Consider the following 110,648-nt stretch of genomic DNA (forward strand, 5'->3'; position numbering starts at 1 on the left):
CGACGCGACGCCGGACAGGATCCTGGCGGGGGAGTCGGGCGCGGCGTGCCCCTCGTACCAGGAGCCCCAGTTCGTGACCAGGGTGGCGAACTTCGTGCGGTCCAGCATGCTCCACGGGATGCCGACGGCGCTGAGCAGCACGTCCTTGGGCGGGTTGACGAGCAGGCGGCTCGGGTTGGCGCCGCTCGCGCCCGGCGTGCGGAACCAGAAGCGGGTGACGATGCCGAAGTTGCCGCCTCCGCCGCCGGCGCACGCCCACCACAGGTCGCGGTCGGGATCGGCCGGATCGCGCGAGGCCGTCACGGCGCGGGCGGTGCCCGAGCGGTCCACGACCACGACCTCGACCGCCGCCAGGTGGTCGATCACGGCCCCGAACTGCCGGGACAGGAAGCCGTACCCGCCGCCGGTGGCGTGGCCGCCGATGCCGACCGTGGGGCACATCCCGCCAGGAATGGTCACGCCCCACTTCTTGAACAACGTGTCGTAGACGCCCGACAGCCGGGCGCCGCCCTCGACCGCGAACGCGCCCCGCTGCTGGTCGAAGTACACCTCGTCCAGCCCGGACAGGTCGATGACGACGTCCACGTCGGGGTTGAACACGAACGGGGCCAGGCAGTGGCCGCCGGACACCACCGAGATCCGCTTGCCCGCGTCGACCGCCTCCTGCACCGCGGCGACGACCTGGGCGGTCGAGCTGACCACGCGCACATAGTCGGGCGCGCCGACCCAGCGCTGGTTGTAGCCCACGGTGAGCTCCTGGTAGCGGGGGTCGCCCGGGTACACGGTGACCGGCCCAGTGATCGGCCCACCGGATGACGCGGCGGCTCGGGCGGGGGACGCGGACAGCGTCGCGGCACCCGCCACCAGCGCGGCGCCGCCCAGTAATCCCCGCCTCGACGGACTTTCCATGATGGCTCCTCCGGAGGGTGATCGTCAGGACACCCTCATGGTGTCCCGGCCTCCTGCGGATGCCGCGAAAAAGGATCGGAGTCCGTTACCTCTGGCCGCCCACCTCACGAAGAGCGCGGCGGACGACACGAAGTACGTGCTCGGCGGGGGTTGGCGCGGTGGGCCTTCAGCCGACGGGGGTCTCGGGCAGGGAGTCGAGCCAGTCGAGCAGGCGGGCGCCCTGGCGGGTCATGACGTCGGGGTCGCGCAGGGCGTTGGCCAGCAGGGACATGCCCTGGTAGGCGCCCACCAGCGTCAGGGCGAGGTCCCAGGGGTCGGGCCGGCCGAGCTCGCGGAACTGGCGCTCGACCCAGTCCAGCAGCAGCCGGATGACGCGGCCGGCCTCGGCGTCCAGGCCGCCCTCGGGGCGTTTGTCCAGCTCCGCGGCGAGCGTCCCGGTCGGGCAGCCGTAGCGGGCCGCGAGGTCGCGCTGGCTGACCCACCCTTCCACGAGGGTCTTCAGCCGCTCCCTCGGGTCGTCGAGCTCGTCCAGGCGGCCGGTGAGGAGCTCCAGCTGCCGCGCGTGCTCGGCGAGGGCGGCGGCGACCAGGTCGTCCTTGGTCTTGAAGTAGTAGTACACGTTGCCCACGGGGACGTCGGCGGCGTGGGCGATGTCGGCGATGGTGGTGCGCTCGGCCCCCTGCCGGTGCACGACCTGGGCGGCGGCGGCCATCAGCCGCCGGCGCTTGGCGGCGGCGGTCCTCGCCCGCGAACCCGTTGAGTCAGTCACCTGACTAACTATAGGCGGCCCGGTCGTGCTATGGTCTCCCACAAGTGAGTCAGTCAACTAACTAACAACGGGAGAGATCATGATCGTTGTCACGGGCGCCACGGGGAACGTCGGGCGGACGCTGGTCCGGCTGCTGGCCGAGGCGGGGGAGCAGGTCACCGCCGTGTCCCGCCGCATCACCGACGCCGACGTGCCGCAGGGCGTGCGCGCGGTGGCCGCCGACCTGGCCGACCCCGGCAGCATGAGCGCGGCGCTGGAGGGCGCGGACGCGCTGTTCCTCCTCACGAGCGGCGACCTGTTCGCCAGGGAGCCCAAGGAGATCGTCGCCGCGGTGAGCGGGCCGGGCAGGGTCGTCCTGCTCTCCTCGCAGGGCGTGGTGACCCGCCCGGACAGCGCGTCCCACGGCCGCTTCGGAGCGGAGGTGGAACGCGCGGTCATTAACTCGGGGGTGCGATGGACGATCCTTCGGCCGGGCGGATTCGCCTCCAACAGGTACGCCTGGGCCGGGTCCATCCGTGCGAACCGCACGGTCGCGGCGCCGTTCGGCGACGTCGGGCTGCCGATCATCGACCCCGACGACATCGCCGCGGTGGCCGCCGCCGTGCTGCGGGAGCCGGGCCACGACGGCCGCACCTACGAGCTCACCGGGCCCGAGCCGGTGACCCCGCGGCAGAACGCCGAGGCCATCGCCCAGGCGATCGGCGAGCCGGTCACGTTCGTCGAGCAGACCCGGGAGGAGGCCCGCGCGCAGATGCTGGCGTTCATGCCCGCGCCGGTCGCGGACACCACGCTGGACATCATCGGCGAGCCCACCGAGGCCGAGCGGCGGATCAGCCCGGACGTCGAACGCGTGCTCGGCCGGGCCCCTCAGCCGTTCGCCGCCTGGGCCCGGCGCAACGCCGCCGCCTTCCGCTGAGCCGCGCCGCGAGGGATCATGCTCAGGTGGGCGAGACAGTCGTGACCGATGACGGCGTGCGGCTCTGGGCGGTGCGGAGCGGCGAAGGCCGCCCCGTCGTCTTCTGCCACGGCGGGCCGGGCCTGTGGGACACCTTGGAGGACGTGGCCGCCCTGCTGTCCGGCGTCGCGGCCGTCCATCGATGGGACCAGCGCGGCTGCGGCCGCTCCCAGCGGCTCGGCCCGTACTCGGTGGCCCGGACGGTGGCGGACCTCGACGCCGTCCGCCACCACTTCGGCCTGGAGGCGATGGTGCTGCTCGGCCACTCGTGGGGCGCCCAGCTGGCCCTGCGCTACGCCCTGGAGCACCCGGATCGCGTACGCGGGCTGGTCTACGTCTCCGGCACGGGCATCGACCCGGGCCACACCTGGCGCGAGGAGTACCACCTCCGCCTGCGCGACGCGGTGGGCGAGCACGTGGAGCGCTGGGCGGCGCTGGAGAGCCGCGAACGCACGGCCGCCGAGGACCGTGAGTTCGCGGTGCTGCAGTGGTCGGCGGACTTCGCCGACCGCGGCCGGGCCATGGAGCACGCCGACCGCATGGCGACGCCCTGGCTCGGCGTCAACTTCGAGTGCAACGCCACCATCAACGCCGTGAACAGGCGCGACTGGGGCACACCGGCGTTGAAGGCCGCCTGCGCGGCGCTGGCGGTGCCGGCGCTGATCGTCGACGGGGCCGAGGACATCCGGCCCCGCCGGGCGGTGGACTCGCTGGAGCGGGCGCTGCCGTACGCGTCGCGGGTGACCCTGCCGGGCGCCGGTCACCTGCCCTGGGTCGAGGACCCGGAGGGTTTCCGGGCCGCGGTGAGCGCGTTCGTGGCCCGCGTGGGTTAGGGGAGGGCGAGCATGCGGTCCAGGGCCACCCGGGCCCAGTGGGCGGTGTCCTCGTCCACCGTGATCTGGTTGACGACCTCCCCGAGCACCAGGGACTCCAGGGCCCACACCAGGTGCGGCAGGTCGATCCGGTTCATGGTCGAGCAGTAGCACACCGTCTTGTCCAGGAACGAGATGCTCTTGTCGGGGAACGCCTGCGTCAGCCGCTTGACCAGGTTCAGCTCGGTGCCGATCGCCCAGCTGGAGCCCGCGGGGGCCGACTCCAGGGTCTGGATGATGTGCTCGGTCGAGCCCACGTGGTCCGCCTTGAGCACGACCTCGTGGCGGCACTCCGGGTGCACCAGGACGTTCACGCCGGGGATGCGCGAGCGCACGTCGTCGACCGACTCCGCCGTGAAGCGGCCGTGCACCGAGCAGTGGCCGCGCCAGAGGATCATCCTGGCCCGCTCCAGCTGCTCCTGGGTGAGGCCGCCGTTGGGGCGGTGCGGGTTCCAGACGACGCAGTCCTCCAGGGACATGCCCATCTCCAGCACCGCCGTGTTGCGGCCGAGGTGCTGGTCGGGCAGGAACAGGACCTTCTCGCCGCGCGAGAACGCCCAGTCCAGGGCGCGGCGGGCGTTGGAGGAGGTGCAGACCGCGCCGCCGTTCCTGCCGCAGAAGGCCTTGATGTCGGCGCTGGAGTTCATGTACGTGACCGGGATCACCTGATCGGCGAGGCCGGCGTCCTCCAGGGCCTCCCAGCACTCCTCGACCTGGTCGAACGTGGCCATGTCCGCCATCGAGCAGCCGGCCGCCAGGTCCGGCAGCACCACCCTCTGGTGGTCGCCGGTCAAAATGTCGGCCGACTCGGCCATGAAGTGCACGCCGCAGAAGACGATGAACTCCGCCTCCGGCCTGGCCGCCGCAAGCCGGGCAAGCTTGAACGAGTCGCCCGTGACGTCGGCGAACTGGATGACCTCGTCGCGCTGGTAGTGGTGCCCGAGCACGAACAGCCGGTCGCCGAGCGCCTCCTTCGCCTTGCGGGCCCGTTCCACCAGGTCGGGGTCCGAGGCGGGCGGCAGCTCGCCCGGGCACTCGACCCCCTTCTCGCTGTGCGGATCGGCGCCCTGGCCGAGGACGAAGAGCGGCAGCCCAGTCTGGGTGGCCATGGCCAAACCCCCTTATCGTCGAAGTGACGATACTCATCATGACATATGGGGGATACCTACTTATTCCGGGGGGCGGCAGCCCTGGGAATGTGTGGCATGGGCCAGGTGTTGGTAGCGTCATTAGTAGGACGTCGGAAACAGACAGCCGGGTTAGGGAGTCAGCAGATGACGGTTGAGAGCAGCGAGACCACGGCGCAGGGCCTGATCCTGACCGACGCGGCCGCCGCCAAGGTCAAGAGCCTGCTCGAGCAGCAGGGTGAGGAAGGTCTGCAGCTGCGGGTCGCCGTGCAGCCTGGTGGTTGCTCCGGCCTGCGCTACCAGCTCTTCTTCGACGACCGGTCGATGGACGGCGACGTGGTGTCGGACTTCGGGGGCGTCAGCGTGGTCACCGACCGCATGAGCGCTCCGTACCTCATGGGGGCCTCGATCGACTTCGTCGACACGATCGAGAAGTCGGGGTTCACCATCGACAACCCCAACGCCACGGGCTCCTGTGCCTGTGGTGACTCCTTCAACTAGTCGGTGGCCGCCGGGTCCCGCTCGCCTTTGTGCGCGCGGGACCTTCGCGTATTCTCGTGGGGCTCATAGGCCTGCTGACAACGAGGAAGAAGAATCCCGTGCGCATCGCCGTTACCGGCTCAATCGCGACAGACCACCTGATGACCTTCCCAGGAAGCTTCGGCGATCAGCTCATCGCCGAGCAGCTCGATCGGGTGTCACTCTCGTTCCTGGTGGATGACCTTCAGATCCGTCGTGGCGGATGCGCCGCGAACATCGCGTTCGGCATGGCCTGCCTCGGCCTCAAGCCGATCCTCGTGGGAGCCGTCGGCAACGACTTCGCCGACTACCGCTCGTGGCTGGAGCGCCACGGCGTCGACTGCGACTCCGTGCACATCTCGGAGACCCAGCACACCGCGCGTTTCCTGTGCACCACCGACCAGCACCACAACCAGATCGCCTCGTTCTACACCGGGGCCATGGCCGAGGCCCGGCTGATCGAGCTGCAGCCCGTCGCCTCCCGGCTGGGCGGCCTCGACCTGGTGCTGATCAGCCCCAACGACCCCGACGCGATGCTGCGCCACACCGACGAGTGCCGCCAGCGCGGCATCCCGTTCGCCGCCGACATCTCCCAGCAGCTCGCGCGCATGGCGGACGAGCAGATCCGCCAGCTCGTCGACGGTGCCGCCTACCTCTTCTCCAACGACTACGAGAAGGGGCTCATCGAGCAGAAGACCGGCTGGTCCGACGAGGAGATCCTGCACCGGGTCGGCGTCCGCGTCACCACGCTCGGCCCCAAGGGCGCCGTCATCGACCGCAGGGGCGAGCCGTCCATCCACGTCGCCCCCGCCCCCGAGCGGGGCAAGGCCGACCCCACCGGCGTGGGCGACGCCTTCCGCGCCGGGTTCCTGTCGGGGCTGGCCTGGGGGCTGCCCCTGGAGCGCTGCGGCCAGATCGGCAACCTGACGGCCACCCACGTGCTCGAGCGCGTCGGCGGCCAGGAGTACGAGCTCGGTCAGCAGGTCTTCCTCGAGCGGTTCGGCGCCGCGTACGGCAGCGAGGCCACGGCGGACATCGCCGAGCACGTGCGCTGCTACCACCCGTAGGCACCGCTCGGCCGCCCCGGCCCGGTGTAAGCGGCCGGGGCGGCCTCGGGCCGTCCCGTACGGCTCAGCCCCTCGCGTAGACGTGGTGCATGAACTCGGCGAGCTTGTCGTCCGGCAGGTGCTTGGCGAGGTCCGCCTCGGAGATCATGCCGACGATGCGGTTGTCCGACAGCACCGGCATCCGCTTGATCTGGTGCTGCTCCATCAGCGTGAGCGTCTCGTCCACGGACGTGTCCGGGGTGACGAAGACCAGGCCCCCGGCCAGCTCGCCCGCCGTCGTCCTCGACGGGTCGTGCCCCGACGCGATGCACTTGATCACGATGTCGCGGTCGGTGATGATGCCCTTCACCCGCTCGTCGGGGCCGCACACGGGCAGTGCCCCCACGTTCATGTTGCGCATCAGCTGAGCCGCCCGGTCGAGCGTCTCGTGCGCGCCGATGCACTCGGCACCCGGATGCATCACGTCACGGGCGGTCTCGTGCGGATGTTCTCTGGTCATGGCTTTCCCCCGAAAGTCGGTGACTTCGTACGGGAAGCCCCTACCCCACTTTCGGGGGGAATGTCAGTAGTTGCGCCGGACGTGGATGGCCCAGCCGCCCCCGGGCAGCTCGTACGAGCCGACGTGCCGGTGCGACTTCAGCCTGCACCACGCCGGCACGTCCGTGTACGCCGCGGGATCGTCGGCCAGCACGGCCACCACCGCGTTGAGCGGGACGTAGTTGATCTGCTCCGCCAGCATGATGATCGGGATCGGGCACTTCTTCCCGAGCGCGTCGATCGTCAAAGCCGGCTGGGTAACCTCGGTCATGCGACTCCTGCGTCCTGCCGGATGCGGCGCACCAGATCGGGCAGCACGGCGAGGAATCTGTCGACCTCCGCCGCGGAGGCGCCCCTGGGCAGCGACACCCGGACATTGCCATGCGTCAGCACGCCCATCGCTTCAAGAACGTGCGATGGACGAAGCGTACTAGCGGTGCACGAGCTTCCTGACGAAACAGCGAAACCGGCCTTGTCCAGCTCGGTCAGCAAAGCCTCGCCGTCGACGTACAGACACGAAAAGGTCACGATGTGCGGCGCCCGGTCGACCGGGTCGCCGATCACCTCGACGTCCGGGACGATCTTCGGCACCGTCTCCCTGATCCTGGCCACGAGCTCCGACAGCCGCGCCTGCTCCTGCGCGGCATCGGCGGCCATCGCGCGCAGCGCGGCCGCCGCCGCGACGATGCCGGGCACGTTCTCGAACCCCGGCACCCGCCGCCGTTCCCGCTCGTCTTCGGGCAGGAACGAGCGGAACCGTGTGCCCTTGCGCACCACCAGCACGCCCACTCCCGCGGGGCCGCCCCACTTGTGGGCGCTGGCCGTCAGCACCGACCAGCCGGGCGGGATCGGCATCCTGCCGGCCGTCTGCGCCGCGTCCACCAGCAGCGGAACCCCGTGGGAGCGGCACGCCGCGGCCGCCTCCGCCACCGGCTGCACCGTGCCGACCTCGTGGTTGGCCGTCTGCAGGCAGGCCAGCGCGGTGCCGGGACGGGCGACCGCCTCGGCGAACCGGTCGAGATCCACCCGCCCTGTCAGGTCCACGCCCACCGTCTCGGTCGTGCCTCCGTCGCGTTCGTGCACGCCGGCGGCGTGCAGCACGCTGGAGTGCTCGACGGCGCCGGTGACCAGGTGGCGCCCGGCCCTGCGTCTGCCGTGTAGGGTGCCGAGCACGCCGAGATGCACGGCCTGCGTGCCCGACGATGTGAACGACACCTCGTCCGGGCGCGCGCCGAGCGCCTCGGCCACCTCCGTGCGGGCCTGTTCCAACAGCAGGTGCGCGCGGCGGGCCTGGCCGTACAGTCTCGCGGGGTCGGCCCAGCCGACGTCGATCGCCGCCAGCAGCGCCTCGCGTGCCTGAGGGTGGAGCGGCTCGCTCGAAGCCGCGTCGAAATACGCCACGAGACTCATCGTCCCACTTGCGGCGCCATCGAGGGGTCGCGCGGTAGGGCGAGGCACCTGCACGCTAATGTGTCTGCAATCAGCTGTGCATCTGGAAATAAGAGCGCCCAAGAGAAAGACTCTTGGGCTTCATCTGTGGGGTAGGCGATCCGTGAGTCCGACTCGCCGTACGACGCGGCGTTCGTTGGCCCGGCGCAGGGTGCCGCGTGCCGCCGCTTTGGCGTTGCTGCTGGCCACTGCTACGGCGTGTGCTAATGACGTTCCGAAGGCCGACTGGTCTCGTGGCCTTCTTCCCGACCATGTCACCGAGCAGGCGGGCGTGGTCCAGAGTCTGTGGAACGGGGCCTGGATCGCCGCACTCGCCACGGGCGCAGTCGTCATCTTCCTGATCGTGTGGGCGGCCATCTTCCACCGCAAGCGGAAGTCCTCGGCCGATCTCCCTCCGCAGGTGCGTTACAACCTGCCGATCGAGATGCTCTACACCTTGATCCCGCTCGTCATGGTGTCGGTGTTCTTCTTCTTCACCGCGCGTGACAGCGAGGTGCTGACCAAGGTGGACGGCGACGCGACCGTCAAGGTCAAGGTCGAGGCCTTCCAGTGGAGCTGGCGCTTCACCACCACCGTCAACGGCAAGACGCTGGCCCCCGTCGCCGGCGTGCCGGTGAGCGACTACCACAAGGGGCCTGAGCTGGTCCTGCCGACGAAGACGAAGGTCGAGTTCGATCTGTCGACCGACGACGTCATCCACTCGTTCTGGGTGCCGGAGTTCCTGTTCAAGCGGGACGTCATCCCCGGCATCAAGGAGGGCAACCCGGGCCGCACGTTCCAGATCACCACGCTGGACCGCACGGGCACCTTCGCCGGCCGGTGCGCTGAGCTCTGCGGTGTCGACCACAGCCGCATGCTGTTCCGGGTGAAGCTCGTCCCGCAGCAAGAGTTCGACCAGTACATCGCGACCCATCAGGCTGGGAGTGCCCAGTGACCGCCATTCATGAACCCCTCCGCGCGCCGCTCAGGCCCGTCACCAAGGGCCAGGTGATCGCCAAGTGGCTGTCCTCCACTGATCACAAGATCATCGGGCACCTCTATCTGATCACGTCCTTCGCCTTCTTCCTGATCGGCGGCGTCATGGCGCTGATCATGCGGGCCGAGCTGGCCCAGCCGGGCATGCAGTTCACCAGCAACGAGCAGTTCAACCAGCTGTTCACCATGCACGGCACGATCATGCTGCTGATGTTCGCGACGCCGCTGTTCGCCGGCTTCGCCAACGAGCTGATGCCGCTGCAGATCGGCGCCCCCGACGTGGCGTTCCCGCGCCTCAACATGGTCAGCTACTGGCTCTACCTGTTCGGCAGCCTCATCGCCGTGTCCGGCTTCTTCACGCCGGGCGGCGCGGCCTCGTTCGGCTGGTTCGCCTACACGCCGCTGTCCAACGCGATCAACTCGCCCGGCATCGGCAGCGACCTGTGGATCATGGGCCTGGCCCTGTCCGGCCTCGGCACGATCCTCGGCTCGGTGAACTTCATCACCACGATCATCTGCATGCGCGCGCCCGGCATGACCATGTTCCGCATGCCGATCTTCACCTGGAACGTCCTGCTGACCAGCATGCTCGTGCTGATGGCCTTCCCCGTGCTGGCCGCCGCGCTGCTCGTGCTGGAGTCGGACCGCAAGCTCGGCACGCACGTCTTCGCCTCCGACAACGGCGGCGCGCTGCTCTGGCAGCACCTGTTCTGGTTCTTCGGCCATCCCGAGGTGTACATCATCGCGCTGCCGTTCTTCGGCATCGTGAGCGAGGTCCTGCCGGTCTTCAGCCGCAAGCCGATCTTCGGTTACATCAGCCTCGTGGTCGCGACGATCTCGATCGCCGGTCTGTCCATCACGGTCTGGGCGCACCACATGTTCCCGACCGGGCAGGTGTTGCTGCCGTTCTTCTCGTTCATGACATTCCTCATCGCGGTGCCGACAGGCGTGAAGTTCTTCAACTGGATCGGAACGATGTGGCGAGGGCATCTGTCCTTCGAGTCGCCGATGCTGTTCTCGGTCGGCTTCCTCGTCACCTTCCTCCTCGGCGGCCTGACGGGCGTCATCCTGGCCTCGCCGCCGCTCGACTTCCACATCAGTGACACCTACTTCGTCGTCGCCCACTTCCACTACGTGGTCTTCGGCACCGTCGTGTTCGCCATGTTCGCGGGCTTCTACTTCTGGTGGCCCAAGTTCACCGGCAAGATGCTCGACGACAAGCTGGGCAAGCTGCACTTCTGGCTGCTGTTCATCGGCTTCCACACGACGTTCCTCATCCAGCACTGGCTGGGCATGGTGGGCTTCCCGCGTCGTTACGCCGACTACAGCCCGGCCGACGGCTTCACCGACCTCAACATGATCTCGTCGGTGGGCGCATTCATTCTGGGCGCCTCGACGCTGCCGTTCTTCTACAACGTCTGGAAGACCTGGCGCAGCGCGCCCAAGGTCACCGTCGACGACCCCTGGGGCTACGGCGGCTCGCTCGAATGGGCGACCTCCTGCCCGCCGCCGCGGCACAACTTCACCTCGCTGCCGCGCATCCGGTCCGAGCGCCCCGCGTTCGACCTGCACTACCCGCACGTGTCCGCCAAGCCGACGGCATCGGAGGTCGAGGCCTGATGAAAGTACAGGGTTGGCTGTTCCTGGCGTGCGGCCTGTTCTTCGCCGGTGTCGACGTCGCCTACTGGTTCTGGACCAAGGCGGCGACGGGCCAGGGTGAGCCGGTCGGCACCACGGCCATGGCGATCTCGGTCGGGTTCGCGTTCATGGTCGGCTACTACCTGATGTTCACCGCGCGGCGCATCGGCGACCAGCCGGAGGACAACAAGCAGGCCGACATCAGCGAGGGCGCGGGCGAGATCGGGTTCTTCAGCCCGAGCAGCTGGTGGCCGCTGTTCCTGTGCCTGGCGGCGGCCTTCGCCTTCGCCGGGTTCGTGATCGGCTTCTGGATGTTCCTGATCGGGCTCTTCCTGGTCATCATGGCCATGGTCGGCTTCGTCTTCCAGTACTACCGGGGCAACTTCTCGCACTGACCCGGGCTGCCTGAGCGGGCGTCTCCCTTGAGGGGGGACGCCCGTTTTTTTGTGTTCTTTAACGGTGATCCGATGTGGTTATTCGATCACTGAGGGTAGTAATGAGAAGTCTGCTATGCGGACCGCCACTAAGGGCCTTTTCGGGCACAAGAGGGCGGTGAGCAGGCGGAGGCGGTCAAGGGGTTCGTTTGTCGGACGAGGGAGTCATACGTGGGGCGCGTAGCGAATGGATCGGCCGGCCTGCTGGCGCTGGCGCTGCTGGCGGCGTGCTCGGGGGCCTCGGCCCCGAAACCTCAGGGGGTCGCCATGGTCGGCGGGGCCCAGGGGCCCGCTGTGACGTTCTCTCCGCAGGACAAGTCCGCGAACGTACCCACAGACCAGCCTGTGGTCGTCTCGGCCCGTGGAGGCACGCTCAAGAGCGTACGGGTGGACGGCGGCAGGTCCGGCGCCCTCAAGGGCGTCCTGAGCGCCGACGGCACCAACTGGCGCAGCACCGTCACCGCCCGCCCCGGCACCAGTTACACGGTCACCGCCGTCTCCGCGGACGCCGCGGGCAAGCAGACCCAGACCACCAGCACGTTCTCCACGATCAAGGGCAACAAGACGTTCGACATCCAGACCATCACCCCGAACAAGGACGACACCGGGCTGACGGTCGGCGTCGGCATGCCCATCATGATCGCCTTCGACAAGCCGATCGCCGACCGGGTGTCCGTCGAACGCAATCTCACGGTCCGCAGCTCCAGGCCCGTGGAGGGCGCCTGGCACTGGTTCGACGACAGCCACGTGGACTTCCGGCCGCTGGAGTACTGGCCCGCGCACACGAAGGTGCGGCTGGAGGCGAAGCTGGCCGGCGTGCGCGGGGGCCCCGGCATGTACGGCAAGCGCGACGTACGGCTCGATTTCAAGATCGGCCGCTCGCAGATCACCAAGGGCAGCACCAAGGAGCACGTCCTGTACGTCCGGCGCGACGGCAAGAAGATCCGCGAGATGCCGATGAGCGCGGGGCAGGGCGGGCAGTGGAAGTACTACACCACCTCCGGCATCCACCTGGCGATGTCGCGGGAGCACGCCACGCTCATGACCTCGCCCGGGATCGGGCCCGGCCAGGCCGGCTACTACTCGCTGACCGTCTACCACACCGTCCGCATCTCCAACAGCGGCGAGTACGTGCACAGCGCGCCCTGGTCGGTGGGGTCGCAGGGGAACTCGAACGTCAGCCACGGGTGCGTGAACATCAGCCCGGCGAACGCCATCTGGTTCCTCAAGAACACGCTGATCGGGGACCCGATCATCATCACGGGGTCGCCGCGCAAGCTCGAGCCCACGAACGGGTGGGGTCATTGGCAGGAGGATTGGAAGCAGTGGCTGAAGTGGAGCGTGCTTAAGGACGGGCCGACCATCACGTTCTGATACCGATTCACGCCGCCGGCCGCGCCCGGAAGCGCCACGCCCCGACCCGCCACACTCGGGGCTGGACGCGCCCCGGGCGCCGTAGCCTCAGCGCGCGCTGAAGGCCCTGGGCGGGTGCGACGCGGGCCCAACCATGCCGCACCGACCCGCTCTCCGCGCCGCTGTGCGCGCCTCAGCGCCGCTGTGAGGGGTACGGGATCGCGGTGTGAGGGCGTGGGCGGGCTGCGACCTGCCGCTGCCGCCCGCCTCAGCGCTGCGGTGTCGTCCGAGTGGAGGGCCCGGCCGTCTGCGGGCGGTGTCGAGCGGACGGAGGGCGTACAGCCGCAGGGAGGCGCGCCCCGAGCGAGGGGAAGGGCCGGAGAGGGAGGCGCCCCAGGTGAGGGGCGCGCTCCGGAAGGGCGGTCAGGCGCCGTTGACGGAGGCGCTGACCGCGATCCAGCGGTCGAGGGTGGCGGCGGCGGCGCCGGAGTCGACGGCCTGGACCGCGCGGGCGTAGCCGTCGGTCATGGCGGCGTCGAGGTCGTCGCCCGGCCCGTTGAGGGCCACCAGGGCCGCGGCGGCGTTGAGCAGGACGGCGTCGCGCACCGGCCCCGTCTTCCCCTGCAGCAGGTCGTGCACGGCCTGGGCGTTGAAGGCCACGTCCCCGCCCCGCAGCGCGCCCACGTCGGCGCGCGGGATGCCGAGCACGGACGGGTCGAAGGTCGTCTGCGTGGCCGTGCCGTCCTTGACCACCCAGACCGTCGAGGTGCCCGCGATGGTCAGCTCGTCGAGCCCGTCGTCGCCGCGGAAGACCAGCGCGCTGACGCCGCGCTCGGCGAAGACGCCCGCCAGCACCGGCAGCATCTTGGCGTCGAAGACGCCGATGGCCTGGGCGGCCGGGCGGGCCGGGTTGGTGAGCGGGCCGAGGAAGTTGAAGATCGTGGGTACGCCGATCTCCTTGCGCGTCGGCCCGGCGAAGCGCAGCGCGGGGTGGTAGACCGGGGCGAAGCAGAACGCGATGCCCGCCTCCTCGGCCACCCGCGCCGTCTGCTCCGGCGTGAGGTCGAGCCGGATGCCCAGGTGCTCCAGGACGTCGGCGGCGCCGCACGAGGACGAGGCGGCGCGGTTGCCGTGCTTGACGACCCGGGCGCCCGCGGCGGCGGCCACGATGGCGGCCATCGTCGAGACGTTGACGGTGTGGGCGCGGTCGCCTCCCGTGCCGACGACGTCGACCACGGGCCCCTCCACGCTCAGCGGCGTGGCCAGGTCCAGCATGGTGCGGGCCAGGCCCACGACCTCGGCCACCGTCTCGCCCTTCGCGCGCAGCGCGATCACGAAGCCGGCGATCTGGGACGGCGTCGCGGCGCCGGACATGATCTCCCGCATCGCCCAGGCCGACTCGTCGGAGGTGAGGTGCTCTCCGGACAGGAGAGCGGACAGCAGGGTGGGCCAGGTCGTCCGGGAGTCCATGGGCACCTACTTAGCGTTGAGTCGGGTCGAGGAGCGGCGCCGCATGAGGTCGGCCACGGTGTCGGCCAGGACCATGGGCTCCAGCGGCTGCGGCACCACGGCGTCGGCCCTGGACCAGTCGGCCAGCCAGCGGTCGTCGCGCCTGGCGATGATCAGGCAGATGGGCGGGCAGTCGTAGACCTCGTCCTTGGCCTGGCGGGAGACGCCCATGCCACCCGCGGGCTGCGTCTCGCCGTCGAGGACGGCCACGTCGATCTCGCCCGAGCCCAGCCACTGGTGGACCTTGGGCTCGGTGGCGCATTCCACGATCTCCACGAGGGGTACGTCGGCGGCGGGGCGCCTGCCGATGGCCTGGATCACCTCGGCCCTGGTGGCGGCGTCGTCGCTGTAGACGAGGACCCTCATCGTGTCGTCGGTGCTCCCAGTGGACGTCACTGTCGCGCTCGCTATCCCTTGTATCTGTATGGTCACCTCGGATCGTACCGGTGCGCCGGTGTGCATTCCCAGGCCACCATGCCTGACAGGGGGTTTTGAGGCGATTATCCCAGGTTGCCTCCCGGTTTGTACCTGCTAACCGGGGGGTCGTGCGCGGGACCGACCACCGAAGCCGCAATAATGCTGCCCGTGGCGACAGCATCCGCAATAACTTCGACGACGACAGCCCAGTCGTACCGCAGACCCAATCTGGTCAGTGTCGGGACGATCGTGTGGCTGTCCTCTGAGCTCATGTTCTTCGCGGCGCTGTTCGCGATGTACTTCACCATCCGGTCGGTGAGCGAGGGCAACGGCTTCGAATGGGGCCCCGCCTTCCACAAGGTGGGCCTCGAGGCCGCCGAGGGCGCTCACCTGAACATCCCGTTCGCGACGGCCAACACGATCATCCTGGTTCTGTCGAGTGTGACGTGCCAGCTGGGCGTGTGGGCCGCGGAGAAGGGGCAGGTCGGCAGGCTCCGCTTCTGGTACATCGTCAGCTTCCTCATGGGCGCGGTCTTCGTGGCCGGGCAGCTGTACGAGTACGGCGAGCTGGCATCAGAGGGCGCGACCTTGTCCGCCAACGCCTACACCTCGGTGTTCTACCTGACGACGGGCTTCCACGGCCTGCACGTGACCGGTGGCCTATTCGCGTTCCTGTTCATGCTGGGACGCACGTACGCCGCGAAGCGCTTCACGCATGAGCAGGCCACCAGCGCGATCGTCGTGTCCTACTACTGGCACTTCGTAGACGTCGTCTGGATTGGTCTTTTCGCGACCATCTACATCATTCGTTAAGGAACGGGATCTCTGTGACTAGGATCACCGCTTGGCGGCGGCATCCCCTCGCGAGATATGCCGTCCTGATTTTGGCGTTGGCGCTGGTCGGGATGGTATACGCCGCCTTTGTCCAGGCGGGTAAGCCTGCCGACGCGGCACTGGCGGCAGGCAAGGTCGATGACGTGGCCGAGGGCAGGAGCCTGTTCGTCAAGCACTGCTCCAGCTGCCACGGCATGAACGCGGAGGGCACCCAGACGGCGCCCACGCTCGTCGGCGTCGGCGCCGCGGCGGTCGACTTCCAGATGGGCACCGGCCGCATGCCCGCCGCCAACCCGGGTCCGCAGGCGCCGCGCAAGCCGATGGCGCCCTGGGTCGACGAGACGAAGATCAGGCAGATCGGCGCCTACGTGCAGTCGCTCGGCGGCGGCCCGCAGGTCCCGGGGCAGGAGCAGGTCGACCCCAAGCTCGGCGACGCCGGCAAGGGCGGCGAGCTGTTCCGCGCCAACTGCATCCAGTGTCACAACTGGGTCGGCGCCGGTGGAGCCCTGACGCAGGGCAAGTACGCTCCCAACCTCAACTCGGCGACCCCCACCCAGATCTACGAGGCGATGGTCACCGGGCCGCAGGCGATGCCGGTCTTCAACGACACGACGATCACGCCTGAAGAGAAGCGCAGCATGATCGCCTACATCACGCAGGTCCGCGCGCAGAAGGACCCGGGAGGTTTCGGCCTCGGGCGCATTGGCCCCGTGACCGAAGGTCTCGTAGCGTGGATCGCAGGGCTCAGTGTCCTCGCACTCGCCGCCATCTGGATCACCGCGAAGAAGCGACAGAAGTCATGACAGACAACGAGCACGAGATCGAGCAGCCCGATGAGCGCGTACCCAAGCGCGTCATCGGCACCCCCGCGCCGGGCACCTCGATGCTCGGCACCGCGGAGGCCACGGACGTCGACAAGGACGTCCCCGGCGTCACGCTGCCGGACGAGAGCAAGGCCCGCAAGGCCGAGAAGATCGTGGCGCTCTGCTTCACGATCACGTTCCTGGCCGCGATCGCGTTCATCATCTCCTACGTGGTCTTCCAGGTCGGCAGCCCCGAGGCGACCGGGGTGTCCAACCTCGCGCTGGGCCTCTCGCTGACCGTGGCGATCCTGGGACTGGCGATCGGCATCGTGATCTGGGTACGCATGATCATGCCGAAGTACTCCCTGGTCCAGGAGCGCCACCCGATGGCCTCCGCCGAGGACGACCGCGAGGTCGTCGCCGACACGTTCGTCCAGGGCGCCAACGAGAGCGGCTTCGTCAAGCGCAAGCTGCTGCGCCGCACGCTGCTGCTGGCCGCCGCGCCCCTCGGCCTCGTGCCGGTGGTGCTGCTTCGCGACCTCGACAACAGCAAGATGCCGGGCGCGAAGTTCAACAAGGAGCTGCGCCACACGGTCTGGGGAGAGAAGACCAAGGAGGGCAAGCCGCTCAGGCTCGTCGTCGAGGGCACCGGCCAGCCCATCCGGGCCGCCGACTTCAACTCGCCCGGCGGCATCCTGTCGGTGGTCCCCGAGGGCTACCAGCACGACCTCAACGCCCTCGCCAAGGCCACGCTGATCCTGATCAAGTTCCGTCCGGAGGAGATCAAGAGCGGCGTCCGGCAGAACTGGACGCACGACGGCATCGTGGCGTACTCCAAGATCTGCACGCACGTGGGCTGCCCGGCGGCCCTGTACGAGCAGAACACCCACCACATCCTCTGCCCCTGCCACCAGTCGACGTTCGACGCGGCCGACGGTGCGAAGGTCATCTTCGGCCCGGCCGCCAGGCCGCTGCCGCAGCTGCCGATCACGGTCGACGCCGAGGGCTACCTGATCGCCCAGGGCGACTTCGAGGTGCCCGTCGGCCCCAGCTACTGGGAACGCGGTGACGCCGAGCGCGCGGCCAGGGAGAAGGGAGGCCAGGCATGAGCACCGAGCTGAACGCCGTGCCCAAGGCCGTCGCCGGGCCGTCGACATTCCTCGACGACCGCCTCGGCGGGGCCAATTTCCTCAAGCGCAACCTGCGCAAGATCTTCCCGGACCACTGGTCGTTCCTGCTGGGTGAGATCGCGCTCTACTCCTTCGTCATCCTGCTGCTGACCGGTACGTTCCTGACGTTCTGGTTCAAGCCGAGCATGATGGAGATCGCCTACGACGGCTCGTACGCGCCGCTCAAGGGCGTCATGATGTCGGAGGCCTACGCGTCGTCGCTGGAGATCAGCTTCGACGTCCGGGGTGGTCTGCTCATCCGGCAGATGCACCACTGGGCGGCCCTGATGTTCGTGGCCGGCATGATGGTCCACATGCTGAGGGTGTTCTTCACGGGCGCCTACCGCAAGCCGCGCGAGCTCAACTGGATCATCGGCGTGCTGCTGCTGACGCTGGCGCTCGCCGAGGGCCTGACCGGCTACTCGCTCCCCGACGACCTGCTCTCCGGCGCCGGTCTGCGGATCACCGAGGGCGTGGCGATCTCGCTGCCGCTGGTCGGCACGTACATCACGTTCTTCCTGTTCGGCGGGGAATATCCGGGTGAGGATGTCATCGCCCGGTTCTACTCGCTGCACATCCTGCTCATCCCGGGCATCCTGCTGGCGCTGATCTCGGCTCACATGGTGCTCATGTGGGTGCAGAAGCACACGCAGATGCCGGGCAAGGGGCGCGACAACCACAACGTGGTGGGCGCGCCGTTCTACCCGGCTTTCATGGCGAAGGCGGGGGCGTACTTCCTGTTCACGCTGGCCGCGGTGACGGGTATGGCGACGTTCGCCCAGATCAACCCGATCTGGCTGTTCGGCCCCTACACGCCCGCCGACGTGTCCGCGGGTTCGCAGCCCGACTTCTACATGGGCTTCCTGGAAGGCGCGCTGCGCATCATGGTGCCGTGGGAGATCAACCTCTTCGGCACCTCCCATGCCGGCACCCTGCCGCTGAGCGTGATCATCCCGGCGCTGGTGCCGATGGGCATCATCATGACGGGCCTGGCGCTCTATCCGTTCCTCGAACGCTGGGTGACGGGCGACCACCGCGAGCACCACGTCGCGGACCGGCCGCGCAACAACCCGCACCGCACCTCGATCGGCATGGCGGCCATCGCGTTCTACGGCGTGCTGTGGCTGCTCGGCGCCAACGACGAGATCTCGGCGAACTTCCACATCAGCCTCAACGTGACGACGTACGCCGGCCGGGTGCTGGTCTTCGTCGCGCCGGCGCTGGCATACGTCATCACCTACCGCATCTGCCTCGGCCTGCAGCGTTCCGACGCCGCGGTCGTCTCGCACGGCGTGGAGTCGGGTGTCATCAAGCGGCTGCCGCACGGTGAGTTCATCGAGGTCCACACGCCGCCAGCGGACGACATCGAGGCCCACATGCGCGGCAAGGAGCCGGTGGCGATGCTGCCGGTGGCCGAGGACACCACGGGCATCCCGCCGAAGGGCATGCGCGGTCCGCTCGGCAAGCTGCGCGCCCGCATGTCCAAGGCGTACGGCGGGGAGAAGATCCCGCTGGACGACGGACACGGACACGGGCACGAGGAAGAGCACGCCGCCATCGGTTCCGGTGGCGAGGACGACCGCAGCCTCACGCACTGACACCACCTTTTCGCCACACACGGCACGGGCCTGGACGACACGTTCGTCCGGGCCCGTCGCCGTCTCCGGCCTCCTGCGCCCCGGAGGCGCGGCGCATCCCATACGTCTTGCCTGGGAAGACGGAAGCCTGGGCGCTCAGCGAGCGGGCCGTGCCTGAGATCCGCGGGAGCGCCGTCACAGGCGCTCGCAGGAGGGGGCGGACTCCGACCGAAGGCACGGCGGAGAGGCAGGCTCGCCGGAAGACGGCGCGGTGGGGCGCCAGAAGTCGCGCCGGTCGCGGGCGCTCAGCCCAAGAGGCCAAAGAGGCCCGAGAGGTCCCGAGGCGGCGCATCGGCAGGCAGGCCGCCGGTGGCCGCGTGGGTCAGCATGTGGGGGTCAGCCCGTGGGGGGTCAGTCAGCCTCGGGGAAGCCGATGGAGAAGGCGGCGTCCAGGTCGTGCTTGGAGTAGGCGCGGAAGGCGATGTGCGTCTCCGTGTGCAGCACGCCGGCCACCTTGTTGATCCGCCCGGGGACCACCTCGGCGATCTCCTCGTAGGCCGCCACCCGCACCATCGCCAGCAGGTCGTATTCGCCGGTGATGGAGTAGACCTCGCTGACCCCCTGGATCTCGGCGATCGTCTGGGCGACCTCCGGGATCCGGTCTACCTCTGCATTGATGTGGACGATAGCCGTGACCATACATCAACTCTATCGTTTCACCTCAAAGGTCGCCCCTCCCGATTACGGGGCTGATCAAGATGGCGGTACGCGAGGTCGATGCGGGCCTTGTGGCGGGCGGCGCCCCAGGCGGGCAGGCTCCACTCGCCGTCCACCTCCACCAGCCGCACCCCGGGCGACTCCAGCCAGCGCAGGATGCACTCGGTCTCCTCGGCGCTGGCCGCGTGGATCGGGCCGGCGCCCGGGATGACCGCCTCGGCGGTGGCCGTCAGGGAGGCGACGAAAGCGGTCGGATGGGTGCCCTTCGGCATGACCCCGGCCGCCGCGAGCCGCCCGTAGCGGATGACGTGGATGTCCCAGCCGCCGCCGAACGCCGGGCTGGCGGCCACCAGCTGCGGGATGCGCGTGATGGCGCTCAGGCGCTGCATGCGGGCCGCCGTACGGACGAAGGCGGCCAGCCGGTCGCGGTCGACCGAGGCCTCCTCGTAGCGCTGCTCCACCGACAGCCGTTCCATGCGGGCCGACACGGCGGAGAAGACGGGCGAGGCGTCGAGCGTCATGGCCCGGCGCGCGCTCTCCGCGTGGATCGCGTATTCCTCCTGGCTCTCCTTGCCCTCGCAGGGCGCGCCGCAGCGGCCCATCTCGTGGAGCACGCAGGCCGCCCGCCGGGTGCGCACCGTGAGGGGCTGGGTGCACTGGCGCAGGGGGACCGCCTCGTGCAGGGCGATGCGGGCCTCGTCGGCCAGCCGGGCGCTGCTGAACGGGCCGAGGTAGGTGGCCCCGTCGTCCTTGAGCTCGCGGACGATCGACAGCCGCGGGAACGCCTCGGTGGTGAGCTTGAGCCAGACCACCTTCTCGGGGAAGCGGGAACGGCGGTTGTAGCGCGGCTTGGCGCCGCCGATCAGGCGCAGCTCCCTGACCTCCGCCTCCAGCGCGGTCGAGCAGACGATGTGGCGCACCCGCTCGGCGATGCCGATCATCTCGCGGATGCGCGGGCGGGTCTCGCCCGCGGTGAAGTAGGAGCGCACGCGGTTGCGCAGGTTGGTGCTCTTGCCGATGTAGAGGACCTCGCCGCGCTCGTCCTCGAAGAAGTAGACCCCCGGCGCGTGCGGCACCGACTCGGCCAGGTGGCGCTTGCGCTGCTGCTCCGGCGTGGGGGCGCGGACGAACGACTTGAGCTCCTCGAGCGTGTGCACCTGGAACGAGCCGGCCCGCTCGATCAGCCCGTGGAGCACGTCGACGGTGGCCCTGGCGTCCTGCAGGGCGCGGTGGCACGGCTCGGTGGGGCTGCGGAAGAACCTGGCCAGCGTGGACAGCTTGGCGTTGGGCACCTCGTCGCGGGTCAGCACGCGGCGGGCCAGGTCGACGGTGTCGACGACCGGATTGGCCGGCGGGGGATAGCCGTGGGCGGCGCAGGCGGCCTTGACGAAGCGGGTGTCGAAGCCGGCGTTGTGGGCCACCAGCGTGGCCCCGCGGATGAACTCCAGGAAGCTCGGCAGCACCGCCTCGATCCGCGGAGCGGCCATGACCATCGCGTCGGTGATGCCGGTCAGCACGGAGATGAACGGCGGGATCGGCCCGCCGGGGTCGACCAGCGTCGAGAACTCGCCCAGCACCTCGCCCGCCCGCACCTTGACCGCGCCGATCTCGGTGATGGCGTCGTCGGACGGGGCGCCGCCGGTCGTCTCGAGGTCGAACACGACGAACGTGACCTGGCTCAGCGGAGTGCCGAGCTCGTCGAGAGTGCCTTGAACCGCGTCCACGTTCCAAGACCATAGAGAGGGGGACCGACAGGAACGAATAACCATGGCTCTTGATCCTTAGTTACCCTTCCCTGTATGTCCTCGGGAAGACTCGCCGGCCGCTATGCCCTGCTGCGCCCTCTCGGCGCGGGCGGCATGGGGAAGGTCTGGCTGGCCAGGGATGAGATGCTCGACCGCGAGGTCGCGGTCAAGGAGCTCACGCTGGCCGAGGGCATGTCGCCCAAGGAGCGCTCCGACTCGGTGATGCGGGCCGTGCGCGAGGCGCAGGCCACGGCGCGGCTGCGCCATCCCGGCATCGTGGCGCTGCACGACGTGGTCGTCGAGCAGGACCGGCCCTGGCTGGTCATGGAGCTCCTGCGGGGCCGCACGCTGGGGGAGACGGTCCGCGAGTTCGGACCCATGCCGGCTGATCATGCCGCGCGGGTCGGCGCCGACGTGCTGGAGGCGTTGATCGCGGCGCATTCGCTGGGGATGCAGCACCGCGACGTCAAGCCGGGCAACGTGTTCCTGACCGAGAGCGGGCGGGTGGTCCTCACCGACTTCGGCATCGCCCGGCAGGAGGGGCAGGCCACGCTCACCGAGCAGGGGCTGATGATCGGCTCGCCCGGGTTCATCGCGCCCGAGCGGCTGGCCGGCGAGCCGGGCGGGCCCGCCAGCGACGTGTGGTCGCTCGGCGCCACGCTCTACGTCGCGCTGACGGGCGCGCCGGCCTATGAAGGGTCGGCGGCCCAGCGGGTGCGGGCCACGCTGACGGAGCCCGTACCGGCCGCTCCCGGGCCGCTGGGGCCGCTGCTGTCGGCCATGATGGCGCACCAGCCGGCCGCCCGCCCCGACGCGCGGGTGATCGTGTCCGCGCTGCGGCAGGTGGCCGCCGGCGGGCAGGCCCCGCATCTGCCCGTCAACCAGGACGCGACCGCGCCGACCAGGGTCAAGCGGCGCGGCCGGGCCGCGATCTGGATCGCCGCGGCGGCGGCACTCGTACTCGGCGCGGGCGGCGCGACCGCCTTCCTCGTCCTCAAGGACCGGCCGGGCGCGGCGCCGGCCGCGTTCACGGTGCCCATGGACGTGTGCACGCTGATCAGCCAGGAGGAGGTGGGCGTGCTGCTGCGCACGCAGAGCCCGCCCAAGGCGCAGCCGAGCTCCGACGGCGAGGGCCCCAAGTGCGGCTGGACGGTCGCCAACACGGGTGTGGGCCTGCAGGTGCAGAAGGACTCCGACACCGTCGACCCGTGGTCGATGACCCCGGGCTCGGCAGGCGCGCTCTTCAGGGGCCAGAAGAGCTGGTGGTCGAGGTCCGGCCAGGTCGACTGGACGTGGGAGGAGATCGGCGCGAAGTCCTCGCAGCGGGCCACCCGCACCCCGGTCCGCGAGATCCCCGCCCTCGGCGAGGAGGCGTTCGGCTTCGAGCTGAAGGGCCCCACCGGCCGCGTGCACACCGCCCAGATCTTCTACCGCCTGGCCAACCTGGTGGTCACCGTGCAGTTCACCACCCTCGCCGACAAGCCCACCGACGAGGAGATCAGGCAGCGGGCGCTGAAAGCGGCGCAGACGAGCGAACAGGCGTTGCGCAATGCCGGATGACCTCTATCTGCTGGCCGGCCGCTACCGCCTCATCGAGCGGCTCGGACAGGGCGGCGCCGGCACGGTGTGGCGGGCCATCGACGAGATCCTCGACCGTCAGGTCGCGGCCAAGCAGGTACGCGTGCCGGAAGGGCTCAGTCCGCGGGAGCGGGCGGAGTTCGCCGACATCGCGATCCACGAGGCCAGGTCGGCCGGACGGCTGCGCGACCCGGCCATCGTGCTGGTGCACGACGTCGTCCTGGAGGGCGGCCAGCCGTGGATCATCATGGACCTGGTCACCGGCCGCTCGCTGGACAAGGTGATCAAGGAGCAGGGGCCGCTGCCGCCCGGGTTCGTGGCCGCGGTCGGCCTGCGCGTGCTGTCGGCGCTGGAGGTCGCCCACGCCCACGGGATGCTCCACCAGGACGTCAAGCCCGCGAACATCCTGCTCGACCTCGACGGCTCCGCCATGCTCACCGACTTCGGCATCGCGACGCCGATGGGCGGTCACGGCGGCAGGTTCGGCGGGGCGGGCTCGCCCGGCTACATGGCGCCCGAGCGGCTCAACGAGCAGCCTTCGAGCCCGGCGTCCGACCTGTGGTCGCTCGGCGCCAGCCTCTACACCGCGGTGGAGGGGCGCGCGCCGTTCGAGCGGGCGCTGCCCGCGGCGGTGACGGCGGCGGTGCTGCTGCACGAGCCGCCGTTCCCGGTCAGGGCGGGCCGCGACTTCGGCGGCCTGCTCATGGCCATGCTCGCCAAGGACCCGGCGGCCCGCCCGACGGCGGCCCAGGTCCGCCAGGCGCTGAGCGCCCTGGCCGGGCCCGCCCCGGTGCCCCGGCGCCGCCGGTGGCTGGTGCCCGTCGTGCTCGCCGCCGCCGTGGTGCTGGGCGCGGGCGGCTGGTACGCCGCGGGCCCGCTGCGCGGCGGGGCCGAGACCGGGAAGTTCGCCACGGCGCCCGATCCCTGCAAGCTGCTCACCGACGAGCAGGCCGCCAAGATCATGAAGGCCAGGCCGGCGCGCGAGGCCACCAGGCCGGGCGAGTGCCAGTGGATCCTGCGCGACGGCGAGGAGGACGGCCACCGCATCGTCGTCCGCGCCTGGGCTGAGCGGCCCGACGGCGATCTCGGCGGCCCCCAGGTGGCGCAGCGCCGCTTCGCCAGCGAGAAGGCCAGCCGCGCCGCCTCAGAGGGCACGGTGATGCGCGAAGCCCGCGGCTCGGTCACCGACGTCCCGCAGATCGGGGAGTCGGCGATCATCCAGAACCGCTTCAAGGTCTACATCAACAGCGACACGAGAGGCTGGTCCGACAGCACCGTGCTCTTCCGTACGAGCAACGTGCTCGGCGAGGTGGTCTGGCACCGCGAGAACGTGCCGGTCAGCGACCCGGCGGACAAGGAGCCCGCCCTCGCCCTCGCCCGCCTGGTCGCGGCCGCCCTGTCGAAGTGAGCACCGTACGAGGTGGGCCCCGTCGAGGTGGGCCCCGTCGAGGTGAGCACTGTTCGAGGTGAGCACCGTCGAAGTGGGCGCCCTCGGGGTGGGCCGCTGCCAGAATGGGCCGGAGTGCTGCAAGCACCTTGCAAGGGGGATGACTAGCATGTTTCCCCGCAAGTCAGGGCAACCCCAGGAGTCCCAGTGAACCCCGGTAGCGAGTGGGATCCGTCCACCACCCCTTACCAGGTGCCGGGCAGGCGCTTCGAACCGCCCACCCAGCCGCCCGCCCAGCCGCCGACGCTGCCTCCGATACCGCCTCCGATGATGCCTCCGATGCCGCCGCCACCGCCGCCCCGGCGGCCCGCCTGGCTGCTGCCCACGCTGGCCGCCGCCATCGTGGTGCTGGTCGCGATGGGCGGGGTGGGCGCGTACTTCGTGGTCAGCAAGGTATCGCGCTCCTCACAGCCGCCCGCGGCGCAGAGCGAGCGGCCGTCGCGGGCCGCTTCCTCGGGGCCCGTCCGCCTGGACGTGTGCGCCATGCTGCCCGCGGAGGAGACCGACCGGCTCGTGCCTGACGCGACCGTCACCAGGTATTCCAGTGAGGGCGACTACACGGTCGCCTTCAACTGCAAATGGGAGAACCGGCGCATCTCGTTCGGCGACTTCTGGCGTACCAGGGAGATCGACGTCAGGATCGATCAGCACAAGGCCGACGGCGCCAAGACCGGCCGGGCCATGGCGCAGAACTCGTACGAGGTCGACTACAGCGGCGACAAGTACGCCGCGACCGCCAAGCCCTCGCTCAAGCCCGACGAGAAGGCGTACATCTCCCCGATCAAGGAGATCCAGGGCGTCGGTGACGCCGCGCACGCCCAGTACATCTGGCGCCGCAGCGGCAAGCTGCTGTGGTACTCCTACGGCCAGGCCAACGCCCGGGTCGGCGACATGACGATCGAGATCAAGTACCAGGCGGGCCAGCAGCGCAAGGACGCGGCGATCCTGACCAACGAGACCGCGCAGTCCATCACCGAGGACAACGCGATCCGCGAGGTGAGCCGACTGGCCGGGTTCTTCACCAAGGGCATGGCGGCCTGGCAGGCGCAGCACCCCAACGTGCTGGCCGAGCCGGAGCCGTCGCGGCCCCCTGTCTCGCCGAGCGCGAGGGCGACGCCCGAGCCGACCGTCCTGGCGGCCTTCCCCGAAGAGTGCGGGGCCGTCACCGAGGTGGCCAAGCGGCTCGTGCCCGAGGCCACCACCAGGGCGCGCGGCATCGAGGTCGGCTCCGACGCCCAGACCGAGTGCCGCTGGCTCAACCTGGACGTGCCCGGCGCGGGTGAGGGGATCAAGAAGATCCGCAGCGTCCTGATCACCGTGCACCGGTTCACCAACCGGGCGGGCGCCGCCGACGAGTCCGCGGCCAAGACCTACTACGCCAGCCAGCGGGGCGGCGACAAGACCTTCGAGGAGTCGTCCATGGGCGGCGTCTCCTGGAGCAAGATCACCGATCTCAAGGGGATGGGCGATCAGGCTTACCAGCAGTTCATCCGCAACAGGCACAGCGAGGTCTCAGCGTCCACCGGCACGGTGCTGATGCGCAAGGGCTCGGTGGTCGTCAGCATCGACTTCTCCGGCCACCAGCGGCCCGAGAAGGAGCCGACCAACTCGCCCAAGGTCGAGTTCATGCCGGAGAAGGAGGCGATGGACGGCGTGGTCACCGTGGCCGAGGCGTTCATGGCCCAGCTGGCCAAGCAGCCCGCCGGCAGCTAGGCAGACCCACTCGGCCGAGGAGGGGCGTGGTACCCCTCCTCAGCGACGGCCGCGCGCGGGAAACATCCTCCTGGCGGATCATCCCGTCAAGGGTCAATGGAGCTGCAACCCGCTTGCAAGCGCGACAAATACCTTTATGTCTTGCAAGACCTGAGCCGCGCGATCATGTTTGTCCAGTACAGGGGCATGGGCAAACCGAGGGGGATCACGCGGCTCATTTCTTTTCCCGGACCCTTTCCTGGACCCTTTCCCGGACCAGGAACGGTTCGAGCAGGCCCGGAACCGCCCGCGCCGCCAGCTCCAGGCCGTCGCCGCGATCCACGTCCACCACGTCGTAGTGGCCCTTGCCCGCGGCGGTGGCGGCGGAGACGGTCAGCAGGCCGTTGCGACGCTGGAAGTACGACTCGGTGATCGTCCAGCCGGAGACGCCTCTGCGGTCGAGCGCGATCGTACTGCGCACCACCGCGCCCTGCCTCGTGACGAGGTGGCGGCGGCCGAGCGCGTGGCCGAGGCTCCTGGCGCTCTCCACGGCCATCCACATCCCGAACGGCAGCGCCAGCGCGGGGATCGCCCATACGGTGGCCCGCGACCACTGCCACGGCAGCAGCCAGGACGCCAGGCCGGCGCCCGCGGCCAGCACGGCCACCGTCACCAGCGCCCGCACGATCCGCCTCCGCCTGGCCGCCACCGGATGCGGCACCAGCGCGCCCATCCCCAGCCCGCCCATCCCCAGCCCGCCCGCACCTGGCCCGTCGGCGCCCCGCCTTCCGGCGGCCGCGTCCGCGCTCACGTCACCTCCGGCCGCCCGGTGCCGGCCCGGGACCGTGCCGTGGTGGGAGGCGCCCATCGTCGGCGAGGTCGCAGGCATCGGCGGTGCGGCCGGGGTGTCGGCGATCCTGGTGGCGAGGGTCCAGGCGAGGGCGCGGGGGAGGGGCGGGGTGAGGGCGGCGGCGTCCTCGGTCTCGTGCTCGTCCGCCTTGCCGAGCCCCGTGGCGATGGTCTTGACGCGCGCTCCGCCACCCAGCCTCAGCAGCAGCGGCTCGCTGATCTCCACGCCGCGCAGCCTGCGCTCCTCCAGGGTCAGGGACCGGGTGGTCAGCAGGCCGCGGTGCAGGCGGAGGCGGCCGGGCTCGCGTTCCAGCCGGTAACGTCCCCACGACTCGGCGAACAGCAGGACGGCGCCCAGGACGCCGACGGCCAGGTTCACCGCGAGAATCAGCGGGACCGCCACCAGCGGCCGCGCCGTCACCCAGTCCCACAGCCCGCCGGCCGCCTCTGTGGCGAGCCTCTTGCCCCCGAACGAGTCCAGTGCCTTGTAGAGCGCCCCGAGCAGCAGCGCGGCCCCCGTGAACGACCACAGCGACAGCGGCGCGTACCGGATCCACGACCAGCGCAGCTCGACCAGCGGCCCGTCGCCGGACGCGGGCCGCTCGTCCTGGCGCAGCAGGGTACGGCGCAGCGACTCCGCCTCGTGCCTGGTCAGCGGGTCGAGCACGAGCTCGGTCCCCTCGGCCGCGTGCTCGCCCGTGCCCACCTTGACCACGGTCAGGCCGAACACCCGCGACACCGGATCGGCCCGCAGGTTGACGCTGCGGACCCGGTCGAGCGGGATCGAGCGGTGCTGGCGGACGGTGATGCCCGAGCGCAGTTCGAGGCGTTCCGGGGTGAGCCGCCAGCGCGTCGTACGGAGCCTGGTCACGTCATACGCCACCACGGCGGCGACGATCAGCAGCGCGGCCGCCGCGCAGACCGCCACGATCCCGCCGATCGGCCAGTCCCGGTCCGTCAGGAACCGCAGGAGACCGGCCACCACGCCGACGACGATCGCCAGCGACTTGACCGCCGAGGCCCAGAGGCTCCGCCCCGCCAGCCCCCGCCAGCCCTCCTCGAGGAAGGACGCCCCGGCATCGCGCGTGCGAAGGTCGTTCACGTCGCGTCCCCCGGCGTGGCCTGGGTGAGGGCGGTGAGGCGCTCGGCCAGCTCGGCCGCCACCTCGTGGTCCAGCGCCTCGATCTTGATGGCCCCCGCGGAGGAGGCCGTGGTCACCGTGACGTCCGCCAGCCCGAACAATCGCTGCACCGGCCCCCGCGCGGTGTCGACTCGCTGGATCCGCGACATCGGCGCCACCCGCCAGGTGTGGGTCAGCCACCCCTTGCGCGTGTAGACCGCCTGGTCGGTGACCTCCCAGCGCTCCACCCGGTAGGTGGCCCGCGGCGCCAGGACCGCAAGCGCCACGCAGCCCGCCGCGAAGAGCGCCACGCACGCCCCCAGCCAGACCGGCCGCGAGGTGAGCATCCAGTACGCCGCCACCGCGGCGGCGGCCACCGGCACCAGGAAGATCAGCCCCTGCACCGTCCACCAGGCGACCGCCCGCGGATCGGCCTGGTTGCGCGGCGGACGCAGCCCGGCCGGAGTGCCCGCGTTCACCTGCCGCTCTCCGCGTTCTTGCCCGAGTCGACCACGGCCAGCAGCACGAACCCGAGCACGCCGATCACGATGGCCGCGAACACCTCGTATCCCTCCAGGAACGGCAGCAGATTGACCACGAGCAGGTCGTGCGCCCACCGCCACCAGCCGAGCAGGGTGTTCAGCAGGCCGCCCACGCCCTGGAGGAGCAGCAGCCAGCCGAGCAGCGTCAGCACCATTTTCATGGTCCCAAGCGTCGTGGACCGGTCACGGGATCCGCGTCGGCCGTAGGTCTCGCCCGGCAGCTACTTTGGTCGCTGTCGCCGTGCCCTTGGCAGGGCCTAATCTCGATGAACGTGACGCACGAATACCGGTGGGCGCTGCCGTCGGTGCTGCTCGGCGACGGCAGGGAGGGCGGCCGGGTGCGCCGCTCGACCCGCGACTGGATCGTCGACATCCTCATGTTCCTGCTCGCCTGCGGCATCACGTTCATGACCCTGCCGGAGCTGCAGGACGAGCCGGAGCCGCTGCAGCTGCTGGAGCAGGTGGTGGGCGCGCTGTCGTGCGTGGCGGTGTGGCTGCGGCGGCGCTGGCCGGTGGGGTTCGCGCTGGTGACCACCCTGCTCTCGTCCTATCTGGAGCTCGCCGGCGGGGCCTCGGTCGTCGGGCTGTTCACCGTGGCGGTGCACCGGCCGTTCAAGGTCTCCGGCCCGGTCATGCTGTTCTCCCTCGTCACGCTCGTGCCGTACATCCTGCTGCGGTCCAAGACCAGCGCGGAGGGGCAGGAGACGGCGGCCTTCGCCCTGGCGCTCCTGCTGACCGTGTTCGCGTGGGGCGTCGTGGTCAGGGCCCGGCGGCAGCTCGTCTGGTCGCTCAGGCAGCGGGCCGACAGCGCCGCGGAGGGGGCCAAGCGGCTCGAACGCGAGCGCATCGCCCGGGAGATGCACGACGTGCTCGCGCACCGCATCTCCATGCTCAGCCTGCACGCCGGCGCGCTGGAGTTCCGGCCGGACGCGCCCGCCGAGGAGATCGCCAGGGCGGCCGGGGCGATCAGGACCAACGCCCACCTGGCATTGCAGGACCTGCGCGAGGTCATCGGCGTGCTGCGCCACACGAGGCCGGGCGGCGACGACGACCCGGTGCCCGACCGGCCGCAGCCCACGCTCGCCGACCTGCCCACGCTGGTCGAGGAGTGCCGCCACGCGGGCATGGAGGTCCGGCTCGACCTGCGGGCCGGCGGCGACGCGCCGGAAGGGCTCGGCCGCAACGTCTACCGCATCGTCCAGGAGGCGCTCACCAACGCGCGCAAGCACGCGGGCGGGGCGCCCGTGGCGGTCGCCGTCTCGGGCGCGCGGGGCGAGGGGCTGTCGGCGGAGGTACGCAACCCCGTGGGGGTACGCCACGTCCCGTACATCCCGGGCGCCGGGGCCGGGCTCATCGGGCTGACCGAACGCGCCGAGCTGGCGGGCGGGCGGCTGGAGCACGGCGCGACGCGGGACGGCGAGTTCGTGGTGCGCGCGTGGCTACCCTGGCCGGTGGAGACGACTCGGGAGGACGCATGATCAGGCTGCTGATCGTCGACGACGACGCGATGGTGCGGGCGGGACTGTCGATGATCCTGGGCGGCGCCGACGACATCGTGATCGTGGCCGAGGCCGGCGACGGGTCCGAGGTGCCGCCGCTGGTGGCCGAGCACCGGCCCGACGTGGTGCTGATGGACATCCGCATGCCCGGCGTCGACGGGCTCACCGCCACCGAGGCGCTGCGCGGCACGTCCGCGCCGCCCGAGGTCGTGGTGCTGACCACGTTCCACGCCGACGCGCAGGTGCTGCGGGCGTTGCGGGCGGGGGCGGCGGGGTTCCTGCTGAAGGACATCGCGCCGGGCGACCTGGTGCAGGCCATCAGGAAGGTGGCCGCGGGCGAGCCGATCCTGTCGCCCGCGGTGACGCGGCAGCTCATCACGCACGTGGCCGACGGCGCGGCGGGCGACCGTACCGGGCGGGCGAGGAAGCTGCTCGATCGGCTCAGCGAGCGGGAGCGGGAGGTGGCGCTGGCCGTGGGGCAGGGCAGGTCGAACGCCGAGATCGCGCGGGAGCTCTACATGAGCGTGCCCACGGTCAAGGCGCACGTCTCGCGCATCCTGTCCAAGCTCGACCTCAACAACCGGGTCCAGGTCGCGCTGCTCGTCTACGACGCCGGCACGTAGTCAGCGGGCCAGCAGCTCCTCGATCGTGGCCCGGTGCAGCACCAGGTCGTCGGGGTCGTCGGGCCGGGGCTGCTCGCCGAAGTGGATCCGGCGCTGCCACACCCTGGCCATGACGATGCCGTGCCGGAGCGCCGCATACATCTCGTAGAAGTCCAGGTCGCGAGGCTCGTACCCCGTGATTTCCCGATATTTCCTGCAGACGTCCTCGCTGCGCATGAAGTCGGGCATGCCAGGAAAGCCTGCGGCGACGGTGATGTCCTGGAAGAAGCGGTGGAGGAAGATCATCCAGGACAGGTCCAGCTCGGGCGGCCCCACCGCGGCCATCTCCCAGTCGAGCACCGCGACCGGGGTGAAGTCCCTGAACATCATGTTCCCGATCCTGGCGTCGCCCCAGCACAGCACATCGGGCCCCGGGTCCTGCGGCCAGTGCGACTCGAGCCAGCTGAAGGCCCGCTCCAGCACCGGGATCGGCCGCTCGCCGTGGGCCCACTCGTAGTAGCCGCGCTGCGCCTCGACGTGCGCGCGCAACCCGGCGGCCCCGAACGGGGCCAGCTCCTCGGGCGTGAACTCCGCCCGGTGCAGGGCCGCCAGGACCGCCACGCCGGCGTCCTGCAGCCTGCGCTGGTCCGCGGCCGCCGCGTCGAGCAGCCAGCTCCCGAACGTGTACGGCATCACGTCCGGCGGCACGTCACCGTCCTCGCGCTCCATGACGAGGAACGGCGTGCCCAGGTGTTCCGGGTCCGGCTCGAACCAGAGGGCCCTGGGCGCTGGGATCCCAGCTTTTTCCCTGGCCAGGCGCATGATCCCGAACTGTGCCCGCAGGTCGTAAGAGGGGAACACGGGAACGGCTTCTACCGCAGGTGCAAGCCTGGCTACACAGCGCGTTCGCCCTTCGTCCCAGGTGGCGGTGAAGAACAGGGTCTCGCTGGACAGGCCGTTCTCGGTGGGCCTGGACACTTCGGACACCGAGGCGCTCCCACCCACCCTTCCGCGCAGCCAGCGGGCCAGGCTGCCGCGCAGGTCCACCAGGTCACGGGTGGAGGTACGGATCTCTTCTGCCATGGTCGGCCTCCCGGGTGAACGCCCGTCCCGGCTCAGTCGTATATCCCCAACCAAGCGCTTGTCTATAGACAGGTGGCCGTTACGGTCAGGTACGCGGCAGCCGTACCCTTGTCTGAAAGGGCATGTCACGAAGGGACAAGTGGGATGAGTTCAGCGGGTGAAGGCCTGTCTCGCCCGCTTCCCGAGCAGGTGCGGCTCAATGTCGTCGATCTGGCATCCCAGGTCCTCGGGACGATGCCCGCTGCCTCCATACCGCCGCCCCTTCGGGGGATAGCCAAGTTCGACCCCCGTAAACGCGCCAAACTCGGCAGCGCGCCCATCGCGGCGCAGCTCGAGAACGACAAGAAGTTCCGCGAGCTGGTGGCCGAATCGGTGGAGGCCGGCTGGCCCGAATTGGTGGCGTCCCTGGCCGAGGGCAACGTCCCGCCGGCCGCCGACCCCGTGCTCGTGGCCGCGGCCGCCTACCTCACCCGTCCGCCCGGCTGGGCGGAGATGATCGAGGTCGCCCGTACGGACCTGGTGCAGTCGGCGGTGGCGGCCGAGGGATCGGAGCGCGAGGAGGCCGTCACCCGGCTCCGAGAGCAGCTCGCCGCGCAGAAGACCGCCGCCAAGGAGGAGGCCGACCGGCTGCGCGAGCAGATCAGGGCGGCCCGGGCGGAAAACTCCGACCTGAGACGCAAGCTCCACGACGCCCGCGAGCGGGCCAAGGCCGCGGTGCAGCGGGCCGAGGAGATGGAGCATGCGGCCGAGGACGCCAGATCGGCAGCCTCGGCCGCGGGCACTGCGGGCGAGTCCGAGCTACGGCGCCTGCGCGAGCGGCTGGCCGACGTGGAGAAGCAGCTGGAGGCCTCGCGCCGGGCGGCCCGCGAGGGCAGGAGCATCGAGGACGCCCGCATCAGAGTGCTGCTCGACGCGCTGCAGGACGCCTCGGCCGGGCTGCGCAGGGAGCTCGCCCTGCCCACGACGATCAGCCGGCCCGCCGACTCGGTCGCCGCGGTCACCGGCGAGCGGCCCGGCGTCCGGGGGGTGCCCGCGCGGGCGCTGGCCGACGACGACCCGCAGCTGCTCGACCAGCTCCTGGCCCTGCCGCAGGTCCACCTGATCATCGACGGCTACAACGTGACCAAGACCGGCTACGGCACGCTCACCCTGGCCGACCAGCGCACCCGGCTCATGACCGGGCTCGGCGGGCTGGTGGCGCAGACCAGGGTCGAGGTGACCGTCGTGTTCGACGGGGCCGAGCTGAACTCCCCGGTGCAGGTCGTGGCGCCGCGCGGGGTGCGGGTGCTGTTCAGCCAGCCGGGGGAGATCGCCGACGACCTGATCCGCCAGCTCGTCCGCGCCGAGCCGCCCGGCCGGGCCATGGCCGTGGTGTCGTCGGACCGCGAGGTGGCCGAGTCCGTCAGGCGGATGGGAGCCAGACCCGTTCCGTCTGGTTTGCTGCTGCGCAGGCTGGGCCGGGCCTAGAGTACGTGGACCCCTTACGGGCGGGTTTGCCGTGGTCCGCCAGGGATCGGCGTCGTATTACGAATTGAGCGGATTAGGTGAGACCTCACCCGCCACTTCTGTACTATTTCGCCCCAGATATGATCCCTGGGAGGCGACACAGTGAGGTTTGGCAGGGTGCCGGTGGCCGCGGGTCTCGCGTTCGGGCTGGTCCTGTCCCCTGTGGGAGCCGCCGTCGCTGATCCCAGGCCCACCCTCGGGCAGGCCAAGGCCAAGCTCGAGAAGCTCAACGACAAGGCCGACAAGGTCGTCGACCAGTTCAACACGGCCACCGAGCGCTACAAGGCCGCCAAGAGCGCCTACACCAAGCTGAACGACCGCTACAAGACCAAGCTGGCGACGGTCGCGGACCTGCGCGCCCAGGTGATCGGCATGGCCGTCGACAGCTACAAGCTCGGCACCGACGTGACCTCCTTGCCCGGCCTGGTGAGCTCGGACCACCCCGACGACTTCCTGATGAGCCTGGCGCTGGCGGGGCAGCTCTCGCGGGAGCGGGCGGAGAAGCTGGCCGCGTTCGACCGGGAGAACCGCGGGCTGAAGGTCGAGCGCGACAAGGCGGAAGAAGCGCTGGAGGCGGCCGACCGGGAACGGGACGGGGTCGAGAAGGAGCGCTCGGAGATCATGAAGCTGATCGCCGAGCAGAAGAAGCTCCTGAAGAAGCTGGGCGCCTACAACCCCGGCAACCCGAACAGCGTCGGCATCCAGTACACGGGCCCGGCCTCGGGCAACGCCGCCGCCGTCCTGCGCTTCGCGTTCGCCCAGGTGGGCAAGCCGTACGTGTTCGGCGGGACGGGCCCGGGCGGCTGGGACTGCTCCGGCCTGACCCAGGCGTCGTGGCGCGCCGCGGGCGTGTCGCTGCCGCGCACGACCTGGCAGCAGTGGGCCTGGGGCGCGAGTCGCAAGGTCTCACTGAACGCCCTCCAGCCGGGGGACCTGATCTTCAGCTCGAGCTTGGGTCACGTCAGTATCTACGCCGGCGACGGGAAAATCGTTCACGCGCCGCAGACGGGCGACGTGGTCAAGGTCGTCAAACTCTCGGCGTACGGCGGCCGCCTCGTGGGCGCCATCCGCCCGTAGCCTACGACGCTGGATCGTTGATCCCTGCGCCCGATCGGGGCGCCATGGGAACGATCCACGCGTACGACGCGCCGCCCGGAAGCCGCAACAAGTGTGACAAACGCGACATTTGGGGCCTGACAAACGGGCGCGAAAACAAATGTGAGCAGTGTCACATTTCGATAACGGAGCCTGGGGTTCCAGCAGGGATTTTCATCCTTACTGACTCCACTATCTGATCTTTACAGGCGGTGTCCCGCTTTGCCGATCCTTGACCCTTCGGCGTAGCTTCTGGCGACGTCGCGGTGAACAAGCCATGTCCTCCGCGAACCCGCACCGGTCTCTCCCGGTGTGAGACAGATAAAGATCCGCTGGTCAACCGCCCAAACGTCCCCATATCGACACATCGATCGGGCGGTCGGCCTGCCGAGTCCGTGCAGCCAGGAGGCACGGAGCCGGGGACCCATCGATCCCAGTTCCCAGGGATCAGGGGGTGAATCGGCGCGTAGACCGCGCCGTAGGGCGACTTCCAGGCCCGAATCCGTCAGCTAACCCGGTAGGCATTCGTGGAAGACACAAGGAGAAATCCTGTCTACCTCCCTGCATAACCCCCGTCTGTCCCGCATTGCCCTGAGTGGCGTAGCGCTCACGATGACCGTGACGGCCGGAGGTGCGATCCTCCATGCCCCAACGGCTCAGGCGGCCACGACCGGGTCCGCTTCGACGGCCAAGGCGGCCGCAACCGCCGGCACCTCGAAGACGACCTCGGCCGCGGCGCTGAGGGCGGCCAAGGTCGCCCGTCAGAAGGCGAAGGCCCGCAAGGCCGTCGCCGTGGCCAAGAACCAGATCGGTGACCCGTACCGGTACGGAGCCACAGGCCCTGGTTCGTTCGACTGCTCCGGCCTCGTCCAGTACGCCTGGAAGAAGGCCGGGGTGAAGCTCCCGCGCGTGGCGGCCAGCCAGTTCGCCCGCACCAGGAACAAGGTCTCGTGGCGGAACCTCCGGCCCGGCGACCTGATGTTCTTCAGGGGGCTCGGCCACGTGGGCATGTACGTCGGCAAGGGCAAGATGGTCCACTCGCCTCGGACAGGCGAACGGGTACGCATCGACAAGCTGAGTGGATGGCGTCGGGCGTCGTTCGTCGGCGCGGTCCGTCCCGGCATGTGAAGAAGCCCCGCCCGGCTCCTCCGGGCGGGGCTCTCCCATTTCTCAGTTTCATTTTTACGGCGGAGCACGGGCGGCACCACCCGCCGTACATGGCTGAGGACCTCCAGGAAGACGCCCGCTGACCCGCACACGACCCCCACCGCAACGGCACCCCTCAACACAGCCACCCGGGTTGCACGCCCACACCGCCCACCCCCCACGACCCCGACAGCCCAACGCCCCGCGTCCCACAGCGTCCACGGTTCACGGCCGAGGGACCCACGGCTCACGGCCCCACACCTACGGCCCCAGGGCCCACGACCCACGACGCACGGCCCCACGGCGCACGGCCCCACAGCCCCACGGCCCCACGGCCACGCGAGCCACGGCCTCGCGACGCATGGCTGACGGGTCATCGGCTTGCGGCTCGCGAGCGAGGCTCTCGACGGGCGGCTCGTGGCATGTGGTCCCCTGGGGCGCGATCCACGGCGGGCGGTGCGGGTGGATGGCGCTCAAGGGCGCACGGTTCCTCGCTCGCCGTCTCGCGCGGTGCTCCTCGGGTGCGCCGGAGGAGGTCGAATTCGGGCGCGGAGTGTGCCGGGCATGGGCTGGTGGGCGGCTACGATCGGGCATCGTGTCAGGGCAGGTGAGTCGGCGGGCTGCGATCGTCTCCGTCCTGCTCCTCGCCTTGGCCCCCGCCAGTGCCCCCACCCCCGATTCCCCCGTCCTTCCCGCCGAGGTCCGTGGCCTGTGGGGTGACGGTGAGGTCGTGGTCCGCGGGGCGCGGTCCGTGGTCGTCGGCCAGCACACCGCACCCGGCGAGCCCGGCGAGTCCAGTGAGCTCGGCGACATCGCGCGCAGGGCTGATCGGGCGGGGCAGCGGGTGTCGGCGGTGCTCGGAAGGTCAGTACGACCGCTCGTAGTCGTTCCCTCGTCCGCCTCCGAGGCGGCCAGGCTGGCCGGGGTGGGGCGGGTCGACGGGCTGGCGGCGGTGGCCGATCGCGGGCGCGTGATCATCGTCCCCGAGTTCTTCGCCAAGCTGAACTCCATCGGCAAGGACGTCGTGCTCGCCCACGAGCTCACCCACGTCGTGGCCGGCACCGACCGCCTGCCCCCATGGCTCTATGAGGGATTCGCCGACTACGTCGGCTATCGCGACTCCGGGCTCCCCGTGAGGACCGCGGCCGCCGAGCTCGCCGCCGAGGTGCGGGCCGGGAGGCTGCCGGGGGAATTGCCCGGACCTGCGGCTTTCGCGGCTGACGGGCGCGACCCCGTCCGGCTCGCGCGGGCGTACCAGGAGGCTTGGCTGGCGTGTCGCTTCCTCGCTGACCGGTTCGGTGAGAGGACGCTGGTGGGGCTCTACCGTGACGCCCGGGCGGGCGGCGTAGACCGAGCACTCGCCGCGCTCGGGCTCTCCGTGGCCACGCTGACGGCACGGTGGCGCGACTACGTGCGGGACCAGCTCGCGTGAGGGGGAGGCAGATGAGCGAACGGCGGGACGTGGACGACGCGTCGCAAGAGGCGTCGAAGGAGGGTGAGGAGGCCGGGGGTACGGCGGCGGGCCTGGGGGCCGATCCGCCGGGCATCGGGACGACGGAGCCGGAGGGAAGCTTCGTCCCGGCGAAGGAGGAAGCGGCGGCGGGGGCGCCGGTCCCGGTGGAGGCGAGTGAACCTGGCCCCGGGAAGCAAGCGGCGGGTGACTCGCCCTGGGCGCCTCCCTGGGCACAGGAGCCCGTACCGGTCCAGGAGGCCGCTTCGGTGGGCGGGCCGGGCGGGGGCGCTGCGGCTCGGCGAGGAGAGACGCGCGGTCACAGTGAGAACGCGTCCGCGAAGGGCGAGAGCGCCGGTCCGGTGTCCGGAGGCGGCGCGTCTGTGAGGGGGGAGAGCGGCGGCCCGGTGTCCGGCGGTGGCGGGTTTGCGAAGGGGGAGAGCGGCGGCCCAGCGTTCGGCGGTGGCGCGTCCGCGAAACGGGAGGGCGCTGGCCTGGTGTCCGGAGGCGGCGCGTCCGTAAAGGGGGAGAGCGCTGATCTGGTGTCCGGAGGCGGCGTGTCCGTGAGAGGGGAGAGCGGCGGCGGGAGACGGGGGCATAGTGAGGGTGTGTCCGTGAACGGGGGAGGGCCGCGGGAGCCCGACGGCGAGCGCCGGCTGAGGCGGCAGGCGGCGGTGGCGGCCGTGCTGCTCGGCCTGGTGATCGCGGCCGTGGCCGCCTTCAGCACCCCCTGGCACCTCCTGGCCTCGGGACCGCCCGACCCGGCCCGCGACTTCACCGCCGCGCAGATCGCCAGGTCCGAGGCGTTCGACGCGGCGAGCACCCTGCCCAGCTACCTTTCGCTGGCCCTCACGCTGATCATCGCCGGGCTGCTCGTCGCCACCCCGCTCGGCGCGAAGCTGGTGGCCTGGCTCAAAGGCCCCTGGTGGCTCCGCGTGGTGCTGGGCGTCGTGGTCATCACCCTCTTCACCCAGCTGATCAAGCTGCCGCTCGCCATGTGGGGCGAGACGCTGCTGCGCAGCTACGGCCTGTCCATCCAGACCTGGGGTTCGTGGGCGAGCGACCGGCTGAAGAATATAGGGGTGGACGCGTTCATGCTCTGCCTCATGCTGCTGGTGCTCGTGGCGCTGGCCCGCAGGTTCAGGCGGTGGTGGATCCCGGCCGCCGTGGGCGCGTTCGCGCTGACGGTGCTGGCGTCGTTCGTCTACCCGGTGGTGTTCGAGCCGCTGTTCAACGATTTCACGACCATGCGGCAGGGCCAGCTCCGCACCGATCTCCTGGACATGGCCAAGCGGGACGGCGTGCCGGTCGAGGACGTGCTGGTCGCCGACGCCTCCCGCAGGACGACGGCGCTGAACGCCTATGTGTCGGGGTTCGGCGCCACGCGGCGGATCGTCGTCTACGACACGCTGCTCAGGGCCCCGAAGTCCGAGGTGGAGCTGGTCGTGGCGCACGAGCTGGGCCACGCCAAGACCGATGACGTGCTCTACGGCACGTTCATCGCCGCCCTGGGCGCCGCGCTGGGCACGATCTTGCTGTTCTGGGTGTTCGAGCCGGTACGCCGCCGCACCGGTGTCAAGGGCCTTGCCGATCCACGCGCGGTCGGCGCGGTCATAGGCCTGATGACCTTCGGCTCACTGCTCATGAGCCCCGCCGAGAACCTGATCAGCCGCCACATCGAGGCCAGGGCCGACCAGCACGCGCTGGGCCTCACGCGCGACCCGGCCACGTTCATCGCGATGCAGAAACGCCTGGCAGTCACCAATATTTCCGACTTGTCGCCGGATGCGGTGGAATATGTGCTCTATGCCTCCCATCCTTCCAGCCCCGAGCGCATCGCGATGGCCCGTGCATGGGCCAAGCTGAACGGCGTCCCCGTGCAGTGACACGTGCAGTGAGACACGCAGCGGCCGGCGCCGTGCCCAAGGTGCTCGTGGTCACGAACGACTTCCCGCCCAGGCCGGGCGGCATCCAGTCGTTCGTGCACGGCCTCGCGCTGCGTACGCCGGGCGTGGTCGTCTACGCGCCCGCCTGGCCGGGCTGCGAGGAGTTCGACGAGCGCCAGCCGTTCCCGATCGTGCGGCATCCGACGCGGCTCATGCTCCCGACGCCGGCCGTCGCCCGCAGGGCGGCGGGGCTGGTGGCCGAGCACGGCGCGCAGACCGTGGTGTTCGGGGCGGCGGCGCCCCTCGGGCTGCTCGCCCCCCGCCTGCGCCAGGCGGGGGCGCGGCGCGTGGTGATGCTCACCCACGGCCACGAGGCGTCGTGGGCGAGCGCGCCGGGCTTCCGCGCCGTGCTGCGCAGGATCGGCGAGCACGCCGACGTGGTGACGTATCTGGGCGAGTACACGCGCGGCCGCCTGGTCGCCGCCGTCCCGCCGGGCAAGCTCGTACGCCTCGCGCCCGGCGTGGACGTCGGCCAGTTCCGGCCCGACGCGCCCAAGGCCGAGCTGGGCCTGGACGGCAGGCCGGTGGTCGTGTGCGTGTCGCGGCTGGTGCCGAGAAAGGGCCAGGACCAGCTCATCAGGGCCTGGCCCCAGGTGCTGCGCTCGGTGCCGGAGGCGGTCCTGCTGCTGGTCGGCGGCGGCCCCCACCGCGGGACGCTGGAACGCCTGGCGGCGGGGCGGGAGTCGATCAGGTTCACCGGCACGGTGCCGGCCGCGAGCCTGCCCGGCTACTACGCCGCCGCCGACGTGTTCGCGATGCCGTGCCGTACCCGGTGGAAGGGGGTGGACGTGGAGGGGCTCGGGATCGTGTTCCTGGAGGCGTCCGCCACCGGGCTGCCGGTGGTGGCGGGCGCGTCCGGCGGCGCGCCCGACGCCGTGCGGCCCGGCGAGACGGGGCTGGTCGTGGACGGCGAGGACCCGGGCGAGGTGGCCCAGGCGATCGTCGAGCTGCTGACCGACCCCGACAAGGCGCGCAAGATGGGCGCGGCCGGCCGCGACTGGATCGCCCGCGACTGGGCGTGGGAGCACGTGGCCGCCCGCTTCCACACTCTCCTCTAGCCCTTGGTGGCCCCCAGCGTCAGGCCGGCGACGAACTGCTTGTGCAGGAGCTGGAAGACGATCAGCGTGGGCAGCGCCACCAGCACCGACCCGGCGGCCAGCAGGTTGTAGTCGGTGAAGAACTGGCCGCGCAGGTTGTTCAGCGCGGACGTGACCGGCAGCTTGTCGCCCGACGACATCAGCACCAGCGCCCACAGGAAGTCGTTGTACATCCAGGTGAACTGCAGCGTGGACAGCGCCGCCAGCACCGGACGGCACAGCGGGAGCGTCAGCCGCCAGTACCGCTTCCACACCGAGGCCCCGTCCACCAGCGCCGCCTCGGTGATCTCCTCGGGGATCGTGCGCATGAAGTTCGCCATGACGAACACGCAGAAGCCGAACTGGAACGCCACGTGGACGAGGATCAGCCCCAGGTAGGAGTCGTAGAGCGACTGCGAGTCCGACAGCCACGCGGGCAGCGGCACGAGGGTGTAGAGGGTGTAGAGCGGGGTGATGAGGACCTGCGGCGGCAGCAGGTTCCCGGCGGTGAACACGATCAGCAGCGCCCTGCGCCCGGGGATGCGCAGCCGCGCGATGGCGAAGGCCGTGAACGACGCCATGAACAACGTGATCAGCACGCCGGGCACAACGATGATCAACGTGTTGAGGTAGTAGTGGGGCAGCTCGGCCTGGGACCACGCCTGCCCGTAGTAGTCGAGCGTGACGTGCTCGGGCAGCGAGAAGTAGCCCAGGCGGGCGGTCTCCTCGTACGGGCGCAGCGACGCGTAGACGGCCAGCACGAGGGGCAGCAGCCACCCGAGGGCCACCAGCGTCAGGAAGGCGTGGAGCAGGATCCGCAGCGGCCGAACCGGACGCCGGGACGGCGCGCGCTGCTCCTGGGCCGGGGGAGCGGCGGCCGGGGCCGTGAGCGTCATCGTTCCTCCCTGAACATCTGCGACAGGTAGGTGACGATGAACCCCAGCGAGATCACCAGCAGGATCACCGCGATCGCCGAGCCGAACCCGATCCTGCTGGCCTCGCCCACGATGTTCTCGGTGACCAGCACGGACAGCAGTTCCAGCCCGTTCCTGCCCTTGTTGATGGCGTAGACGATGTCGAAGGCCCGCAGCGCCTCGATCACCGTGATGACCAGCACGATCACGTTGACCGGCCGCAGCGTCGGGAACACCACGCGGAAGAACGCCTGCCGCTCGTCGGCCCCGTCGATGGCCGCCGCCTCCTTCAGCGCCGGATCGACCGCCTTCAGCCCGGCCAGGTAGATGACCATGACGTAGCCGACGTGCCGCCACCCGGCCGCGATCATGACGACCCAGATGTTGATCGAGCTGTCGCCCAGCCAGTCCACGGTCAGCCCGGTCACCGCGTTCAGCACGCCGTAGTCGGAGGAGTAGACGAGCTGCGCGATGAAGCCCACGACGGCCAGCGACAGCACGACCGGCATGTAGAGCGCGCTCTGGTAGACCCGCGACAGCCGCAGCCGCCGGTCCAGCAGCACCGCGCAGAACAGCCCGAACGGCGTCGCGACCAGCCCGAGGAAGCCCAGCCACAGCAGGTTGTTGCGGACGGCCGACCAGAACGGCGGATATTCGGCCGCCAGGTCGTGGTAGTTCTGCCCGCCCACCCACTCGATCGGCCCGATGCCGTTCCAGTCGGTGGCGGAGAGCCCGACGGAGGCCAGCGTGGGCCCCCAGATGAGGCCCACGTTGACGACGATGGCCATCCCCAGCCCGATGACCAGGATGGTCACGTCGCGGGCGGAGTAGCGACGGGTTTTGACGGCCATCAGCGGAAGATGTTGGCCTTCTGCTTCTCGATGCTCGTCAGCAAGGAGTCGATCTCGCCGGGCTTGCTCACGAACGACTGCAGCGACGGGATCATCACGGTGGAGGCGAAGTCAGGCCGCGTGTCGCGGTCGAGGAACTGCGCGATGTGGGTGGCCTTCGACACCAGCTCGGCGCCGCGCTTCTGCAGGGCGCTGTAGCCGGAGGTGTCGGCCTTGGAGCTGGCGGCCAGCGTGCCCGGGTCCAGCTCGGTGGCGATGTTCTGCGAGGAGGCCTGGGCGAGGTGCTTGAGCAGCGCCTTGGCGCCGTCCACGTTCTTGGCCTTGGCGGAGATCATGTAGCCGTCGATGGGCGCGTCGATCGAGTCGGTCCCGTACGCCGGGTTGATCTCGGGGAAGGTGAAGAAGTCGATGTCCTCGCGGTCGGCCTCGGGGAACTGCTGGGCGACGAACATCCCCAGGAGGTACATCCCGGTCTTCTTCTGCGCCAGCGCCTGCCCGGCCTCCTGCCAGGTACGGCCGAGCGCGGCCGGCTGGTGGTACTCCATCAGCCCCCGCCAGGTGTCGAAGACCTGCCTGACCTTCGGGTCGGTCCACGACTCCTTGCCGCCCATGAGCGAGACGTGGAAGTCGTAGCCGTTGATCCGCATGTTGAGGATGTCGAACGTGCCCATCGCCGGCCAGCCGTCCTTGTCGGCGAACGCGATCGGGATGAGCCCGTCGGCCTTCATCTTCCTGGCCAGCGCGGTGAACTCGTCCAGCGTGGCCGGCGGCTGGTAGCCCTTCTCCTGCCAGACGCTCTTGCGGTAGAAGACCGCCCAGGGGTAGTACGTGGCCGGCACGAAGTACTGCTTGCCGTCGGTCCCGGTCGACTGGTCCTTGAACGCCTGCGTGTAGTCGCCGCCGATCTCCCGCCACACGTCCGAGATGTCGGTCGCCAGCCCCTGCTCGGCGAAGAACTGCATCCGGTAGCCCGCGAACCAGGTGAACACGTCGTCGGGCGTGCCGCGCAGGTAGCGGTTGATGTTCTCCTGGAACGTGTTGTGGTCCACCGTGTTGATCTTGACCGTGGCCTGTGTGAAGGCCTTGATCTGGGTCGCCAGGGACTTCTTCGGGATCTCGTCGGAGGCGTTGGAGCCGATCGTGACCGTCCCCAGGTTGCCCGCGGTCTTGCCGCCGGCGGGGGCCGGGGTGCCGCTGGAGCCGCATCCGACGAGGGCGGCGGGCACGCCGAACGCGGCGGCCCCGAGCAGGAGATTGCGGCGGGAGATCGGCAGACGTTGGTCCATGATGGGTTCCTCCTAGCCGGACCCTTCAGATTCCCCCGACTTCACTCAGCTTCATTCAGCGAAAACCCAACATTTCCGACTGTCAACGCACATTTCTATGACCTTGCCCGGCGTCCGCGCCGTGTCATGATGCGATCGAACGGTAGGTGCACACTCCGCCACCTGCGGCAGGCCGCCGCACGCGACCCGCCGTGTCGGAACCTGTTGGGATCTGGTGATGCGATGCTCGCCCAGCAGCGTCAGCAGGCGATTCTGGAGCTCGTCAGGCAGAACGGCGGCGTCCGCGTGGTCGAGCTGGTGCGGGCGTTCGGCGTCTCCGACATCACCATCCGCCGCGACCTGGAGACGCTGGCCGGGCGCGGCCTGCTGGCCAAGGTGCACGGCGGCGCCACCAGCGTCGGGTCCACGGACGAGCCGGGCTTCGCGGCCAAGTCGGTGCGCCAGGAGGGGGAGAAGCGGGCCATCGCCCGCCGCGCCGCCGCCCTCGTACGGCCCGGCACCACCGTCGCGCTCTCGGCCGGCACCACCACCTGGACCCTGGCCCACCGCCTGGCCGCCGTCCCGGCCCTGACCGTCGTGACGAACTCGGTGCGCGTCGCCGAGGTCTTCCGCCACGCCGGCAGGGGCGACCAGACGGTCGTGCTCACCGGCGGCGTGCGCACCCCGTCGGACGCCCTGGTCGGTCCGGTGGCGGTGGCCGCGATCCGCCGGCTCAACGTGGACCTGCTGTTCCTCGGCGTGCACGGCATGACCGTCAGGGCCGGCTTCACCACCCCGAACATGATGGAGGCGGAGACCGACCGCGCCCTCGTGGAGGCCGCGGGCCGGCTCGTCGTGCCCGCCGACCACACCAAGTGGGGCACGGTCGGCATCAGCACCATCGCCGAGCTGCGCGAGGCGGACGTGCTCGTCAGCGACGCCGGGCTGCCGCAGCCGGCCAGGGAGGCGCTGGCCGGGCACGTGGGCGAGCTCCTCATCGCCGAAGCGCCCGGCCCGGCCGGTCCCTTCGACGGCGCGTGAGCCCTTAGTGCTTCCCGTCGTAGAGCCCGTCGATCTCCTTGGCGAAGTCGCGCATGATGAGGTTGCGCTTGACCTTGAGCGTGGGCGTCAGGTGCCCGCTCTCCTCGGTGATGTCCCGGTCCAGGATCGTGAACTTCTTGACCTGCTCGGCCTTCGACACCAGCAGGTTGGCCCGGTCCACCGCCTCCTGGATCTGCGCCAGCACCGCCGGGTCCGTGCGCAGCGCGGCCGCGGAGGCCCCGTCGGGCAGCGCCTCGGGGTCGAGGGTGATCAGGGCGGCGACGAAGGGGCGGCCGTCGCCGACGATCATCGCCTGGGAGATCAGCGGGTGGGCGCGCAGCGCGTCCTCGAGCGGCCCGGGGGCGACGTTCTTGCCCGCCGCCGTCACCAGGATCTCCTTCTTGCGACCCGTGATCCGCAGGTAGCCGTCGGCGTCCAGCTCGCCGATGTCGCCCGTGTGGAACCAGCCCTCGGCGTCGATCACCTCGGCGGTGGCCTCGTCGTTCTTCCAGTAGCCCGGGGAGACGTTCCGGCCCTTGGCCAGGATCTCCCCGTCGTCGGCGATGCGCAGGCTCACGCCGGGCAGCGGCTTGCCGACGGTGCCGATCTTGTTGCCGAACGGCATGTTGACCGTGCACGGCCCCGTGGTCTCCGTCAGGCCGTACCCCTCGAAGACCTCGATGCCGACGCCCCTGAAGAAGTGGCCGAGCCGCTCGCCCAGCGCGCCGCCGCCGGAGACCGCGGCCGACAGGCGGCCGCCCGTGGCCGCGCGGAGCTTGGCGTACACCAGCCGGTCGAACAGCAGGTGCTTCAGCCGGAGCCCGAGCGGCGCGCCGGCGGCGGAGGCGCGGCTCGAGGCCGTCGCCACGTCCACGGCGCGGGCGAAGATCTTGCCCTTGCCGCCCGAGATGGCCTTCTGCTCGGCGCCGTTGTAGACCTTCTCGAACACGCGGGGCACGCCCAGCAGGAACGTGGGCTTGAAGTCCTGCAGGTCGGGGGCGACGTTCTTCATGTTGGGGGTGTGCGCGATGACCGCGCCCGCCTCGATCAGCACCACCTGGATGATCCGGGCGAGGATGTGCGCCAGCGGCAGGAACAGCAGGGCCGCCGGGTCCTTGGTGGCGAACAGCGGCTCCAGCGGCCCGCGCAGCACGTTGCGGGCGGTGAAGAGCAGGTTGTCGTGGGTGATGCGGCAGCCCTTGGGCCGCCCGGTGGTGCCCGAGGTGTAGACGACGGTGGCCAGGTCGGCGATGCCCACCCGCCCGCGCCGCTCGTCCACGTCGGCGTCGGAGACGTCGCCGGTGTCCAGGGCGTCGTCGACCCGCCAGACCGGCTTCAGCTCGGGCGCGGCCTCCCTGACGGTCTCCTCGTGCTCGTCCAGCTCGACGAACACCGCCTTCGCCTCGCTGTCGGTCAGGATCCACCTGACCTGCTCGACCGAGGACGTCTCGTAGATCGGCACGGTGACCGCCCCGACCGTCCAGATGGCGTAGTCGACCAGCGTCCACTCGTAGCGGGTACGCGACATCAGCGCGACCCGGTCGCCTTGCGAGATCCCCGCCGCGATCAGCCCCTTGGCCACCTCGACCACCTGGTCGCGAAACTCGGAAGCGGTGACCACGGGCCAGCCGGCGTCCGTCCTGCGGCGCATGATCACGGCGCCCGGCTCCTGCTCGGCCCGCTTGAACACGGTGTCGGACAGGCCGGCGGAGGCAGGCACATCGACCAGGACGGGAACGCTGTACTCGCGCAACGGATCAAACTCCTCTTCGGGGACCGCGCCTGGACGTTACCGCGTCAAGTTACGGACGGGTAGTGTCACAGCTCACGCTAGCAGCCGCCCTCAGTAGGATTTGCCCATGAGGGTCCATGTCGTCAGCGATGTCCATGGCAGGGCCGACGCGCTGGCCAGGGCGGGCGACGGGGCGGACGCGCTGGTCTGCCTGGGCGACCTGATCCTTTTCGTCGACTACGACGACCACGCGCAGGGCATCTTCGCCGACCTGTTCGGCGCCGAGCGGGCCGCCGAGTTCATCGCGCTGCGCACGGCCAAGCGCTTCGACGAGGCCAGGGCCATGTCCGCGCGCCTGTGGGCGACGCTCGACGGCGACCCGCGCGAGCACATCGAACGCCACGTGCGCTCCCAGTACGAGACCCTCTTCGCCGCCATGCCCACCCCGGCCTACCTCACCTACGGCAACGTCGACCTGCCGCGCCTGTGGGCCGACTACCTCAGGCCCGGCCTCCAGGTGCTCGACGGGCAGGTGGCGGAGATCGGCGGGCTGCGGTTCGGGTTCGTGGGCGGGGGGCTCCAGACCCCCTACCGCACGCCGTACGAGATCAGCGACGAGGAGTACGCGGCCAAGGTCGAGGCGGTCGGGGAGGTGGACGTGCTGTGCTGCCACATCCCGCCGGCCGTGCCCGAGCTGCTCTACGACGTGGTGGCCAGGCGGTTCGAGCGCGGCAGCGAGGCCACCCTGGCGGCCATCGAGCGGACCCAGCCGCGCTACGCGCTCTTCGGCCACGTGCACAACCCGCTCTACGCGCGCACCCGCATCGGGCGCACCGAATGCGTGAACGTGGGCCACTTCCGTGGAAAGGGCGTGCCTTTCGTCCTCGAATGGTGACCCGGCCTGCGGTGGGCCGCGCCGGGCGATCCACCGCAACGAGGGGATTCTGCATTACGGTGGTCGCATGGCTGATCGCACCACTTCGAGCACCACCATCAGCGCCGGCCGGCCCGAGGTCATGGCGGTCATCGCCGACTTCCCCTCGTATCCCGACTGGGCCGGGCAGGTCAAGAGCGCCGAGGTCCTCACCACCGACGGACAGGGCAGGCCGGAGACGGTGCGCTTCGTCCTCGACGCAGGGATGATCAGTGACACCTACACCCTCGGCTACACCTGGCAGGACGACCACGTGAGCTGGCAGGTGGTCGAGCCGGGCAAGATGGTCTCCGACCTCCGGGGGAGTTACCGGCTCGCCGACACGGGCAGGGGCACGGACGTGACGTACGAGCTCACGGTCGATCTGAGCGTGCCCATGATCGGCATGATCAAGCGCAAGGCCGAGAAGGTGATCGTGGACACCGCGCTCAAGGGCCTCAAGAAGCGCGTCGAAGGCAGCTGAGTTGAGCCCGAGGGTCCTGCTCTTCACCGGTAAGGGCGGCGTCGGCAAGACGACGGCCGCCGCCGCGACGGCCACGCTCGCCGCCAGGCGCGGGCTCAAGACGCTGATCGTCTCGACCGACACCGCCCACTCGCTGGCCGACGCGCTCGACGTCGAGCCCGGCGAGATCGCGCCGGGGCTGCATCTCCACCAGGTGGACACGCAGAAGTCGCTGGAGCGCCACTGGGGCGAGCTGCAGCAGTACGCCAGGGGCGTGCTGAGCGAGCTGGGCCTCGACGAGATCACCTCCGAGGAGATCACCGTCCTGCCCGGCGCCGAGGAGGTCATCGCCCTGCTCGAGCTGCGCGAGCACGCCCGCGAGGGCCGCTGGGACGTGATCGTCGTCGACTGCGCGCCCACCGCCGAGACGCTGCGGTTGCTGGCCCTGCCCGAGGCGCTCGACTGGCACGTCAGCAAGCTCATGCCGGTCGGGCGCAGGCTCGTCAGGCTCGTCTCGCCGTTCGTGCGCAGCGTCGCCCACGTCAGCGCGCCCGGCGAGGAGGTCATGAGCGCGGGCGAGCGCCTGCACCGCGGCCTCATGGAGGTGCGCGAGCTGCTCACCGGCGAGCACGCCTCCGTGCGGCTCGTGCTCACGCCCGAGTCCGTGGTGCTCGCCGAGGCCAGGCGCACCCTCACCTCGCTCAACCTGTACGGCTACCGCGTCGACGCCGTCATCGCCAACCGCGTCTTCCCCTCCGGCGGCGCCGACGAGTGGCGCGCCCAGTGGGCGGCGGCGCAGTCCAGACTGCTGGCCGAGGCGGAGCAGTCGTTCGCGCCGCTGCCCATCCACGTCATCCCCTACCTGCCCGCCGAGCCCGTCGGCAAGGACGCGCTGGCCGAGGTGGGCGAGGCGATGTACGCCGAGTCCGACCCGTTCGCCGCCCACGCCGTCGAGCCGCCGCTGCGGATGAACGCCGACGAGCTGGTCCTCGCCCTGCCCGGCGCCGACCGCGCCGACGTCGATCTGGCCCGCAAGGGCGACGAGCTGATCGTCACGGCCGGGCCGTACCGCAGGATCCTGGCGCTGCCCGCGGCCCTGGCCCGCAGGAAGATCACCGGGGCCGCGCTCCGCGACGGCGTGCTGCGGGTAGGTTTCAGCCCGGGGAGCGAATCCGCGACCTGATGAGTTGAGGAGGATGAGCGACCCATTCGCAGGGAGGGCGAGATGACCGAAAGCAACACAGGCAACGACAGGGACCCGATCGGGACCGTCGCCGACGAGGCGCGCAAGCTGTTCGACTCGATCCAGGGGCGGGCCACCCGCCAGGTCGGCAGGAGCGTGTTCAACTCGTTCACCGGCGGAAGTGCCCGCAGGGAGCGCGACGTGTGGGAAGAGGCGGTGTCCGAGCCCCACGACGAGTACATCTGCCGCGCCTGCCCTTGGTGCAGGGCCATCGCGGCGCAGCGCGAGTCGGGCGCCGACGTGACGGGGCACCTGATGGCCGCGGGCGGAGAGCTGTTCGCCGCGTTCCGCGGCGCGCTCGACGCGCTGAGCAGGCCCGCCCCCCGCGGGCCGCGCGAGGACACGCCGGACCGCCGTGACAGCGGCGGCAACGTGGAACACATAGATCTCGGATAGGGAGAAAAGGGGCAATGCTCACGATCGGTGTCGATATCGGCGGGACCAAGGTGGCCGCCGGTGTGGTCGACGACAAGGGCGTGATCGTCGAACACACACTCAGGCCCACCGCCGCCGACCGCCCCGACCTGGTGGCCGAGACGGTGGCCGATGTCGTTCGCGAGCTGAGCGCGGGCAGGCAGATCGAGGCCGTCGGGGTCGGCGCGGCGGGATTCGTCGACGAGACCCGCTCGATGGTGCGCTTCGCCCCCAACCTCGCCTGGCGCGAGGAGCCGTTGCAGAAGAAGATCAGCGGCCTCGTCGGCCTGCCGGTCGTGATCGAGAACGACGCCAACGCCATGGCGTGGGGCGAGAGCCGCTTCGGCGCCGGGCGGGGCCAGTCCTTCGTGGTCTGCATCACGCTCGGCACCGGCATCGGCGGCGGCCTGGTCGTCGACGGCTCCCTCTACCGCGGCCGGTGGGGCATGGGCGCCGAGTTCGGCCACATGCAGGTGCTCCCCGGCGGGCGCCAGTGCGGCTGCGGCAACATCGGCTGCTGGGAGCAGTACGCCAGCGGCCAGGCCCTCGTCAAGGACGCCAGGGAGATCGCCGACGCCCACCCGGAGCAGGCGAAGATCCTGCTCGGCCTGGCCGGCGGCAAGATCGAGGGCGAGGAGATCACCGAGGCGGCCCGGCTGGGCGACGAGGCCTCGCTGGCCGCGTTCGCCAGCCTGGCCGACTGGCTGGGCCAGGGCATGGCCGACCTGGCCTCCGTCCTCGACCCCGGCTGCTTCATCGTGGGCGGCGGCGTCTCGCGGGCCGCCGACCTGTTCATCGACCGGGCCCGCCGGACCTTCGCCGAGAAGCTCACCGGCCGCGGGCACCGGCCGCTCGCCGAGATCCGCCTGGCCGAGCTGGGCGCCTCCGCGGGGGTGGTGGGCGCAGCCGACCTGGCCAGGCAGCGCTGACGATCAGGGTCGGCACGTACAACGTACGCGGGCTGCGCGACAGCGTGCCCGCGTTGACCAGGGTCATCGCCGCCATGCGCGCCGACGTGCTGTGCGTGCAGGAGGCGCCCAGGTTCGTCCGCTGGCGGGCCAGGCGCGGGGCACTGGCCGCCGCCGCGGGCCTGCGTGTGGCCACCCCCGGCCGGATCGGCGGCGTGGGCGTGCTGATCGGCCCGCGCGCCGCCGTGCTGCACGCCGAGAGCCGCCGTCTGCGGGCCTTCCTCGGGCTGGAACGGCGCGTGCTCGCCCTGGCCGTGGTGGAGATCGACGGGGCCCGCCTGGCCGTCGGCTCGCTCCATCTCGACCTCAACGGCCCGGCCAGGGTGCACCACGCCGCCGAGGCCGTGTCGCTGATGGAGCGCGCGGCCACCCGTTTCGGCGCCACGATCGTGCTCGGCGGCGACATCAACGAGCAGGCGCACCAGCCCGCCTGGCGCTACCTCGCCGGACGGCTGGCCGACTGCCACGCCGTGGCGCCCAAGGGCGACGGCCTGACGTTCACCGCAGCCCGGCCCTCCGTACGCATCGACGGCGTGTTCGCGGCGCGCGAGGCGCGTGTCGTGTCGTGCGGGGGAGTGGACGCCCCGATCGCCGATCTGGCCGGGGCCAGCGACCATCTGCCTGTTGTCGCAGAGTTGCGAGTTGGGCACTAACGGGCAAGACCGGCCTCCCAGCCCGTAGCATTTGCTCATGACCCGTCGCTATCAGCGGCGTGCGCTCTCCTTGATCTTGGCGACGTCCGTGGCCTTGACGCAGGTCACGCCCGCCGCGCATGCCGAACCCCGCCGCCCCGCCACCATGGAGGCGTGGCAGCAGTCGACAAGCGTGCGCCTGGCGGCCGACGGTTCATTGTCCGACGTGCTGGCCGTCTCCTCCAACGACGTGTGGGCGGTCGGCCAGCAGGAGATCTGGGACGTCTGGAAGAACCGCGGCACCATCCGCCACTGGAACGGCAGCGGCTGGTCCGAGGTCTCCATCCGCGACGCCACCGCCGCGGGCAATCTGCGCGGGCTGGCCGTCGCCGCGCCGTCCGACGTGTGGGCGGTCGGCGACGGGCACGACGGGCTGCCGTACCTGGCCCACGGCGACGTCAGCGGGTTCGACCGGGTCAGGCCGCAGGGCCTGCGGGCGGGAGACTGGCTGGGCGGCGTGGACGCCAAACCGGGGCGGGTCGTGGCGGTCGGCAGCCGCGACAAGCAGGGCCTCATCCTCACCGGCCAGGGCAACTCCTGGACCGTGCAGCAGACCAAGGAGAAGGGCGCGCTCTACGCGGTGGCCGGCGGGTTCGCCGTCGGCGACACCGGCTCCGCGCCGCTGATCGTGCACTACTCGGGCGGCTCGTGGAAGTCCATGCCGGTGCCCTCCATCCCCGGCGGCTACCTGCGTGACGTGCAGGTCGACAGCACCAAGCGGGCGGTGGCCGTCGGCGGCGTCTACCGCGGGCCCGGCGACGTCTCGCCGCTCGTCCTCACCTGGAACGGCAAGCACTGGAGCGAGCAGCCGGTGCCCGTCTCCGACGCCCGGCTCTATGGCGTGACCGGCGACGGCAAGGGCCGCTACTGGATCACCGGCTACGACCCGGCGCGGGCCGCCGAGCCGTTCATGCTGCGCTGCGAGAAGGACGAGTGCGCGACCATCCGCGGCGGGGCCAAGCAGGGCCGCAGCAGCGTGCGCCTCCAGGCGGTGGCCTACCTGGCGGGCAAGGGCACGGTGTGGGCGGTCGGGCACGCGGTCGACACCCGCGACCGCTACACCGACGTGGTCGAGTCGTTCGCGCCCAAGACCACCACCGCGAAGTCCTAGCGGCGGGCCGCTACAGCACGGCGCCGTCGTCCCAGCCGGAGTCGTTGGGCGGGCCGTCGCCCATGCGCACCACCAGCGCCACGAACCCGCCGATGAACGCCGCCACGGCGGTGAACAGCGCCCAGCCCTCCATGTGCCAGCTCGCCATCGCGGCCACCAGGAGATAGGCGGGGCCGCCGAACAGCGCCACCCACGCCAGCTTGGTGGGCAGGTCGAGCTTGGGCAGCGGAGGCGGCGCGGGCGGCTCGAAGTGCCCCTCGTCCTCCTCCTCGTCGTCCGCGGAGTCCTTGTACGGGTCCTTGTACGGGTCCTCGTCGGGCTCGGGCTCCTCCGAGGGTTTCACCACTCGGCGGGTGGGCTCGGCGGGGACGTTCTCGCTGTCCGGCCATGGCTGGTCGGCCGAGTCGCGCTCGGCGGTGTCGTTGAAGGACGCGACGATCTGCCGCCAGACCTCGTCCTCGTCACTCTGGGGCGTCACCTAGATGGACCTCTCCACAGCGATCGCGACTTCCCCCTGGGTGCGATCAGTCCCTCTGCAAGGGTACCGAGGCATGTGTCCGGATGAAGTCGAGGCTACCGGCAAAGATCCTGTCGGCATCGTTGTCAAGCGTCGCAACATGGTAGCTATCGCTTAGCTCCTCGATCGTGGCCTGTGGGACCTTCTCACGGATGATCGCCACACTCGTCGGCTTGACCACGTGGTCCTCCGTGCTGTGGAAGACCAGCAGTGGTTGCGTCACTTTAGCCAGGTCGGCCTGCACCAGCGACCACAGCGCGGGCAGCGACGCGGCCGCCTTCACCGGGGTGCGGGCGTAGGCCAGCTCGGTCACGCCGGGTTTCTTGACGTCGTTGGCGACGCCTGGCACCGACGGCACGAACCACTTGAGCAGCGGAGCGAGCTTGAGCAGCGGCACGTCGTTCGCGATCGACGGGTTGACCGCGATCACGCCGGCGATCGCCGGACCGTGCACCTCGGCGAGTCGCAGCGCCAGGCAGCCGCCCAGCGACAGCCCCGCCACGAACACGTCCGGGCAGCGCCCCTGGAGGTCCGCGAACGCCTTCTCCACCTCGGCGTACCAGTCCTCCCAGCGCGTCCTGTTCATCTCCTGCCATGTGGTGCCGTGCCCCGGCTGCCGGGGCAGTGAGACGCTCACCCCGTGCGCGGCCAGGAACTCCCCCCATGGGCGCAGCGACTGCGGCGTGCCGGTGAACCCATGGCAGAGCAGCACACCGATCTGGCCTGCTCGATGGTGGTAGGGCTCCGCGCCTGGCATGAGCGGCATAACAGCTCCTCCATGCAGTTTCATTCCGGGCAGATTCCTCCGGGAACGGCCCGATCGTCGCACGTTCCGGGGTGTTTGTGCGAGAGCTGATGTAGGAGCATCGTGTTCAAGGTGGGAAGATGACTCTGCTCACACGTTACGTGCTCGAGAAGAGGTGCCGGAGTGTTCTACTGGGTGGTCAAGGCCATCTTGGGTCCGTTCCTCCTCGCCGTCTTCCGGCCGTGGACGGAGGGCGCGGAAAATGTGCCCAAACAGGGGCCCGCGATCCTGGCCGGCAACCACCTGTCGTTCGCCGACCACTTCTTCGGCCCGCTGCAGATCCGCCGCAAGGTCATCTCGCTGGGCAAGGCCGACTACTTCACCGGGCGCGGCATCAAGGGCTTCTTCACCCGGCTGTTCTTCAGCGGCGTCGGCACCGTGCCGATCGACCGCTCCGGCGGCAAGGCGAGCGAGGCGGCGCTGCGCACCGGCCTGCGCATCCTGCGCGAGGGCCACATCCTCGGCATCTATCCCGAGGGCACCCGCTCGCCCGACGGCCGCCTCTACAAGGGCAAGACCGGCGTGGCCAGGCTCGCCCTGGAGTCGCGGGCGCCGGTGATCCCGTGGGCCGTGATCAACACGTACGAGATGATGCCGCCGGGGCGGCCGCTGCCCAAGTTCGGGATCCGGCCGGGCGTCAAGTTCGGCAAGCCGCTCGACTTCTCCCGCTACTACGGGATGGAGGACGACCGGCTGGTGCTGCGCGCCGTGACCGACGAGATCATGTACGCCCTGATGGAGCTGTCCGGGCAGGAATACGTCGACAAGTACGCCGCGAGCGCCAAGGTCGAGATGGAGCGCGCCGCGCGCGCCGCCGCCGCCAAGGGGTGAGCTCACCCGGAGGCGCGTAAGACGGCCTCGGTCTTCTGCATGGCCGTGGTCATCGTGTGCAGCTCCGCGCGGCTCAGCCGGTCGATCAGGTACGCGCGCACGACCTCCAGGTGACCCGGCGCCACCCGTTCCAGGCAGCGCACGCCCGCGTCGGTGAGCACCGCCAGCACCCCTCGCTCGTCGCCCGGGCAGGTGGCGCGTTCCACCAGGCCCGCCTTCACGAGCTGGGTGATCTGGTACGTCAGCGCGCTCTTCGACACCACGACCCCCTTGGCCAGCTCGGTCATGCGCATCTGATGGCCCGGGGCGTCCGACAGCCGCGCCAGGATTTCGTACTGCGGATGAGTCAGCCCGGCCGCGGCCTTGAGCTGCTCCTCGATCCGCCGTTCGAGCAGGTGGGCGGTGGACAGGAAGGCGCGCCAAGCCGCCATCTCCGTCGCGTCAAGCCATCGGGGGTCCGTCACCGGTTCAGTCTACTGTCGTTCAGATTTGAACAATCGATGCTAGGGTTGTTGTTCAAATCTGAACGACCCTAAGGAGATCGCATGATCGGCCAGGCGCGCCCCGTCGTCCTGCTGCTCGCGAGGATCGCCATCGGCGTGATCTTCCTCGTGCACGGCTACCAGAAGTTCGCGACCATGGGCATCGCGGGCACGACCAAGTTCTTCGAGTCCGTGGGCATCCCGCTGGCCTCCGTGGCCGCGCCCGCCGTCGCCGTGCTGGAGGTGGCCGGCGGGCTCGCGCTGATCCTGGGCGCCGCGCTGCCGATCGCCGGCACGTTGCTGGCCCTCGACATGGTCGGCGCCATCGTGTTCGTGCACGGCGCGAGCGGGTTCAGCGCCGGCGAGGGCGGCTACGAGTTCGTCCTGGCGCTGGCCGCGGCCAGCCTGGCCGTCGGCTTCACGGGCGGGGGCGCGCTCGCCCTGGACAACGTCCTGGCCCGCCGCCGCAGCCCCGAGTCGGCGCTCGCCTGACAGCTGCTTCTCCGGGACCCCGCGCGTGCGCGGGGTCCCGCTGTTTTCAGGAGAGGTGGGCGCGGATCTGCGCGATGTGCTCGGGCGTCGTACGGCAGCACCCGCCGATCAGCGACGCGCCAGCCAGCTGCCACTCCTTGGCCGCCTGCCCGAACTCCACCGGGTCGGCCAGCCCCAGCCACCGGCGGTGCCCGGCGTCCCAGGTCTCGCCCGAGTTGGGGTAGACCACCACGGGCAGCCCGCCCGCCAGGCACGAGATCAGCCCGGGGATGTGACGCGGCGCGGTGCAGTTGGCCCCGACGGCCACCACCTGCGGGTTTCCGCTGAACAGCGCGGCCGCCTCGGTGATCGGCGTGCCGTCGTTGAGCCGCTCGCCGTCGCGGCACGAGAAGCTCACCCACGCCTTCACCTCGGGCGTGCGGGCCAGCAGCCGGGCCAGCGCCCGCGCCTCGGGGTAGGACGGGATCGTCTCGCAGGCCAGCAGGTCGGCCCCGGCCGAGGCGAGGATCTCCCAGCGCGGCAGGTGCCAGTCGAACAGGCCGTCCTCGTCGAGGTCGTAGTCGCCGGTGTATTCGGCGCCGTTGGCCAGGAAGGCGCCGTACGGGCCGACCGACGCCGCCACCAGCCCGCGTCCGGCCTCGTCGCGTGCCTGCGCGGCCAGCTCGACCGACAGCCTGATCAGCCGCTCGGCCGCGGCCACGTCGAGGCCGCGCCGGACGAAGCCCGCGATCGTGGCCTGATAGCTGGCGGTCGTGGCCACGTCGGCGCCCGCCGCGAAGTAGTCGGCGTGGGCGCGCCGGATCAGCTCGGGCCGCTCCAGCAGCAGCCGCGCCGACCAGAGCTCGTCGCCGAGGTCGGCGCCGAGCCGTTCGAGCTGGGTGGACAGGCCGCCGTCCAGGACAAGTGCAGTCACCCCACCAGGGTACGAGCACGTGAGCGGGCCCGCGGCCGCCTACCGGGGGCGTGAGCCCGCGCCCACCACCGGGGGCCGGCCGGGGAAGGCGCTGATCACGTGGTCGAGCAGGGCCGGCGTGTCCTCGGGGGACTCCACCGTGAAGTCCGCCACGCGGGCCAGCTCGTCACCCGTCTCGGCGTTCGCCACCGCGACCCGGACGCCCATGAAGGCCGGGTCCCGCTCCTCCCTGCGGCGCAGCGCGTCGAAGGCCCGGCCGTCGGACAGGTCGTCGCCGAAGTACCAGGCGCGGGTCAGCGTCTCGATCTCGCGGGCGACGACCGTGCCCTTGTCGCGTTCGACGGGGGGTCTGAGCTCGACGACCATGCGCCCGTACTGCTCCCGCAGCCCCAGCTCGGCCGCCTTGCGGGACGACCACCGCTCGACCGCGCCGCGCAGCGCCGGGGCCGAGCGGTAGTGCAGCGCCACGATCAGGGCCTTGTCCTCGACCAGGATCTCGCGCGGCAGGTCGCGGGCGGCCTCCTCGGCCACGCGCCGCATGACCGGGGCCCACGGCTCGGCCCGGGCGTCCGTGCGCACGCGGCCGTCCTCGACGGTCTGCATGCCGTACAGGCCGAACAGGCGCAGCTGGGGAGCATCGGAGAAGCGGTCGCACAGGTACGCGGCGGGGCGGGCGGACACGATCGCGACCTTGCTCACGAGCCGGGCCAGCACCTGCAGCCGCTCCACCGCGCCGGCCACGGGAGACACCGCGCCGGGATCGTGCATGATCGGGGCGATGGTGCCGTCGTAGTCGAAGAAGAAGCCGGATCTGGCGCTCTCCGAGACGGTGGCGGACACTGCTTCGGCGAAGCGGAGCGGGGCGCGAGAGGTCGCCATGCTCAGTGACGATAGAACAGCGCGACCGGGTCGGACAGACGCCTTCCCGTGAATTTCCCGGCCCTTGCCCGCCACCCGCCGTTCATGATCACGACGCTGTGTCCGGGCCCGGGAGGGCCGCCAGCCGGGAGAGGGCGCGCGGGTCGAGCACGACCACCTCGCCGGCCCGGATCTCGATCATCCCCCGCCGCTCGAACCCGCGCAGGGCCCGGTTGACGCTCACCCGGGTCGCGCCGATCTCGGCCCCCAGGCCCGCCTGGCCCGCGTGGAGCGGTACCCGGCCGCCGGCGCAGCGCCGTACCAGCCAGGTGGCCACGCGGGAGGGCACGTCGCGCACCGCCGCGTCGGTGAGCCGCTCGTCGAGGTCCCGTACGGTGGCGGCCAGCGTGCGCAGCAGCCGCGCGGCGACGGACGGTTCGGCGGCGACGAGCTCCAGCACCGCCGAGCGCGGCAGGTACGCCACCTCCACCGCCGTCATGGCCGTCCGGGTCGCCCGGTGCGGGCCGTCCACGAGGAGCGCCGTCTTGTCGAACGCCACGGGCGCCTCCTCCACGGCGAGCACCACCTCCTTGCCCTCGGCGCTCACCCGCCCGGCCTTGACCCGCCCGTCGAGCAGCACGATCAGGTGCTCCGCCGGGTCGCCCTCGGTGCACAGCACCTGCCCGGCCGGGTAGCGCCGCCGCCGCGACAGCGCTACGAGCCCGCCTAGCCGCCCGTCGTCGAGCCCGCCGAACATCGGCAGGTCGGCCAGCGTGTACGTCATGTATCCCGATATACACCAGCCCGGTGCCCGGCGATGCTGAGCGACGGCACCGGGGGCCTCTAGCGTGCGGGCATGGCGAGATACGTACTCCAACTGGCCTTCGACGGCGCCCCCGGCCGCCTCGCGGCGCGCCCCGCGCACCGGGAACACCTGCGGCGGCTCAAGGACCAGGGGCGGCTGGTGAGCGCCGGGCCCTGGGCGGACGATTCGGGGGCGCTGCACGTGTACGAGGTGGCGGACGAGGCCGAGCTGCGCGACATCCTGCGGGAGGATCCGTACACGGCGGTCAACGGCTACGAGATCGTCCTGATGAAGCAGTGGACGCCGATCCTGTAGCCCCGTTCTCCGGGGGCCCGGCCGAGCCCCTGGAGAACGCCACGGCCTACGAGCGCTTCCAGAAGGGCCCGCGGCGAGGCCCGGACCCGCCGGACCCGGACCCGCCTTGGCCGGAGCCGCCCACGAGGGCCGTGAGGACCTCCACCGCCCGGTCGTGCAGGGCCTGGGCATCGGCGCCCGGCCGCTCGGCGGCCTCCAGCTCGCGGGCCAGCGTCTCCAGCTCCGCGTTGCCCCCGAGGTAGGCCGCCAGCGCGCCCAGCCGCGAGCCCAGGTCCGCCAGGTAGAGCAGATCGGCCATGGGCAGCGCCTTCAGCCGGTCGAGCTCGGCCACCAGCTGCGGCCTGACCGAGTCCAGCGGGTGAGCGGGACGCGGCGCGAACTTCGGCGCCCCGCCACCGCCGCCGGTCCTGCGTGGCGCGAAGGGGGCGGGCGCCGGCGGCCCGCCGAACCCCCCTCCGCCCCCCGCCGGCCCACCGGTCAGGAAATCCGGTGCCGCGTCGGCGGGACCGAGACCGGGGTCCGGCAGCCGCATCCGCGGGGCGGCCGGCGGGGCGGCCATCACCGCCGCCTGCGCCGTGAAGCCCATCATCGGCGGGTTCTGCGGCAGCTCCCACCCGCTCGGCGGCTCGACCGGCTGGATGACCCGGTGCTCCGGCCCTCCCTCGGCGACCTGCCTGGTGTCGACCGCCACGTACGCGGTGAAGCGGCACAGCACGCCGTACTCCAGCGACGTCCGCACGATCCGTGACTCCAGGTCGTGCTCGCCCATGGCGTACCGGTCCTCCAGCTCCCGCAGGTGCGCGCGGGCCCACACGGCCTGGATGGCCGGATTGTCCACCGCCACGCCCGTGACCTGCTCCTCCCACGGCCCTCCGGCCGCCAGGCCGCGCACGGTGAGCGAGGAGCCCTCGCGGCGGCGCCCGTACACGCGCAGCGGCACGCCCGGGAAGATCGACCCGAGATGGGTGACGGTGTCCGGCTCGACCTCGAGCCCCTTGAGGGAGAGGTCGGTCACCAGGGGAGCGCCGATCCTGCGGTGGATCTGCTCCATGGCCGCGTCCAGCCGGTCCTCCGACTCGACCAGCTCGCACCGGCCCGCGCCGAGCCCGGCCAGGCGGCCGAGGAAGCCGGCGTTCACGGCGCGGTCGATGCCGACCGTGTGCACGCGCATCGCCGACAGGGCGCCGCCCGCCTGCTCCAGGATCTGGTCCTCGTTGCCCACCTGGCCGTCGGTGACCAGGACGACGACGCGTTCCCGTTCGTTCCGGCCGCCCAGCAGGGCGATGGCCCGGCGCAGCGGCTCCAGCAGCTCGGTGCCGCCGCGGGCGTCCACCCGCGCCAGGTGCTCGACGGCGCGGTAGCGGTTGCGGTCGGACGCCTCCACCAGGCCCTCGAACGCCTCCTCCACCACCGAGTCGAACGTCAGCACCGCGAACCTGTCCTGGGCCGTCAGCGTGTCGACGATGCGGGCGGCGGCCCTCCTCGCGGCGACCATCTTCCAGCCGCCCATGCTGCCGGAACGGTCGAGCACCAGCACCAGGTCGCGCGGCGTGCGCGTGGACTGGAGCGGCGGCGGCACGACGGTGAGCGCGAAGGTCCCCCGGCTGTCGAGCTGCAGGGACGTGGACGCCTCGAACGACAGGCGCAGGATGAAGTCGCGGTCGAGCCGCTCGCCGGGGCGCAGGCGTACTGTGTGGCCCTCCTCCTCCACCACGTGCAGGCTGGAGGCCAGCTCGCGCAGCTCCAGCCCGGCCGCGTCCACGGTCGCGCTCAACGAGAGGCGCACCGGGTCGGGGAAGCCGGGCAGCAGGACGGGCGGGCTGATCCTGGACGCGTCCGGCACCGCGTCGGTGTCGGGCGCGACGCCGTCGCCCGCGGGCGGGCCGTCAATGGGGCTGCCCGGGATGTAGCGCGGGGCCACGACCAGCGGGAAGCGGAACGTGGCCGCCCCGTCCTCGTACGGCAGGGGCTGGCTCATGGTCAGCCGGACCGAGACGCGCTCGCCGGGCAGGATGTTGCCCACCCGGATCGTGAACACGTCGGGCCGGTCCTCCTCGGCGATCGCCGCCCGCCTGCCCTCGCGCAACGCCTGGTCGTAGTCGGCCCTGGCCTGGGCGCGCTCCTTCAGCACGCCCTCGATCACCCGGTCGTCGGCCTCCATCCTGAAGCCGGTGACGGCCGCCCGGTCGGGCAGCGGGAAGACGTACGTGGCCTCCAGGGTGACGTCGAACGGATTCCTGAACCCCTGCGTCACCTCGACCCCGGCGATGAGGCCGGAGATGTCGGTGTTCACGTCGACGCTCTCGAGCGGCAGGTTGCCGCGCTCGGTCCGCAGCGCGCCGAACCCGGCGTCCGGCACCGGCAGGCACCGTGCGGGCTCCAGCGAAGTGATCTTCATATCAGCTTCCTCTCTTCGAGCACCGCGAGCAACGGCCCTGCCGCCGCCAGCACCGCCTGAACGTCCTCCTCGGACGGGACCCGGCCCGCATCCAGCACCAGCCGCACCCCACCCCCCAACCTGACCCCCACGACAACCGCCCCACCCCGGACCTCCGGCCCGCCCTCAGGCGCACCGCCCGGCCCGCCCTCAGGCACACCGGCCAGCCCCGTCGAAGCCGGCGCATCGGGCGGGCCGGCCAGCAGGGTCGAGGGCGCGCCACCGGGCGCGCTCGGCCCGCTGCGGGGCGCGCCGGCCGTCTCGGGCAGCTGGCCGGCCGCCTCTGGAGCCCGCACGCTGCCCTTCCCCGGCCGCTCAGCCCAGAACCGCCCCCGCGTCGACTCCCGATCGCCCCGCTCACCGCCCTGCCGATGACGCGCCGCTTCGGCCGCGCCCGGCGCCGCATCCCCCCGTGCGCGCACATCGCCACGGGCTGCGCTCTGGGTGGTATCGTCACCGGCCCCCGTCGTTCCGTGCTCGGCCGCGTCCCGCTCGGTGGCGCCGCGCTCAGGCGCCCTGCGCTCGGCCGCGCCAGTGTCCTCAGGGCGGGCCGTCCGGGGCGCTCCGGAGACCGCATCCGGCATCCACGGCGTTCCCGGCACCGTCTCCGGTATCCCCGGCGCCGTATTCGGTGCGGCCTCGGACACCGGCGCCAGGCCCGCGGCGGTCTCCAGCATGCGGTCCGTGGCGCCCGCCAGAGCCGTCTGGATCTGGGCGATCGAGTGCCCGGCGGCCTGCAGCCGTTTCACGGCCACGAGTTGCAGCAGGTGCCGCCGGCCGTACTGGGCGATGCGGCCGCGCCTGGTCAGCGGCGGGTCCACCAGCCCGATCGTCGTATACCACCTGATCAGCCGCTCGCCGGGCACATCGCGGACCCGGCCGTTGGCGGCCGGGGCGCCGTCCGAGCCGGCCCGCAGCGCCAGCGCCGCGCGCTCGGCCAGCTCGCCGATGGTCCAGGTGTCGCTCATACCTCCACAATGACACTGTCATTGTTACACTGTCAATGACGTGGAAGAATGGCCGCCGCCATGTCGTTCTAAATAGGGAAAAGTCCGATCGACGGGGAGGAACAGGACATGGCCATGATCACCGGCCCGCTCTCGGGACAAGCCAAGGACACCGTCGCAGAGGCACTGCAGGGTGCCCTGGTCGATCTCATCGACCTCTCGCTGGTCGCCAAGCAGGCCCACTGGAACCTCATCGGCCCTCACTTCCGCCCGATCCACCTCCAGCTCGACGAGCTCACCGAGCTCGCCAGGTCCCACATGGACACCATCGCCGAACGCGCCGTCGCCGTCGGGATCAACCCGGACGGACGTTCCGCCACGGTCGCCAGGTCCACGAAGCTCCAGCAGCCGGAGTCCGGCTGGATCGAGGACGGCAAGGTCTTGGCGACGATCACCGACCTGCTGGACGGCGTCAGCAAGCGGATGCACGAGCGCGTCCGGGCCACCGACGAGCCCGACCCGGTCACCCAGGACCTGCTCATCGCGGTGGCACAGGACATCGACAAGCAGCACTGGATGTTCCAGGCCCAGGTCTGACCTGCCAGAAAGCCCGGGAGCCCGTACGGGAGCCCGGGCTTTGGCATGCGCGCCGGGGCCCGACGGCGGCTCGCCGACGTGAGTTGGCCGGATGATCGCGTAGGGGGAGACCGGGGTTTGCGCAGAGTTTGATGTCGCGAGTCCCTGCCATTCATGTCGGTGCGGTCGACTAGCGTGGCACCTAGAGGGAGGCCCCACGATGTCCCACAAGACTCTCCTCCGCACGGGCCCGCTCTTGCGGGGCGGCATCAGCCCGTACGGACCGCTCGGCCTGCCGGGCGCCGACGGCCTCGCGCTGCCCTCAGGCTTCACCGGCAGGGTGGTGGCCCGCTCGGGCCACAAGGTCGCCGGGCTGACCTGGCACGCGGCCCCCGACGGCGGCGCCTGCTTCCCCGACGGCGCCGGCTGGATCTACGTGTCCAACTCCGAGCTGCCCCTGCTCGGCGGCGCGTCGGCGCTGCGTTTCCGCGCCGACGGCACCATCGGCGACGCCTACCGCATCCTGTCGGGCACCGACCTCAACTGCGCGGGCGGCGCCACGCCGTGGCACAGCTGGTTGTCGTGCGAGCTGGGCCACCGCGGCCGCGTCTTCGAGTGCGACCCGTACGGCGCCCGCGCCGCCCGCCCCCGCCTGGCCATGGGCCGCTTCAAGCACGAGGCCGCCGCCTGCGACCCCGAGCGGCACGTCGTCTACATGACCGAGGACGAGCCCGACGGCTGCTTCTACCGGTTCAGGCCGAGCGACTGGGGCGACCTGACCGAGGGCACGCTGGAGGTGCTGTGCTCCTCGGGCCGCTGGCAGGTGGTGCCCTCGCCGGCGGCCCTGCGCACGGAGGCCCGCCACCAGGTCGACGACGCCCGCCACTTCGACGGCGGCGACGGCTGCCACTACGCGGGCGGGGTGTGCTACTTCACGACCAAGGGCGACACGGGCCTGTGGGCCTACGACGCGCAGACCTCCTCGCTGGAGCGGCTGTGCGAGGGCGTGCGCGCCATCACCGCCGCCCCCTCCGGCGACCTGTACGTGGCCAGGGAGACGACGGAGATCGACGTCATCACCCCCGACCGCGCGGTCACGCCGTTCCTCAGGCTGGAGGGGCACGCCGGGGCGGAGCTGACCGGGCTGGCGTTCTCGCCGGAGGGCGAGCGGCTCTACTTCTCGGCCCGGCGCGGCCGCACCGAGGGTCACACCTTCGAGGTGACCGGCCCCTTCCGGAGCTGAGCGCGTCAGCGCAGATAGCGGACCAGGGCGAGCTTCAGCTCCTCGACCAGCTCCGTCCCGCGCTCCGGCGTCGCGGTGGTGATCAGCGGCATCACCGCCTTCACCATGGCCACCGCCATCGTCCCCATGAGCTCGGCGCGCTCCTCCGCCAGGCCGGGGGAGCGGCGGCGGAGCATGGCCGCGACCTGCCGGGCGATGTCGGCGTGCAGCCGCTGCGAGGCCGAGGCCAGCTGGTCGCCCGTCGCCGACCCGTACAGGAGCGACCAGTACGCCGGTGACGCGCTCTTGAACCTGACGCTCTCGTCCACGACCTGCCCCACCAGGGCCTCCAGCGGCACCTCCGGGGTGACGGCGGCCAGCCGGGCGGCCCAGAACTCCTGCCGGTCGTCGGTGTAGCGGGACACCAGCCCGTCGAGGATCTCCTCCTTGTTGCGGAAGAACTGGTAGAGCGACCCGGGCGACATCCCCGCCCGCGTGGCGACGTGGTTCGTCGTCATGTCCGGGTATCCGACCTCGGCGATCACCGACTCGGCGGCGTCGAGGATCTCCGCCATGCGCTTCAGGCCGCGCGCCTGCCGGCGAACCGTGCGTTCAGGCATGGGTCTCCTCGTTGACAAATGCGAGCATTTACTTGTATTTCTGGTTCGGAGAGCAAACACGAGTAGTTTACCGAGTTTTGATTCGGGGGCACCTCACATGGCGCTGAACACGCGGCCACGGCCGGTCCACGCGAAGACGGCCGGGCCGCCGCTGCGCAGGCTGGGCTTCCTTCTCGTCCGGCGGCGCCGGGCCGTCCTCGCCCTGGCCCTGGTCGTGCTCGCCGTCGCCGCGGCGCTGGCGGCCGGGGCGGTGCCGCGGCTGTCGCTGGCCAGGTTCGAGGCGCCGGGGTCGGAGTCCGACCGGGCGCAGGCCGAGCTGGTACGGCGGTTCGGGACGGGCAGCCCCGACATGATCTTCCTGGTGACCGCGAAGACCGGCACCGTGGACGACCCCGCGGCCGAGGCCGAGGGCAGGGCGCTGACCACGCGGATCGGCGGGCAGGAGGGGGTCGCCGAGTCCGCCTCGTACTGGACCCGCGGCAAGCCCGCCACCATGCGCAGCCAGGACGGCAGGCACGCGCTGGTCGTGGTGCGCATCCCCGGGGACGCCGACCACGTGCGCGGGCAGGTGCTGCCCAGGCTCGTCCCCGGGATCACCGAGGGCACCGGCCTGCTCCAGGTGCGGGCCGGGGGAGGGGAGGAGGTCTTCAGGGAGACCGTGCCGCTGTCCAGGCAGGACTTCGTGCGGGCCGAGCTGGTCATCTTCCCGCTGGCGTTCGCGCTGCTCTGGCTCTACCAGCGGCGCGCCATGGCGGCCCTGGTGCCGATCCTGGCCGGGGTGTTCGCGATGGTGATCGCGCTGGCGCTGCTGCGCGTGCCCCTGGCCTTCGCCGAGATCTCCACGTTCGCCCTGAACCTGACCCTCGCGATGGGGCTCGGGCTCGGCATCGACTACTGCCTGTTCGTCATCCAGCGCTTCCGCGAGGAGACGCGGCGCGGCGCGGACCGGGCGAGCGCGGTGGCCGGGGCCGTGGAGCACGCGGGGCGGACGGTGCTGTTCAGCGGGCTCACCGTGGCCTCGTCCCTCGCCGTGCTGTTCGCGCTGCCGTTCGACTTCCTGAGATCCTTCGCGTACGCGGGCATCGCCGTCGTCGCCGGGGGGCTCTTCGCGGCGGTGATCGTGCTGCCCGCCGTGCTGGCCTCGATCGGGGCCACGGTGCTCCCCAAGCGGGTCCGGCCGGAGCGGGACGCGGGGTTCTGGCACGCGCTGGCCGTCCGGGTGATGCGGCGGCCGCTGGTGTTCGGCGGGCTGGCGACGGCGGTGCTGCTGCTGCTCGCCTCGCCGTTCCTGGGGCTGCGGTTCGGCGTGGCCGACGACCGCATCCTGCCCCCGGAGGCGTCGTCCCGGCAGACGCAGGAGATCATCCGCCGGTCCTTCCCGGCGGAGGAGACTGACGCCATCCAGATAATCGCCAAAAATCAGGCGTCAGGCGATATTTCGCAGTATGCGGGGGCGTTGTCCCGGCTCCCCGGGGTCGCCCAGGTCGACTCCGCCGCCGGCTCGTTCGCGGACGGCGGCAGGGTCGGCGACGGTGCCCCCGAGAGGTTCCGCCGCGGGTCGATCCAGGACACCTGGCTGTCCGTGGTCCCGTCCGCCGAGGCGCTGGCCGACGACCCCGTGCGGCTGGTGGAGTCCGTACGCGCCGTCGAGCCGCCCTTCGAGGTCCTCATCGGCGGCTATCCGGCCGAGCTGGCCGACTACCGCGCCTCCGTCGTCGACCGGCTCCCCCTGGTGCTGGCCCTCATGCTCGGCGTCACGTTCCTGGTCCTCTTCGGGATGACCAGAAGCCTGGTCATCCCGCTCAAGGCGTCCCTGCTGAACCTCCTCAGCATGGGTGTCATGTTCGGCGCCATCGTCTGGGTCTTCCAGGACGGAAACCTCGCCGGCCTTCTCGGCTTCACCCCCACGGGCACCCTCGACCCCAGCATCCCGATCCTGATGCTCAGCGTCGCGTACGGCCTGTCGATGGACTACGAGGTGTTCCTGCTCTCCCGCATCAAGGAGGAGTACGACAGGACGGGCGACACCGAGCAGGCCGTGGCCACCGGCCTGCAGCGGGGCGCGCCGCTGATCACGGCCGCCGGCGGGATCCTGGCGCTCACGTTCGCCGCCTACGCCACGGCGCAGGTGATGTTCGTGCAGATGCTGGGCGTCGGCATGGCGGTGGCCGTGCTGGTCGACGCGACCGTGATCAGGGCGGTGCTGGTGCCGAGCCTGATGAGCCTGGCGGGCCCGCTCAACTGGTGGCCTAGAGGTCGCGTGACCACATCTGCTCGGTGACCTCGGCCCCGTTCTCCGTGCCCTTCTCCTCCGAGTCCAGCTCGAACCCGGCCTGCTGGTAGATCCGCCGCGCGCTCACCAGGCAGTCGCGGGTCCACAGCGTGATCCGCTTGTAGCCCTCGGCCCGCGCGTGCCGCAGGCACTCCTCCACGAGCCGCCGCCCGAGCCCCAGCCCTCTGGCGGACGGCTCCACCAGCAGCATCCGCAGCTTGGCCGTCGTCTCGTCCTGCCGCACGCAGAACACGCAGCCGGCCCGCTCGCCGCCCACCTCGGCGATCCACCCGGCGTCCCGGGAGAAGTCGAGATCGCCGACGATCCTGGCGACGAGCTGCTCGAACTCCGTGCCCCAGCCGTACTCGCGGCTGTAGAGGTCGCCGTGCCGGTAGACGACCCAGCCCAGGTCGCCCGTGCGCGGAGGCCTGATCACGTACGGCTGCCCGGCGCCGCCGTCCCCCAGCAGCCCCCTGATCGTGGCCATGCCGGCCACCAGCCGCCCCTGGCTCTCGTCCGGCAGCCCGGACAGCAGCCGCTCGATCTCCTCGGCCGAGCGCCTGTCGAGGTTCGCGAACGTCTCCGTGCCCGCGGAGGTGAGCCGTACGAGCTGCTTGCGGGCGTCCGACGACGAGCGCTCGCGCGAGATCAGCCCGTCGGTCTCGAAGCGCGCCAGGATCCTGCTGAGGTAGCCCGCGTCCAGGTCGAGCAGGGAGCGCAGCGCCCCGGTCTCCATCGGAGCGGCGTGCGCCAGCTCGAACAGCACCCTCACCTCGGTCAGCGAGTACGGCGAGTCGAGCATGCCCGCCTGCAGCACGCCGATCACTTTCGTATAGAACCGGTTGAAGGCCCTGACCTCAGAGACCCTTGCCTCTGTCAACGAACTCATTGCTACAGTCAACCATGAGAGGATCCCGGTTGTGAAGCGCGTCTACATAGGCGGATACGGCCCCGGCATCGTCACGGTCGGCGGCGGGCTCACCAGAGTGGCCTCGCCGTCGTTCCTGGCCGCCCATCCCACCCTGCCGGTGCTGTACGCGGCGGGCGAGCTCGAACGCGGCTGGCTCACCGCGTTCCAGGTCGGTGAGACCCTCGACGTGCTGGACGAGCGGCCGAGCGAAGGCTCGCTGCCCTGCCACGTCGCCGTCGACCCGACCGGCAGCGTGCTCGCGGCGGCCAACTACGGCGACGGCGTCGCCGTCGTCTACCGCCTCGACGATCGCGGCGCGTTCGAGGGCGAGCCGATCGTGCTGCGCCACCAGGGCTCCGGCCCGGACCCCGAGCGGCAGGAGGGTCCGCACGCCCACGAGGCCGTCTTCCACGACGGGATCCTGCACGTCTCCGACCTCGGCACCGACGAGATCCGCCGTTACCGCTACGACGGGACCGCGCTGGAGCCGATCAAGCTCGAGCCCGGTACGGGCCCGCGCCACTTCGCCTTCTCCGGATCGCGCCTCTATGTGGCGGGCGAGCTGGCCGGCACCGTCACCCTCATCGAGGACGGGCGCCACACGGTCGTCCCCGCCTCGCGTGCGGAGGGCAAGAACGCCCCGTCCCACCTCCAGCTCGGCGACGACCTCGTGTACGTCGCCAACCGCGGGCCCGACACTGTCACGGTGCTGCGCGCCGCCGACCTGTCGCACGTGGCGGAGGTGCCCACGGGCGGTGACTGGCCCAGGCACTTCGCCATCGACGGGACCACCATGTACGTGGCCGACCAGCACTCCGACGCCGTCACCGTCTTCCGGCTGAAGGACGGCGTGCCCGAGCCCGCGGGGGAGGCGTACGAGGTCGAAAGCCCGGCCTGCGTGCTGATCATGTAAGGAGTTCGCCAAGTCACGGCTCATCGGGTCGTTCGGTCATGACCATGGACGGGTGCGAAAGATCCTCGTCATGCTGTCGTCGCTGGTCGTCGTCGCCGGGTGCGGCGGCTCGCCCCCGGCTCCCGCCCCGGACCTGGTCCAGCGCCCGGACCCGGCCGGGACGCCTCCGTCCGTCGCGGAGGTGCAGGAGTCGTGGCACATCACCCGGCTCGGCGCGGAGCACGAGATCGAGGGCTACGCCGACCGGGCGAGCGTCCTGCCGGGCGAGCGCTTCGGGCTGCGGGTCTCGACGACCGCTCCGCGCTTCTCGGCGCGCGCCTTCCGCATGGGCGCGAACCCGGTCAAGGTGTGGGAGTCGCCCGCCGTCCAGGGCGTACGGCAGGCGCCGATGCGGCTCGTGGACGGCACGGTGAGCGCGGCCCACTGGCGGCCCTCGCTCACCGTGGACACCGCGGGCTGGGCCGAGGGCGCGTACCTGATCAGGCTCGACGCCTCGACCGGCGCCCAGCGCTACGTCCCGATCACCGTGCGCTCGGCCTCCACCGCCGGCCGGGTGGTGATGGTGAACGCGGTCACCACCTGGCAGGCGTACAACCGGTGGGGCGGCCACAGCCTCTACATGGGCCCGCGCGGGTACGCCGACCGCTCCCGCGCCGTGACCTTCGACCGCCCGTACGACGACGTCGGCGCCCGGCTCTTCCTGGACTTCGAGAAGGAAGCGCTGGCCGTGGCCGAGCAGAGCCACGTGCCGCTGGCGTACCTGACGAATCTGGACCTCAATCCCGGCGTGCTGGACGGCGCCCGTGCGGTGGTGTCGCTGGGGCACGACGAGTACTGGTCGCCCGGCATGCGCGCCGTCGTCACCACGGCCAGGGACGCCGGCACGAACCTGGCCTTCCTCGGCGCCAACGCCGTCTACTGGCGGATCGCGATGCACGGCAGGACGCTCGCCTGCGACAAGGAGCGGCTGTGCCGGCTGTGGCGGGACTCCAAGCCGGAGAGCGCGCTGGTGGGGCAGATGTACGACTGCTTCCCGGCGGAGGGTGCCTACCGGGTGACGCGGCCACGCCACTGGATCTTCGCCGGGACCAAGGGGAGGCGATTCCCGGGGATGGTCGGCGTGGAGTCCGACAAGGTGTCGCGCGGGTCGCCGGGGAACGTCCAGGTGCTGGCGGAGTCGCCGTACTCGTGCGGCGGCGGGCGGGCGACCCACTCCAACAGCACCTACTACGTGGCGCCCAGCGGGGCGGGGGTGTTCGCGTCGGGGACGATGCGCTGGGTGTGCGCGATGCGCGGAGAGCGGTGCGGCCACGGCGTCTCCGACCGCGCCGCCGCCTTCACCCGCCGCGCGACCACCAACCTCCTGACCCGCTTCGCCCGGGGCCCGGCCGGCGCTCATTGACGTGCCCCATTGACGTGCCCGGTCAGGTCATGGTGTCCCGCAGGATCTCGCCGAGCGTCCGGACGATCTCGCGCTCGGCGGGCTCCTTGGTCACGCCCAGCTCGCCCAGCGCGCGGGCCACCGGCTCGTCGTCCAGCGACAGCACGCCCAGCAGCAGGTGCTCGGTCCCGACGAAGGGGTGGCCCAGCCGCAGCGCCTCGCGCAACGTCAGCTCCAGCGCCTTCTTGCTCTGCGCCGCGAACGCCACGGCCTCGGTCGTGGGCTCCCCGCCCGGCCCGAGCGCCGCCCTGGCGGCCTCCCCGACCGCCTCCGGCGAGGCCCCGAGCGTCACCATGGCCTTGGCCGCCAGCCCATCCGGCTCGCTCAGCAGCGCCAGCACCAGGTGCCCCACCTCGATGTGACCGTGCCCCGCGTCCTGGGCCTCCTTCTGCGCCCGCACGACGACACGGCGGGCCCGATCGGTGTAGCGGGCGTAGGCCCGCAGCTCCGCGGACAGGGAGCCGCCGTCCTTGGGCACGAACCGCTTCTGCACGGCCTGCTTGCTGACCCCCATGCTGCGCCCGATGTCGGTCCAGGACGCCCCGGACCGCCTGGCCTGGTCCACGAAGTGCCCGATCAGATGGTCGGCCACCTCGCCGATGTGCTCACCCAGCGACACGGCATCGGCCAGCTCTTCCAGCGGGTCGCCGTCGGGGTGGCGGCTCTTGATCGCGTTGATGAGGTCGTCGAGACGAACGATTCTCTCCATGCGTCAACCATAGGTTGACGATAAGTGTCCGTCAACCCTAGGTTGACGCTCGGCGGCCTATCGCCTGGCTCCCGAATCCCGGCCATCCTGAGCCTGTGATGGACAGTGACGGCACCGCGGCGCAGACACCCGCTCGACGGCTCGTGGCCCAGGCCGACAAGGTGTGGGGCGACGACGGCGTGGACGCGGCCGAAGCGCTGTACACCAGGCGTACGCCCTGGCTCCCGACGACGAACAGGTGGCCGACTCGTACGCGTACGCGCTCTACTACCAGGGCCGGTATCGGGATGCTCTGACGCTGTTGTCGTCGATGTCGGAGAGCGTGCGACGCTCTCAGGAAGTTCGGGCGATGGCCCGCTGGATCTACGAGGCGATCGGCTGGTATGCGCACGCGCTCGACGAGGCCCGGTGGCTCGCGTACTTCAGCGGATGGCGCCGGATCATCAGCCCCTGGTGGTTACGGACCTGGCTGCGGACCGGCGGCCCGATCCCGACCGTGCGGCGGCGCGTACACGCCTGGGAGGTGCGCCGGAAACTGACCTGGGACCAGTGGGCGAAGCAACTGGACATCGTCGACACGCTGGACATCTCACACGACGCCGTGCGCTTCCGGGTCCGGACCAGGCTGGACGAGTACACCAGGAAGTGGAGCTCGGCCCACGTCTGGTTCGACCCGTCCGGCAGGTGGGGCCGCGGGTCCCGGGTCGCGGCCGGGCTGGCGGGGCAGGCCGCGGCGACGTGGCTGGCGGCGGCGCATTGGTGGGGACCGATGCCGCTCGCGGTCGGAACGTGTGTCGTCGCCGGTTACGCCCTCGTGGTCCTCAACAACATCCTCATCCAGAACCCGGTCACCACCCGAGGCAGCCTCGTCGCGGAGTGGCTGGCGTGGCTGCTGGCGGTCGCCGCGGGCGTCACCGCCTGGGTCACCCGCGTCTACACGCCAGGAGCCGAGTTCGGGGTCTGGCCGGACGGTGCGTGGCTGACGGTCTTCGGGTACGCCGTGCACTGGCTGATCAGGCGGGTGACGTACCGGGCCGCACGCCTCTTCACGGCCGTCCGGGCGTCCAGGGTGTGGCGGGCCGACACCCGGTGGGCGATCCTCGACTCGCTGGTCCGGCTGATCCGCGCCGTGTCCGACTCGGTGGACAGGAACGACCTCCAGGTAAGAGCCGGCTGGATCCACGAACTCGAGTGGGTGGCCCAGCGGATCGAAAAGGACCTGCCTGCGAGCCTCATGGGCAAGGGCGACAGCCGTACGTACGAGTGGGCGGTGGAAGGGATGACGACGGTGAGCACTCCTGACCTCGCCCAGCAGGTCGGTCGCCGTCGTCAGGGGGCGAAGGCTCGGCGGTAGGCGGTGGGGGTGGTGGCGAAGGCCCGCGGGCTCATGCCGAACCGGGTCTGGAAGTTGCGGTGCAGCGTGCGGGTGGACTGCATGCCCCGGCGGGCGAGATCGGCGACGCTGATCGGCAGGTGCAGGTTGGCGCTCGCCCAGGCGGTGACCTCGGCCAGCTCGGACGGCCCGGGTCTTCCACGCACGAGGACGGTGACGAACCATGGGTAAGACGTACGAACGCATCACCGGCCGTCTGCGCGCGTTCATCGAGGCGCAGCCGGTGTTCTTCACGGCCACCGCGCCGCTCGCCGGTGACGGCACGGTCAACCTGTCTCCCAAGGGGCTGGCGGGGTCGCTGGCGGTCCTGGACGAGGTGACGGTGGCGTACCTCGACTTCGCCGGCAGCAACGCGGAGACCATCGCCCACCTGCGCGAGAACGGCCGGATCACTGTGATGTGGTGCGCCTTCCAAGGGCCGCCGAACATCGTGCGGGTACACGGGCGCGGCGAGCCCGTCTTCCGCGACGACCCCAGGTGGGCCGAGCTGATCAGCCACTTTCCCGCGATCGACACCGGCGCGCACGGCTGCGGGCGATCATCGTCGTGCATGCCGAGCATCGACGGGTTGCCGGGACTGCCCCTGCCGCTGCCCCCCACGCCCTGAGGGTCCTATCGGCGGGAGGCCAGCTCGACGGCGGCCCGCCAGCGCTCGTAGGCGGCGTCGTCGCGCGGGCCGGGCTCGAAGCGGCGTTCGAGCTGCCAGGTGTGGCGCAGCTCGGTCCGCGAGGCCCACACGCCCGCTCCCAGCCCGGCCAGGAAGGCGGCGCCGAGGGCCGTGGTCTCCTGGATGGCCGGGCGCTCGACCGCCGCCCCGAGCTGGTCGGCCTGGAGCTGCATGAGCAGGTCGTTCGAGCTGGCCCCGCCGTCGGCCTTGAGCACCGGGACGGCGCCCCCGGTCATGACCTCCACCACGTCCCGCACCTCGAACGCGATCGCCTCCAGCGTGGCCCTGACCAGGTGCGCCCGCGTCGTGCCCCGCGTGATGCCGGTGATCAGCCCGCGTGCGCCGGGGTCCCAGTGCGGCGCCCCCAGCCCCGTCAGGGCCGGTACGAAGACCACGCCCCCGCTGTCGGGCACCGTGCGGGCTATGGCCTCGGATTCCGGCGCCGTGCCGATCAGGCCCAGCCCGTCGCGCAACCACTGCACGGCGGCCCCGGTCACGAAGATCGACCCCTCCAGCGCGAACGTGCGCTCACCCGACGGCGTCTGCCAGGCCACCGTGGTCAGCAGCCCCGCGTCGGAACGGACGATCTCCCCGCCGAGGTTGGCCAGCACGAACGAGCCCGTGCCGTAGGTGCACTTGACGTCCCCCACGTCGAAGCACGTCTGCCCGAACAGCGCCGCCTGCTGGTCGCCGGCCACCCCGCTGATCGGCAGCTCCAGCCCGAGGAAGGCGGACGGCTCCGTGAGCCCCAGCGGCCCGTAGTTGGGCACGATCTCGGGCAGGGCCTCCATGGGCACCCCGAACAGCTCGCACAGCTCCGGCTCCCAGTCGCCGGAGGCGAGGCCGTACAGGAGGGTGCGTGAGGCGTTGGACGGGTCGGTCACGTGCCGCGCGCCCGCCGTGAGCCTGGCGATCAGGTAGGAGTCGACCGTCCCGATGGCGATGTTCCCGGACTGGACGCCCGCCCAGGTGCTCTCGTCGTGCTCGGCGAGCCACGTCAGCTTCGTCGCGGTGAAGTACGGGTCGAGCCGCAGCCCGGTCAGCTCCGACACGCGCGGCTCGTGGCCCGCCTCGCGCAGCCGGTCGCAGATCCCGGCCGTGCGCCGGTCCTGCCACACGATGGCCCGGGTCGGCGCGGCCAGCGTGCGCCGGTCCCAGAGCACGGCGGTCTCGCGCTGGTTGGTGATCCCGACGCAGGACGGGGAGCCGGAGGCCCCGCTCAGCGCGGTGCCGCACGCGGAGAGCGTGGCCTGCCAGATGGCTTCGGGATTGTGCTCCACCCATCCGGGGGAAGGAAAGTGCTGTGCGAACTCCTCGTAGCCCTTGGATTCGATTTGTCCGTTTTCGGTGACTACGAGAGCAGTCACGCCTGTCGTCCCGGCGTCAATGGCCAACACACTCACGAAATATCCCCGCAATCTGGGCAGCCTTGCGTTTGGTCTAGACCACTGCCCGTGACGACGGGCACAATGCGAGTCTGACATCAAGGTGACCCCCATCGGGAGGAACCCGCCATGCGTATTGGAGTGCTGACCGGGGGCGGCGACTGCCCCGGCCTCAACGCCGTGATCAGGGCAGTGGTGCGTAAGGGGGTGAGCGTCTACGGTCACGAGTTCGTCGGATTCCGTGACGGCTGGCGCGGCCCGCTTGAAGGCGACACCATGCCGCTCGACATCCAGGCCGTGCGGGGCATCCTGCCGCGCGGCGGAACGATACTGGGCTCTTCCCGGACCAACCCCATCAAAATCGAGGGTGGGGTCGACCGGATCAAGGAGAACCTCGCCGCCACCGGCGTCGACGCCTTGATCGCCATCGGCGGCGAAGACACCCTGGGCGTCGCCAAGCAGCTGTACGACCGCCACGTCAACGTGGTGGGCGTGCCCAAGACCATCGACAACGACCTGTCGGGCACCGACTACACCTTCGGCTTCGACACCGCCGTCAACATCGCGACCGAGGCCATCGACCGCCTCCACACCACCGCCGAGTCCCACCACCGGGCGCTCATCTGCGAGGTCATGGGCCGCCACGCGGGCTGGATCGCGCTGCACGCCGGCATGGCGGGCGGCGCGAACGTCATCCTCATCCCCGAGCGGCCCTTCGACATCGACCGGGTCTGCGAATACGTCGAGTCCCGCTTCCGCACCCGCTACTCCCCGATCATCGTGGTCGCCGAGGGCGCCCACCCGATCGAGGGCCAGATGGAGCTGCAGACGGGCGAGCTCGACGCGTTCGGCCACGTACGGCTGGGCGGCATCGGCGAGATGCTGGCCAAGGAGATCGAGAAGCGCACCGGCAAGGAGGCCCGCACCACGGTGCTCGGCCACATCCAGCGCGGCGGCACCCCGACGGCCTACGACCGGGTGCTGGCCACCAGGTTCGGGCTGCAGGCCATCGACGCCGTCCACGAGGGCGACCACGGCAAGATGGTCGCCCTGCGCGGCACCGAGATCGTCCGAGTCGGGCTCGACGAGGCCACGGCCGAGCTGAAGACCGTGCCCGTTTCGCGCTACTCCGAGGCGGAGGTCTTCTTCGGCTGAGTGAAAGCCGCTTGCAAGCGCGCGGCCGTACCTTCTGAACCAGCGGGGTCACCGCTTGGGACCCCCGCCCGAAGGTACGGCTTGCGCCGCGGCGAGTCGGCGGCCCACCACGCGTCGCAAGCCGTACCTAGGAGATAGCTCAACCGCGGGGCGTGCCGAAGAGATCCACTTCCGGCGCGCCCTCGTCGTTGCCGCGCAGCCGCGCCCGATATTCCGCCTCGCTGCGCAGCTCCTTCTCCGAGGGGGAGAGGATGACGGCGAGCAGCAGCCCGACGGTGATCACGCTGATGCCGACGATCAGCGGCAGCAGCAGGTCGACGGCCTTGACGCCGGGCACGGGCACCATGTCGGAGTGCACGGCCACCGACATCGAGTACATCCCCGTGTAGTGCATGCCCGAGACCGCCACGCCCATGACCAGCGCCGCACCGCCGATCTTGAGGGCGCCGCTGACCCGCACCGTGAACCACAGCGCCACCGTCGCCGCCGCCACCGCGATCAGCACGGACACGGAGACGACCACCGGGTCGTAGGAGACGAGGGCCGACATGTTCATCGCGTACATGCCGAGGTAGTGCATGCTGGCCACGCCACAGCCGGTCAGGATGCCGCCGCCGAGCAGGTATGCCAGTCGCTCGCCGCCGTAGGAGACCAGGAACAGGCCCATCCCCACGACGACGACCGCGATGAGGGCGGACAGGGCGGTGAGCGGCACGTCGTAGCGGATCACCGAGCCGGTCACGGAGAAGCCGAGCATGGCGATGAAGTGCATCGTCCAGATGCCTGTGCCGCCGATCGCGAAAGCGGCCCCCACCAGCCAGAACTTACCCTCGCGCCCGCCGGCGAGGCGGGCTCTCGAGGTCAGCAGCAGGCCCAGCATGGAGCCCACGCTGGACATGGCGTACGCGAGCACGGGCGTTAACAGCCCAAAAGAAAAATGATCGATCGGCGACATGACCCCCACCCCAACCCCTACGCACCGATAAGGGAGTATGAACAGGGAGTCGCCGTCCGCGCAACTATCTTCTGCGACCCTGCATGGCCTGGCGGCGCTGCTGCGGCATCGGCATCGCCGGCGCGGGGTAGGTGAGCTGCTGCTGCTGGTTTGTACGCCGGCGCAGCTCCAGCTTGGCGACCAGTTCGGCGTCCTCGTGCAGCTCCTCCTCCGAGGGCGAGAGGATCACCATGAGGAGCATGGTCAGGGTGATCAGGCTGATCACGGTCATGAGGGGCACGAGGAAGTCGAGCGCGTCGGCGCCCGCGACCAGGCCGGGCTCGGTGTCGACCGTGACGTGCATCGCGTACATGCCGGTGTAGTGCATGCCCGAAACCGCCACGCCCATGACCAGGGCGGCCAGGGTGATCCAGATGGGCTTCTTGACCCGCAGCGTGAACCACAGGGCCACCGTCGCGGCCACGACGGCGATGGCCACGGAGACGGCAACGGTGATGCGGTCATAGGAAACGTGGGCGGACATGTTCATCGCGTACATGCCCAGGTAGTGCATGGAGGCCACACCCAGGCCGGTGAGCAGGCCGCCGCCGAGGAGCGCCAGCACCCGGCCGCCACCGTACGAGACCAGCAGCAGGCCGGTGCCCACCACCACGATGGCCACGATCGCGGAGGCGACGGTGAGCCACACGTCGTACTTGATCTGGGTGCCCTCCACCTCGAAGCCCATCATGGCGATGAAGTGCATGACCCAAATGCCGGTGCCGCCGATCGAGATGGCCGCGCCGAGCAGCCAGCGCACCCGGGAACCGCCGCGGGAGGCGTGCGCCTGAGCGGTGAGCCGTAGTCCGAGCATCGAGCCGATGCAGGACATCACGTAGGCGAGCAGGGGGGTCAGCAGGCCGTAGGTGAAATGATTCACAGCGGAGGTCATCTATCGGTTCCTTGGTAATTAGGGGTTCCCGGATTGTGCCATACCGGCATGTCCTATTCGCATAGATATCACCACTATCTGTCAACCTCTCTGTCGGAACATGAGAAGGGCTCATGGCTATCGAAGGCCCGTTCTGGCGAGCCATCGCGGTCTTCCGGGTGGCGTCGCTGGTGTACGCGGCCGTGCTGATGGCCCAGCACCGGGGCTACGAGCAGCCCGTGCTCGGCTGGCTGGTGATCGGGGTGATGGCGCTGTGGACGGCGGGGGCGACGTTCGCCTACTCGGCCGAGTCGGCGCGGCGCTGGCCGCTGCTGGCGATCGACCTGCTGGTCGCCATGGCCTGCCTGCTCGCCTCTCCGTATGTCGAGGGCGCCGGTCAGGGCGCGGAGGGCACCATGCCCGTGCCCGCGACGTGGATCGCCGGTCCGGTGCTGGCCTGGGCCGTGCACGGGGGAAGACGGCTGGGCGCGGTCGCGGCGGCCGTCGTCGCGGCGGGCGACCTGTGGCTGCGCGTCCGCACCGGCCAGGCGCCCATCCTGATCAACGGCGCGGTCCTGCTCTTCCTGGCGGGCGTCGTGGTCGGCCACGTGGCCCGGCTGGCCAGGCAGGCCGAGGAGCGCATGCAGCGGGCCATCGAGATGGAGGCCGCCCAGCGCGAGCGCGACCGGCTGGCCCGCGACATCCACGACTCGGTGCTCCAAGTTTTGGCCCTGGTCCAGCGGCGCGGCCGGCAGATCGGCGGCGAGGCGGCGGAGCTGGGGCGGCTGGCCGGCGAGCAGGAGGCCGTGCTGCGCCAGCTCGTCGCCCCGGCCTCCGCCCCCGTTCCCGTGGGGTCCGCCGACCTGCGTGCCCTCCTCCTGTCGCACGCCTCGCCCCAGGTGACGGTCTCGACGCCCGCCACGCCGATGATCCTGCCCGCGCCGGCGGCCGCCGAGACGGCCGCCGCCGTCCGCGCGGCGCTGGACAACGTACGGGACCACTGCGGGCCCGGCGCCCGCGCCTGGATCTTCGCCGAGTCGTCGGACGGCGCGATCACGGTGACGGTACGGGACGAGGGCCCCGGCATCGCCGAGGGCCGCCTGGCCGAGGCCGCCGCGGCCGGCCGCCTGGGCGTCGCCCAGTCCATCCGCGGCCGGATCGCCGACCTCGGCGGCACGGTCGCCTTCGCCAGTCGCATGGGGGAGGGCACTGAGGTCGAGATCACCGTGCCTTCCTCGGGGGCGTCGCTGTCGCGGGGCGGGACCGGAACGCACGGTTAGAGTTGCGGCATGGTGCGGGTGATGGTGGTGGACGACCATCCGATGTGGCGTGACGGCGTCGCCAGGGATCTCGCCGAGGCCGGATACGAGGTCGTCGCCACCGTGGGGGAGGGGCGGCAGGCGGTGCGGGCGGCCGGGGCGGTCCGGCCGGACGTCGTGGTGCTCGATCTGCGGTTACCGGATATGTCGGGCGCGGAGGTGGCCGCCAGGCTGGCCGCGGTGGAGCCGCCGCCCAGGGTGCTGGTGTTGTCGGCCAGCGCCGAGCAGGACGACGTGCTGGAAGCGGTCAAGGCAGGCGCATCCGGATATCTGGTGAAATCGGCCAGCCGGGAGGAGTTCTTGGACGCGGTACGCCGCACCGCCGACGGCGACGCCGTGTTCACCCCGGGCCTGGCCGGGCTCGTGCTCGGCGAATACCGGAGGCTGGCCGCGCAGCCCGCGCCCGCCGAGGGGCCGCGGCTGACCGAACGCGAGACCGAGGTGCTCAGGCTGGTCGCCAAGGGCCTGTCCTACCGGCAGATCGCCGAGCGGCTCGTGCTCTCCCACCGCACGGTGCAGAACCACGTCCAGAACGCCCTGCGCAAGCTCCAGCTCCACAGCCGGGTGGAGCTGGTGCGATATGCGATCGAGCACGGGCTGGACGCGGACTAAACTCGATGGCGCGCGGCGTTGCCTTCGACGCGTGCCCTTCCCCGTCTTCCCGGAGGTTCCACCATGACGATGTCCGCCCTGGGCGAGCCGTGCGTTCTGCTCAAGCTGGGCGAGATCGTCCTGAAAGGCAAGAACCGCGAGCTGTTCGAACGCCGCCTGATCAGCAACATCCGTGACGCGCTCCGGTCGCTCGACCTCAAGCTCGACGTGCGCAAGCGGCATGGCGTGATCGCGATCTTCCTGCCCCAGGGCGCCACCGCCGAGCAGGCGGAGGCCGTGGCCCAGCGGGTCGCCGACGTTCCCGGGCTGGTCTGGATCCACCGGGCCTGGCGGGTCGCCAAAGACCCCGACGCCGTGCTGAAGGCCGGTCTCGAGCTGGTCGGCGAGAGCGAGGAGGCCAAGCGGGGCGCCCGCTTCGCCGTCCGCTCCCGCCGCCGCGACAAGCGCTTCCCGCTGCGCTCCAACGAGCTCGACCGCCTCGTGGGCGGCGCGATCAACGACGAGTACGGCCTGCCGGTCGACCTGAAGAACCCCGAGCTGACGGTGTCCATCGAGGTCGACAGGGACGAGGTGTTCGTCTTCACCGGCGGCATCCCCGGCCAGGGCGGCCTGCCGGTCGGCAGCAGCGGCCGGGCCCTGGTGCTCATGTCGGGCGGCATCGACTCGCCGGTGGCGGCGTACCGGATGATGCGGCGCGGCCTGCACGTCGACTTCCTGCACTTCTCCGGCATCCCGTTCACCACCTCCGAGTCGATCTACAAGGCGTACGCGCTGGTCAAGAAGCTCGACCGGTTCCAGGGCAGGTCGCGGCTGTGGGTGGTGCCGTTCGGCAAGGCGCAGCAGTCGATCCGCACCTCCGGCCAGGACCGCCTGGCCGTGATCGCGCAGCGGCGGCTCATGCTCAAGACGGCCGAGGAGGTCGCCCACCGCATCCACGCCGCCGCGCTGGTCACCGGCGACGCGCTCGGCCAGGTCTCCTCCCAGACGCTGGCCAACATCACCGCCCAGGACAACGCGGTCGACCTGCCGATCCTGCGGCCGCTGGTGGGCTGGGACAAGACCGAGATCATGGCCGAGGCGCGGCGCATCGGCACGCTGGAGATCTCCGAGCTGCCCGACGAGGACTGCTGCACGCTGCTGGCGCCCAAGCGGGCCGAGACCCGGGCCAAGATCGAGGACCTGAAGCAGATCGAGAAGCGGCTCGACGCCGAGGAGCTGTGCGTGCAGCTCGCCGACTCGATCCAGGAATACACGCTCGACTAGCGCCCCCGCCGCCGGGGACGGGGGTCAGGTGCTGACCTTGAACGGGTCGTGCTCGGTCAGCAGCTTGTCCAGCCGCGCCTGGTCGACGCGCTTGGTGACCTCCGACTGCTCCTGCCGGTCCCGTACGACCTTGCACAGCGTGACCGTCGAGGTGACGACGTACAGCAGGCCGAGCCCGAGGAACGCCCTGACCCATCCCTCGACGGGCAGGTAGACCAGGGCGATCACCACGGAGGACAGCGAGACGGCGAACGACAGGATCGCCTGGACGTAGAACGCGGTGGTCTGCGTGGGTTGGATGGGCTTCGTCATGCGGCCATCGTCGCGCCGCGCCGCGCCCCGCCGCATGGGGTCACGTACTTAAGTTACTTCTGAGTACGGCCGGCCGCTCGGCTCGTGGCGGCGGCCGGCCGTACGTACGCGCGGGATCGCTCGTGGCAGGGATACGGCATCGGATCAGCAGGTCAGACAGCGACCGCGGCCGCGGCGGACTTGCCGAGCAGCGCCGGGAAGTCGTTCATCACCTGGGCCAGCTCGCCCAGGTCTGAGTCGATCAGGGCCTGCGGGCCGTCGCAGAGCGCCTGCTCGGGCTGCGGGTGCACGTCGATGATCACGCCGTCCGCGCCCACCGCGATGGCCGCGCGGGTCAGCGGCAGCACCAGGTCGCGCCGCCCGCCCGAGTGGGACGGGTCGATGATCACCGGCAGGTGCGACAGGCGCTGCGCCACCGGCACGGCCGAGACGTCGAGCGTGTTGCGGGTCGCCGTCTCGAAGGTCCTGACGCCCCGCTCGCACAGGACGATGTCGAGGTTGCCGCGCTGGGCGATGTACTCGGCGGCCATGAGCCACTCCTCGATCGTGGCGGTCATGCCACGCTTGAGCATCACCGGCCTGCCCGCCGCGCCGACCGCCTGCAGCAGCGCGAAGTTCTGCATGTTGCGGGTGCCGACCTGCAGCATGTCGGCGTACGAGGCCACCAGTTCGACGTCCTGGGCGTTCACGACCTCGGTCACGATCGGCAGCCCGGTCTCCTCGCGCACGTCGGCCAGGATGCGCAGGCCCTGCTCGCCCAGCCCCTGGAAGGCGTACGGCGACGTACGCGGCTTGAAGGCCCCGCCGCGCAGCAGCACCGCCCCGGCCGCCTGCGCCATCCTGGCCGCGTCCAGCGTCTGCTGGTGGGTCTCCACCGCGCACGGCCCCGCGATCAATGTCACGGTGTCGGGGCCGATCGGCACGCCGCCCACGTGGACCGTGGAGCGTTCCGGGTGGTTCTCCCTGCTGACCAGCTTGTACGGGGTGGACACGCGCATGACGTCGCGCACCCCGCCCATGCCGCGCAACGTGGCCGGGTCGAGCTGGGTCACGTCGCCCACCAGGCCGACGATCGTCCGTTTCACGCCCTTGCTGACGAAAGCCTCGACCCCGGCCGCCTGGACGACCGACACGATCGCCGAAAGATCATCCGCGGTGGCCTCGGGGCCCATCACGATCACCATCTGTACTTCTCCTCTGTCCGAAACTTTGCCCGAAACGACAAAAGGCCCCGGGTCCTGGTGGACCCGGGGCCTTCGTTCGCCTGTCTGCTAGCGCAGCGTCAGATGGCGAACGGACTCGGGTCCGTCGCCATACCAAAACAGCCACGCGGTGCGCATAGCTCGTAAGGATAGCGCACCGAACCCGCCCGCGAAGCACCATCCATCCGATGGCAGGATGGCCCCAGACCACGAGTCAGGTGAGGGGAGTGATCGTGGAGGAGTCGCGCCTGCCTCCAGGCCAGTACGTGCCGCGCGGCCGACCCGTGATCCACTACGGCAGGGTGCCCCGGTTCAAACCGGAGAGCTGGGACTTCCGCGTCTTCGGCGCCACCGCGTCCGGGGCGGAGCACCATTTCTCCTGGAACGAGTTCGAACGGCTGCCGCGCGCCACCCGCATCGCGGACTTCCACTGCGTGACCAAGTTCTCGCTCATGGCCAACGAGTGGTCCGGCGTCACCCCCGCCACGATCATGGCGGCGGCCCCGCCGGGTCCCGGCGTGCGCCACGTGATGATCTGGGCCGAGTACGGCTACAGCGCCAACCTGCGCATGTCCGACTTCGCGGCCCAGGACACGCTGTTCGCCATGGAGCTCGACGAGAAGCCGCTCAGCCCCGACCGCGGCTTCCCGCTGCGGATCGTCGTGCCCCACCTGTACGCGTGGAAGAGCGTCAAATGGGTGCGCGGCATCGAATACCTCGTCGAAGATCGGCGGGGTTTCTGGGAGGAGCGCGGCTACCACAACGTCGCCGACCCCTGGCGCGAGCAGCGCTACTCCTACCAGGAAGAACCCGGCGAGGGACCCCCCTAGACTTCACTCCGGGTTTTCCCCCGGACACGCTCTGTTTTGGCTACGGTTTTCCCCGTGCTGACCACCGCGTGCGTGGCGCTGTCCTCCTCCTTGGCCTCCCTGGCCTTCGTCGCCGGCTACGGGCTCGCCCGTGCCCGGTGGCGCCTTCTGGCGCTGCCGGAGTGCCGTAGATCGGACGAGGCGACGTTCACCACGCTGCACATCGCCGCGATGGCCGCCCCCGCCCTGCGGACCGGGCTCAACCGCGACTCGGCCCGCAAGGCCGTACGGCATCTGCGCACGCTGCTCGGCACGCAGGCCGTCGCGATCACCTCCACCGAGGCCGCGCTGGCCTGGGAGGGGCCGTGCACCGACGACGTGCTCACCTACGCCCGGGCGGCCCTGGCCGCGGGGCGGTCCCAGGTGTTCGCGGGCGAGCCGCACGGCGCGGTCGTGGTGCCGCTGACCGTGGACGGCACGGTCGTGGGCACGCTGGCGGCCTTCGACGACGAGGTGAGCGCCGCCCTCGTGCGCACCGTCACGGAGGTCGCCCGCTGGGTGTCGGGACAGCTCGAGCTCGCCGACCTGGACGCCTCGCGGCGGCGGGCGCTGGAGGCGGAGATGCGCGCGCTGCGGGCGCAGATCTCGCCGCACTTCGTCTACAACGCGCTCACGACGATCGCCTCGTTCGTCCGTACGAACCCCAAGCGCGCCCGCGAGCTCCTGCTCGACTTCGCCGACTTCTCCCGGTACGCGCTGCGCCGGGCGCACGACTTCACGACCCTGGCCGACGAGCTGACCTGCGTCGATCGCTACCTGCTGCTCGAACGCGCCCGCTTCGGCGACAAGCTGCGCTTCAGCATGCAGGTGGCGCCCGAGGTGCTGCCCGTGCCCGTGCCGTTCCTGTGCCTGCAGCCGCTCGTCGAGAACGCCATCAAGCACGGCATGCGCGGCCGCGGCGGCACCGGCGAGGTGCGGGTCGTGGTGCGCGACGCGGGCCCGGAGGCGCACATCACGGTCGAGGACGACGGCGCGGGCATGGACCCGGAGTGCGCGCGGCGGATGCTCGACGAGGACCCGGCCCGCGAGGGCAGCGGCATCGGGCTGGCCAACGTGGACCTGCGGATGCGCCAGATCTACGGCGACGGCTACGGGCTCGTCGTGGAGACGGCGCTGGGCGCGGGCACCAAGGTGAGGCTGCGGGTGCCCAAGAGTCAGCTTAGCTCATTGTAGTCATTTCATTACGCTATGCTGGCGTGTCGCTTGTGACCTTTGCTTTCATACGGCAGCGTGGAGGACATGCTGAGAGTCCTGGCCGTCGACGACGAGGTGCCCGCTCTGGAGGAGCTCGCCTATCTGCTGCGCCAGGACGAACGGATCGAACACGTCGCGACCGCCGCCGACGGCGTCACGGCGCTGCAGGACATGGTGCAGATGATCGGCGGGGGCGAGCGGCTCGACGGGGTCTTCCTCGACATCCGGATGCCCGGGCTCGACGGGCTCGACCTGGCCAGGCTGGTCGGCGGGTTCCCCAGCCCGCCCCGGCTGGTGTTCGTGACGGCGCACGAGGAGTGCGCGGTGCAGGCGTTCGAGCTGGAGGCCGTCGATTACCTGCTCAAGCCGGTCAGGGCCGAGCGCCTGGCCGAGGCCGTGCGCCGGCTGGAGGCCACCTCCCTGCCCGTGCCCGAGCCCGGCCAGGACGAGGTGATCCCGGTCGAGCTGGGCGGGCGCACCCGGTTCGTGCCGCAGCAGGCCGTCTGGTTCGCCGAGGCCAAGGGCGACTACGTGCGGCTGCACACCGTCGACGGCAGCTACCTCGTGCGCATGTCGCTGGCCGCGCTGGAGCGGCGCTGGTCGGATGCCGGGTTCATCCGCATCCACCGCAGCACGCTCGTCTCCGGGCGGCACGTCAGCGAGCTGCGCTTCGAGGGCGGGCGGGTGACGCTCACCGTCGGCACCGAGACGCTGCAGGTCAGCAGGCGGCACAGCCGCCAGGTGCGCGACCAGCTCGTACGCCACCACAGGGGCGTGATCTCGTGACGGCGGAGCGGCGGGTGATCGTGTCCCGCAGGCCGGTCGCCCTCGGGCGCTCCCGTGACCGGTTCGACCCCGGCGACGGCGGGCCCGACGTGCCGGCGATCGTGGGGCGGCAGTTACGGCAGGCGCTGCTGACCGTGGGCGCCGTGGCCGCGCTGCTGGCGGGCGTCCCGGTGATCGCCGTGTGGGTGCCCGCTCCCTGGGCCTGGTTCGCGCTCTCGCTGGCCGTGCAGGGAGCCTGGGTCGTGCTGGCCGTGCTGCAGCTCAGGCGCGCGGAGCGGCTGGAAAGGTGAGCGGGCTGCGGCTGGGGCGGGCGGAGCGGCTGGGGAGATGAGCGGGCTGGGGCGGGCGGAGAGATGACCGTCGCGGTGCTGACCGGGATCGCCTTCGTGCTGGTGCTGGGCGTCATGGTGGGCTCCGCGCGACCACGCCGCTCCAGTGGCGTCTCCGACTTCCACGTGGCGGCCAGGGCCGTTCCGCCCTGGTGGAACGGCGCCGCCATCGCCTCCGAGGTCACCTCGGCCGCGGCCTGCCTGGGCCTGGCCGGGCTCATCGCCACCCGGGGCGGGCCGATGCTGTGGTACCCGCTGGGGGCCACGGCCGGGTTCGTCGTCATCCTCGCCCTGGTCGTCGCCCCCTTGCGGCGCTCGGGGACGTACACGCTGCCCGACTTCGCCGAGTGGCGGTTGAGATCGGCCAGGCTGCGGCGCTTCGCCACGTTCCTCGTCCTGGCGATCGGGCTGGCGTTCATGGTCGCGCAGCTCCACGCGGCCGGGACGGTGGTGCGGCTGCTGACCGGGCTCCCGCCGTGGCTCGGGTGGGCGGCCATCGCCTCGGCGGCGCTGGTCGTGGCCTGCGCGGGCGGGCTGGGGAGCGTGACGAGCGTGCTGGCCGCGCAGTTCTGGCTGAAGCTGATCGTGTTCGCCGGGGTGGGAGCGGTGTGCTGGTGGGCGGCGGGCGCGCGGTCAGTCACCTGGTTCGAGGGGGCGTACCGGGCCGCCGAGCCGGGGCTGGCGGGGGTGGGCGACCCGTCGCTGCCCGGCGTGCTGACCGTGGTGGTGGCCTGCGCGCTGGGCACGATGGGGCTGCCGCACGTGATCGTCCGGGTCTACACCAACAGCGACGGGCGCGAGGCCAGGCGGTCGATCGTGGCGACGCAGGCCATGCTGGCGGTGTTCTGCGTCGTGCCGCCGCTGTACGGGCTTCTGGGGCACGGCCACGTGCACGAGGGCCCGGCGGACGAGATCGTGCTGCTGCTGCCCGCCAGGCTGCTTCCAGGGCCTGTGGGCGACGCGCTCACCGGGGCGCTGGCCGCCGGGGCGTTCGCCGCCTTCCTGGCCACCACGGCGGGCGTGCTGGTGGCGGTCGGGGGAGCGGTGTCGGCGTGCCTGGCCCGCGCCGGGGTCCGCGCCTTCCGCACGGCCGTCTGCCTGGTCCTGCTGGCCGCGCTCGCCCTGACGGCGGTCACCGGACCGCAGGCCTCGGTGGCGCTCGTCCTGCTCGGCTTCAGCCTCTCGGCGGCCACGCTCTGCCCGCTGCTGGTGCTCGGGATCTGGTGGCGGCGGTTGACGGACGCGGGGGTGGCGGCCGGGTTCGCGCTCGGCGGGGGCGTGACGGCGGTGCTGGTGATCGAGGAGCAGGCGGGCGTGAAGATGGGCGTGCTCACGTCCAACCCCGCGCCGGTGGCGGTGCCGGTCGCGTTTGCCGCGATGGTAATGATTTCCCTGGTCACACCGGGTCGGATGCCGCGCGGGGTGGGGCGGATGATGGCCCGGATGCACGTGCCCGAGCACCTCGCGGGCCCACGGGACTACCGCTCGTCGCAGCACGGCGACCGCTCATCGTAACAGCACTCTCCGTATGTCGATGACTACGGACCGTTCAACGAGCTGTCCGAAAACAGGGTATCGCCCGCAAGATCGCGACCGTAGTGTTTCGGCAACGAAAGCCACTCCGGCGCATCGGGGGGGACGAGCCGGGGGGCTCACGACAGGCCTGATGCGCCGGCTTCACCGGTGACCGCGCAGGTCACCACGGCTGCCGGGCCCCCATCCGGGGGTGGGGCCCGCCACGCCGGTCACGTGAAGGGGCGCCTGCTGAGGCCCTCAGCCGGCCCCGCGATTCGGCCCTTCGGGGGCGGCCGGATCGCGCGAGCAGGCGCCCCTTTCGCGACGAGGCGGCCGGGTCAGGAGTCGCGGAGCTTCTTCAGCAGGGCGATGTCCTCGGCGTGCTTGGGCGCCTTGCCCGGCGTCTCGATGCAGATCGGCACCCCCGCCACGGCCGGGTGGCGCATGAGCTCGGCGAACGGCTGCGCGCCGATGTGGCCGGCCCCGATGTTCTCGTGCCGGTCCTTCTTGGCGCCGCACACGTCCTTGGAGTCGTTGGCGTGGATCAGCTTGAGCCGCCCGGGGGCGATCTCGTGCAGGGCGTCGAACGTCTCCTTCACCCCGCCCGGCGCCGCGAGGTCGTGGCCGGCGGCGAAGGCGTGGCAGGTGTCGAGGCAGATGCCGGCGCGCGGATGCCAGTCGAGCGCGGCCAGGTAGGGCTCGATGTCCTGGACGGTGGCGCACAGCATGGCCCCCTGCCCCGCCATCGGCTCCAGCAGCAGGTCGGGCCCGCCGTCGGGGATCTCCTCCAGCAGCGGCAGCAGATTTTCCCGCACCTGGCGCAGCGCGTCGTCGCGCGACTGCGTGACCGCCGAGCCCGTGTGCACCACGACCCCCTTGGCGCCGACGTCGGCGCCGCGCCGCAGCGTGTGGCGCACCAGCGCGATGGAGTTGGCCAGGGTCTCCGGGCTGGGCGAGCCGAAGTTGGCGAGATAGGGCACGTGGACGAACGTCTCGACGCCCGACTCGGCCAGCTTGGCGTCCTCGTCGGGCTTGCCCTCGGCGAGGGCCCAGCCGCGCGGGTTGGTCACGAAGACCTGGATCATCTCGGCGCCGATCTCGGCCATGTATGCGAGGCCGCCCGTCGCCAGGCCGCCCGCGACGAGCACGTGCCCGCCGATCAGGGATGTTGGGGTCATGATGGGTCTCAGTGTAGGTGCACGCCCCGACATCTCGGAGGCCGCCGCGGACCGGGCGCGTCGGCCCGCCGGTTGGATGATGACACGAAAAGTCCCGGCCGCGGGGGCGTCCGGTTCGGAGTTCTCGTGGATGGACCGGGCACGAAGCGGGTGTGTGTACTTCTGACATGCCCGACACGCTGAGCGACTTCAACGCCAGGTCCCCGGCCGGCGCCGAGGAGGAGCTGCTGGCCTGCTGCTCCTCGCGCGCCTTCGCCGCGAAGGTGGCGGCGCTGCGGCCGTACGACGATCTCGACGAGCTCGCCGCGACCGCCGAGGCGGCCGTCCGGGACCTGGGGTGGGACGACGTGCTGGAGGCGCTCAGGGCGCACCCGAGGATCGGGGAGCGGGCGGCGGGTGACGGCAAAGAGGCGTCGTGGTCGCGCCAGGAGCAGTCAGGAGTCGAGGACGAGGTGCGTGCGGCGCTCGCCGCGGGCAACAAGGCGTACGAGGACCGGTTCGGGCACGTCTACCTGGTCTGCGCCACCGGGCTCACCGGGGCACAGATGCTGGCCAGGCTGCGCGAGCGGCTGGGCAACGACGAGGAGAGCGAGCGGGTGGCCGTGCGGGGCGAGCTGGCCGCGATCACCGCGCTGCGGCTGCGCAAGCTCATGAAGGAGGGGACATGAGCTTCTCGACGCACGTGCTGAACGCGGTCACCGGGCTGCCCGCGCAGGGTGTCCACGTCCGGCTGGAGCACGAGGGCCGCGTGGTGGCCGAGGGGCGCACCGACGAGGACGGGCGCATCAAGGGCTGGCACCCGGGAGCCGGCGTCCACCGGGTCGTCTTCGACACCGGGGCCTACCTGGAGGAGACGTTCTACCCCGAGGTCGTCGTCACCTTCACCGTCGCCGACCCCGGACGGCACTACCACGTGCCCCTGCTGCTCAGCCCGTACGCCTACTCCACCTACCGAGGGAGCTAGATGTCCATCAGGCTCGGACCCAACCGCTACGGCAAGGCGGAGACCAGGCTCGTCCACGTGGTCAGGGACGGACCCGTCCACCACGTCAAGGACCTCAACGTCAGCACCTCCCTCTCCGGCGACATGGAGGCCGTCCACCTGACCGGCGACAACGCCGCCGTCCTGCCCACCGACACGCAGAAGAACACCGCGTACGCGCTGGCGAAGAAGCACGGCGTCGGCCAGATCGAGGAGTTCGCCCTCCTGCTGGCCGGGCACTTCGTGCAGTCGCAGCCGACGGTCCACCACGCCAGGGTCGAGATCGACGAGTACGCGTGGACCCGCCGCGGGCCGCACTCGTTCGTGCGCGACGGCGGCGAGGTGCGCACCTGCGTCGTCCACTGCGACCGGGACGGCCGCTCCACCGTGGTGTCCGGGCTCAAGGACCTGGTGCTGATGAACACGACCGGCTCGGAGTTCCACGGCTACATCGTGGACGAGTACACCACGCTGCCGCCCACCACCGACCGCGTCCTGGCCACCGCCGTCGCCGCGCGCTGGCGGCACGCGGGGGACACGCCCGCGTACGGCAAGTCGTACGAGCAGGTGCGGCAGTGCCTGCTGGACGCGTTCGCGGACACCCACAGCCTGTCGCTCCAGCAGACCCTTTACGCCATGGGCGAGCGAGCCCTGAGCACCTGTCCCGAGCTCTGCGAGATCCGGCTCGCGATGCCGAACAAGCACCACTTCACGGTGGACCTGTCGCCGTTCGGCCTGGACAACGACAACGAGGTCTTCTTCGCCGCCGACCGCCCTTACGGCCTGATCGAGGGCAGCGTGCTGCGGGAGGACGCACCCGGCGCCGGATTCGCCTGGGAGTAGGGGACATGGACTTCTTGCGACCCACGACGTGGGAAGAGGCGCTGGCCGCCAAGGCGGACCGGCCCGACGCGGTGCCCATCCAGGGCGGCACCGACGTCATGGTGGAGATCAACATGGACGTGCGCAGGCCCGCGGCGCTGCTCGACCTCAACCAGGTGGCCGAGCTGCGGGAGTGGGCCATGGTGGGCGATATGTGCCGGGTGGGGGCCGCGGTGCCGTACGCGCGGGTCATCGAGGAGCTGGGCGGGCCGCTGCCGGGGCTCGCCCAGGCCGCGCGCACGGTCGGCTCGCCGCAGATCCGCAACCGCGGATCCGTCGGCGGCAACCTCGGCGCGGCCTCGCCCGCCGGCGACAGCCACCCCCCGCTGCTGGCGGCCGGCGCGGTGGTCGAGGTGGAGTCGCGCGAGCGCGGCGTCAGGATGATCCCGGCCGACGAGTTCTACCTGGGGGTCAAGCGCAGCGCGCTGGAGCCGGACGAGCTGATCAGGGCCGTCCACGTCAGGCCCGCGACCGGGCCCCAGTACTTCTCCAAGGTCGGCACGCGCAACGCCATGGTGATCGCGGTGTGCTCGTTCGCGATCGCGCTGCACCCGGACGAGCGGCGGGTGGGCACCGGGATCGGCTCCGCGGCGCCCACGCCGCGCCGGGCGCTGGAGGCGGAGGAGTTGCTGGCCCGCGAACTAGACTGGACGGCGCCGCTCGATCCGGCGCTGACCAGGCGATTCGGCAAGCTGTGCGCGGCGGCCGCGGCGCCGATCGACGACGTACGGGGCAAGGCCGCCTACCGGGTGCACGCCATCGGCGTGATGGCCCGCCGCACGCTGGCCTGGGCCTGGAACGACCATCTGGGAAAGAGGGCCGCCTGATGCGCGTCACCTTCACCGTCAACGGCCGCGAGGAGATCGCCGACGACGTCTGGGAAGGCGAGAGCCTCCTGTACGTGCTGCGCGAGCGCGTCGGGCTCCCCGGCTCCAAGAACGCCTGCGAGCAGGGCGAATGCGGGTCCTGCACGGTCTATCTCGACGGCGTGCCGGTCTGCTCCTGCCTGGTCGCCGCCGGGCAGGCCGAGGGGCGCCAGGTGCGCACCGTCGAAGGGCTCGCCGAGGGCGACCGGCTCGACCCGGTCCAGGAGGCGTTCGTGGAGTGCGGGGCCGTGCAGTGCGGGTTCTGCACGCCGGGGCTCGTGGTGCAGGCGCACGACCTGATCGCGCGGGTGGAGCGGCCGTCCGACGCGGAGATCAGGGAGGCGCTGGCCGGGAACCTGTGCCGGTGCACGGGCTACGAGAAGATCATCGAAGCGGTACGGCTGGCCGCATCGCGAAAGGCGAACGCCGAGTGAGCCTGCTCATCGAGAACGTCCACATCGCGCCGGTCGCCGGCCCCGAGATCCAATCCGGATATATCAGGATCGAGGGGGACCGGATCGCGGAGCTCGGCCCCGGGCCCGCGCCCGCCGCGTCGGTCGCGGGGCCGGGCGCGGCCAGGATCGACGGCACCGGCTGCCTGGCCACCCCCGGCCTGGTCAACACCCACCACCACCTGTACCAGTGGGCCTCGCAGGGCCTGGCCCAGGACGCGACGCTGTTCGAGTGGCTGGTCGCTCTCTATCAGGTGTGGGCCGCCATGGACGCCGAAGTGGTCAACGGGGCGGCCACCGCGGGCCTCGGCTGGCTGGCGCTGTCGGGCTGCACCACCTCCAGCGACCACCACTACATCTTCCCCAAGGGCAGGGGCGACCTGTTCGCGGCCGAGATCGAGGCCGCCCGCGAGGTGGGCATCCGCTTCCACCCCGCGCGCGGCTCGATGGACCGAGGCGAGTCGCAGGGCGGGCTGCCGCCGGACGTCGTGGTCGAGGAGCTGGACGAGATCCTGGCCGCCACGTCGGAGGCCGTGGACACCTACCACGACCCGTCCTTCTCCTCGATGCTGCGGATCGCGGTCGCCCCGTGCTCGCCGTTCTCGTCCAGCGCCGAGCTGATGACCGAGTCCGCCGACCTGGCCAGGGCCAAGGGCGTGCGCCTGCACACGCACGTCGCCGAGACCTCGGACGAGGACGAGCACTGCCTGGCCCAGTTCGGGCTGCGCCCCGTGGACTACATGGAGAAGCTGGGCTGGCTGGGGCCCGACGTCTGGTTCGCGCACTCCGTACACCTGAGCGACGACGACATCGGCAAGCTCGCCGCCACCGGCACGGGCTCCGCGCACTGCCCCTCGTCGAACGGCCGGCTCGGCGCCGGCATCGCCCGCGTCTCCGAGATGCTGCGCCGCGGCGCGAACGTGGGCCTCGGCGTGGACGGCAGCGCCTCCTCCGAGCTGACGCCGCTGGTGGGAGAGCTGCGCCAGGCCCTGCTGTTCCAGCGCGCCAGGTTCGGCCCCCAGGCGCTCACGGCCCGCCAGGCCCTCGAGATCGCCACGCTCGGCGGGGCCCGCAACCTCGGCCGCGAGCAGGAGCTCGGCTCCCTCGAACCCGGCAAGCTGGCCGACCTCGCCCTGTGGCGCATCGACGGCCCGTTCACCTCGGCGGTGGCCGACCCGGTCTGCGCGCTCGTCTTCGGCCCCCCGCCGCCGCTGGCCCGGGTGCTCGTCGGCGGCCGGGTCGTGGTCGAGGACGGCGAGCTGAGGACCGTCCCCCAGGACGCCGCCGGGCGCGCGGGCGCCGAGGCCCACCGCCGGCTGATGCGGCTGGCGCGGGAACGGGGCCTCACCGCAGCCAAGGAGCTCCACCACTGACCGGGAGACTAGGGTGGGAATGTCCCGAACGAGCAGGAAGGCCATCCCGTGCCCGAGGAACTCCCAGAAGAGCGGCTTGCGCAGCTCAAGAGCACTTTCGCGTCGATCGACACCGACGGCGACGGCTACATCAGCGAGGCCGAGCTGAAGCGGCACTTCCCGGGCCTCCCGGCGGAGGCGCTGGGCGCGATGAGTCAGGCCGCCGACTCCGACCAGGACGGCCGCTACTCGCTGGAGGAGTTCATCCGCACGGTCTCCTGATCTTCCGGCCGGTTTCCGGAACGGGCCCCGTACGGTCCGCGCGGCGCGGGGATGTGATGATGAGTCACGCCTTCCTGCCCGCTCGCACCGGGCAGGAAGGCGTGTCAGGACATTGTTCACCATCCTGTAGGGGTTCGTAGTGGTTCAGCAGGTTCTGGTCGCCCCCGACAAGTTCAAGGGATCGCTGACGGCGGCCGAGGTGGCCGCCCGGGTCTCGGCCGGGCTCGGCGTGCCCACGGTGGAGCTGCCGGTGGCCGACGGGGGCGACGGCACCGTGGACGCGGCCGTGGCCGGCGGGTTCGGCCGGGTCACGATCGAGGTCACCGGGCCCACCGGCGAGCGGATCTCCGCCTCGTACGCCTGGCAGGACACCGACGCCACGGCGGTGGTGGAGCTGGCCGAGGCGTCGGGGCTGCGCCGCCTGCCCGGCGGGCACGAGCCGCTGACCGCCACCAGCCACGGCACGGGCGAGCTGATCGCCGACGCCGTGCGCCGGGGCGCCAAGCGCGTGGTCCTGGGGCTGGGCGGGAGCGCCTGCACCGACGGGGGAGCGGGCATGGCGCAGGCGCTCGGCGCGCGCCTGCTGGACGCCGACGGCGACGACCTCCCCCGGGGCGGGGCCGCGCTGAAGGGGCTCGCCCGGATCGACCTGTCGGGCTTCGTGGACGTCTCCGGCGTGGAGTTCGTGGTGGCCAGCGACGTGGACAACCCGCTCCTCGGCCCGCACGGCGCCGCCGCCGTCTACGGGCCCCAGAAGGGCGCCACCCCGGACGACGTCAAGACGCTGGAGGCCGGTCTGACCCGGCTGGCCGCCGTCGCGACCGCCACTCATGGGCTGATGGGGGCGGTCGAGCACGACGACACGCCGCGCGCGATGGGCGTGGCGGGGGCGCCGGGGGCGGGGGCGGCCGGCGGGGTGGGGTTCGCCGCGCTGGCGTTCCTGCACGCCGAGATCCGGCCCGGCATCGGCTACCTGCTCGACCTGCTCGGGTTCGGCGAGCTGGTCAAGGACGCGCGGCTGGTGATCACGGGCGAGGGGTCGCTGGACGAGCAGTCCCTGCGCGGCAAGGCGCCCGTCGGGGTGGCGCGGGCCGCGGCCGAGGCGGGCGTCCCCGTGGTGGCCGTCTGCGGGCGCCGTACGCTCACCGACGACGAGCTGCGGGCGGCAGGCATCGAGGCCGCCTACGCCCTCACCGATCTCGAACCCGACCCCGAGCGCTGCATGGCCGAGGCCGGGCCCCTGCTCGAGCGCCTGGCCGCGCGGCTGGCCGCCGTCCATCTCGAAGGGGACTAGATGACCGATCTGGTGATCCGATCCCGCCGTACCGTCACCCCCGAGGGGGAGCGGGCGGCGGCGGTGGCCGTGCGGGGCGGGAAGATCGCGGGCCTGTACGACTACGCCGCCCCGCTCGACGCCGCCGAGGACATCGACCTGCGCGACCTGGCCCTGCTCCCCGGCCTGGTCGACACCCACGTGCACGTCAACGAGCCCGGGCGGACGCACTGGGAGGGGTTCGGCTCGGCGACCAGGGCGGCCGCCGCCGGAGGCGTCACCACGATCCTCGACATGCCGCTCAACTCCCTCCCGCCCACCGTGAACGTGGCGGCCTTCGAGGCCAAGCTGCGGGCCGCCGAGGGGCAGTGCCACGTGGACGTGGGCTTCTGGGGCGGGGCCGTGCCGGGCAACGTCAAGGACCTCGCGCCCCTGCGCGAGCGCGGGGTCTACGGGTTCAAGTGCTTCATGTCGCCGTCGGGGGTGGAGGAGTTCCCGCCGCTCGGCGACTCCGAGCTGCGGGAGGCGCTGTCCGAGGTGGCCGCGGTCGGCGGCGTGATGGTGGTGCACGCCGAGGACCCGGCGCTGCTCGGGGAGCCGGGCGGGCCGACGTACCGGGAGTTCCTGGAGTCGCGGCCGGGGGAGTCTGAGCGCAGCGCAGTCGCGCGGGTGGTGCGGCTGGCGGCGCGGACCGGCGCCCGGGTGCACATCCTGCACGTCTCCAGCGCCTCCTGCCTGGAGGTGCTGGAGTCGGCTCGGGCCGAGGGCGTGGCGGTCACGGCGGAGACGTGCCCCCACTACCTGACGCTGGCGGCCGAGCAGGTGCCCGAGGGGGCGACCGCGTACAAGTGCTGCCCGCCCATCCGTTCCGAGGCCAACCGCGACCTGCTGTGGGACGGGCTGGCCAGGGGCGTGCTGAGCTGCGTCGTGTCCGACCACTCGCCCTCGCCCGCCGACCTCAAGGTGCCCGACTTCGCCGCCGCCTGGGGCGGCATCGCCTCGCTCCAGCTCGGGCTGCCCGCGGTCTGGACGGAGGCGTCGCGGAGGGGGTACGGGCTGGAGGACGTGGTCCGCTGGATGTCTGCCAATCCGGCGGCGATGGCCGAAATATCCGGAAAAGGCGGGATAAAGCCGGGTAACGATGCCGATCTGGTGGCTTTTGACCCGTCGGCTGACAATCCCGTGGACGCCGCGCGCCTCCACCACAAGAACCCGGTCACCCCGTACCACGGCCGCGTGCTCAAGGGCGCCGTACTGACCACCTGGCTGCGCGGACGACCCGTGGACGACGTGCCGCACGGACGATTCCTGTTGGGAGAGCAGTAGATTTGCCAGGCTTCATCACCCTGCCTGACCTCGCCCTGCGCACGCTCGGCGGCTCCGTCGTGGCGGCCAGCGACGAGTCGTTCGCGGAGAAGGAGAGCCTGATCCGGCCGGGGCGGCCCGGCTTCCAGGCGGAGACGTTCGGGAGCAAGGGGCAGGTCTACGACGGGTGGGAGACCCGCCGCCGCCGCTCGCCCGGCCACGACTGGGCCCTGGTACGGCTCGCCATCCCAGGCGTGATCCGCGGGGTGGTGATCGACACGGCGTGGTTCAAGGGCAACTACCCGCCCCACGCCTGCGTCGAGGCGGCCTCGGTGGAGGGCCACCCCTCCCCGGCCGAGCTCGAGGCCGCTCCGTGGACGGAGATCGTCCCCCGGGCCGAGCTCACAGGGGACAGCGAGCACCACTTCGCCGTCACCGACGAGCGCCGGTTCACCCACGTCCGGCTGAACATCTTCCCCGACGGCGGCGTCGCCCGTCTCCGGGTGCACGGGGAGGCCCGGCCCGACCTGTCCGTGTACGACGGGCTCGGCCTCGACCTGGCCGCGCTCGCGAACGGCGCCCTGGTCACCGCCTGCTCCAACGAGTTCTACTCGGCCCCCAACAACGTCATCGCCCCCGGGCTGGCCCGCCACCAGGCGGAGGGCTGGGAGACCGCCCGCCGCCGCGGCGACGGGAACGACTGGCTGGTCATCCGGCTGGCCGGGCGCGGCGTGATCAGGCTGGCCGAGATCGACACCACGAACCTGCTGTTCAACGCGCCGGGCGCGGTCTCGCTGACGGGCCTGGACGGTGACCGGGAGGTGGAGCTCCTCCCGACGACCCGCCTGCAGCCCGACACCCCGCACCGCTTCCGCCTGGCCCACCCGGACCCGGTCACGCACGTACGGGTGGACATCTACCCGGACGGCGGCCTCGCCCGCGTCCGCCTCCACGGCCACCTCGCCGTCCCCTGACCACCCGGGCGATCGCTCAGGCCCGGACGGCAGGCCCGGGCCTGCGGCTCACTGCCAGAGGACGACCGTGCTCCCCTGCTGACGCTCGCTGTTGGGCAGCGGCCGCTGGAACTGGACCACCCCGCGGTTGCCCAGCCGCCGCACCGCCACCTTGAACCCCAGGGCCTCCAGCTCCGCCTTGGCGTCCCTGACCTCCTTGCCGATCACCGCCGGCACGAGGGCGAACTGCTGATCGTCGCGGGCCTCGTCGTCCCTGTCGCCGTTGAGCCAGTCCCAGAAGTCCGTCTGGCACCGGGCCACCGTGATCATGACCGGCGCGCCCTTGTCCACCTCGGACTTCGCCTTGGGCGTCTGCGCGATGACCGTGCACGGCTCGGCGTCGTCGTCCACCTCGTTGACCTGCACCTGGAAGCCCAGCCCGCCGAGATATTGGGCGGCCTCGTCCTTGGGCATGCTGTTGACGTCGGGCATCACCATGCCGGCGCTGACGTAGATGTCGATCTTGGCGCCCTCCCGCACCTTCTCGCCGACCTGCGGCGAGGTGCGGATGACCTTGTCGCGCTCCACCTCCTGGTTGGCCAGCCGCTTGACGACGCCCACGGTCAGCCCGGCATCGGCGATCTTGGCCCTCGCCTGGTCGCCGGTCATGCCCTCGGTGTTGGGCACGGCGACGCGCTTGGGCCCGAGCGAGGGCACCAGCGTGATCGTGGCGCCCTTCTCCACCTCGGTGGTGGCCGCCGGGTCGGTGCGCAGGACCAGGCCCGCGGCCATCTTCTCGTCGTTGCGGCCCTCGGCCTCCTGGACGTTGAGGCCGGCCGCGGCGGCGCTCTGCTTGGCCAGCGCCATGTTCTTGCCGACCAGGTCGGGCACGGAGACCATCTCCGGCTGCGCGAAGTACCAGCCGGTCAGCCCGACCGCGACCACCATCACCCCGGCGAGCACCACCAGGAACCAGTTGGGCTTGAACCCCGCCCGCCGCGGCGGCACCTCCGCGCGCGGCTGGATCAAGGTGTGGGCGGGGGCCGGCTGGGGCATCGAGGCGGCGCCGGAGGCGTTGAAGACCTGCGTCTGGGCGTGTGAGGCCGGCGGGTTGGTCAGGCGCGGCAGCATCCGGTGCGCGTCGACGGCGGCCACGAGCATCGCGGTCGCGTCGGCGGGGCGCTGGTCCGGCTCGCGGGCCGTCGCCTGGGCCACCAGCGTGTCGATCAGCGGCGGCACGTCGGGGACGACCGACGACGGCGCGGGCACGGTGTCGTGGACGTGCCGGTAGGCCACCGACATGGGCGTCGCGCCGTCGTACGGCTGCTGGCCGGTGACCAGCTCGAACAGCATGATGCCCGCGGCGTAGACGTCGCTGCGCACGTCGGCGGCGCCGGTGGTGACCTGCTCGGGCGCCATGTAGCCGATGGTGCCGATCATCACGCCGGTGCGGGTCTGGTTGGTGGCCTCGATGGCCCGGGCCAGGCCGAAGTCGACGACCTTGACCCGGCCGTCGTCGGTCATCAGGACGTTTTCCGGCTTCACGTCGCGGTGGACCATCCCGGCCTGGTGGGCCGCGCCGAGGGCGGCGAGCACCGGGATCATGATCTCGAGCGCCTCGCGGGCGGGCAGCCTGCCGCGCTCGCGCAGGATGTCGCGCAGCGTCTTGCCGGGCACGTACTCCATCGACAGGTAGACGACGTCGTTGTCGGTCCCCTGGTCGAAGACGTGCACCACGTTGGGGTGGGAGAGGCGGGCAACCGACTTGGCCTCGCCGATGAACCTCCGGACGAACGCCGGGTCCTCGGCCAGCGAAGGGTGCATGACCTTCAGCGCCACCGTCCGGTCCAGGCGGACGTCCAGCGCGAGGTAGACGGTCGCCATACCGCCCCGGGCGATCCGGCTCTCGATGCGGTATCGCCCATCGAGGAGCCGCCCGACCAGGGGGTCCGCAGTCGTCGTATCCACCCCGCTGAGTTTACGGGCGTTTTGCCACTGGGAGGGCCCCACCGCCCGAAACCGATGCTGAGACGTTCCCGTTGGAACGTCCCAGCTCCCCACGCGTCACTCGGGTCAGGGAGTCATCGGCGAGGAGGCCTCGGCGTAGCGCCTGCGCGGGATGCGGCCCGCCAGTCGCGCCAGCCGTCCGGCCTCCACGGCCTGCTTCATGGCGACCGCCATGAGATCGGGCCGCTGCGCCCTGGTGACCGCCGTGGCCAGCATCACGGCGGCGCAGCCCAGCTCCATCGCCAGCGCGGCGTCGCTGGCCGTGCCGATGCCCGCGTCGAGCACCACCGGCACGGACACGGCCTCCACGATCAGCTCGATGCTGTGCGGGTTGCGGATGCCGAGACCCGAGCCGATCGGCCCGCCCAGCGGCATGACGGCCGCGCAGCCCGCCTGCTCCAGCCGCCGCGCCAGCGCGGGGTCGTCCCCGATGTACGGCAGCACCACGAACCCGTCGGCCACCAGCCGCTCGGCCGCGTCGAACGTCTCGATCGGGTCGGGCAGCAGGGTGCGCTCGTCGGCGATGACCTCGACCTTGATCCAGTTGGTGCCGAGGGCCTCCCTGGCCAGCCGCGCCGTCAGCACGGCCTCGCCCGCCGTGAAGCAGCCCGCCGTGTTGGGGAGCACCTTGATGTCCCGCTTGCGCAGCACGTCCAGGACCGAGCCGGGGGCGTTCGGGTCGACCCGCCGGATCGCCACCGTGGTCAGCTCGGTGCCGGAGGCGGCCAGTGCCTGGTCGAGCACGTCCAGCGAGGGCGCGCCGCCGGTGCCCATGATGAGCCGGGAGGAGAAGCTCTCCCCGGCGATGATCAGATCATCCACCTTGCACCGCCGTCAGAACCTCCACCCGGTCACGGTCGCTGAGCGCCGTCGTCTCCCACGAGCTCCGCGTGACCACCTCGTCGTTGACGGCCACGGCCACTCCGGTGGTGGCCGTGGTCAATGTGCGTACGGCCTGCGCCACGGTCGTGCCGTCGGCCACCTCGTGCGAGGTCCCGTTGATCATCACAATCATGAAATTTCCCGAAATCTCCCAGGTGAGCACATTGCCGCGAGCTCGCCCTCCTCGCCCAGCAGGATGTCCGCCGTGAGCGGCGACAGGAGCACGCCGCCCCGGTGATGACCGGTGGCCAGCGCCAGCCCCGGGGTGCCGCTCGGGCCGATGAGCGGCAGGTTGTCCGGCGTGCCCGGCCGCAGCCCGGCCACCACGTCGGCGACCTCCAGCTCGGTGACGCCCGGCACCAGCTCCCTGGCGTCGCGCAGCAGCTCGTAGAGCCCGCCCGCGGTCACCCTGGTGTCGAAGCCCATCTCCTCCTGCGTGGCCCCGACCACCAGCTCGCCGTCGCCCCGGGGGACCAGGTAGACCGGCGTGCCGTGCACGGTGCCGCGGACGCACCGGGTGAGCAGCGGCTGCGGGGAACGCAACCGCATGATCTGCCCCTTGACCGGCCGCACCGGCACCTCGGCCAGCCCGGCGCTCCACGCCCCGGCCGCCAGGACCACCCGCTCCGCCCGCAGCTCGGCTCGCCGGTCGTCGTCGCCGGACGGCTCCAGGCGTACCCCTGTGACCCGGCCGCCGTCGCGCAGCAGCTCGCCGACGCGCGCCCGTACGAGCCGGACTCCCCGCCGGTCGAGCGCGGCGAGCAGCGCCGCCGTCACGCGGCGCGGGTCCACCCACGAGTCGCCGGCGGCCAGCAGCCCGCCGCGCACCGAGGGGGCCAGCATGGGCTCCAGGCGGCGGCACTCGCGGCCGGTCAGCCGCTGGACGGGCAGCTCCAGCTTCTCCAGGTAGGCGGCCAGCTCGTCCAGCGCGGCCAGGTCGTCCGCCCCGAACGCCACGTCGAGCGTCCCCTCGGAGCGCAGGTCCAGGGCCTCGGCGCCCGCCAGCCCCGCGTCGGCGGCCAGCTCGACGGCGAAGGCGGGCCAGCGGCGCAGCGACGCCACGCCGAGCCGCAGCAGCGGCACCTCCGTATAGGTGACCTCGCTGACCGGCGCCAGCATCCCCGCCGCCGCGTGCGAGGCGCCCGAGGCGGGGGCCGGGTCCACCAGGGTGACGGGCCGCCCTTCGCGGGCCAGCCGCCAGGCCACGGAGAGCCCGACGACCCCGCCGCCCACGATCACATCCATCCGCGCTCCCTTCGCCGGCATGATCCGGATCAGGTGTCTTGCGGTCGAAGGCCCGATCGGCAGCCTTCCTCTCAGCCCGGTCACGGCCGGACTCCCGCGCGTCTTACGCCCCCAGCCTACGGCCTCGCTGCGACGCCCGGACACCGGCCCACGTTAGGGTCATGAACGTGAACAAAGTCGTGGTGGTGGGAGCGGGCCTGGCCGGAGTGCGCACCGTGGAGGCGCTGCGCGCACGGGGGTTCGGCGGGAGGATCACGCTGATCGGTGAGGAGCGGCATCGCCCCTACGACCGTCCACCGCTGTCCAAGGCCGTGCTGTTCGGCGACGCCGACACCAGCTACGTCGACACCGACCTGGCCGCGATCGACGTGGAGTTCCAGCCGGGGGTCAGCGCCAAGGCGCTGCGCGAGGGGGTCGTGGAGACCACCGAGGGCGAGATCGGCTACGACGGGCTGGTCATCGCCACCGGCGCCGAGCCGATCAGGCTGCCCGGCGACGGCCCGCAGCACGTGCTGCGCACGCTCGACGACGCCCACGAGCTCAGGGCCGTGCTCGTCCCCGGCGCCCGCGTCGCGATCATCGGCGCCGGCTGGATCGGGGCGGAGGTGGCCACCGCCGCCCGCCGTGCCGGGTGCGCGGTGACCGTGATCGAGGCCGGCCCGGCGCCGCTCGCGACGGCCGTCGGCGCCGAGATCGGGGCCCGCACCGAGCGCTGGTACGACGGCATCGACCTGCGGCTCGACACCATGGTCGACTCCGTGGACGAGGGCGGCGTGCGGCTGGTGGGCGGCGAGTTCGTGGACGCCCACGTGGTGGTCGCGGGCATCGGCGTGCGCCCGGCCGTCGAATGGCTCACCGGCGCCGACATCGACCTCCACAACGGCGTCGTCGTGGACGAGTACCTGCGCGCCTCCCTCCCCAACACGGTCGCCGTCGGCGACTGCGCCGCCTGGTGGTCGCGCCGCTGGCAGACCAGGCTCAGGGTCGAGCACTGGGACACCGCGCTCAACGCCCCCGAGGTGGCCGCCGCCAGCTTGCTGGGCGAGGACGTCGCGTACGATCCCGTTCCGTACTTCTGGTCGGAGCAGTTCGGGCACATGGTGCAATATGCCGGTCATCATTCGGCAGGAGAGCGCTTGATCTATCGGGGCGAGCCGGAGGGAAAGTGGTCGGCCGTCTGGCTCACGGCCGACGACGTCCTCGCCGCGGTGCTCGCCGTGGACCGGCCGCGGGACCTCGTACAGGGGCGCAGAATCATCGACGCGGGACATCGTCTCCACACGGAACGCCTGGTAGATCCAGAAGTTCCCCTACGAGATTGTGTTGTTTGAGCAAGCACGGCATGTGGTAGTTGTGGTTTCGTGACGCTTTCTGTTGCACAGATCGACCGGGAGACCGACCAGCTCGTCGACGAGTGGCTCACGCTCCCCGAAGTGGCCTCGCGCCTTGACCTTCCGATAGGGCGGGCCAAGCAACTCCTCAAGGACCACAAGCTGCTCGGTGTACGCCGGGGGAGCGGCGGGCCGCAGGTGCCCGCGGTGTTCCTCGATGGAAAGGATGTGATGAAGGGCCTGCCCGGCACGCTGACCGTGTTGCTGGACGCCGGCTACGACGATGTCGAGTCGCTGCGCTGGCTCTTCACCCCCGACGAGTCCCTGCCCGGATCGCCCATCGAGGCGATCAAGGCCGGCCGTCATACTGAGGTCAAGCGGCGTGCCCAAGCCCTCGGTTTCTGAAGCCCGCCTCTATCTCTGCACCGACGGCCGCCGCGACCGCGGCGACCTGGCGGAGTTCCTCGACTCGGTGCTGGCCGGCGGCGTGGACATCATCCAGCTGCGGGAGAAGGGTCTGGAGGCCCGCGAAGAACTCGCGCTCCTCGAGGTCTTCCGCGACGCCTGCGACCGGCACGGCAAACTGCTGGCCGTCAACGACCGGGCGGACATCGCCTACGCCGCCCGGCCCGACGTGCTCCACCTGGGGCAGGACGACCTTCCTGTGACGGTCGCGCGAGAGATACTCGGCGACGACATCGTCATCGGACGGTCCACCCACTCCGTGGCCGAGGCTTCCGCCGCGGCAGCGGAGCCGGGCGTCGACTACTTCTGCTGCGGCCCCATCTGGCCCACGCCCACCAAGCCCGGCCGCCCGGCCCCCGGCCCGCCGCTGCTCCGGCACGCGGCCGCGCTGGAGACCACGCGGCCGTGGTTCGGGATCGGCGGCATCGACCTCGCGAACCTGGACGAGGTGATGTCGTACGGCGTGCGCCGGGTGGTGGTCGTACGCGCGATCACGGACGCGGAGGATCCGGGCGCGGCGGCGGCGGAGTTCGCCAAGCGCCTGTCCTCCATCTGACCGCGGCGGCCGCCTGAGCGCAGGAGGCCACCCGACCGACATGGGCCTTGTGACCCATGAGGCCCCTCGACCGACATGGGTCTTGCGACCCATGAGGCCCCCGGACCGACGAGGCGCCCGTCACCACACGGGCGCCTCCGAGCCGGAGGCGCTCGTGTCGGTCAGGTCTTGCGGGAGGTGGCCGCGATGGCCAGCTCCGTCAGAGCCGCGCGCGCCTCCGCCGTGATCGGCGCCCCGTCGAGCGCGGACAGCGCGTCCCCCAGATAGTCGCCGATCAGGTCCTCGCACTCCTGCAGCGCGCCCGTGTCGTCGATGATCTGCCGCAGCGTCTCCACTCCGCGCTCGTCCAGCCCGGGATCCCCCAGCAGCCGCCGGACGGTCTGCGCCGCACCCGGGGACGCCGCCGCCAGCGTGCGGGCCACGAGCATCGTCCGCTTGCCCTCCCGCAGGTCGTCGCCGGCGGGCTTGCCCGTCTGCGCCGGGTCGCCGAACACCCCCAGGATGTCGTCACGCAGCTGGAACGCGATCCCGACCCGCGTGCCGTAGCCCGTGCACAGCTCGTCCATCCAGGGCGCGAGCTTGCCGCCGGCGAGCACCAGCCCGAGCCGAAGCGGCTGCTCCACCGAGTATTTCCCGCTCTTGAACAGCGCCACCCGCAGCGCCGACTCGAACGTGTTCTCGCCGTGCGCCTGCTCCAGCAGGTCGAGGTACTGGCCGCACATCAGCTCCGTACGCATGTGGTCGTGCACGGGCTGGGCCGCCGCCAGGGACTCGGGCGGCAGGCCGCTGGTGCGCCACATCTCGCCCGACCAGATCAGCAGCAGGTTGCCCAGCAGGATCGCCGCGCCCTCGCCGAACTGCTCCGGGGACCCGTGCCAGGCGGACTTCTCGTGCAGCGCCTGGAACCGGCGGTGCGCGGACGGCATGCCCCTGCGCAGGTCGCTCTTGTCCATCACGTCGTCGTGCACCAGCGCGCTGGCCTGCAGCAGCTCCAGCGAGGCAGCCGCGGTGAAGATCTCGGGCACGTCCGTGCCGCCCGCGCCGCGCCAGCCCCAGTAGCAGAACGCCGGACGCAGTCGCTTGCCGCCGGACAGCAACTCGTCGGCGGCCGTGCGCAGCGGCTCGAGCTCGGGGTCACCGGGGGCGGGCAGCTGTCGTTCGACGAACTCTCCGAGGGCACGCTCCACCTGTGTGCGCAGGGTGTCCATGCCAACGGCGTCAGTGGTCATGCCTTGAGACTAGTGGCCGCGTGCGGGGGCTCGGATGTGCAGGTGTCCCAATAGGGGCATCTGGGGTGTGGCGGACGTTGATGCGCGACTCGGGCAGGTGACATGGCTGTGGCGGCAGGGGCCATGCGGCCGTGACCTTGGGCCGGCGAGGTCCCTGTAACCTTGGGACATGGCGCTTGGTCGACCCTCCATCCTGCCCGATCGTGTTCCCACCGTCCGCGACATGCTCGCCGCCGGTGGCCGGTCGTTCTCCTTCGAGTTCTTCCCGCCGAAGACCGACGAGGGAGAGCGGCAGCTCTGGAAGGCGATCAGGGAGCTGGAGTCGCTGCGGCCGACGTTCGTGTCGGTGACCTACGGCGCGGGCGGCTCCACGCGCGACCGCACGGTCGACATCGTCGAGCGGATCGCCCACGACACGACGCTCACGCCCGTGGCGCACTTCACGGCGGTCAACCACTCGATCCGCGAGCTGCGCCACCTGGTGGGGCGCTTCGCCGACGCCGGGGTGCGCAACATCCTGGCCGTGCGCGGCGACCCCCCTGGCGACCCGACGGCCGAGTGGGTGCAGCACCCCGACGGCGTCCTCTACGCCGAGGAGCTGGTGCGGCTGATCAGGCAGGCGGGCGACTTCTGCGTCGGCGTCGCGGCCTTCCCCTACAAGCACCCGCGCTCGTCGTCCATCGAGACCGACACCGAGTTCTTCGTGCGCAAGTGCGAGGCGGGCGCCGACTACGCGATCACGCAGATGTTCTTCCGCGCGGACGACTACCTGCGGCTGCGCGACCGGGTGGCGGCCAGAGGGTGCGACACGCCGATCATCCCGTGCATCATGCCGGTGACGCAGATGAGCACGATCGCGCGCTCGGAGCAGCTGTCGGGAGCGCCGTTCCCGGCGGAGGTGGCGGCCCGCTTCGAGGAGGTCGCCGACGACCCGGCGGCGGTGCGGCGGCTGGGCATCGAGCACGGGGCCGAGCTGTGCCGGCGATTGCTCGACGAGGGCGCGCCGGGCATCCACTTCATCACCTTCAACCGCTCCAGCGCCTCCCGCGAGGTCTTCCAACGCCTCGACGCGGTCCCCCTTTCCGCCTGAACCCCATTCATTCATTTTCATTTTTTACGGCGGAGCACGGGCGGCACCACCCGCCGCACATGGCCGGCGACCTCCAGGGAGACGCCGGCTGACCCGCACGGGGCCACCCACCGCAACGGCGCAACGTGGGCCTCCTCCGGGGTGCAAACCGTTGACCCCTGACCGGTCGGCAGGATCGCTTGACCGAGGGCACCGGCGGCGACCACTCGCCGCCCGCCGTGTCGGGACCATCGGGTGGTCGCCCGTTGCGTCGGGACGGTCGGGTCGTCGCTCGCAGCGCTGGGTTCAGGGGGCCGTCGGCTCGCAGTGCTGGGTCCGCCCGGGTCGTCGCCTGCCGTGTCCAGATCATCGGACCGCCGGTCGCCGTGTCCAGATCATCGGACTGCCGGTCGCCGTGGCGTCCAGCGGGCCGCCGGTCGCCGTGTGGTCCAGTGGGCCGTTCGTCGCCGTGTGGTCCGACGGGTCGTCGGGTGCGGTCGAACCGGAAGGAGCCCGTCACCCGCCCGCAGGGGGACCGGGCGGGTGACGGGCAGGGGGCAGTAGACGGTTAGTAAAGGGGTGACTACCTTGCGTAATGGATGGTGCCCCAAGTAATCGGCAGACAAACCCAACAGTCACGGGTTCATCAGGGAGGTGATCCTCACGTCAAGGGGAGGGGGCGGCCCATGATGGCGTAGTCCTCGTAGCCGCCCGGGAAGATGAACCTCGTGAGCAGGTCCGTGAAGCCCATGCTGGCGTAGAGGTGGCGGGCGGCCGTGGGCTGGTCGTGGGTCGACAGGACGGCCGAGCGCTCGGGGCGGCCCGCGCAGAGGGTGCGGATCATGGCGCGGCCGATGCCCTTGCTCTGGAAGTCCGGGTGGACGTGGATCTCGGCCAGCTCCAGCGCGTAGCCCAGCCAGGCGTTGGCGGCCTCCTGGCCGAGCCGGTCCGTCAGGGCGCGGAAGACCACGTCATGCCACCACTGCCCGGGGGCGCCGCGGAAGCCGTATGCGAAGCCGACGGTGACGGGGGCGGAAAGGGACGGATCGCGCAATTCTGCGAAATAACACTGAAAATGGGGATAAGTCGCGTGATTTCGCATGATGGATTTACGGCCGTTGATCTGGTCCGCGGGCGGGCGCATGGCAGCCGTGTAGATGTCGATCACCGTGTCCAGCCGTTCGACGAACTCGGCTGGCCCCGCCCCGCGAAACTCGATCACGCGTCGCACACTACTCGACGTCCACCGCCGTGCCCCCGGTGATCCGCACGAGCTCGTCAAACGTCGTCGGGAACACGGTCAGAGGATGGCCCCCGGCCGCCCACACCACCTCGTGCTTGCTCAGCCAGTTGTCCACCAGGGTCCGCACGGGCGCCGGATGCCCGACCGGGGCCACGCCGCCGATGGGCTGGCCGGTCGCCGCCCTCACGAACTCCGGCGTCGCCCGGCGTACCTTCCCGACCCCCGCGGTGCGGGCGATCAGCTCCACGTCCACGCGGTGCGCCCCGCTGGTCAGCACGAGCAGCGGCGCGCCGTCCGCGTCGAAGATCAGGCTGTTGGCGATGGCCCCGACCTCGCACCCCACCTGGGCCGCGGCGGTCGCCGCCGTGGGCGCCTTCTCGGGCAGGACGACGATCTCGCCGCCCGCCCCCAGTTCGCGCAGAGCGGATTGAACAACGACCGCATTGGACGGCAACTTCTCAGACATGGACACACTCTAAACAGGTTGACCGCTTCATTACCGATTCATGATGAGTGGTATAGGGTCGGCTGATCCGTTTGTTCATGGTATGAGAGGTGGTACTGGTGGGGGCTCGACTGCTGCCCGGAGTGGCTGCTCTCCTGACGGCAGGCGCCGTCGCACTCTCGGGCTGCGGCACGCATGGGTCGCATCGTTCGACGGCGTCCATGAGGACGGCGTCCCCGGCCGCCACACATACCTCCGCGGGAGCCCGATCCGGTCCCGCCGCCACCACCCACGCCACGGTCACCGCGCCGCGCAAGACGCTCAGGCTCGGCGCCAAGGGCAAGTCCGTCCAGTGGCTGCAGAGGCGCCTGGCCCAGCTCGGCTACCGCCCCGGCAAGGCCGACGGCCGCTACGGGGGCGCGACGCTGGCGGCCGTGTGGGCGTTCCAGAAGGTGAACGGCATCAAGCCGACCAGCACCGTCGCCAGGCGCACGTGGGACGCCCTGGAGACCCCCAAGTCGCCGCAGGTCCTGGTCAAGGACGGCAAGCCGACCCGCGCCGAGGTCAACCTCACCAAGCAGATCATGGTCCTGTACGTGGACGGCGAGGTGAAGCTGATCACCCACGTGTCCTCCGGCAGCGGCGTCCCCTACTGCGAGACCGCCTCGTGGCAGGGCAAGCAGCAGCGGTTCTGCGGCTCGGCCACCACGCCGACGGGCGACTACAGGACGACGTGGCGCGCCCGCGGCTGGCACAGGTCCTACCTGGGGCAGCTCTACAACCCGATCTTCTTCAACGGCGGCATCGCCTTCCACGGCGCGCTGTCGGTGCCGCTGTATCCGGCCTCGCACGGGTGCGTGCGCATGCCGATGAACGTGGCCGAGGTCCTGCCCGGGATGCTGGGCAAGGGCGTGCCGGTGCACGTCCGGGGCAGGTTCAAGCGCCTCTGAGAGCGCCTCCGAGAGTGCCTCTGGGCACGCCCGCCGCGCCGCCGGCGACATAACGCCCGCATAACCAGAAGCGGTGACGGGGCCGTTATGGACCTTTTGTTGGACTCCCTCCTGACTTTCTTGGGGGGAGAGCATGACGACTGCGTTCATGACGCCCGCGCCCGTTCACACGGCGGCGCGGCATACGGGACGGGCCCGCCTGTGGTGGGTGCTGGCGGCCGGGTGGGTCGCCCACGTGGCGTTACGGCTGTGGCTGTACCGGTATCACACCGGACCGGTGGCGAACCCGGACGAGACCGGGTACCTCCTCGCCGCCCGCTGGCTGGCCGGGGGGCCGGGCGCCGACCTCACGGGCTCGACCTTCTACCAGGGCGGCTATCCGCTGCTGCTGGTCCCGATCTTCTGGCTCACCTCCGACCCCGTCCTGGCGTACCGGCTGGTGGCCGGGGTGGGGTCGATGGCGGCGGCGAGCGCGTACCCGCTGGCGTACCTGCTGCTGAGGCGGATGGGCCTGGGCAGGCGGGCGGCGCTGATCACGGCGTTCGTCGCGGGGCTGTCGCCGGCGCTGGTGGTCTTCTCCGGGCTGGCGCTGACCGACGCCATCCTGCCCGTGCTCGTCCTGGCCTGGCTGCTCGCGCTGCACGACCTGGTCGCGTACCGGTCGGCGCGGGCCGGGGCGGTGGCGGGCGCGCTGGCGGCGTTCGCTATGGCGGCGCATCTGCGGGGGACCGTGGTCCTGGCGGTGTGCGTCCTGGCCGTCGTGGTGGTGACGGTCCGCGGAAGGGCGGTGGCGTCGGTCCGCGGGAGGGTCGTGGGGCCGGCGGTCGCGGCGCTGGTGAGCGCGGCCGTGGTCGCGGCGGCGGGCAAGGCGCTCAACGGGGCGCTGGGCGCCGCGCTGTATCCGGGCGGGCCCCGGGACCTGTCGGGGCTGCTGGTGTCCAGGCTCACGAGCCTCGAAGGACAGGCGTGGGCGCTGTCGGGGGCGGCCGGGCAGCTCTGGTACCTCGTGGCCGGCACCTGGGGGCTCGCGGGCGTCGGTCTGGCGGGCGCGGCGGCCACACTGGTACGGCGGTCCGCGCCGTACCGGCATCGCGTCCTGGCGGGCACGCTGCTGCTGACGACCCTGGGCATCGCGTACGCCTCCTCGGCCGCCCTCCCCGACGAGCACCGCGTCGGCAACTACGTCTACGGGCGCTACCTGGCCTGCGTCGCCGTGGCCTGGACCCTCGCCGGCCTGATCGTCCTGGTGAAGGGCGGGCGCCTGGCCGTGGTGCGGCACGCCCTGGCCGCCGCCGGGCTGTTGGCGGTGACCGGCGGGGTGGCCGCCTGGTACGCGGGGGACCGGCTGGAGCGTTACGCGTTCATCGCGTTCGACTTCCCCGAAGTGATCTTCCTCGCGGGTGAGAACGACGCGCTGGACCTGGTCGAGGCCTCCGTGCCCGCCCTGGTCCTGCTGGCCTGCCTGACCGGGGCGGCCTTCCTGACCGCCCGCCGGGCCAGGCTGCTGGTGGTGGGCGTGCTGGCGCTGATCGACATCGCGTTCACGGCCGGGCAGGCGCCCGCACGCCCGTCGGGCGCGGACTGGCTGCCCACCCCGCCTCCAGGACGCGTGGCGGTGGACAAGCGGGTGCGGTGGAACATCTGGGTGCCGCTGGCGTACCGGGTGTCGTGGACCCAGATCGAGTTCTACAGCGGGCGGCCCCCGTCGGGCGCGTGCACCGCCGTGGTCCCGCACGGGACGGCTCCGCCGGCGGGCTGGGCCGCCACGGGGCGCGGCGGCGCCCAGATGGGCTGGACGACCTGGGCGAACGACCGCTGCCGCTGACCCCTCAGGTCCGGGCGCTCGCGGCCCGCCTGCCCTCCGCGGCCGCCGTCGCCACCCCCGCGGCCTGTGCCAGCCCGGCCGCCACCAGGACGAGTACGGTGGCCGGCTGCCACGCGGGAAGGCCGGCGGCGAAGTCAGGGGTGTCGTAGAGCCCCGCCAGCGCCTTGGCGGGGTTGATCAGCGCGACGAGGACCGCGAGGGCGTACGGGACGATCAGGACGCCCGACAGCACGAGCAGGGGCGTGCGGCCCCGGCCGCCCCGCCGCAGGAGCACGCCGATGACGGCGTACGCGACTCCCAGGACCCCCACGACCACGGCGGTGGCCAGGACCAGCCGCCAGGAGTCCCTGCCCACCGCCGTCATCCCGTCGGCGGCGAGCCGGCCGCCCGCCCACTCCGGGCCCGTGATCTGCGCCTTGACGGCAGCCTCGACGGCCATGAGGTTGACGCCCGCGTACGCCGCCGCCAGGACCGGCCCCAGCGCCGGCAGGACGAGAGCGATCAGCCACCTCTTGCCCGCCATCCGGCCCCCCTCTCCGCTCCGGACAGCTTCTCAGAAAGCGGGCATCCGGAGCTATCCGAGGGAGCGCAGGCCGGCGAGCGTGATCTCGGCCGCCCGGCGCGCCGTGCTCCACATCTGCTCCGCGGACAGGTCGTGGCCGAGGTCGGCGACGATCGCCAGCTTCACCGCGCCGAACATCGCGCCCACCGCGGCGGCCGCCTCCACCGCGTCCAGCTCGGGGTAGGCCTCCCGCAGCGCCCGCGCCAGCGTGGTCTGGCTCTCGAGCAGCATCACCAGCGCCCGCGCCCGCAGCGTGGGCTCCTTGAGCACGAGCCGGATGCGCAGCTCCGCGTCCTCGAACGTGAGCTCCTCGTACGTGGTCAGCCAGGTCAGGCTGTCCTCCACGATCCGCAGGAGGACGTCTCCCGGCGACTCGCCGGGAGCTCTGGCGGCCAGTGTCGCGGCGGCCAGCTCCATCTTGCGGGCGGAGTCGTAGAAGACCACGTCCTCCTTGCTCGCGAAGTAGCTGAAGAACGTGCGCGTCGACACGTCGGCCTCCGCGGCTATCTCCGCCAGCGTGGTCTCGTCGAAGCCCTTCTCGTCGAACAGCCGGAGCGCGGCCTCGATCAGTGCCCGGCGCGTGCGCTGCTTCTTGCGCTCCCGCAGCCCCACGCCGCCGTTATCCACCATGACGGAACTATACTGCATGCGTTTATGATTTTCATGCATTGAAGTTTTGCAATGAATGAGGTTTTCTGGAGGTGAAGCTCGGAAAGGAGCCGAAACATGTCCGATGTGACGTTTCCCACCGACCGGCAGCGCCCGTTCGATCCGCCCGACGAAGCCACCGAGCTGCGAGAACGGGCGCACATGCACCGCATGACCTTCGCCGACGGTCACCGGGGCTGGCTGGTGACCGGCTATTCCGCCGCCCGCGCCGTGCTCGCGCATCCGCGCTTCAGCAACCGCCCCGAGCTCGCGCATCCGCCGATCCAGGGCTCCCTGCTCCGGATGAGGATGCAGAAGGACGCGAAGACGCCACCCGGGTTCTTCCTGCGCATGGACGAGCCCGAGCACGCGCGCTTCCGCAGACTGCTGACCGGCCAGTTCACGGTGCGCAGGATGAAGATGCTCGAACCCAGGGTCGAGGAGATCGCCAACGCCTGCCTGGACGACATGGCCGCCGCCGGCGGGCCCGTGGACCTCGTCGAGAAGTTCGCGCTGCCGATCCCGTCGCTGGTGATCTGCGAGCTGCTCGGGGTGCCGTACGAGGACCGCGCGCAGTTCCAGGAGGACACCAAGCTCCTGGTCAACCTGGAGGCCAAGGCCGAGGACGCGATGGCCGCGCTCGGCCGGATCACGGCGTTCATGTACGGGCTCGTCCAGCGCAAGCGCAAGGAGCCGGCCGACGACCTGATCAGCGGGCTCATCGAGGGCGGGGAGCTGGACGACGAGGAGCTCGCCGGGGTGTCGCTGCTGCTGCTGGTGGCCGGGCACGAGACGACCGCCAACATGCTGGGGCTCGGCACGTACGCGCTGCTCACGAACCCCGCGCAGCTCGCCGCCATGCGCGACGACCCGTCGGTGGTGGAGAACGGCGTCGAGGAGCTGCTGCGCTACCTCACGATCATCCACCTCGGGCCGATGCGCACCGCGCTGGAGGACGTCGAGATCGAGGGTCACCTCATCAAGGAGGGCGAGTGCGTGGCGCTCCACCTGCCCACCGTCAACCGCGACCCGTCCCGCTTCCCCGACGGCGACCGGCTGGACGTCGCCAGGCCCGCGGGCGGGCACCTGACCTTCGGCCACGGCATCCACCAGTGCCTGGGG

Annotated in this window: 113 protein-coding genes and 2 riboswitches (2 of these 115 running past the window's edge); of the genes, 68 read left to right on the forward strand and 45 right to left on the reverse strand. The window is 71.3% G+C overall.

The features are described from left to right. Nucleotides 1-909, reverse strand: partial view of an FAD-binding oxidoreductase gene (locus ACIBI9_RS01965; RefSeq protein WP_397220047.1) — the 5' portion only. Its footprint begins 711 nt before the window's first position; 909 of the gene's 1,620 nt are visible here — the first part of the coding sequence; the start codon lies at nt 907-909; its stop codon lies beyond the left edge, outside the window. 166 nt (nt 910-1,075) lie between these two features. Continuing rightward, a complete protein-coding gene (locus ACIBI9_RS01970) occupies nt 1,076-1,678 on the reverse strand; it encodes a TetR/AcrR family transcriptional regulator (protein ID WP_397220048.1) in 603 nt (200 codons plus the stop codon). Nucleotides 1,679-1,757: 79 nt separating this feature from the next. Between ACIBI9_RS01970 and ACIBI9_RS01975 the strand changes: the two genes are divergently transcribed. Both ACIBI9_RS01975 and ACIBI9_RS01980 read left to right on the forward strand, forming a co-directional pair. Continuing rightward, a complete protein-coding gene (locus ACIBI9_RS01975) occupies nt 1,758-2,594 on the forward strand; it encodes an NAD(P)H-binding protein (protein ID WP_397220049.1) in 837 nt (278 codons plus the stop codon). Between the two features lie 26 nt (nt 2,595-2,620). Further along, the gene (locus ACIBI9_RS01980; protein ID WP_397220050.1) at nt 2,621-3,466 is read left to right on the forward strand and encodes an alpha/beta fold hydrolase; all 846 of its coding nucleotides are present in this window, start codon (nt 2,621-2,623) and stop codon (nt 3,464-3,466) included. Here the strand turns inward: ACIBI9_RS01980 and nadA are convergent. Further along, nucleotides 3,463-4,614, reverse strand: coding sequence for a quinolinate synthase NadA (gene nadA, locus ACIBI9_RS01985; RefSeq protein ID WP_397220051.1), 1,152 nt, complete (start codon nt 4,612-4,614; stop codon nt 3,463-3,465). The two genes, ACIBI9_RS01980 and nadA, sit on opposite strands and share 4 nt — an antisense overlap. Nucleotides 4,615-4,779: 165 nt before the next feature. Here nadA and erpA point away from each other — a divergent pair, with 165 nt between their 5' ends. Next, nucleotides 4,780-5,133: an iron-sulfur cluster insertion protein ErpA gene (erpA, locus tag ACIBI9_RS01990; protein WP_192792115.1), complete on the forward strand. Its 354-nt coding sequence runs from the start codon at nt 4,780-4,782 to the stop codon at nt 5,131-5,133. 98 nt (nt 5,134-5,231) lie between these two features. Next, nucleotides 5,232-6,218, forward strand: coding sequence for a carbohydrate kinase family protein (locus tag ACIBI9_RS01995; protein WP_397220052.1), 987 nt, complete (start codon nt 5,232-5,234; stop codon nt 6,216-6,218). A 64-nt stretch (nt 6,219-6,282) separates the two neighbouring features. Here ACIBI9_RS01995 and ACIBI9_RS02000 read toward each other — a convergent pair whose 3' ends face one another. The 3 genes from ACIBI9_RS02000 to ACIBI9_RS02010 form a co-directional block, all read right to left on the reverse strand. Next, a complete protein-coding gene (locus tag ACIBI9_RS02000; protein WP_397220053.1) occupies nt 6,283-6,717 on the reverse strand; it encodes a CBS domain-containing protein in 435 nt (144 codons plus the stop codon). 63 nt (nt 6,718-6,780) lie between these two features. Beyond that, a complete protein-coding gene (locus ACIBI9_RS02005) occupies nt 6,781-7,026 on the reverse strand; it encodes a sulfurtransferase TusA family protein (protein ID WP_344985357.1) in 246 nt (81 codons plus the stop codon). Then, nucleotides 7,023-8,165 (reverse strand): cysteine desulfurase family protein, encoded by a 1,143-nt coding sequence (locus tag ACIBI9_RS02010; protein WP_397220054.1) that lies wholly within the window; start codon nt 8,163-8,165, stop codon nt 7,023-7,025. The genes ACIBI9_RS02005 and ACIBI9_RS02010 overlap by 4 nt, the downstream gene beginning before the upstream one ends. 310 nt (nt 8,166-8,475) lie before the next feature. Between ACIBI9_RS02010 and ACIBI9_RS02015 the strand changes: the two genes are divergently transcribed. The 4 genes from ACIBI9_RS02015 to ACIBI9_RS02030 all read left to right on the forward strand — a co-directional run bounded on the left by ACIBI9_RS02015 (nt 8,476) and on the right by ACIBI9_RS02030 (nt 12,625). Further along, complete coding sequence (locus ACIBI9_RS02015; protein ID WP_397220056.1) at nt 8,476-9,138, forward strand: cytochrome c oxidase subunit II; 663 nt, start codon at nt 8,476-8,478, stop codon at nt 9,136-9,138. Then, nucleotides 9,135-10,799 carry a cytochrome c oxidase subunit I gene (gene ctaD / locus ACIBI9_RS02020; protein WP_397220058.1) on the forward strand — a complete coding sequence of 555 codons (1,665 nt, stop codon included), beginning with the start codon at nt 9,135-9,137 and terminating at the stop codon, nt 10,797-10,799. The genes ACIBI9_RS02015 and ctaD overlap by 4 nt, the downstream gene beginning before the upstream one ends. Then, the gene (locus tag ACIBI9_RS02025) at nt 10,799-11,212 is read left to right on the forward strand and encodes a cytochrome c oxidase subunit 4 (RefSeq protein ID WP_397220059.1); all 414 of its coding nucleotides are present in this window, start codon (nt 10,799-10,801) and stop codon (nt 11,210-11,212) included. Before ctaD ends, ACIBI9_RS02025 begins: the two co-directional genes overlap by 1 nt. 210 nt (nt 11,213-11,422) lie before the next feature. Further along, nucleotides 11,423-12,625 carry an Ig-like domain-containing protein gene (locus ACIBI9_RS02030; protein WP_397220060.1) on the forward strand — a complete coding sequence of 401 codons (1,203 nt, stop codon included), beginning with the start codon at nt 11,423-11,425 and terminating at the stop codon, nt 12,623-12,625. A gap of 402 nt (nt 12,626-13,027) precedes the next feature. Here ACIBI9_RS02030 and trpD read toward each other — a convergent pair whose 3' ends face one another. Together trpD and ACIBI9_RS02040 are read right to left on the reverse strand one after the other, a co-directional pair. Continuing rightward, complete coding sequence (gene trpD, locus ACIBI9_RS02035) at nt 13,028-14,074, reverse strand: anthranilate phosphoribosyltransferase (protein ID WP_397220061.1); 1,047 nt, start codon at nt 14,072-14,074, stop codon at nt 13,028-13,030. 6 nt (nt 14,075-14,080) lie between these two features. Then, complete coding sequence (locus tag ACIBI9_RS02040) at nt 14,081-14,479, reverse strand: hypothetical protein (RefSeq protein ID WP_397220821.1); 399 nt, start codon at nt 14,477-14,479, stop codon at nt 14,081-14,083. Nucleotides 14,480-14,689: 210 nt separating this feature from the next. Here ACIBI9_RS02040 and ACIBI9_RS02045 point away from each other — a divergent pair, with 210 nt between their 5' ends. From ACIBI9_RS02045 to ACIBI9_RS02060, 4 genes are read left to right on the forward strand one after another with little or no spacing between them, the layout of a single operon-like run. After that, on the forward strand, nt 14,690-15,343 hold the full coding sequence (locus ACIBI9_RS02045; RefSeq protein WP_387557322.1) for a heme-copper oxidase subunit III: 654 nt from the start codon (nt 14,690-14,692) through the stop codon (nt 15,341-15,343). Nucleotides 15,344-15,357: 14 nt separating this feature from the next. Next, entirely contained in the window at nt 15,358-16,167 is an 810-nt protein-coding gene (locus ACIBI9_RS02050) for a c-type cytochrome (protein ID WP_397220062.1), read from the forward strand. Further along, nucleotides 16,164-17,276 carry a Rieske 2Fe-2S domain-containing protein gene (locus ACIBI9_RS02055; RefSeq protein WP_397220063.1) on the forward strand — a complete coding sequence of 371 codons (1,113 nt, stop codon included), beginning with the start codon at nt 16,164-16,166 and terminating at the stop codon, nt 17,274-17,276. Before ACIBI9_RS02050 ends, ACIBI9_RS02055 begins: the two co-directional genes overlap by 4 nt. Next, the gene (locus tag ACIBI9_RS02060) at nt 17,273-18,934 is read left to right on the forward strand and encodes a cytochrome bc complex cytochrome b subunit (RefSeq protein ID WP_397220064.1); all 1,662 of its coding nucleotides are present in this window, start codon (nt 17,273-17,275) and stop codon (nt 18,932-18,934) included. The genes ACIBI9_RS02055 and ACIBI9_RS02060 overlap by 4 nt, the downstream gene beginning before the upstream one ends. Nucleotides 18,935-19,324: 390 nt before the next feature. Here ACIBI9_RS02060 and ACIBI9_RS02065 read toward each other — a convergent pair whose 3' ends face one another. Together ACIBI9_RS02065 and ACIBI9_RS02070 are read right to left on the reverse strand one after the other, a co-directional pair. After that, nucleotides 19,325-19,612, reverse strand: a complete 288-nt coding sequence (locus ACIBI9_RS02065; protein WP_080041188.1) for an Lrp/AsnC family transcriptional regulator — start codon at nt 19,610-19,612, stop codon at nt 19,325-19,327. Between the two features lie 17 nt (nt 19,613-19,629). Continuing rightward, nucleotides 19,630-21,399: a DEDD exonuclease domain-containing protein gene (locus ACIBI9_RS02070; protein WP_397220066.1), complete on the reverse strand. Its 1,770-nt coding sequence runs from the start codon at nt 21,397-21,399 to the stop codon at nt 19,630-19,632. A 30-nt stretch (nt 21,400-21,429) separates the two neighbouring features. Between ACIBI9_RS02070 and ACIBI9_RS02075 the strand changes: the two genes are divergently transcribed. The 3 genes from ACIBI9_RS02075 (at nt 21,430) to ACIBI9_RS02085 (ending at nt 26,113) form a co-directional block, all read left to right on the forward strand. Next, nucleotides 21,430-22,935 (forward strand): serine/threonine-protein kinase, encoded by a 1,506-nt coding sequence (locus ACIBI9_RS02075; protein ID WP_397220067.1) that lies wholly within the window; start codon nt 21,430-21,432, stop codon nt 22,933-22,935. Further along, nucleotides 22,925-24,361: a serine/threonine-protein kinase gene (locus tag ACIBI9_RS02080; RefSeq protein ID WP_397220068.1), complete on the forward strand. Its 1,437-nt coding sequence runs from the start codon at nt 22,925-22,927 to the stop codon at nt 24,359-24,361. The genes ACIBI9_RS02075 and ACIBI9_RS02080 overlap by 11 nt, the downstream gene beginning before the upstream one ends. 186 nt (nt 24,362-24,547) lie before the next feature. Beyond that, entirely contained in the window at nt 24,548-26,113 is a 1,566-nt protein-coding gene (locus tag ACIBI9_RS02085; RefSeq protein ID WP_397220069.1) for a hypothetical protein, read from the forward strand. A 214-nt stretch (nt 26,114-26,327) separates the two neighbouring features. Here the strand turns inward: ACIBI9_RS02085 and ACIBI9_RS02090 are convergent, their stop codons facing one another. From ACIBI9_RS02090 to ACIBI9_RS02100, 3 genes are read right to left on the reverse strand one after another with little or no spacing between them, the layout of a single operon-like run. After that, a complete protein-coding gene (locus ACIBI9_RS02090) occupies nt 26,328-28,043 on the reverse strand; it encodes a PH domain-containing protein (protein ID WP_397220070.1) in 1,716 nt (571 codons plus the stop codon). Beyond that, on the reverse strand, nt 28,040-28,540 hold the full coding sequence (locus ACIBI9_RS02095) for a PH domain-containing protein (protein ID WP_397220071.1): 501 nt from the start codon (nt 28,538-28,540) through the stop codon (nt 28,040-28,042). Before ACIBI9_RS02095 ends, ACIBI9_RS02090 begins: the two co-directional genes overlap by 4 nt. Next, nucleotides 28,537-28,764, reverse strand: a complete 228-nt coding sequence (locus ACIBI9_RS02100) for a hypothetical protein (protein ID WP_397220072.1) — start codon at nt 28,762-28,764, stop codon at nt 28,537-28,539. Before ACIBI9_RS02100 ends, ACIBI9_RS02095 begins: the two co-directional genes overlap by 4 nt. 105 nt (nt 28,765-28,869) lie before the next feature. Here ACIBI9_RS02100 and ACIBI9_RS02105 point away from each other — a divergent pair, with 105 nt between their 5' ends. Next, on the forward strand, nt 28,870-30,081 hold the full coding sequence (locus tag ACIBI9_RS02105) for a sensor histidine kinase (protein ID WP_397220073.1): 1,212 nt from the start codon (nt 28,870-28,872) through the stop codon (nt 30,079-30,081). Beyond that, nucleotides 30,078-30,725, forward strand: a complete 648-nt coding sequence (locus ACIBI9_RS02110) for a response regulator (RefSeq protein WP_397220074.1) — start codon at nt 30,078-30,080, stop codon at nt 30,723-30,725. The genes ACIBI9_RS02105 and ACIBI9_RS02110 overlap by 4 nt, the downstream gene beginning before the upstream one ends. Here ACIBI9_RS02110 and ACIBI9_RS02115 read toward each other — a convergent pair whose 3' ends face one another. After that, nucleotides 30,726-31,787: a phosphotransferase family protein gene (locus ACIBI9_RS02115; RefSeq protein WP_397220075.1), complete on the reverse strand. Its 1,062-nt coding sequence runs from the start codon at nt 31,785-31,787 to the stop codon at nt 30,726-30,728. Nucleotides 31,788-31,931: 144 nt separating this feature from the next. Between ACIBI9_RS02115 and ACIBI9_RS02120 the strand changes: the two genes are divergently transcribed. The 6 genes from ACIBI9_RS02120 to ACIBI9_RS02145 all read left to right on the forward strand — a co-directional run bounded on the left by ACIBI9_RS02120 (nt 31,932) and on the right by ACIBI9_RS02145 (nt 39,988). Further along, complete coding sequence (locus ACIBI9_RS02120) at nt 31,932-33,254, forward strand: NYN domain-containing protein (protein ID WP_397220076.1); 1,323 nt, start codon at nt 31,932-31,934, stop codon at nt 33,252-33,254. 141 nt (nt 33,255-33,395) lie between these two features. After that, nucleotides 33,396-34,370 (forward strand): NlpC/P60 family protein, encoded by a 975-nt coding sequence (locus ACIBI9_RS02125; protein ID WP_397220077.1) that lies wholly within the window; start codon nt 33,396-33,398, stop codon nt 34,368-34,370. Between the two features lie 393 nt (nt 34,371-34,763). Continuing rightward, a riboswitch (cyclic di-AMP (ydaO/yuaA leader) is annotated at nt 34,764-34,927 on the forward strand. 73 nt (nt 34,928-35,000) lie between these two features. After that, the gene (locus tag ACIBI9_RS02130) at nt 35,001-35,516 is read left to right on the forward strand and encodes a C40 family peptidase (RefSeq protein ID WP_397220078.1); all 516 of its coding nucleotides are present in this window, start codon (nt 35,001-35,003) and stop codon (nt 35,514-35,516) included. A gap of 625 nt (nt 35,517-36,141) precedes the next feature. Then, entirely contained in the window at nt 36,142-36,966 is an 825-nt protein-coding gene (locus ACIBI9_RS02135; RefSeq protein ID WP_397220079.1) for a hypothetical protein, read from the forward strand. 632 nt (nt 36,967-37,598) lie between these two features. Further along, nucleotides 37,599-38,870 (forward strand): M48 family metallopeptidase, encoded by a 1,272-nt coding sequence (locus ACIBI9_RS02140; RefSeq protein WP_397220080.1) that lies wholly within the window; start codon nt 37,599-37,601, stop codon nt 38,868-38,870. 32 nt (nt 38,871-38,902) lie between these two features. Continuing rightward, complete coding sequence (locus tag ACIBI9_RS02145) at nt 38,903-39,988, forward strand: glycosyltransferase family 4 protein (protein WP_397220822.1); 1,086 nt, start codon at nt 38,903-38,905, stop codon at nt 39,986-39,988. Here ACIBI9_RS02145 and ACIBI9_RS02150 read toward each other — a convergent pair. Genes ACIBI9_RS02150 through ACIBI9_RS02160 form a run of 3 tightly spaced genes read right to left on the reverse strand, consistent with a single transcriptional unit; the run spans nt 39,985 to nt 43,057 of the window. Beyond that, nucleotides 39,985-40,902 carry a carbohydrate ABC transporter permease gene (locus ACIBI9_RS02150; protein WP_397220081.1) on the reverse strand — a complete coding sequence of 306 codons (918 nt, stop codon included), beginning with the start codon at nt 40,900-40,902 and terminating at the stop codon, nt 39,985-39,987. The genes ACIBI9_RS02145 and ACIBI9_RS02150 overlap by 4 nt on opposite strands. Further along, the gene (locus ACIBI9_RS02155) at nt 40,899-41,771 is read right to left on the reverse strand and encodes a carbohydrate ABC transporter permease (RefSeq protein WP_397220082.1); all 873 of its coding nucleotides are present in this window, start codon (nt 41,769-41,771) and stop codon (nt 40,899-40,901) included. Before ACIBI9_RS02155 ends, ACIBI9_RS02150 begins: the two co-directional genes overlap by 4 nt. After that, nucleotides 41,771-43,057 carry an ABC transporter substrate-binding protein gene (locus tag ACIBI9_RS02160; protein WP_397220083.1) on the reverse strand — a complete coding sequence of 429 codons (1,287 nt, stop codon included), beginning with the start codon at nt 43,055-43,057 and terminating at the stop codon, nt 41,771-41,773. The genes ACIBI9_RS02155 and ACIBI9_RS02160 overlap by 1 nt, the downstream gene beginning before the upstream one ends. 222 nt (nt 43,058-43,279) lie before the next feature. Between ACIBI9_RS02160 and ACIBI9_RS02165 the strand changes: the two genes are divergently transcribed. Next, on the forward strand, nt 43,280-44,077 hold the full coding sequence (locus ACIBI9_RS02165) for a DeoR/GlpR family DNA-binding transcription regulator (RefSeq protein WP_397220084.1): 798 nt from the start codon (nt 43,280-43,282) through the stop codon (nt 44,075-44,077). 4 nt (nt 44,078-44,081) lie between these two features. Here the strand turns inward: ACIBI9_RS02165 and ACIBI9_RS02170 are convergent, their stop codons facing one another. After that, the gene (locus ACIBI9_RS02170) at nt 44,082-45,830 is read right to left on the reverse strand and encodes an AMP-dependent synthetase/ligase (protein WP_397220085.1); all 1,749 of its coding nucleotides are present in this window, start codon (nt 45,828-45,830) and stop codon (nt 44,082-44,084) included. Nucleotides 45,831-45,936: 106 nt separating this feature from the next. Here ACIBI9_RS02170 and ACIBI9_RS02175 point away from each other — a divergent pair, with 106 nt between their 5' ends. From ACIBI9_RS02175 to ACIBI9_RS02205, 7 genes are all read left to right on the forward strand, one after another. Next, complete coding sequence (locus ACIBI9_RS02175; protein ID WP_397220086.1) at nt 45,937-46,704, forward strand: metallophosphoesterase; 768 nt, start codon at nt 45,937-45,939, stop codon at nt 46,702-46,704. Nucleotides 46,705-46,771: 67 nt separating this feature from the next. Further along, nucleotides 46,772-47,206 (forward strand): SRPBCC family protein, encoded by a 435-nt coding sequence (locus ACIBI9_RS02180; RefSeq protein WP_397220087.1) that lies wholly within the window; start codon nt 46,772-46,774, stop codon nt 47,204-47,206. Nucleotide 47,207: 1 nt separating this feature from the next. Further along, nucleotides 47,208-48,368: an ArsA family ATPase gene (locus ACIBI9_RS02185; RefSeq protein ID WP_397220088.1), complete on the forward strand. Its 1,161-nt coding sequence runs from the start codon at nt 47,208-47,210 to the stop codon at nt 48,366-48,368. Nucleotides 48,369-48,410: 42 nt separating this feature from the next. Continuing rightward, the gene (locus ACIBI9_RS02190) at nt 48,411-48,824 is read left to right on the forward strand and encodes a DUF5304 family protein (protein ID WP_397220089.1); all 414 of its coding nucleotides are present in this window, start codon (nt 48,411-48,413) and stop codon (nt 48,822-48,824) included. 14 nt (nt 48,825-48,838) lie between these two features. Continuing rightward, on the forward strand, nt 48,839-49,771 hold the full coding sequence (locus tag ACIBI9_RS02195; protein ID WP_397220090.1) for an ROK family glucokinase: 933 nt from the start codon (nt 48,839-48,841) through the stop codon (nt 49,769-49,771). A gap of 44 nt (nt 49,772-49,815) precedes the next feature. After that, nucleotides 49,816-50,463 (forward strand): endonuclease/exonuclease/phosphatase family protein, encoded by a 648-nt coding sequence (locus ACIBI9_RS02200; RefSeq protein ID WP_397220091.1) that lies wholly within the window; start codon nt 49,816-49,818, stop codon nt 50,461-50,463. Between the two features lie 37 nt (nt 50,464-50,500). Next, nucleotides 50,501-51,613, forward strand: a complete 1,113-nt coding sequence (locus tag ACIBI9_RS02205; RefSeq protein ID WP_397220092.1) for a hypothetical protein — start codon at nt 50,501-50,503, stop codon at nt 51,611-51,613. Nucleotides 51,614-51,623: 10 nt separating this feature from the next. Here the strand turns inward: ACIBI9_RS02205 and ACIBI9_RS02210 are convergent, their stop codons facing one another. Together ACIBI9_RS02210 and ACIBI9_RS02215 are read right to left on the reverse strand one after the other, a co-directional pair. After that, a complete protein-coding gene (locus tag ACIBI9_RS02210; protein WP_397220093.1) occupies nt 51,624-52,091 on the reverse strand; it encodes a hypothetical protein in 468 nt (155 codons plus the stop codon). Between the two features lie 46 nt (nt 52,092-52,137). Next, complete coding sequence (locus ACIBI9_RS02215; protein ID WP_397220094.1) at nt 52,138-52,896, reverse strand: alpha/beta hydrolase; 759 nt, start codon at nt 52,894-52,896, stop codon at nt 52,138-52,140. Between the two features lie 162 nt (nt 52,897-53,058). Between ACIBI9_RS02215 and ACIBI9_RS02220 the strand changes: the two genes are divergently transcribed. Further along, nucleotides 53,059-53,766, forward strand: coding sequence for a lysophospholipid acyltransferase family protein (locus tag ACIBI9_RS02220; protein ID WP_397220095.1), 708 nt, complete (start codon nt 53,059-53,061; stop codon nt 53,764-53,766). A gap of 2 nt (nt 53,767-53,768) precedes the next feature. On the opposite strand, the gene ACIBI9_RS02225 is transcribed toward ACIBI9_RS02220, so the two are convergent. Beyond that, nucleotides 53,769-54,230, reverse strand: a complete 462-nt coding sequence (locus tag ACIBI9_RS02225) for a MarR family winged helix-turn-helix transcriptional regulator (protein WP_397220096.1) — start codon at nt 54,228-54,230, stop codon at nt 53,769-53,771. Between the two features lie 81 nt (nt 54,231-54,311). Here ACIBI9_RS02225 and ACIBI9_RS02230 point away from each other — a divergent pair, with 81 nt between their 5' ends. After that, nucleotides 54,312-54,740: a DoxX family protein gene (locus ACIBI9_RS02230; protein WP_397220097.1), complete on the forward strand. Its 429-nt coding sequence runs from the start codon at nt 54,312-54,314 to the stop codon at nt 54,738-54,740. Between the two features lie 46 nt (nt 54,741-54,786). Here ACIBI9_RS02230 and mmuM read toward each other — a convergent pair whose 3' ends face one another. The 3 genes from mmuM to ACIBI9_RS02245 all read right to left on the reverse strand — a co-directional run bounded on the left by mmuM (nt 54,787) and on the right by ACIBI9_RS02245 (nt 57,295). Beyond that, a complete protein-coding gene (gene mmuM, locus ACIBI9_RS02235; RefSeq protein WP_397220098.1) occupies nt 54,787-55,653 on the reverse strand; it encodes a homocysteine S-methyltransferase in 867 nt (288 codons plus the stop codon). A 39-nt stretch (nt 55,654-55,692) separates the two neighbouring features. Beyond that, complete coding sequence (gene otsB / locus ACIBI9_RS02240; protein ID WP_397220099.1) at nt 55,693-56,532, reverse strand: trehalose-phosphatase; 840 nt, start codon at nt 56,530-56,532, stop codon at nt 55,693-55,695. Nucleotides 56,533-56,620: 88 nt separating this feature from the next. Beyond that, entirely contained in the window at nt 56,621-57,295 is a 675-nt protein-coding gene (locus tag ACIBI9_RS02245) for a Crp/Fnr family transcriptional regulator (RefSeq protein WP_397220100.1), read from the reverse strand. Between the two features lie 72 nt (nt 57,296-57,367). On the opposite strand from ACIBI9_RS02245, the gene ACIBI9_RS02250 reads away from it, so the two are divergent. Next, nucleotides 57,368-57,631 carry a YciI family protein gene (locus tag ACIBI9_RS02250; RefSeq protein ID WP_397220101.1) on the forward strand — a complete coding sequence of 88 codons (264 nt, stop codon included), beginning with the start codon at nt 57,368-57,370 and terminating at the stop codon, nt 57,629-57,631. Between the two features lie 46 nt (nt 57,632-57,677). Here ACIBI9_RS02250 and ACIBI9_RS02255 read toward each other — a convergent pair whose 3' ends face one another. Together ACIBI9_RS02255 and ACIBI9_RS02260 are read right to left on the reverse strand one after the other, a co-directional pair. Continuing rightward, nucleotides 57,678-60,029 (reverse strand): VIT domain-containing protein, encoded by a 2,352-nt coding sequence (locus tag ACIBI9_RS02255; RefSeq protein WP_397220102.1) that lies wholly within the window; start codon nt 60,027-60,029, stop codon nt 57,678-57,680. Beyond that, entirely contained in the window at nt 60,026-61,036 is a 1,011-nt protein-coding gene (locus tag ACIBI9_RS02260; protein ID WP_397220103.1) for a MerR family transcriptional regulator, read from the reverse strand. The genes ACIBI9_RS02255 and ACIBI9_RS02260 overlap by 4 nt, the downstream gene beginning before the upstream one ends. A gap of 108 nt (nt 61,037-61,144) precedes the next feature. On the opposite strand from ACIBI9_RS02260, the gene ACIBI9_RS02265 reads away from it, so the two are divergent. Both ACIBI9_RS02265 and ACIBI9_RS02270 read left to right on the forward strand, forming a co-directional pair. Then, nucleotides 61,145-61,612 carry a Dps family protein gene (locus ACIBI9_RS02265; protein ID WP_397220104.1) on the forward strand — a complete coding sequence of 156 codons (468 nt, stop codon included), beginning with the start codon at nt 61,145-61,147 and terminating at the stop codon, nt 61,610-61,612. Nucleotides 61,613-61,811: 199 nt separating this feature from the next. Then, nucleotides 61,812-62,834 carry an alkaline phosphatase PhoX gene (locus ACIBI9_RS02270; protein WP_397220105.1) on the forward strand — a complete coding sequence of 341 codons (1,023 nt, stop codon included), beginning with the start codon at nt 61,812-61,814 and terminating at the stop codon, nt 62,832-62,834. Between the two features lie 5 nt (nt 62,835-62,839). Here the strand turns inward: ACIBI9_RS02270 and ACIBI9_RS02275 are convergent, their stop codons facing one another. Further along, nucleotides 62,840-63,433 carry a TetR/AcrR family transcriptional regulator gene (locus ACIBI9_RS02275; RefSeq protein ID WP_397220106.1) on the reverse strand — a complete coding sequence of 198 codons (594 nt, stop codon included), beginning with the start codon at nt 63,431-63,433 and terminating at the stop codon, nt 62,840-62,842. A 97-nt stretch (nt 63,434-63,530) separates the two neighbouring features. Between ACIBI9_RS02275 and ACIBI9_RS02280 the strand changes: the two genes are divergently transcribed. Continuing rightward, the gene (locus ACIBI9_RS02280; RefSeq protein WP_397220107.1) at nt 63,531-65,714 is read left to right on the forward strand and encodes an MMPL family transporter; all 2,184 of its coding nucleotides are present in this window, start codon (nt 63,531-63,533) and stop codon (nt 65,712-65,714) included. Here ACIBI9_RS02280 and ACIBI9_RS02285 read toward each other — a convergent pair. Continuing rightward, nucleotides 65,683-66,594 (reverse strand): GNAT family N-acetyltransferase, encoded by a 912-nt coding sequence (locus ACIBI9_RS02285; RefSeq protein ID WP_397220108.1) that lies wholly within the window; start codon nt 66,592-66,594, stop codon nt 65,683-65,685. The genes ACIBI9_RS02280 and ACIBI9_RS02285 overlap by 32 nt on opposite strands. A gap of 31 nt (nt 66,595-66,625) precedes the next feature. Between ACIBI9_RS02285 and ACIBI9_RS02290 the strand changes: the two genes are divergently transcribed. After that, nucleotides 66,626-67,528 carry a lactonase family protein gene (locus ACIBI9_RS02290; RefSeq protein WP_397220109.1) on the forward strand — a complete coding sequence of 301 codons (903 nt, stop codon included), beginning with the start codon at nt 66,626-66,628 and terminating at the stop codon, nt 67,526-67,528. Nucleotides 67,529-67,580: 52 nt separating this feature from the next. After that, complete coding sequence (locus ACIBI9_RS02295; protein ID WP_397220110.1) at nt 67,581-68,930, forward strand: N,N-dimethylformamidase beta subunit family domain-containing protein; 1,350 nt, start codon at nt 67,581-67,583, stop codon at nt 68,928-68,930. Between the two features lie 22 nt (nt 68,931-68,952). Here the strand turns inward: ACIBI9_RS02295 and ACIBI9_RS02300 are convergent, their stop codons facing one another. Beyond that, complete coding sequence (locus ACIBI9_RS02300) at nt 68,953-69,678, reverse strand: Clp protease N-terminal domain-containing protein (RefSeq protein ID WP_397220111.1); 726 nt, start codon at nt 69,676-69,678, stop codon at nt 68,953-68,955. Between the two features lie 95 nt (nt 69,679-69,773). Here ACIBI9_RS02300 and ACIBI9_RS02305 point away from each other — a divergent pair, with 95 nt between their 5' ends. Both ACIBI9_RS02305 and ACIBI9_RS02310 read left to right on the forward strand, forming a co-directional pair. Next, entirely contained in the window at nt 69,774-69,974 is a 201-nt protein-coding gene (locus ACIBI9_RS02305; RefSeq protein ID WP_397220112.1) for a hypothetical protein, read from the forward strand. A 53-nt stretch (nt 69,975-70,027) separates the two neighbouring features. Beyond that, the gene (locus ACIBI9_RS02310; protein ID WP_397220113.1) at nt 70,028-71,032 is read left to right on the forward strand and encodes a hypothetical protein; all 1,005 of its coding nucleotides are present in this window, start codon (nt 70,028-70,030) and stop codon (nt 71,030-71,032) included. Here the strand turns inward: ACIBI9_RS02310 and ACIBI9_RS02315 are convergent. Further along, entirely contained in the window at nt 71,008-71,217 is a 210-nt protein-coding gene (locus ACIBI9_RS02315; RefSeq protein ID WP_397220114.1) for a hypothetical protein, read from the reverse strand. The two genes, ACIBI9_RS02310 and ACIBI9_RS02315, sit on opposite strands and share 25 nt — an antisense overlap. Before the next feature lie 17 nt (nt 71,218-71,234). Here ACIBI9_RS02315 and ACIBI9_RS02320 point away from each other — a divergent pair, with 17 nt between their 5' ends. Continuing rightward, on the forward strand, nt 71,235-71,678 hold the full coding sequence (locus ACIBI9_RS02320) for a pyridoxamine 5'-phosphate oxidase family protein (RefSeq protein WP_397220115.1): 444 nt from the start codon (nt 71,235-71,237) through the stop codon (nt 71,676-71,678). A 5-nt stretch (nt 71,679-71,683) separates the two neighbouring features. Here ACIBI9_RS02320 and ACIBI9_RS02325 read toward each other — a convergent pair whose 3' ends face one another. Continuing rightward, nucleotides 71,684-73,141, reverse strand: coding sequence for an FGGY family carbohydrate kinase (locus ACIBI9_RS02325; protein ID WP_397220116.1), 1,458 nt, complete (start codon nt 73,139-73,141; stop codon nt 71,684-71,686). A 111-nt stretch (nt 73,142-73,252) separates the two neighbouring features. Here ACIBI9_RS02325 and ACIBI9_RS02330 point away from each other — a divergent pair, with 111 nt between their 5' ends. Further along, complete coding sequence (locus ACIBI9_RS02330) at nt 73,253-74,278, forward strand: 6-phosphofructokinase (RefSeq protein ID WP_397220117.1); 1,026 nt, start codon at nt 73,253-73,255, stop codon at nt 74,276-74,278. Between the two features lie 139 nt (nt 74,279-74,417). Here ACIBI9_RS02330 and ACIBI9_RS02335 read toward each other — a convergent pair whose 3' ends face one another. After that, nucleotides 74,418-75,191, reverse strand: a complete 774-nt coding sequence (locus tag ACIBI9_RS02335) for an MHYT domain-containing protein (RefSeq protein ID WP_397220119.1) — start codon at nt 75,189-75,191, stop codon at nt 74,418-74,420. Nucleotides 75,192-75,297: 106 nt separating this feature from the next. Continuing rightward, nucleotides 75,298-76,164 carry an MHYT domain-containing protein gene (locus tag ACIBI9_RS02340; protein ID WP_397220120.1) on the reverse strand — a complete coding sequence of 289 codons (867 nt, stop codon included), beginning with the start codon at nt 76,162-76,164 and terminating at the stop codon, nt 75,298-75,300. Nucleotides 76,165-76,277: 113 nt separating this feature from the next. On the opposite strand from ACIBI9_RS02340, the gene macS reads away from it, so the two are divergent. The 3 genes from macS to thiI all read left to right on the forward strand — a co-directional run bounded on the left by macS (nt 76,278) and on the right by thiI (nt 79,337). Then, complete coding sequence (macS, locus tag ACIBI9_RS02345; protein WP_397220121.1) at nt 76,278-77,423, forward strand: MacS family sensor histidine kinase; 1,146 nt, start codon at nt 76,278-76,280, stop codon at nt 77,421-77,423. A 9-nt stretch (nt 77,424-77,432) separates the two neighbouring features. Continuing rightward, nucleotides 77,433-78,074 (forward strand): response regulator transcription factor, encoded by a 642-nt coding sequence (locus ACIBI9_RS02350; RefSeq protein ID WP_364832379.1) that lies wholly within the window; start codon nt 77,433-77,435, stop codon nt 78,072-78,074. A gap of 63 nt (nt 78,075-78,137) precedes the next feature. Next, nucleotides 78,138-79,337 (forward strand): tRNA uracil 4-sulfurtransferase ThiI, encoded by a 1,200-nt coding sequence (thiI, locus tag ACIBI9_RS02355; protein ID WP_397220123.1) that lies wholly within the window; start codon nt 78,138-78,140, stop codon nt 79,335-79,337. A 24-nt stretch (nt 79,338-79,361) separates the two neighbouring features. On the opposite strand, the gene ACIBI9_RS02360 is transcribed toward thiI, so the two are convergent. Beyond that, entirely contained in the window at nt 79,362-79,649 is a 288-nt protein-coding gene (locus tag ACIBI9_RS02360) for a YiaA/YiaB family inner membrane protein (protein WP_397220124.1), read from the reverse strand. A gap of 152 nt (nt 79,650-79,801) precedes the next feature. After that, nucleotides 79,802-80,833, reverse strand: coding sequence for a 3-deoxy-7-phosphoheptulonate synthase (aroF, locus tag ACIBI9_RS02365; RefSeq protein WP_397220125.1), 1,032 nt, complete (start codon nt 80,831-80,833; stop codon nt 79,802-79,804). Between the two features lie 206 nt (nt 80,834-81,039). On the opposite strand from aroF, the gene ACIBI9_RS02370 reads away from it, so the two are divergent. From ACIBI9_RS02370 to ACIBI9_RS02390, 5 genes are all read left to right on the forward strand, one after another. Further along, complete coding sequence (locus ACIBI9_RS02370) at nt 81,040-81,681, forward strand: molybdopterin-dependent oxidoreductase (protein ID WP_397220126.1); 642 nt, start codon at nt 81,040-81,042, stop codon at nt 81,679-81,681. Between the two features lie 54 nt (nt 81,682-81,735). Next, nucleotides 81,736-82,893, forward strand: coding sequence for a sensor histidine kinase (locus tag ACIBI9_RS02375; protein ID WP_397220127.1), 1,158 nt, complete (start codon nt 81,736-81,738; stop codon nt 82,891-82,893). 66 nt (nt 82,894-82,959) lie between these two features. Continuing rightward, the gene (locus ACIBI9_RS02380) at nt 82,960-83,700 is read left to right on the forward strand and encodes a LytR/AlgR family response regulator transcription factor (protein WP_397220129.1); all 741 of its coding nucleotides are present in this window, start codon (nt 82,960-82,962) and stop codon (nt 83,698-83,700) included. Beyond that, nucleotides 83,697-83,990 carry a hypothetical protein gene (locus ACIBI9_RS02385; protein ID WP_397220130.1) on the forward strand — a complete coding sequence of 98 codons (294 nt, stop codon included), beginning with the start codon at nt 83,697-83,699 and terminating at the stop codon, nt 83,988-83,990. Before ACIBI9_RS02380 ends, ACIBI9_RS02385 begins: the two co-directional genes overlap by 4 nt. A 63-nt stretch (nt 83,991-84,053) precedes the next feature. Continuing rightward, complete coding sequence (locus ACIBI9_RS02390) at nt 84,054-85,544, forward strand: cation acetate symporter (RefSeq protein ID WP_397220131.1); 1,491 nt, start codon at nt 84,054-84,056, stop codon at nt 85,542-85,544. Between the two features lie 338 nt (nt 85,545-85,882). Here ACIBI9_RS02390 and ACIBI9_RS02395 read toward each other — a convergent pair whose 3' ends face one another. Continuing rightward, nucleotides 85,883-86,722 (reverse strand): deoxyribonuclease IV, encoded by an 840-nt coding sequence (locus ACIBI9_RS02395; RefSeq protein WP_397220132.1) that lies wholly within the window; start codon nt 86,720-86,722, stop codon nt 85,883-85,885. 167 nt (nt 86,723-86,889) lie between these two features. On the opposite strand from ACIBI9_RS02395, the gene uraD reads away from it, so the two are divergent. The 10 genes from uraD (at nt 86,890) to alc (ending at nt 95,090) form a co-directional block, all read left to right on the forward strand. Continuing rightward, nucleotides 86,890-87,390, forward strand: a complete 501-nt coding sequence (gene uraD / locus ACIBI9_RS02400) for a 2-oxo-4-hydroxy-4-carboxy-5-ureidoimidazoline decarboxylase (protein ID WP_397220133.1) — start codon at nt 86,890-86,892, stop codon at nt 87,388-87,390. After that, the gene (uraH, locus tag ACIBI9_RS02405; RefSeq protein ID WP_397220134.1) at nt 87,387-87,686 is read left to right on the forward strand and encodes a hydroxyisourate hydrolase; all 300 of its coding nucleotides are present in this window, start codon (nt 87,387-87,389) and stop codon (nt 87,684-87,686) included. Before uraD ends, uraH begins: the two co-directional genes overlap by 4 nt. Next, nucleotides 87,687-88,547 (forward strand): factor-independent urate hydroxylase, encoded by an 861-nt coding sequence (pucL, locus tag ACIBI9_RS02410; protein WP_397220136.1) that lies wholly within the window; start codon nt 87,687-87,689, stop codon nt 88,545-88,547. Between the two features lie 5 nt (nt 88,548-88,552). Further along, nucleotides 88,553-89,413, forward strand: coding sequence for an FAD binding domain-containing protein (locus ACIBI9_RS02415; protein WP_397220137.1), 861 nt, complete (start codon nt 88,553-88,555; stop codon nt 89,411-89,413). Continuing rightward, the gene (locus tag ACIBI9_RS02420; RefSeq protein ID WP_397220138.1) at nt 89,413-89,886 is read left to right on the forward strand and encodes a (2Fe-2S)-binding protein; all 474 of its coding nucleotides are present in this window, start codon (nt 89,413-89,415) and stop codon (nt 89,884-89,886) included. The genes ACIBI9_RS02415 and ACIBI9_RS02420 overlap by 1 nt, the downstream gene beginning before the upstream one ends. Further along, on the forward strand, nt 89,883-91,277 hold the full coding sequence (locus tag ACIBI9_RS02425) for an 8-oxoguanine deaminase (protein ID WP_397220139.1): 1,395 nt from the start codon (nt 89,883-89,885) through the stop codon (nt 91,275-91,277). Before ACIBI9_RS02420 ends, ACIBI9_RS02425 begins: the two co-directional genes overlap by 4 nt. A gap of 48 nt (nt 91,278-91,325) precedes the next feature. After that, nucleotides 91,326-91,538 carry an EF-hand domain-containing protein gene (locus tag ACIBI9_RS02430; protein ID WP_394494155.1) on the forward strand — a complete coding sequence of 71 codons (213 nt, stop codon included), beginning with the start codon at nt 91,326-91,328 and terminating at the stop codon, nt 91,536-91,538. 139 nt (nt 91,539-91,677) lie between these two features. After that, nucleotides 91,678-92,832 (forward strand): glycerate kinase, encoded by a 1,155-nt coding sequence (locus tag ACIBI9_RS02435; protein WP_397220140.1) that lies wholly within the window; start codon nt 91,678-91,680, stop codon nt 92,830-92,832. Next, nucleotides 92,833-94,137 (forward strand): allantoinase AllB, encoded by a 1,305-nt coding sequence (gene allB, locus ACIBI9_RS02440; RefSeq protein ID WP_397220141.1) that lies wholly within the window; start codon nt 92,833-92,835, stop codon nt 94,135-94,137. A 2-nt stretch (nt 94,138-94,139) separates the two neighbouring features. Further along, entirely contained in the window at nt 94,140-95,090 is a 951-nt protein-coding gene (gene alc / locus ACIBI9_RS02445) for an allantoicase (RefSeq protein WP_397220142.1), read from the forward strand. A gap of 48 nt (nt 95,091-95,138) precedes the next feature. Here alc and pknB read toward each other — a convergent pair whose 3' ends face one another. The 4 genes from pknB to thiO all read right to left on the reverse strand — a co-directional run bounded on the left by pknB (nt 95,139) and on the right by thiO (nt 99,203). After that, entirely contained in the window at nt 95,139-97,037 is a 1,899-nt protein-coding gene (gene pknB / locus ACIBI9_RS02450; RefSeq protein WP_397220143.1) for a Stk1 family PASTA domain-containing Ser/Thr kinase, read from the reverse strand. 105 nt (nt 97,038-97,142) lie between these two features. Continuing rightward, nucleotides 97,143-97,898 (reverse strand): thiazole synthase, encoded by a 756-nt coding sequence (locus tag ACIBI9_RS02455; RefSeq protein WP_397220144.1) that lies wholly within the window; start codon nt 97,896-97,898, stop codon nt 97,143-97,145. Beyond that, nucleotides 97,891-98,082 (reverse strand): sulfur carrier protein ThiS, encoded by a 192-nt coding sequence (thiS, locus tag ACIBI9_RS02460; protein ID WP_397220145.1) that lies wholly within the window; start codon nt 98,080-98,082, stop codon nt 97,891-97,893. Before thiS ends, ACIBI9_RS02455 begins: the two co-directional genes overlap by 8 nt. A gap of 5 nt (nt 98,083-98,087) precedes the next feature. Continuing rightward, complete coding sequence (gene thiO, locus ACIBI9_RS02465) at nt 98,088-99,203, reverse strand: glycine oxidase ThiO (RefSeq protein WP_397220146.1); 1,116 nt, start codon at nt 99,201-99,203, stop codon at nt 98,088-98,090. Further along, nucleotides 99,193-99,311, reverse strand: a riboswitch (TPP riboswitch). Its footprint overlaps the gene before it by 11 nt. Nucleotides 99,312-99,364: 53 nt before the next feature. Here thiO and ACIBI9_RS02470 point away from each other — a divergent pair. Genes ACIBI9_RS02470 through thiE form a run of 3 tightly spaced genes read left to right on the forward strand, consistent with a single transcriptional unit; the run spans nt 99,365 to nt 101,555 of the window. Then, a complete protein-coding gene (locus ACIBI9_RS02470; protein ID WP_397220147.1) occupies nt 99,365-100,534 on the forward strand; it encodes an NAD(P)/FAD-dependent oxidoreductase in 1,170 nt (389 codons plus the stop codon). 30 nt (nt 100,535-100,564) lie between these two features. After that, on the forward strand, nt 100,565-100,939 hold the full coding sequence (locus tag ACIBI9_RS02475; protein ID WP_318787511.1) for an Rv2175c family DNA-binding protein: 375 nt from the start codon (nt 100,565-100,567) through the stop codon (nt 100,937-100,939). Next, the gene (gene thiE, locus ACIBI9_RS02480; RefSeq protein ID WP_397220148.1) at nt 100,917-101,555 is read left to right on the forward strand and encodes a thiamine phosphate synthase; all 639 of its coding nucleotides are present in this window, start codon (nt 100,917-100,919) and stop codon (nt 101,553-101,555) included. The genes ACIBI9_RS02475 and thiE overlap by 23 nt, the downstream gene beginning before the upstream one ends. A gap of 161 nt (nt 101,556-101,716) precedes the next feature. On the opposite strand, the gene ACIBI9_RS02485 is transcribed toward thiE, so the two are convergent. Next, nucleotides 101,717-102,784 (reverse strand): polyprenyl synthetase family protein, encoded by a 1,068-nt coding sequence (locus ACIBI9_RS02485; protein WP_397220149.1) that lies wholly within the window; start codon nt 102,782-102,784, stop codon nt 101,717-101,719. 169 nt (nt 102,785-102,953) lie between these two features. Between ACIBI9_RS02485 and metF the strand changes: the two genes are divergently transcribed. Beyond that, entirely contained in the window at nt 102,954-103,874 is a 921-nt protein-coding gene (metF, locus tag ACIBI9_RS02490; RefSeq protein ID WP_397220150.1) for a methylenetetrahydrofolate reductase [NAD(P)H], read from the forward strand. 640 nt (nt 103,875-104,514) lie between these two features. On the opposite strand, the gene ACIBI9_RS02495 is transcribed toward metF, so the two are convergent. Both ACIBI9_RS02495 and ACIBI9_RS02500 read right to left on the reverse strand, forming a co-directional pair. Next, nucleotides 104,515-105,075, reverse strand: a complete 561-nt coding sequence (locus ACIBI9_RS02495; protein ID WP_397220151.1) for a GNAT family N-acetyltransferase — start codon at nt 105,073-105,075, stop codon at nt 104,515-104,517. A gap of 10 nt (nt 105,076-105,085) precedes the next feature. Continuing rightward, nucleotides 105,086-105,562, reverse strand: a complete 477-nt coding sequence (locus tag ACIBI9_RS02500) for a YbaK/EbsC family protein (protein ID WP_397220152.1) — start codon at nt 105,560-105,562, stop codon at nt 105,086-105,088. Between the two features lie 200 nt (nt 105,563-105,762). Between ACIBI9_RS02500 and ACIBI9_RS02505 the strand changes: the two genes are divergently transcribed. Both ACIBI9_RS02505 and ACIBI9_RS02510 read left to right on the forward strand, forming a co-directional pair. Further along, nucleotides 105,763-106,491, forward strand: a complete 729-nt coding sequence (locus ACIBI9_RS02505) for a peptidoglycan-binding protein (RefSeq protein WP_397220153.1) — start codon at nt 105,763-105,765, stop codon at nt 106,489-106,491. 133 nt (nt 106,492-106,624) lie between these two features. Next, complete coding sequence (locus ACIBI9_RS02510; RefSeq protein WP_397220154.1) at nt 106,625-108,316, forward strand: hypothetical protein; 1,692 nt, start codon at nt 106,625-106,627, stop codon at nt 108,314-108,316. 4 nt (nt 108,317-108,320) lie between these two features. Here ACIBI9_RS02510 and ACIBI9_RS02515 read toward each other — a convergent pair whose 3' ends face one another. Both ACIBI9_RS02515 and ACIBI9_RS02520 read right to left on the reverse strand, forming a co-directional pair. After that, nucleotides 108,321-108,839, reverse strand: a complete 519-nt coding sequence (locus tag ACIBI9_RS02515) for a hypothetical protein (protein ID WP_397220155.1) — start codon at nt 108,837-108,839, stop codon at nt 108,321-108,323. A gap of 51 nt (nt 108,840-108,890) precedes the next feature. Continuing rightward, nucleotides 108,891-109,508 (reverse strand): TetR/AcrR family transcriptional regulator, encoded by a 618-nt coding sequence (locus ACIBI9_RS02520; protein ID WP_397220156.1) that lies wholly within the window; start codon nt 109,506-109,508, stop codon nt 108,891-108,893. Between the two features lie 96 nt (nt 109,509-109,604). On the opposite strand from ACIBI9_RS02520, the gene ACIBI9_RS02525 reads away from it, so the two are divergent. Then, on the forward strand, nt 109,605-110,648 hold the 5' portion of the coding sequence (locus ACIBI9_RS02525; RefSeq protein ID WP_397220157.1) for a cytochrome P450. 150 nt of this gene lie beyond the right edge of the window; 1,044 of the gene's 1,194 nt are visible here — the first part of the coding sequence; the start codon lies at nt 109,605-109,607; its stop codon lies off the right edge, out of view.

The organism is Nonomuraea sp. NPDC050451, assembly GCF_044458585.1.

Coding starts and splice junctions, on each gene's coding strand:
- ACIBI9_RS01975 (WP_397220049.1), top strand. CDS start 1,758: ATGATCGTTGTCACGGGCGCCACGGGGAACGTCGGGCGGACGCTGGTC.
- nadA (WP_397220051.1), bottom strand. CDS start 4,614: ATGGCCACCCAGACTGGGCTGCCGCTCTTCGTCCTCGGCCAGGGCGCC.
- erpA (WP_192792115.1), top strand. CDS start 4,780: ATGACGGTTGAGAGCAGCGAGACCACGGCGCAGGGCCTGATCCTGACC.
- ACIBI9_RS02000 (WP_397220053.1), bottom strand. CDS start 6,717: ATGACCAGAGAACATCCGCACGAGACCGCCCGTGACGTGATGCATCCG.
- ACIBI9_RS02005 (WP_344985357.1), bottom strand. CDS start 7,026: ATGACCGAGGTTACCCAGCCGGCTTTGACGATCGACGCGCTCGGGAAG.
- ACIBI9_RS02010 (WP_397220054.1), bottom strand. CDS start 8,165: ATGAGTCTCGTGGCGTATTTCGACGCGGCTTCGAGCGAGCCGCTCCAC.
- ACIBI9_RS02025 (WP_397220059.1), top strand. CDS start 10,799: ATGAAAGTACAGGGTTGGCTGTTCCTGGCGTGCGGCCTGTTCTTCGCC.
- trpD (WP_397220061.1), bottom strand. CDS start 14,074: ATGGACTCCCGGACGACCTGGCCCACCCTGCTGTCCGCTCTCCTGTCC.
- ACIBI9_RS02040 (WP_397220821.1), bottom strand. CDS start 14,479: ATGAGGGTCCTCGTCTACAGCGACGACGCCGCCACCAGGGCCGAGGTG.
- ACIBI9_RS02045 (WP_387557322.1), top strand. CDS start 14,690: ATGCTGCCCGTGGCGACAGCATCCGCAATAACTTCGACGACGACAGCC.
- ACIBI9_RS02055 (WP_397220063.1), top strand. CDS start 16,164: ATGACAGACAACGAGCACGAGATCGAGCAGCCCGATGAGCGCGTACCC.
- ACIBI9_RS02060 (WP_397220064.1), top strand. CDS start 17,273: ATGAGCACCGAGCTGAACGCCGTGCCCAAGGCCGTCGCCGGGCCGTCG.
- ACIBI9_RS02065 (WP_080041188.1), bottom strand. CDS start 19,612: ATGGTCACGGCTATCGTCCACATCAATGCAGAGGTAGACCGGATCCCG.
- ACIBI9_RS02070 (WP_397220066.1), bottom strand. CDS start 21,399: ATGGTTATTCGTTCCTGTCGGTCCCCCTCTCTATGGTCTTGGAACGTG.
- ACIBI9_RS02075 (WP_397220067.1), top strand. CDS start 21,430: ATGTCCTCGGGAAGACTCGCCGGCCGCTATGCCCTGCTGCGCCCTCTC.
- ACIBI9_RS02080 (WP_397220068.1), top strand. CDS start 22,925: ATGCCGGATGACCTCTATCTGCTGGCCGGCCGCTACCGCCTCATCGAG.
- ACIBI9_RS02100 (WP_397220072.1), bottom strand. CDS start 28,764: ATGAAAATGGTGCTGACGCTGCTCGGCTGGCTGCTGCTCCTCCAGGGC.
- ACIBI9_RS02105 (WP_397220073.1), top strand. CDS start 28,870: ATGAACGTGACGCACGAATACCGGTGGGCGCTGCCGTCGGTGCTGCTC.
- ACIBI9_RS02110 (WP_397220074.1), top strand. CDS start 30,078: ATGATCAGGCTGCTGATCGTCGACGACGACGCGATGGTGCGGGCGGGA.
- ACIBI9_RS02115 (WP_397220075.1), bottom strand. CDS start 31,787: ATGGCAGAAGAGATCCGTACCTCCACCCGTGACCTGGTGGACCTGCGC.
- ACIBI9_RS02120 (WP_397220076.1), top strand. CDS start 31,932: ATGAGTTCAGCGGGTGAAGGCCTGTCTCGCCCGCTTCCCGAGCAGGTG.
- ACIBI9_RS02130 (WP_397220078.1), top strand. CDS start 35,001: ATGACCGTGACGGCCGGAGGTGCGATCCTCCATGCCCCAACGGCTCAG.
- ACIBI9_RS02150 (WP_397220081.1), bottom strand. CDS start 40,902: ATGACGCTCACGGCCCCGGCCGCCGCTCCCCCGGCCCAGGAGCAGCGC.
- ACIBI9_RS02155 (WP_397220082.1), bottom strand. CDS start 41,771: ATGGCCGTCAAAACCCGTCGCTACTCCGCCCGCGACGTGACCATCCTG.
- ACIBI9_RS02160 (WP_397220083.1), bottom strand. CDS start 43,057: ATGGACCAACGTCTGCCGATCTCCCGCCGCAATCTCCTGCTCGGGGCC.
- ACIBI9_RS02165 (WP_397220084.1), top strand. CDS start 43,280: ATGCTCGCCCAGCAGCGTCAGCAGGCGATTCTGGAGCTCGTCAGGCAG.
- ACIBI9_RS02175 (WP_397220086.1), top strand. CDS start 45,937: ATGAGGGTCCATGTCGTCAGCGATGTCCATGGCAGGGCCGACGCGCTG.
- ACIBI9_RS02180 (WP_397220087.1), top strand. CDS start 46,772: ATGGCTGATCGCACCACTTCGAGCACCACCATCAGCGCCGGCCGGCCC.
- ACIBI9_RS02190 (WP_397220089.1), top strand. CDS start 48,411: ATGACCGAAAGCAACACAGGCAACGACAGGGACCCGATCGGGACCGTC.
- ACIBI9_RS02195 (WP_397220090.1), top strand. CDS start 48,839: ATGCTCACGATCGGTGTCGATATCGGCGGGACCAAGGTGGCCGCCGGT.
- ACIBI9_RS02205 (WP_397220092.1), top strand. CDS start 50,501: ATGACCCGTCGCTATCAGCGGCGTGCGCTCTCCTTGATCTTGGCGACG.
- ACIBI9_RS02215 (WP_397220094.1), bottom strand. CDS start 52,896: ATGCCGCTCATGCCAGGCGCGGAGCCCTACCACCATCGAGCAGGCCAG.
- ACIBI9_RS02230 (WP_397220097.1), top strand. CDS start 54,312: ATGATCGGCCAGGCGCGCCCCGTCGTCCTGCTGCTCGCGAGGATCGCC.
- otsB (WP_397220099.1), bottom strand. CDS start 56,532: ATGGCGACCTCTCGCGCCCCGCTCCGCTTCGCCGAAGCAGTGTCCGCC.
- ACIBI9_RS02245 (WP_397220100.1), bottom strand. CDS start 57,295: ATGACGTACACGCTGGCCGACCTGCCGATGTTCGGCGGGCTCGACGAC.
- ACIBI9_RS02250 (WP_397220101.1), top strand. CDS start 57,368: ATGGCGAGATACGTACTCCAACTGGCCTTCGACGGCGCCCCCGGCCGC.
- ACIBI9_RS02255 (WP_397220102.1), bottom strand. CDS start 60,029: ATGAAGATCACTTCGCTGGAGCCCGCACGGTGCCTGCCGGTGCCGGAC.
- ACIBI9_RS02260 (WP_397220103.1), bottom strand. CDS start 61,036: ATGAGCGACACCTGGACCATCGGCGAGCTGGCCGAGCGCGCGGCGCTG.
- ACIBI9_RS02265 (WP_397220104.1), top strand. CDS start 61,145: ATGGCCATGATCACCGGCCCGCTCTCGGGACAAGCCAAGGACACCGTC.
- ACIBI9_RS02270 (WP_397220105.1), top strand. CDS start 61,812: ATGTCCCACAAGACTCTCCTCCGCACGGGCCCGCTCTTGCGGGGCGGC.
- ACIBI9_RS02275 (WP_397220106.1), bottom strand. CDS start 63,433: ATGCCTGAACGCACGGTTCGCCGGCAGGCGCGCGGCCTGAAGCGCATG.
- ACIBI9_RS02280 (WP_397220107.1), top strand. CDS start 63,531: ATGGCGCTGAACACGCGGCCACGGCCGGTCCACGCGAAGACGGCCGGG.
- ACIBI9_RS02285 (WP_397220108.1), bottom strand. CDS start 66,594: ATGAGTTCGTTGACAGAGGCAAGGGTCTCTGAGGTCAGGGCCTTCAAC.
- ACIBI9_RS02300 (WP_397220111.1), bottom strand. CDS start 69,678: ATGGAGAGAATCGTTCGTCTCGACGACCTCATCAACGCGATCAAGAGC.
- ACIBI9_RS02310 (WP_397220113.1), top strand. CDS start 70,028: ATGGCCCGCTGGATCTACGAGGCGATCGGCTGGTATGCGCACGCGCTC.
- ACIBI9_RS02320 (WP_397220115.1), top strand. CDS start 71,235: ATGGGTAAGACGTACGAACGCATCACCGGCCGTCTGCGCGCGTTCATC.
- ACIBI9_RS02330 (WP_397220117.1), top strand. CDS start 73,253: ATGCGTATTGGAGTGCTGACCGGGGGCGGCGACTGCCCCGGCCTCAAC.
- ACIBI9_RS02340 (WP_397220120.1), bottom strand. CDS start 76,164: ATGACCTCCGCTGTGAATCATTTCACCTACGGCCTGCTGACCCCCCTG.
- macS (WP_397220121.1), top strand. CDS start 76,278: ATGGCTATCGAAGGCCCGTTCTGGCGAGCCATCGCGGTCTTCCGGGTG.
- ACIBI9_RS02350 (WP_364832379.1), top strand. CDS start 77,433: ATGGTGCGGGTGATGGTGGTGGACGACCATCCGATGTGGCGTGACGGC.
- thiI (WP_397220123.1), top strand. CDS start 78,138: ATGACGATGTCCGCCCTGGGCGAGCCGTGCGTTCTGCTCAAGCTGGGC.
- ACIBI9_RS02360 (WP_397220124.1), bottom strand. CDS start 79,649: ATGACGAAGCCCATCCAACCCACGCAGACCACCGCGTTCTACGTCCAG.
- aroF (WP_397220125.1), bottom strand. CDS start 80,833: ATGGTGATCGTGATGGGCCCCGAGGCCACCGCGGATGATCTTTCGGCG.
- ACIBI9_RS02370 (WP_397220126.1), top strand. CDS start 81,040: ATGGCAGGATGGCCCCAGACCACGAGTCAGGTGAGGGGAGTGATCGTG.
- ACIBI9_RS02380 (WP_397220129.1), top strand. CDS start 82,960: ATGCTGAGAGTCCTGGCCGTCGACGACGAGGTGCCCGCTCTGGAGGAG.
- ACIBI9_RS02390 (WP_397220131.1), top strand. CDS start 84,054: ATGACCGTCGCGGTGCTGACCGGGATCGCCTTCGTGCTGGTGCTGGGC.
- ACIBI9_RS02395 (WP_397220132.1), bottom strand. CDS start 86,722: ATGACCCCAACATCCCTGATCGGCGGGCACGTGCTCGTCGCGGGCGGC.
- uraD (WP_397220133.1), top strand. CDS start 86,890: ATGCCCGACACGCTGAGCGACTTCAACGCCAGGTCCCCGGCCGGCGCC.
- uraH (WP_397220134.1), top strand. CDS start 87,387: ATGAGCTTCTCGACGCACGTGCTGAACGCGGTCACCGGGCTGCCCGCG.
- pucL (WP_397220136.1), top strand. CDS start 87,687: ATGTCCATCAGGCTCGGACCCAACCGCTACGGCAAGGCGGAGACCAGG.
- ACIBI9_RS02415 (WP_397220137.1), top strand. CDS start 88,553: ATGGACTTCTTGCGACCCACGACGTGGGAAGAGGCGCTGGCCGCCAAG.
- ACIBI9_RS02420 (WP_397220138.1), top strand. CDS start 89,413: ATGCGCGTCACCTTCACCGTCAACGGCCGCGAGGAGATCGCCGACGAC.
- allB (WP_397220141.1), top strand. CDS start 92,833: ATGACCGATCTGGTGATCCGATCCCGCCGTACCGTCACCCCCGAGGGG.
- thiS (WP_397220145.1), bottom strand. CDS start 98,082: ATGATCAACGGGACCTCGCACGAGGTGGCCGACGGCACGACCGTGGCG.
- thiO (WP_397220146.1), bottom strand. CDS start 99,203: ATGGATGTGATCGTGGGCGGCGGGGTCGTCGGGCTCTCCGTGGCCTGG.
- ACIBI9_RS02470 (WP_397220147.1), top strand. CDS start 99,365: ATGAACGTGAACAAAGTCGTGGTGGTGGGAGCGGGCCTGGCCGGAGTG.
- ACIBI9_RS02485 (WP_397220149.1), bottom strand. CDS start 102,784: ATGACCACTGACGCCGTTGGCATGGACACCCTGCGCACACAGGTGGAG.
- metF (WP_397220150.1), top strand. CDS start 102,954: ATGGCGCTTGGTCGACCCTCCATCCTGCCCGATCGTGTTCCCACCGTC.
- ACIBI9_RS02500 (WP_397220152.1), bottom strand. CDS start 105,562: ATGTCTGAGAAGTTGCCGTCCAATGCGGTCGTTGTTCAATCCGCTCTG.
- ACIBI9_RS02505 (WP_397220153.1), top strand. CDS start 105,763: ATGAGGACGGCGTCCCCGGCCGCCACACATACCTCCGCGGGAGCCCGA.
- ACIBI9_RS02510 (WP_397220154.1), top strand. CDS start 106,625: ATGACGACTGCGTTCATGACGCCCGCGCCCGTTCACACGGCGGCGCGG.
- ACIBI9_RS02515 (WP_397220155.1), bottom strand. CDS start 108,839: ATGGCGGGCAAGAGGTGGCTGATCGCTCTCGTCCTGCCGGCGCTGGGG.
- ACIBI9_RS02520 (WP_397220156.1), bottom strand. CDS start 109,508: ATGGTGGATAACGGCGGCGTGGGGCTGCGGGAGCGCAAGAAGCAGCGC.